110 protein-coding genes, 1 tRNA gene and 1 riboswitch (2 of these 112 running past the window's edge) are annotated in these 112331 nt (G+C 64.6%); of the genes, 71 read left to right on the top strand and 40 right to left on the bottom strand.

Features of this window, described 5'->3' with window-relative positions:
* The 7 genes from K3F49_RS17500 to K3F49_RS17470 form a co-directional block, all read left to right on the top strand.
* Nucleotides 1-851 carry the 3' portion of an ABC transporter permease gene (locus K3F49_RS17500; RefSeq protein ID WP_234682196.1) on the top strand. It extends 163 nt beyond the left edge of the window, so 851 of the gene's 1014 nt are visible here — the last part of the coding sequence; its start codon lies off the left edge, out of view; the stop codon is at nt 849-851.
* Nucleotides 852-854: 3 nt separating this feature from the next.
* A complete protein-coding gene (locus tag K3F49_RS17495; RefSeq protein WP_234682195.1) occupies nt 855-1754 on the top strand; it encodes an ABC transporter permease in 900 nt (299 codons plus the stop codon).
* A gap of 94 nt (nt 1755-1848) precedes the next feature.
* A complete protein-coding gene (locus tag K3F49_RS17490; protein WP_234682194.1) occupies nt 1849-3567 on the top strand; it encodes a dipeptide ABC transporter ATP-binding protein in 1719 nt (572 codons plus the stop codon).
* Nucleotides 3568-3593: 26 nt separating this feature from the next.
* Nucleotides 3594-3773, top strand: a complete 180-nt coding sequence (locus tag K3F49_RS17485; RefSeq protein WP_018316853.1) for a DUF4089 domain-containing protein — start codon at nt 3594-3596, stop codon at nt 3771-3773.
* 7 nt (nt 3774-3780) lie between these two features.
* Nucleotides 3781-5175 (top strand): AtzE family amidohydrolase, encoded by a 1395-nt coding sequence (locus K3F49_RS17480; protein ID WP_234682193.1) that lies wholly within the window; start codon nt 3781-3783, stop codon nt 5173-5175.
* A gap of 1 nt (nt 5176) precedes the next feature.
* The gene (hpxZ, locus tag K3F49_RS17475; protein WP_234682192.1) at nt 5177-5569 is read left to right on the top strand and encodes an oxalurate catabolism protein HpxZ; all 393 of its coding nucleotides are present in this window, start codon (nt 5177-5179) and stop codon (nt 5567-5569) included.
* Between the two features lie 5 nt (nt 5570-5574).
* Nucleotides 5575-6297 carry a GntR family transcriptional regulator gene (locus K3F49_RS17470; RefSeq protein WP_234682191.1) on the top strand — a complete coding sequence of 241 codons (723 nt, stop codon included), beginning with the start codon at nt 5575-5577 and terminating at the stop codon, nt 6295-6297.
* A 143-nt stretch (nt 6298-6440) separates the two neighbouring features.
* Here K3F49_RS17470 and atzF read toward each other — a convergent pair whose 3' ends face one another.
* Together atzF and K3F49_RS17460 are read right to left on the bottom strand one after the other, a co-directional pair.
* Complete coding sequence (gene atzF / locus K3F49_RS17465; protein ID WP_452101109.1) at nt 6441-8246, bottom strand: allophanate hydrolase; 1806 nt, start codon at nt 8244-8246, stop codon at nt 6441-6443.
* 205 nt (nt 8247-8451) lie between these two features.
* Entirely contained in the window at nt 8452-8946 is a 495-nt protein-coding gene (locus tag K3F49_RS17460) for a MarR family winged helix-turn-helix transcriptional regulator (protein WP_234682189.1), read from the bottom strand.
* Nucleotides 8947-9094: 148 nt separating this feature from the next.
* Here K3F49_RS17460 and K3F49_RS17455 point away from each other — a divergent pair, with 148 nt between their 5' ends.
* On the top strand, nt 9095-10945 hold the full coding sequence (locus tag K3F49_RS17455; protein WP_234682188.1) for a feruloyl-CoA synthase: 1851 nt from the start codon (nt 9095-9097) through the stop codon (nt 10943-10945).
* Between the two features lie 381 nt (nt 10946-11326).
* On the opposite strand, the gene K3F49_RS17450 is transcribed toward K3F49_RS17455, so the two are convergent.
* The gene (locus tag K3F49_RS17450; protein WP_234682187.1) at nt 11327-11827 is read right to left on the bottom strand and encodes a MarR family winged helix-turn-helix transcriptional regulator; all 501 of its coding nucleotides are present in this window, start codon (nt 11825-11827) and stop codon (nt 11327-11329) included.
* 83 nt (nt 11828-11910) lie between these two features.
* Between K3F49_RS17450 and K3F49_RS17445 the strand changes: the two genes are divergently transcribed.
* Both K3F49_RS17445 and K3F49_RS17440 read left to right on the top strand, forming a co-directional pair.
* Nucleotides 11911-13119 (top strand): cytochrome P450, encoded by a 1209-nt coding sequence (locus K3F49_RS17445; RefSeq protein ID WP_234682186.1) that lies wholly within the window; start codon nt 11911-11913, stop codon nt 13117-13119.
* Nucleotides 13120-13156: 37 nt separating this feature from the next.
* Complete coding sequence (locus K3F49_RS17440) at nt 13157-14368, top strand: ABC transporter substrate-binding protein (RefSeq protein ID WP_234682185.1); 1212 nt, start codon at nt 13157-13159, stop codon at nt 14366-14368.
* A 168-nt stretch (nt 14369-14536) separates the two neighbouring features.
* On the opposite strand, the gene K3F49_RS17435 is transcribed toward K3F49_RS17440, so the two are convergent.
* Entirely contained in the window at nt 14537-15799 is a 1263-nt protein-coding gene (locus tag K3F49_RS17435; protein WP_234682184.1) for an NAD(P)/FAD-dependent oxidoreductase, read from the bottom strand.
* A 309-nt stretch (nt 15800-16108) separates the two neighbouring features.
* Here K3F49_RS17435 and K3F49_RS17430 point away from each other — a divergent pair, with 309 nt between their 5' ends.
* Nucleotides 16109-17281: an ABC transporter substrate-binding protein gene (locus K3F49_RS17430; protein ID WP_234682183.1), complete on the top strand. Its 1173-nt coding sequence runs from the start codon at nt 16109-16111 to the stop codon at nt 17279-17281.
* A 205-nt stretch (nt 17282-17486) separates the two neighbouring features.
* Here K3F49_RS17430 and K3F49_RS17425 read toward each other — a convergent pair whose 3' ends face one another.
* The 10 genes from K3F49_RS17425 to K3F49_RS17380 form a co-directional block, all read right to left on the bottom strand.
* Nucleotides 17487-19358, bottom strand: coding sequence for a bifunctional sugar phosphate isomerase/epimerase/4-hydroxyphenylpyruvate dioxygenase family protein (locus K3F49_RS17425; protein WP_234682182.1), 1872 nt, complete (start codon nt 19356-19358; stop codon nt 17487-17489).
* Complete coding sequence (locus tag K3F49_RS17420; protein WP_234682181.1) at nt 19355-20413, bottom strand: Gfo/Idh/MocA family protein; 1059 nt, start codon at nt 20411-20413, stop codon at nt 19355-19357. The genes K3F49_RS17425 and K3F49_RS17420 overlap by 4 nt, the downstream gene beginning before the upstream one ends.
* A complete protein-coding gene (locus K3F49_RS17415; RefSeq protein WP_234682180.1) occupies nt 20410-21147 on the bottom strand; it encodes an ABC transporter ATP-binding protein in 738 nt (245 codons plus the stop codon). The genes K3F49_RS17420 and K3F49_RS17415 overlap by 4 nt, the downstream gene beginning before the upstream one ends.
* Nucleotides 21148-21159: 12 nt before the next feature.
* Entirely contained in the window at nt 21160-21903 is a 744-nt protein-coding gene (locus K3F49_RS17410; RefSeq protein WP_234682179.1) for an ABC transporter ATP-binding protein, read from the bottom strand.
* Complete coding sequence (locus K3F49_RS17405) at nt 21900-22898, bottom strand: branched-chain amino acid ABC transporter permease (protein WP_234682178.1); 999 nt, start codon at nt 22896-22898, stop codon at nt 21900-21902. The genes K3F49_RS17410 and K3F49_RS17405 overlap by 4 nt, the downstream gene beginning before the upstream one ends.
* Nucleotides 22895-23770: a branched-chain amino acid ABC transporter permease gene (locus K3F49_RS17400; RefSeq protein ID WP_234682177.1), complete on the bottom strand. Its 876-nt coding sequence runs from the start codon at nt 23768-23770 to the stop codon at nt 22895-22897. Before K3F49_RS17400 ends, K3F49_RS17405 begins: the two co-directional genes overlap by 4 nt.
* Nucleotides 23771-23849: 79 nt before the next feature.
* Nucleotides 23850-24980, bottom strand: coding sequence for an ABC transporter substrate-binding protein (locus tag K3F49_RS17395; protein WP_234682176.1), 1131 nt, complete (start codon nt 24978-24980; stop codon nt 23850-23852).
* A gap of 55 nt (nt 24981-25035) precedes the next feature.
* Nucleotides 25036-25914, bottom strand: a complete 879-nt coding sequence (locus tag K3F49_RS17390) for a shikimate dehydrogenase (protein ID WP_234682175.1) — start codon at nt 25912-25914, stop codon at nt 25036-25038.
* 133 nt (nt 25915-26047) lie between these two features.
* Nucleotides 26048-26986 carry a LysR family transcriptional regulator gene (locus K3F49_RS17385; RefSeq protein WP_234682174.1) on the bottom strand — a complete coding sequence of 313 codons (939 nt, stop codon included), beginning with the start codon at nt 26984-26986 and terminating at the stop codon, nt 26048-26050.
* A gap of 329 nt (nt 26987-27315) precedes the next feature.
* Nucleotides 27316-27492 (bottom strand): hypothetical protein, encoded by a 177-nt coding sequence (locus K3F49_RS17380; RefSeq protein ID WP_200471335.1) that lies wholly within the window; start codon nt 27490-27492, stop codon nt 27316-27318.
* Between the two features lie 167 nt (nt 27493-27659).
* Between K3F49_RS17380 and K3F49_RS17375 the strand changes: the two genes are divergently transcribed.
* From K3F49_RS17375 to K3F49_RS17345, 7 genes are all read left to right on the top strand, one after another.
* Nucleotides 27660-28388 carry a LuxR family transcriptional regulator gene (locus K3F49_RS17375; protein WP_234682173.1) on the top strand — a complete coding sequence of 243 codons (729 nt, stop codon included), beginning with the start codon at nt 27660-27662 and terminating at the stop codon, nt 28386-28388.
* An 85-nt stretch (nt 28389-28473) separates the two neighbouring features.
* Nucleotides 28474-29133 (top strand): acyl-homoserine-lactone synthase, encoded by a 660-nt coding sequence (locus K3F49_RS17370; protein ID WP_234682172.1) that lies wholly within the window; start codon nt 28474-28476, stop codon nt 29131-29133.
* Between the two features lies 1 nt (nt 29134).
* Nucleotides 29135-29353: a hypothetical protein gene (locus tag K3F49_RS17365; protein ID WP_234682171.1), complete on the top strand. Its 219-nt coding sequence runs from the start codon at nt 29135-29137 to the stop codon at nt 29351-29353.
* 318 nt (nt 29354-29671) lie between these two features.
* Nucleotides 29672-30589 (top strand): branched-chain amino acid ABC transporter permease, encoded by a 918-nt coding sequence (locus K3F49_RS17360; protein ID WP_148777384.1) that lies wholly within the window; start codon nt 29672-29674, stop codon nt 30587-30589.
* A complete protein-coding gene (locus K3F49_RS17355; protein ID WP_234682170.1) occupies nt 30586-31530 on the top strand; it encodes a branched-chain amino acid ABC transporter permease in 945 nt (314 codons plus the stop codon). Before K3F49_RS17360 ends, K3F49_RS17355 begins: the two co-directional genes overlap by 4 nt.
* Nucleotides 31523-32290: an ABC transporter ATP-binding protein gene (locus K3F49_RS17350; RefSeq protein WP_234682169.1), complete on the top strand. Its 768-nt coding sequence runs from the start codon at nt 31523-31525 to the stop codon at nt 32288-32290. The genes K3F49_RS17355 and K3F49_RS17350 overlap by 8 nt, the downstream gene beginning before the upstream one ends.
* Entirely contained in the window at nt 32283-32996 is a 714-nt protein-coding gene (locus tag K3F49_RS17345; protein ID WP_234682168.1) for an ABC transporter ATP-binding protein, read from the top strand. The genes K3F49_RS17350 and K3F49_RS17345 overlap by 8 nt, the downstream gene beginning before the upstream one ends.
* A gap of 59 nt (nt 32997-33055) precedes the next feature.
* Here the strand turns inward: K3F49_RS17345 and K3F49_RS17340 are convergent, their stop codons facing one another.
* The 3 genes from K3F49_RS17340 to K3F49_RS17330 form a co-directional block, all read right to left on the bottom strand.
* On the bottom strand, nt 33056-33403 hold the full coding sequence (locus tag K3F49_RS17340) for a hypothetical protein (protein WP_234682167.1): 348 nt from the start codon (nt 33401-33403) through the stop codon (nt 33056-33058).
* A 298-nt stretch (nt 33404-33701) separates the two neighbouring features.
* Nucleotides 33702-35138 carry a glutamine synthetase family protein gene (locus tag K3F49_RS17335; protein ID WP_234682166.1) on the bottom strand — a complete coding sequence of 479 codons (1437 nt, stop codon included), beginning with the start codon at nt 35136-35138 and terminating at the stop codon, nt 33702-33704.
* 160 nt (nt 35139-35298) lie between these two features.
* A complete protein-coding gene (locus K3F49_RS17330; RefSeq protein ID WP_234682165.1) occupies nt 35299-36657 on the bottom strand; it encodes an aromatic ring-hydroxylating dioxygenase subunit alpha in 1359 nt (452 codons plus the stop codon).
* Nucleotides 36658-36769: 112 nt separating this feature from the next.
* Here K3F49_RS17330 and K3F49_RS17325 point away from each other — a divergent pair, with 112 nt between their 5' ends.
* Both K3F49_RS17325 and K3F49_RS17320 read left to right on the top strand, forming a co-directional pair.
* A complete protein-coding gene (locus K3F49_RS17325) occupies nt 36770-37555 on the top strand; it encodes an IclR family transcriptional regulator domain-containing protein (protein ID WP_234682164.1) in 786 nt (261 codons plus the stop codon).
* Nucleotides 37556-37656: 101 nt separating this feature from the next.
* Complete coding sequence (locus K3F49_RS17320; protein ID WP_234682163.1) at nt 37657-37989, top strand: PRC-barrel domain-containing protein; 333 nt, start codon at nt 37657-37659, stop codon at nt 37987-37989.
* A 13-nt stretch (nt 37990-38002) separates the two neighbouring features.
* On the opposite strand, the gene K3F49_RS17315 is transcribed toward K3F49_RS17320, so the two are convergent.
* Nucleotides 38003-38398: a group II truncated hemoglobin gene (locus tag K3F49_RS17315; protein WP_234682162.1), complete on the bottom strand. Its 396-nt coding sequence runs from the start codon at nt 38396-38398 to the stop codon at nt 38003-38005.
* A 2-nt stretch (nt 38399-38400) separates the two neighbouring features.
* Nucleotides 38401-39309 (bottom strand): helix-turn-helix transcriptional regulator, encoded by a 909-nt coding sequence (locus K3F49_RS17310; RefSeq protein WP_200471348.1) that lies wholly within the window; start codon nt 39307-39309, stop codon nt 38401-38403.
* A 122-nt stretch (nt 39310-39431) separates the two neighbouring features.
* Here K3F49_RS17310 and K3F49_RS17305 point away from each other — a divergent pair, with 122 nt between their 5' ends.
* From K3F49_RS17305 to boxB, 5 genes are all read left to right on the top strand, one after another.
* On the top strand, nt 39432-40973 hold the full coding sequence (locus K3F49_RS17305; RefSeq protein ID WP_234682161.1) for a benzoate-CoA ligase family protein: 1542 nt from the start codon (nt 39432-39434) through the stop codon (nt 40971-40973).
* 142 nt (nt 40974-41115) lie between these two features.
* Nucleotides 41116-41931: an alpha/beta fold hydrolase gene (locus K3F49_RS17300; RefSeq protein ID WP_234682160.1), complete on the top strand. Its 816-nt coding sequence runs from the start codon at nt 41116-41118 to the stop codon at nt 41929-41931.
* Between the two features lie 18 nt (nt 41932-41949).
* Nucleotides 41950-42486 carry a DUF309 domain-containing protein gene (locus K3F49_RS17295; protein WP_234682159.1) on the top strand — a complete coding sequence of 179 codons (537 nt, stop codon included), beginning with the start codon at nt 41950-41952 and terminating at the stop codon, nt 42484-42486.
* A gap of 99 nt (nt 42487-42585) precedes the next feature.
* Nucleotides 42586-44274 (top strand): 2,3-epoxybenzoyl-CoA dihydrolase, encoded by a 1689-nt coding sequence (gene boxC, locus K3F49_RS17290; RefSeq protein WP_234682158.1) that lies wholly within the window; start codon nt 42586-42588, stop codon nt 44272-44274.
* Between the two features lie 124 nt (nt 44275-44398).
* Nucleotides 44399-45850, top strand: a complete 1452-nt coding sequence (gene boxB, locus K3F49_RS17285) for a benzoyl-CoA 2,3-epoxidase subunit BoxB (protein WP_234682157.1) — start codon at nt 44399-44401, stop codon at nt 45848-45850.
* Nucleotides 45851-45924: 74 nt separating this feature from the next.
* Here boxB and K3F49_RS17280 read toward each other — a convergent pair whose 3' ends face one another.
* Both K3F49_RS17280 and K3F49_RS17275 read right to left on the bottom strand, forming a co-directional pair.
* On the bottom strand, nt 45925-46725 hold the full coding sequence (locus tag K3F49_RS17280) for an SDR family oxidoreductase (protein WP_234682156.1): 801 nt from the start codon (nt 46723-46725) through the stop codon (nt 45925-45927).
* Nucleotides 46726-46809: 84 nt separating this feature from the next.
* Entirely contained in the window at nt 46810-47868 is a 1059-nt protein-coding gene (locus K3F49_RS17275) for a polysaccharide deacetylase family protein (protein ID WP_234682155.1), read from the bottom strand.
* Between the two features lie 165 nt (nt 47869-48033).
* Between K3F49_RS17275 and K3F49_RS17270 the strand changes: the two genes are divergently transcribed.
* From K3F49_RS17270 to phoB, 12 genes are all read left to right on the top strand, one after another.
* The gene (locus tag K3F49_RS17270; RefSeq protein WP_234682154.1) at nt 48034-49428 is read left to right on the top strand and encodes an OmpA family protein; all 1395 of its coding nucleotides are present in this window, start codon (nt 48034-48036) and stop codon (nt 49426-49428) included.
* Nucleotides 49429-49430: 2 nt separating this feature from the next.
* Nucleotides 49431-49727, top strand: a complete 297-nt coding sequence (locus K3F49_RS17265; RefSeq protein WP_234682153.1) for a hypothetical protein — start codon at nt 49431-49433, stop codon at nt 49725-49727.
* Nucleotides 49728-49850: 123 nt separating this feature from the next.
* The gene (locus tag K3F49_RS17260; protein WP_234682152.1) at nt 49851-50441 is read left to right on the top strand and encodes a TetR/AcrR family transcriptional regulator; all 591 of its coding nucleotides are present in this window, start codon (nt 49851-49853) and stop codon (nt 50439-50441) included.
* Nucleotides 50438-51364 (top strand): haloalkane dehalogenase, encoded by a 927-nt coding sequence (locus tag K3F49_RS17255; protein WP_234682151.1) that lies wholly within the window; start codon nt 50438-50440, stop codon nt 51362-51364. The genes K3F49_RS17260 and K3F49_RS17255 overlap by 4 nt, the downstream gene beginning before the upstream one ends.
* Nucleotides 51365-51905: 541 nt before the next feature.
* Nucleotides 51906-52961, top strand: coding sequence for a lysylphosphatidylglycerol synthase domain-containing protein (locus K3F49_RS17250; protein WP_234682150.1), 1056 nt, complete (start codon nt 51906-51908; stop codon nt 52959-52961).
* 35 nt (nt 52962-52996) lie between these two features.
* Nucleotides 52997-54295 (top strand): ATP-binding protein, encoded by a 1299-nt coding sequence (locus tag K3F49_RS17245; protein WP_234682149.1) that lies wholly within the window; start codon nt 52997-52999, stop codon nt 54293-54295.
* 143 nt (nt 54296-54438) lie between these two features.
* A complete protein-coding gene (gene pstS / locus K3F49_RS17240; protein ID WP_234682148.1) occupies nt 54439-55452 on the top strand; it encodes a phosphate ABC transporter substrate-binding protein PstS in 1014 nt (337 codons plus the stop codon).
* 177 nt (nt 55453-55629) lie between these two features.
* Nucleotides 55630-56619 (top strand): phosphate ABC transporter permease subunit PstC, encoded by a 990-nt coding sequence (pstC, locus tag K3F49_RS17235; RefSeq protein WP_234682147.1) that lies wholly within the window; start codon nt 55630-55632, stop codon nt 56617-56619.
* Between the two features lies 1 nt (nt 56620).
* Nucleotides 56621-57466 carry a phosphate ABC transporter permease PstA gene (gene pstA, locus K3F49_RS17230; protein ID WP_234682146.1) on the top strand — a complete coding sequence of 282 codons (846 nt, stop codon included), beginning with the start codon at nt 56621-56623 and terminating at the stop codon, nt 57464-57466.
* A complete protein-coding gene (pstB, locus tag K3F49_RS17225; protein WP_234682145.1) occupies nt 57463-58284 on the top strand; it encodes a phosphate ABC transporter ATP-binding protein PstB in 822 nt (273 codons plus the stop codon). The genes pstA and pstB overlap by 4 nt, the downstream gene beginning before the upstream one ends.
* A gap of 11 nt (nt 58285-58295) precedes the next feature.
* Complete coding sequence (gene phoU / locus K3F49_RS17220) at nt 58296-59012, top strand: phosphate signaling complex protein PhoU (protein ID WP_028155152.1); 717 nt, start codon at nt 58296-58298, stop codon at nt 59010-59012.
* 22 nt (nt 59013-59034) lie between these two features.
* The gene (phoB, locus tag K3F49_RS17215) at nt 59035-59742 is read left to right on the top strand and encodes a phosphate regulon transcriptional regulator PhoB (protein WP_234682144.1); all 708 of its coding nucleotides are present in this window, start codon (nt 59035-59037) and stop codon (nt 59740-59742) included.
* A gap of 201 nt (nt 59743-59943) precedes the next feature.
* Here phoB and K3F49_RS17210 read toward each other — a convergent pair whose 3' ends face one another.
* Entirely contained in the window at nt 59944-60456 is a 513-nt protein-coding gene (locus K3F49_RS17210; RefSeq protein ID WP_234682143.1) for a GcrA family cell cycle regulator, read from the bottom strand.
* Nucleotides 60457-60909: 453 nt separating this feature from the next.
* On the opposite strand from K3F49_RS17210, the gene K3F49_RS17205 reads away from it, so the two are divergent.
* The 3 genes from K3F49_RS17205 to K3F49_RS17195 all read left to right on the top strand — a co-directional run bounded on the left by K3F49_RS17205 (nt 60910) and on the right by K3F49_RS17195 (nt 64203).
* Nucleotides 60910-62112: an aspartate aminotransferase family protein gene (locus tag K3F49_RS17205; RefSeq protein WP_234682142.1), complete on the top strand. Its 1203-nt coding sequence runs from the start codon at nt 60910-60912 to the stop codon at nt 62110-62112.
* Nucleotides 62112-63035: an ornithine carbamoyltransferase gene (argF, locus tag K3F49_RS17200; RefSeq protein ID WP_234682141.1), complete on the top strand. Its 924-nt coding sequence runs from the start codon at nt 62112-62114 to the stop codon at nt 63033-63035. The genes K3F49_RS17205 and argF overlap by 1 nt, the downstream gene beginning before the upstream one ends.
* Nucleotides 63036-63195: 160 nt before the next feature.
* Complete coding sequence (locus K3F49_RS17195) at nt 63196-64203, top strand: Hsp33 family molecular chaperone (RefSeq protein WP_234682140.1); 1008 nt, start codon at nt 63196-63198, stop codon at nt 64201-64203.
* Nucleotides 64204-64316: 113 nt separating this feature from the next.
* Here K3F49_RS17195 and apaG read toward each other — a convergent pair whose 3' ends face one another.
* Entirely contained in the window at nt 64317-64709 is a 393-nt protein-coding gene (apaG, locus tag K3F49_RS17190; RefSeq protein ID WP_187437084.1) for a Co2+/Mg2+ efflux protein ApaG, read from the bottom strand.
* Between the two features lie 196 nt (nt 64710-64905).
* Between apaG and K3F49_RS17185 the strand changes: the two genes are divergently transcribed.
* From K3F49_RS17185 to K3F49_RS17175, 3 genes are read left to right on the top strand one after another with little or no spacing between them, the layout of a single operon-like run.
* A complete protein-coding gene (locus tag K3F49_RS17185) occupies nt 64906-66186 on the top strand; it encodes an OpgC domain-containing protein (RefSeq protein ID WP_234682139.1) in 1281 nt (426 codons plus the stop codon).
* A complete protein-coding gene (locus K3F49_RS17180) occupies nt 66186-66956 on the top strand; it encodes an SGNH/GDSL hydrolase family protein (RefSeq protein ID WP_234682138.1) in 771 nt (256 codons plus the stop codon). Before K3F49_RS17185 ends, K3F49_RS17180 begins: the two co-directional genes overlap by 1 nt.
* A gap of 12 nt (nt 66957-66968) precedes the next feature.
* On the top strand, nt 66969-67970 hold the full coding sequence (locus K3F49_RS17175; RefSeq protein WP_234682137.1) for an SGNH/GDSL hydrolase family protein: 1002 nt from the start codon (nt 66969-66971) through the stop codon (nt 67968-67970).
* Nucleotides 67971-68080: 110 nt separating this feature from the next.
* Here K3F49_RS17175 and K3F49_RS17170 read toward each other — a convergent pair whose 3' ends face one another.
* Nucleotides 68081-69277, bottom strand: coding sequence for an O-succinylhomoserine sulfhydrylase (locus K3F49_RS17170; RefSeq protein WP_234682136.1), 1197 nt, complete (start codon nt 69275-69277; stop codon nt 68081-68083).
* A 70-nt stretch (nt 69278-69347) separates the two neighbouring features.
* Nucleotides 69348-69427, bottom strand: a riboswitch (SAM riboswitch).
* 109 nt (nt 69428-69536) lie between these two features.
* On the opposite strand from K3F49_RS17170, the gene K3F49_RS17165 reads away from it, so the two are divergent.
* From K3F49_RS17165 to K3F49_RS17145, 5 genes are all read left to right on the top strand, one after another.
* Entirely contained in the window at nt 69537-70643 is a 1107-nt protein-coding gene (locus K3F49_RS17165) for a 2'-deoxycytidine 5'-triphosphate deaminase (protein ID WP_234682135.1), read from the top strand.
* A 149-nt stretch (nt 70644-70792) separates the two neighbouring features.
* Nucleotides 70793-72262: a PQQ-like beta-propeller repeat protein gene (locus K3F49_RS17160; protein ID WP_234682134.1), complete on the top strand. Its 1470-nt coding sequence runs from the start codon at nt 70793-70795 to the stop codon at nt 72260-72262.
* 158 nt (nt 72263-72420) lie between these two features.
* Nucleotides 72421-72834, top strand: coding sequence for a PAS domain S-box protein (locus K3F49_RS17155; RefSeq protein WP_234682133.1), 414 nt, complete (start codon nt 72421-72423; stop codon nt 72832-72834).
* A 104-nt stretch (nt 72835-72938) separates the two neighbouring features.
* Nucleotides 72939-73988 (top strand): hypothetical protein, encoded by a 1050-nt coding sequence (locus K3F49_RS17150; RefSeq protein WP_234682132.1) that lies wholly within the window; start codon nt 72939-72941, stop codon nt 73986-73988.
* A gap of 165 nt (nt 73989-74153) precedes the next feature.
* Complete coding sequence (locus K3F49_RS17145) at nt 74154-75590, top strand: MATE family efflux transporter (RefSeq protein WP_234682131.1); 1437 nt, start codon at nt 74154-74156, stop codon at nt 75588-75590.
* A gap of 97 nt (nt 75591-75687) precedes the next feature.
* Here the strand turns inward: K3F49_RS17145 and K3F49_RS17140 are convergent, their stop codons facing one another.
* The 5 genes from K3F49_RS17140 to K3F49_RS17120 form a co-directional block, all read right to left on the bottom strand.
* Nucleotides 75688-76077, bottom strand: a complete 390-nt coding sequence (locus K3F49_RS17140; RefSeq protein WP_234682130.1) for a hypothetical protein — start codon at nt 76075-76077, stop codon at nt 75688-75690.
* A gap of 115 nt (nt 76078-76192) precedes the next feature.
* Nucleotides 76193-76591 (bottom strand): SRPBCC family protein, encoded by a 399-nt coding sequence (locus tag K3F49_RS17135; protein WP_234682129.1) that lies wholly within the window; start codon nt 76589-76591, stop codon nt 76193-76195.
* Between the two features lie 188 nt (nt 76592-76779).
* Entirely contained in the window at nt 76780-77139 is a 360-nt protein-coding gene (locus K3F49_RS17130) for a VOC family protein (RefSeq protein ID WP_234682128.1), read from the bottom strand.
* Nucleotides 77140-77195: 56 nt separating this feature from the next.
* Entirely contained in the window at nt 77196-78035 is an 840-nt protein-coding gene (locus K3F49_RS17125; protein WP_234682127.1) for a helix-turn-helix transcriptional regulator, read from the bottom strand.
* Between the two features lie 9 nt (nt 78036-78044).
* Entirely contained in the window at nt 78045-78623 is a 579-nt protein-coding gene (locus tag K3F49_RS17120; protein ID WP_234682126.1) for a methylated-DNA--[protein]-cysteine S-methyltransferase, read from the bottom strand.
* 176 nt (nt 78624-78799) lie between these two features.
* Between K3F49_RS17120 and K3F49_RS17115 the strand changes: the two genes are divergently transcribed.
* A tRNA-Gly gene (locus K3F49_RS17115) sits at nt 78800-78873 on the top strand.
* Nucleotides 78874-78929: 56 nt separating this feature from the next.
* Here K3F49_RS17115 and K3F49_RS17110 read toward each other — a convergent pair.
* Complete coding sequence (locus K3F49_RS17110; RefSeq protein ID WP_234682125.1) at nt 78930-79922, bottom strand: alpha/beta fold hydrolase; 993 nt, start codon at nt 79920-79922, stop codon at nt 78930-78932.
* 172 nt (nt 79923-80094) lie between these two features.
* Between K3F49_RS17110 and K3F49_RS17105 the strand changes: the two genes are divergently transcribed.
* The 11 genes from K3F49_RS17105 (at nt 80095) to K3F49_RS17055 (ending at nt 90617) form a co-directional block, all read left to right on the top strand.
* On the top strand, nt 80095-80676 hold the full coding sequence (locus K3F49_RS17105) for a helix-turn-helix domain-containing protein (protein ID WP_234682124.1): 582 nt from the start codon (nt 80095-80097) through the stop codon (nt 80674-80676).
* Entirely contained in the window at nt 80676-81188 is a 513-nt protein-coding gene (locus K3F49_RS17100) for a GNAT family N-acetyltransferase (protein ID WP_234682123.1), read from the top strand. The genes K3F49_RS17105 and K3F49_RS17100 overlap by 1 nt, the downstream gene beginning before the upstream one ends.
* A gap of 2 nt (nt 81189-81190) precedes the next feature.
* A complete protein-coding gene (locus K3F49_RS17095) occupies nt 81191-81652 on the top strand; it encodes a GNAT family N-acetyltransferase (protein ID WP_234682514.1) in 462 nt (153 codons plus the stop codon).
* Between the two features lie 86 nt (nt 81653-81738).
* A complete protein-coding gene (locus tag K3F49_RS17090; RefSeq protein WP_234682122.1) occupies nt 81739-82782 on the top strand; it encodes a LacI family DNA-binding transcriptional regulator in 1044 nt (347 codons plus the stop codon).
* Nucleotides 82783-82916: 134 nt separating this feature from the next.
* On the top strand, nt 82917-84371 hold the full coding sequence (gene xylB, locus K3F49_RS17085) for a xylulokinase (protein ID WP_234682121.1): 1455 nt from the start codon (nt 82917-82919) through the stop codon (nt 84369-84371).
* Nucleotides 84372-85694: a xylose isomerase gene (gene xylA / locus K3F49_RS17080; RefSeq protein ID WP_234682120.1), complete on the top strand. Its 1323-nt coding sequence runs from the start codon at nt 84372-84374 to the stop codon at nt 85692-85694.
* A gap of 8 nt (nt 85695-85702) precedes the next feature.
* The gene (locus K3F49_RS17075; RefSeq protein WP_234682119.1) at nt 85703-86461 is read left to right on the top strand and encodes an ATP-binding cassette domain-containing protein; all 759 of its coding nucleotides are present in this window, start codon (nt 85703-85705) and stop codon (nt 86459-86461) included.
* Nucleotides 86461-87531 carry an ABC transporter permease gene (locus K3F49_RS17070; RefSeq protein WP_234682118.1) on the top strand — a complete coding sequence of 357 codons (1071 nt, stop codon included), beginning with the start codon at nt 86461-86463 and terminating at the stop codon, nt 87529-87531. The genes K3F49_RS17075 and K3F49_RS17070 overlap by 1 nt, the downstream gene beginning before the upstream one ends.
* A gap of 93 nt (nt 87532-87624) precedes the next feature.
* Nucleotides 87625-88557: a sugar-binding protein gene (locus tag K3F49_RS17065; protein ID WP_234682117.1), complete on the top strand. Its 933-nt coding sequence runs from the start codon at nt 87625-87627 to the stop codon at nt 88555-88557.
* A 227-nt stretch (nt 88558-88784) separates the two neighbouring features.
* Nucleotides 88785-89765 (top strand): aldo/keto reductase, encoded by a 981-nt coding sequence (locus tag K3F49_RS17060; RefSeq protein ID WP_234682116.1) that lies wholly within the window; start codon nt 88785-88787, stop codon nt 89763-89765.
* Nucleotides 89766-89768: 3 nt separating this feature from the next.
* Complete coding sequence (locus K3F49_RS17055) at nt 89769-90617, top strand: amidohydrolase family protein (RefSeq protein ID WP_234682115.1); 849 nt, start codon at nt 89769-89771, stop codon at nt 90615-90617.
* 87 nt (nt 90618-90704) lie between these two features.
* Here the strand turns inward: K3F49_RS17055 and K3F49_RS17050 are convergent, their stop codons facing one another.
* The 4 genes from K3F49_RS17050 to K3F49_RS17035 form a co-directional block, all read right to left on the bottom strand.
* Nucleotides 90705-91070: a nuclear transport factor 2 family protein gene (locus tag K3F49_RS17050; protein ID WP_234682114.1), complete on the bottom strand. Its 366-nt coding sequence runs from the start codon at nt 91068-91070 to the stop codon at nt 90705-90707.
* Between the two features lie 152 nt (nt 91071-91222).
* On the bottom strand, nt 91223-91573 hold the full coding sequence (locus tag K3F49_RS17045) for a RidA family protein (protein WP_148774597.1): 351 nt from the start codon (nt 91571-91573) through the stop codon (nt 91223-91225).
* Nucleotides 91574-91691: 118 nt separating this feature from the next.
* Nucleotides 91692-92609: an alpha/beta hydrolase family esterase gene (locus K3F49_RS17040; protein WP_234682113.1), complete on the bottom strand. Its 918-nt coding sequence runs from the start codon at nt 92607-92609 to the stop codon at nt 91692-91694.
* 3 nt (nt 92610-92612) lie between these two features.
* Complete coding sequence (locus K3F49_RS17035; protein WP_234682112.1) at nt 92613-94283, bottom strand: FAD-binding dehydrogenase; 1671 nt, start codon at nt 94281-94283, stop codon at nt 92613-92615.
* 250 nt (nt 94284-94533) lie between these two features.
* On the opposite strand from K3F49_RS17035, the gene K3F49_RS17030 reads away from it, so the two are divergent.
* The 5 genes from K3F49_RS17030 to K3F49_RS17010 all read left to right on the top strand — a co-directional run bounded on the left by K3F49_RS17030 (nt 94534) and on the right by K3F49_RS17010 (nt 98913).
* Nucleotides 94534-95055 (top strand): hypothetical protein, encoded by a 522-nt coding sequence (locus K3F49_RS17030; protein WP_234682111.1) that lies wholly within the window; start codon nt 94534-94536, stop codon nt 95053-95055.
* A 112-nt stretch (nt 95056-95167) separates the two neighbouring features.
* On the top strand, nt 95168-95362 hold the full coding sequence (locus K3F49_RS17025) for a hypothetical protein (RefSeq protein WP_234682110.1): 195 nt from the start codon (nt 95168-95170) through the stop codon (nt 95360-95362).
* A gap of 24 nt (nt 95363-95386) precedes the next feature.
* Nucleotides 95387-95977 carry an SCO family protein gene (locus tag K3F49_RS17020; protein ID WP_234682109.1) on the top strand — a complete coding sequence of 197 codons (591 nt, stop codon included), beginning with the start codon at nt 95387-95389 and terminating at the stop codon, nt 95975-95977.
* A gap of 179 nt (nt 95978-96156) precedes the next feature.
* Nucleotides 96157-97092, top strand: coding sequence for a transporter substrate-binding domain-containing protein (locus K3F49_RS17015; protein WP_234682108.1), 936 nt, complete (start codon nt 96157-96159; stop codon nt 97090-97092).
* A 177-nt stretch (nt 97093-97269) separates the two neighbouring features.
* Nucleotides 97270-98913, top strand: a complete 1644-nt coding sequence (locus K3F49_RS17010; RefSeq protein WP_234682107.1) for a lysine--tRNA ligase — start codon at nt 97270-97272, stop codon at nt 98911-98913.
* A gap of 80 nt (nt 98914-98993) precedes the next feature.
* On the opposite strand, the gene K3F49_RS17005 is transcribed toward K3F49_RS17010, so the two are convergent.
* On the bottom strand, nt 98994-99647 hold the full coding sequence (locus K3F49_RS17005; protein WP_234682106.1) for a S24 family peptidase: 654 nt from the start codon (nt 99645-99647) through the stop codon (nt 98994-98996).
* Between the two features lie 190 nt (nt 99648-99837).
* On the opposite strand from K3F49_RS17005, the gene K3F49_RS17000 reads away from it, so the two are divergent.
* Nucleotides 99838-100182 carry a DUF952 domain-containing protein gene (locus K3F49_RS17000; RefSeq protein ID WP_234682105.1) on the top strand — a complete coding sequence of 115 codons (345 nt, stop codon included), beginning with the start codon at nt 99838-99840 and terminating at the stop codon, nt 100180-100182.
* Nucleotides 100179-101276, top strand: coding sequence for a quinone-dependent dihydroorotate dehydrogenase (locus K3F49_RS16995; protein WP_234682104.1), 1098 nt, complete (start codon nt 100179-100181; stop codon nt 101274-101276). The genes K3F49_RS17000 and K3F49_RS16995 overlap by 4 nt, the downstream gene beginning before the upstream one ends.
* Before the next feature lie 69 nt (nt 101277-101345).
* Here the strand turns inward: K3F49_RS16995 and K3F49_RS16990 are convergent, their stop codons facing one another.
* The 5 genes from K3F49_RS16990 to K3F49_RS16970 all read right to left on the bottom strand — a co-directional run bounded on the left by K3F49_RS16990 (nt 101346) and on the right by K3F49_RS16970 (nt 107000).
* Nucleotides 101346-102671 carry an MATE family efflux transporter gene (locus tag K3F49_RS16990; RefSeq protein WP_234682103.1) on the bottom strand — a complete coding sequence of 442 codons (1326 nt, stop codon included), beginning with the start codon at nt 102669-102671 and terminating at the stop codon, nt 101346-101348.
* A 1-nt stretch (nt 102672) separates the two neighbouring features.
* Entirely contained in the window at nt 102673-103407 is a 735-nt protein-coding gene (locus K3F49_RS16985; protein ID WP_234682102.1) for an MBL fold metallo-hydrolase, read from the bottom strand.
* A gap of 21 nt (nt 103408-103428) precedes the next feature.
* Nucleotides 103429-103731, bottom strand: coding sequence for a DUF6460 domain-containing protein (locus K3F49_RS16980; RefSeq protein WP_027533087.1), 303 nt, complete (start codon nt 103729-103731; stop codon nt 103429-103431).
* 303 nt (nt 103732-104034) lie between these two features.
* Nucleotides 104035-105966, bottom strand: a complete 1932-nt coding sequence (locus tag K3F49_RS16975; RefSeq protein WP_234682101.1) for a cisplatin damage response ATP-dependent DNA ligase — start codon at nt 105964-105966, stop codon at nt 104035-104037.
* A complete protein-coding gene (locus tag K3F49_RS16970; RefSeq protein WP_234682100.1) occupies nt 105963-107000 on the bottom strand; it encodes a ligase-associated DNA damage response exonuclease in 1038 nt (345 codons plus the stop codon). The genes K3F49_RS16975 and K3F49_RS16970 overlap by 4 nt, the downstream gene beginning before the upstream one ends.
* 64 nt (nt 107001-107064) lie before the next feature.
* Between K3F49_RS16970 and K3F49_RS16965 the strand changes: the two genes are divergently transcribed.
* From K3F49_RS16965 to pdeM, 4 genes are all read left to right on the top strand, one after another.
* Entirely contained in the window at nt 107065-107991 is a 927-nt protein-coding gene (locus tag K3F49_RS16965) for a class I SAM-dependent DNA methyltransferase (RefSeq protein ID WP_234682099.1), read from the top strand.
* Nucleotides 107992-108107: 116 nt separating this feature from the next.
* Nucleotides 108108-109337, top strand: a complete 1230-nt coding sequence (locus K3F49_RS16960) for an ABC transporter substrate-binding protein (RefSeq protein WP_234682098.1) — start codon at nt 108108-108110, stop codon at nt 109335-109337.
* Between the two features lie 43 nt (nt 109338-109380).
* Nucleotides 109381-111945 carry a ligase-associated DNA damage response DEXH box helicase gene (locus K3F49_RS16955; protein ID WP_234682097.1) on the top strand — a complete coding sequence of 855 codons (2565 nt, stop codon included), beginning with the start codon at nt 109381-109383 and terminating at the stop codon, nt 111943-111945.
* 53 nt (nt 111946-111998) lie between these two features.
* On the top strand, nt 111999-112331 hold the start of the coding sequence (gene pdeM, locus K3F49_RS16950) for a ligase-associated DNA damage response endonuclease PdeM (RefSeq protein ID WP_234682096.1). The gene runs 339 nt beyond the window's last position; the window shows 333 of its 672 coding nt (coding positions 1-333); it begins with the start codon at nt 111999-112001; the stop codon falls past the right edge of the window.

Raw genomic sequence — 112331 nt, 5'->3', positions numbered from 1 at the left:
TCGGCCTCGACAAGCCGCTGATCGAGCAGTTCTTCCGCTACACCAACGATCTCGCGCACGGCGATTTCGGCAACTCGCTCACGACAGGCCAGCCGGTCGCAGCTGAAATTCGCAACCGCCTTCCGGCTTCCGCCGAGCTGACACTGCTTGGGCTGATCGTCTCCATCGCCATCGCCATCCCGCTCGGTGTGCTGGCGGCGACGCGGCCGGGGTCATGGATTGACCATCTATGTCGCATCACGACAACAGCGGGCGTCTCGCTCCCCGTCTTCTTCACCGGCCTCGTGCTGGTCTATGTCTTCTATTTCCGGCTCGGCTGGTCACCGGCGCCGCTCGGTCGCCTCGACGTGTTCTACAGCGCGCCGCCGGCGGTCACCGGCTTCTTTCTGATCGACACGCTGATCGCGCGTGATTTCGAGGCGTTTCGTTCGGCGCTGAGCCAGCTCATCCTGCCGGCGACGACGCTGGCGATCTTCTCACTGGCGCCGATCGCGCGCATGACGCGCGCCTCGATGCTGGCGGTGCTGGGGAGCGAATTCGTCCGCACCGCGCGTGCCAGCGGCCTGTCGCCGGCGACCGTCATCGTCACCTACGCCTTCCGCAACGCCATGCTGCCTGTGATCACCACGCTCAGCATGGTGTTCTCGTTCCTGCTGGGCGCCAATGTGCTGGTCGAAAAAGTGTTCGCCTGGCCCGGCATCGGCTCCTACGCGGTGGAAGCGCTGATCTCGTCGGACTTCGCGCCGGTGCAGGGTTTCGTGCTGACCATGGCGGTGATGTATGTGCTGCTCAATCTCGTGATCGACATTCTCTATGGCGTGATCGATCCTCGCGTCAGGCTTGAGGGCTAAACCATGAGCTCTGCTGCACCCGCTGTTGAACCCGCCGGGCCTGCGCGAACCTCGGGGCTGGTCGCGATCCTCGAACAGACCCGCTACGTTCTCGGCGAGAACAAGGTCACGGGCTTTTCCTTTGCTCTTCTCGTTGTCATTCTGCTTGCCGCGATCTTCGGTCCCTATGTGGTGCCATACGATCCGCTGGCGTCCGACACCGCTGCGGCATTGAAGCCGCCCTCGGCCGCACACTGGTTCGGCACCGACCAGTTGGGCCGCGACATCTTCAGCCGCGTCGTGGTGGCGACGCGGCTCGATACCTTCATCGCGGTGGCCTCCGTCGTGTTGGTGTTTCTGATGGGCGGTCTCGCCGGCATCGCGGCGGGCTATTTCGGCGGCTGGACCGATCGCATCGTCGGCCGCATCGCCGACACCATCATGGCCTTTCCGCTGTTCGTGCTGGCGATGGGCATCGTCGCCGCGCTCGGCAATACCGTGCAGAACATCATTCTGGCGACCGCCATCGTGAACTTCCCGCTCTATGCCCGCGTCGCGCGCGCCGAGGCGAACGTGCGCCGCAATGCCGGCTTCGTGCAGGCGGCGCGTCTCTCCGGCAACGGCGAATTCCGCATCCTGCTGCTGCATATCCTGCCGAACATCATGCCGATCATGATCGTGCAGATGTCGCTGACCATGGGCTACGCCATCCTGAATGCCGCGGGCCTGTCCTTCATCGGCCTCGGCGTCCGCCCGCCGACCGCCGAATGGGGCATCATGGTCGCCGAGGGCGCGGGCTTCATGGTCTCGGGCGAATGGTGGATCGCGCTATTCCCCGGCCTTGCGCTGATGATCGCCGTGTTCTGCTTCAACCTCCTCGGCGACGGCCTGCGCGACATCGTCGATCCCCAGCGGAGGACGTGATGGCCTATTTTTCGCGAAAATTCTCCAACGATTCCAAAGCCGCTCTACTGTGCATGGGGTTGTTTTCGATTTCTTTGCGTGGGGGGAGGCCCTCGTGACCGCCCAACCGCTGCTCGACGTCCAGGATCTCACCGTCGAATTCACCACCCGCCGCGGCATCGTCAAGGCCGTGCAGCACGTCAACATCTCCGTCGCCAAGGGCGAGACGCTTGCCATCGTCGGCGAGTCCGGCTCCGGCAAGTCGGTGACATCCTATGCGGTGATGCGCATCCTCGATCGCGCCGGCAAGATCGCCGAGGGTTCGGTGATGTTTTCGGGCATCGACGTCAAGGCTGCGTCTGAAGCCCAGATGCGCGACCTGCGCGGCCGCGAAGTCTCGATGATTTTTCAGAACCCGCGTGCGGCGCTGAACCCGATCCGGAAAGTGGGCGACCAGATCGAGGACGTGCTGCGCACCCATGTGCAGCAGGCGATGGTTTCGGATCGTGGAGAAAAGGCGATCGAGGCGCTGGAGCAGGTCAAGATCGCCCGCCCGCGCGAGCGCTATCACGCCTATCCGTTCGAGCTCTCGGGCGGCATGTGCCAGCGTGTCGTCATCGCCCTCGCGCTCGCCTGCAACCCGCAGCTGCTGATCGCGGACGAGCCGACGACCGGGTTAGACGTCACCACGCAAAAGGCGGTGATGGACCTGATCGTCGAGCTGACCAAGCGCAAGGCGATGTCGACCATCCTGATCACCCACGATCTCGGCTTGGCGGCCGCCTATTGCGACCGAGTCGTGGTCATGGAAAAGGGCCGCGTGGTCGAGACCGCCAAGGCCGCCGATATCTTCGCCAACCCGCAACACCCCTACACCAAGAAGCTGATGCGCGCGACGCCGCGGCTCGGCGTGAGCCTGCGGGATTTGTTGCCGGAGGAGGAGGGCGCGGCTCTCGCGGAGTCTGCCCCGGCCGCCGCAGCAAGCGCGGAGAGCCAAAAGCCCCTCCTGCTCATCGAAAAGCTCGTCAAGGAATATCCCCGCCAGGGCGCCACCGCCACGCTCGGAAAACTGTTCGGCCGCAAGCCACCCGTGGAGCCGGATGTGTTCCGCGCCGTCGACGGCATCAGCTTCTCGATCGGCCACGGCGAGAGCGTCGGCCTGGTCGGCGAATCCGGCTGCGGCAAATCGACCACGTCGATGATGGTGATGCGGCTCTTGGACCAGACCTCCGGCCTGATCCAGTTCGACGGCGAGGATATCGGCGCCATCGCGCCCGCGTCCTTTGCCCGGCTGCCGCAGCGCAGCCGCATCCAGATGGTGTTCCAGGATCCCACCGACAGCCTCAACCCGCGCTTCACCGCCGCCCGCGCCATCGCCGATCCGCTTCTGCAGCTCGGCGACATCAGGCGTCGCGACGCGCTCCGCACCCGCTGCGAGGAGCTGGCCACCATGGTCGGCCTGCCGCACAATCTGCTGGATCGTTTTCCGCACCAGCTCTCCGGCGGCCAGAAGGCCCGCGTCGGCATTGCCCGCGCCATCGCCCTGCATCCAAAGTTGGTCATCCTGGACGAGCCGACCGCGGCGCTGGACGTCTCGGTGCAGGCGGTCGTCCTGAACCTGCTCCAGGACCTCAAGGCGCGGCTAGGTATGAGCTATCTGTTCGTCTCGCATGATTTGAATGTAGTGCGCTTGTTGTGCGATCGTGTCATTGTGATGCGGACGGGGCGGATCGTCGAGGAAGGCTCTTCCGAGAGGGTGTTGAGCGATCCGCAGGACGACTACACCAAGGAGCTGCTGACGGCGATCCCGCATCCGCCGTTGCAGGTACACTGAAAGCGCACTGATTGTTTGGGAGCGTGATGGCCGAGCCGCTGGACGATTATATCGACGCCGTATCGAAAGCGCTGGCGCTGCCGGTCGAGGAGGCATGGCGGCCCGCGGTGCGCGCCAATCTCGAAGTCTCGCTGCGGCTTGCCCGCCTGGTCGACGAATTCGCGCTGCCGGACGAAACCGAGCCCGCGCCGATTTTTACGGCCTGATGCTGCCATGACCACCAAGCCAGAGATGAATGCTGCGGACATCGCAAAGGCGGTGGCTGGCGGCAAGATGTCCGCGCTCGATGTGACTGAAGCGACCCTCGCACGTATCAAGCAGCACGACGGCGTTCTCAATTCCTTCACCGACGTCACCGCCGATCGCGCGCGCGCGAAAGCACGCGCGGTCGATGTCCAGATCGCCGCCGGCAAGACCGTCGGCCCGCTCGCCGGCGTGCCCTTTGCAGTGAAGAACCTGTTCGATGTCGCGGGTCTGCCCACGCGGGCCGGCTCGAAAATCAACCGCGACCTCGTACCTTCGAAGCGAGACGCGACGCTGATCGAGCGCATGGAAGCGGCCGGCGCCGTTCTCGTCGGCGCGCTCAACATGGGCGAGTACGCATACGATTTCACCGGCGAGAACGTCCATGACGGTCCCTCGCGCAATCCGCATGACACCACGCGGATGACCGGTGGTTCCTCCGGCGGCTCGGGCAGCGCCGTCGGCGGCGCGTTGGTGCCGATCGCGCTCGGCTCCGACACCAATGGCTCGATCCGCGTGCCGTCCTCCTTCTGCGGCATTTTTGGCCTGAAGCCGACCTATGGCCGGCTCTCGCGGGCGCGCTCGTTTCCGTTCGTGGCAAGCCTCGATCATCTCGGTCCGTTCGCACGCTCCGTCACCGATCTCGCGCTCGCCTACGATGCGATGCAGGGCCCGGATGCTGACGATGCCGCCTGCACCACGCGTGGCCTGGAGCCGACGCTGCCGCTGCTCGCCAATCCGACTTCCGATTTGCGGATCGCGATCGCCGGGGGCTACTTTCAGAAGAATTTGTTTCCGGAAGCCGTCGAAGCCGTCAGCCGCGTCGCCAAGGCGCTCGGGGCGACGAAGGTCGTTGACGTGCCCGAAGCCGTGCGCGCCCGCGCGGCGGCCTATGTCATCAGCACCACCGAAGGCGCATCGCTGCATCTCGATCGGCTGCGCAAGCGCCCGAACGATTTCGATCCGGCCGTGCGCGACCGGCTGATTGCTGGCGCCATGGTGCCCGCACCGCTGGTCGACCGCGCGCAAAAATTCCGCCGCTGGTATCGCGCGCAATTCGCCGAGATATTCAAATCGGTCGATGTGCTGATCGCCCCGGCAACGCCCTGCACCGCGCCAAAGCTCGGCCAGGTCAATTTCAATCTCGACGGCGTCGAACTGCCGGTGCGCGCCAATATCGGCATCCACACCCAGCCGATCTCGTTCATTGGCCTGCCCGTCGTCGCAGTTCCCGTGCCGATCGAGCCGCTACCGATCGGCGTGCAGATCATTGCTGCGCCCTGGCGCGAGGACATCGCGTTGCGCGTCGCGCACGCGTTGGAAAAGATGGGCGTGGTCGCCGCGCCGTCACCAAAAGGATTCTGAGATGGAGATCGATCTCCCCGACGTGATCGCGGAAGTCAAAGCCGCCTTCGAGCGCTATGAGCAGGCGCTCGTCACCAACGACGTCGCCGTGCTCGGCGAGCTGTTCCGCAACGATCCCCGCACGCTGCGCTACGGCATCGGCGAGAACCTCTATGGCTATGAGGCGATTTCCGGCTTCCGCGCGGGCCGCTCGCCGGTTGGGCTCAATCGCCGCACGGCCAAGACGGCGATCACCAGCTATGGCCGCGATACGGCCGTCGCCTCCACCCTGTTCTATCGCGACACCGCGCCCGGCAGGGTCGGCCGTCAGATGCAGACCTGGATTCGCTTCCCGGAGGGCTGGCGCGTCGTCGCTGCCCATGTCAGCATCATCGACGAGTCGAAAGAGACCTGAACCGTATGACGCTTGACGATTTTCCGCCCGGAACACTGCCGGCCGAGCCGGTGGTGCCGCGCGTCGACCGTGCCTCGCCATCGGTGCAGAAGGTCACGCGCGCCGAGGAGTTGCGTCTCCAGCTTGCCGACGAGATCGTCCGTGGAACCCTCGCGCCCGGCGCGCCGCTGGACGAGACCGACATCGCGCGGCGCTTCAGCGTCTCGCGCACGCCGGTGCGCGAAGCGCTGCGCCAGCTGGTGGCGAGTGGCTTGGTCGAGGCGCGTCCCCATCGCGGTGCGGTTGTGGCGCAACCCTCGTTCGAGCGGCTGACGAGCATGTTCGAGGCGATGGCGGAACTGGAGGCGCTGTGCGCCGGCCTCGCGGCCGAGCGGATGTCCGCTGCCGAGCGTCATGGTCTCGAAGCGATCCACGAGGAGCTCCGCGTTCTCAGCTACGCCGGCAATCCCGACCGCTTCCATGAGGTCAACGAGCGCTTTCATAACGCGATTTATGCAGGCTCGCAGAACGGCTACATCGCCGAGATCACGCTGGCGACGCGGGTCCGCGTGCAGCCGTTCCGCCGTGCCCAGTTCCGCAATCTCGGCCGTCTTGCAAAGTCGCAAGCGGAGCACGACCGCGTCGTCGTCGCCATCATGCGCGGCGACAAGCAGGGCGCCGCCGCTGCGATGCGCGCGCATATCGAACTGGTGCGCGGGGAGTATGAGATTTACGCGGTGTCGGTGTAGGCCGCGCACTCAGTGCCGTAGGGTGGGCAAAGGCGCAAAGCGCCGTGCCCACGATCTTTCCCGATTGATGGCGGTGGTGAGCACGCTTCCGCCCTCGCTCTTCGAGCTACGGCGGACAAGCCGCTTTGCCCACCCTACGAGACCTATGTTGTCGCGGCTTCCGCCATAAACTTCCGCCAGCCGCCATACGCCGTGATATCCCGCGCCTCGCCCAGCACTTCTGGCTCGACAAGGAATCCCTTCAAGCTGCGGCCATCGGCCAGGCGGATCGTACCGATCGCCATCGGTGCGGGGATCGCGTTGACGAAGTTGCCGAAGGCGGACGACGACAGCGACCAGATTTCGAGCTCGATCGACGCGCCCGTACCGGCCTCAACGCGCAGCAGGCCCGGCTTCGGTGGCGTGGTCTTCAACGCATAGAGCTTGTAGTCGGGCGCGGTCCTGGTCGCCTCGATCAGCTTTGCGTTCAACGTCTTCAATTCGCCGTTCAGCGCCATGCCGGAGAGATGCGCGCCGACCACGGCGATCGGGATCTCGTCGCCGCCGGTTGCGGAAAGTGCTGGAAGCGGTGCCTGCGCCACGCCCTTCGCACCAAGCGTCAACTGCGTATCGGCATGGAACACGCGGCCGATGCTCGCGAGCATCGCATCGCGGCCGGCGGGGGCGAGCAGCGTGATGCCGAACGGAAGGCCATCCGCGCGCATTGCCGCCGGTACGGCCAGACCGCAGAGATCGAGCAGGTTCACAAAATTGGTGTAGGTGCCGAGCCGGCTGTTGAGCTCGATCGGATTGGCCAGCACCTGCGCGGTCGTGTACGTCGTCGGCGCCGTCGGCAGCACCAGAGCGTCGATATTCGCAAACGTTCGCTCGGCGATCTTGCGCAGGCCCTGCAGGCGGTAGAGCGCTGAGAAAGTCTCCGCTGCCGTCAGCCGCGCCCCGGCCGCGGTGATCTCCCGCGTTACGGGGTGAATGGAATCAGGGGCGGATGCTAGCAGGTTCTTGATGACGAGATAACGCTCGGCAACCCAGGGGCCTTCATAGAGCAACCGCGCCGTCTCGTAGAACGGCTCGAGGTCGAACTCGATAAGCTCAGCGCCGAGTGCGGTCCAGCGCTTCAAGGCTTCACCGTACGCGGCCTCCGCCTTCTTGTCGCCGAAGAAGATCAGTTGCCCGTTGCGCGGAACGCCCAGGCGCAGATTTGCCGGGAAGGGCGTGAGCGCGCCAGGCGGCCGGTCGCGCGAGAACGGATCAGCCTGGTCCGACCCCGCCATCACGGAAAGGGCAAGGGCGGCGTCGTCGACCGTCAAAGCAAATACCGAGATGCAGTCGAGCGTACGGCAGGCCGGCACGATGCCGGCGGTCGAGATCATGCCGAGGCTCGGCTTCAGCCCGACGATGTTGTTGAGCATCGCCGGCACGCGGCCTGAGCCGGCCGTGTCAGTGCCGAGTGACAGCGGCACGAGGCCCGCGCCGACCGCCACCGCAGAGCCCGAGCTCGACCCGCCAGGAATGAGATCCTCGCGGATCGAATTTTTGGGAATGCCATAGGGCGAGCGCACGCCGACGAGGCCGGTTGCGAACTGGTCCAGATTGGCCTTGCCGATGATGATCGCGCCCGCGGCGCGCAGACGCTCGACCGCGGTCGAGTCGTGCGTCGGCGTATAGGAGAAGGCCGGGCAGGCTGCCGTGGTCGGGAAGCCCAGCGCATCGATATTGTCCTTCACCGCGACCGGCACGCCGTAGAGCGGCAGGCTGGCGGCATCCTTCGCGGCCAGCTTTTCGGCCTCCGCGATCGCGTCCTTCTCATCGCGCAGGCTGATGAAGATGGCGGGATCATTGTGGTCGCGGATACGCTGATAGGTCCGCGCGACCGTCTGCGCCGGCGTCATTGTGCCCGCGCGATGCGCGGCCACAATCGCGGCGATCGTTTCAGGCTGCTCAGCCCCCATCTCAGCCTTCATGGCGATAAAACTCCGGCAACAGGTCTCACCCGGATTGAAGCAAGCGATGTGCCATTGTGTACATTATCCGGGCAGCGCAGTCCCCTCCGATATTATCGTGAGATCAGGGACTTGGGGGATGCGCTGATTAGCGCGCAGGCTGTCGCGCCTCGGTCCGGTTCTGGGCATTTGCGCAAATATTGGGCAGTCGAGATCAGGTGAAGCCGGCGAGGATCTGAAGCAGCCGCTCCCGGTTGGCCTTGCCGATCTTCTCCTCGACATGCCGCTCGTGCTCGGCGGCGAGCCGCTTGAATTTGGCCAGCGCCGTCTCACCCTGGCCGGTGAGATGCAGCGCGTGCGAGCGCCGGTCCTCTTTCGACTTGATCCGCTTCACGAGCTTGCGCTGCTCGAGGCTGTCGAGTAGATGCACCAGCCGGGCACGTTCGATGCCGAGGCGCTTTGCCACCGCCATCTGCGAGAGCCCGGGATTGGCGCCGATCACGGTCAGCACCGAATACTGCGTCGGCTTGATATCGACGTCGCCCAGCGTCTTGATGAAATCCTGAAAAATCCAGATCTGGAAGCGCCGCACCGCGTAACCGGCATGGCCGACCAGCGCGTCGAGCCCGATCTCGTCCGCGTCGATCCGCCGCGCCGCGCCATTGCCGGTGCGTTTGCGGCGGGAAGTCCGGGCTGCGCTGGCTGTCACATCGTGTCTCCTGCCGCGCGAGCTTAGCGCCTCGACGGCTCCAACGGAAGATTGTTGTTGACGACAACAATTGCCCCGGCCAACATTATGGCCAAAGCTGCCCGGAACGAGGCGGCGGCCGATCCCGAATATGGGCGAGGAGGAAGCCATGACATCCGCCACTCGCGGAGACGTTTCGAGCCTGTTCGCAACGCCAAAGACCGTCGCCGAGCATCGCGCCGACGGCAGCATCGTGCTGCGCTCGGGCGAGCCCTTGCGCGACGGCGCGCGCTGCATCGGCGACTGGCTGGAACATTTTGCGCAGCAGACGCCGGACACGGTCTTCCTCGCGGAGCGTGACGGCGCCGATACGCCCTGGGCCACCGTGACTTACGCGGGTGCTCTGCGGCGTGTACGCGCCGCGGCGTCGTGGATCCTGACGCAGGGGCTCAGTGCCGAGCGCCCCGTCGTCATTCTCTCCGACAACAGCATCGATCATGCGCTGCTTGCGCTGGCCGCCCAGCATGTCGGCGTGCCCTCGGCCGCGATTTCGCCGGCTTATTCGCTGATGTCGAAGGATTTTGACAAGCTGAAGAGCATGATCGCGCTGCTGGACCCCGGCGCGATCTACGTTTCCGCCACCAAGCCGTTTGCCGCGGCGCTTGCTGCGATCAAACCGCTGCACAAGGCACAGATCATCAGTGGCAATGCTGGCGACGCCGAGGCACTTGCCTTCCGCGCCATCGCGGCAACGCCTGAGACCGGCGATGTTGCAACAGCCTTCGCTGCCGTGACGCCGGACACGATCGCAAAGTTCCTTTTCACCTCGGGCTCGACCGGCGCCCCCAAGGCGGTCATCAACACCCAGCGCATGCTGACCTCGAGCCAGCAGGCCAAGGCGCAGACCTGGACCTTTCTGGAGCAGGGGCGCGGCGATCTCGTCATTCTCGATTGGCTGCCCTGGAGCCACACCTTCGGCGCCAACCACAATTTCAATCTGGTGCTGCGCAATGGCGGCTCGCTCTATATCGACGGCGGCAAGCCCGCGCCCGGATTGTTCGCGACCTCGCTCGCCAACCTCAAAAGCGTGATGCCCACGGTCTATTTCAACGTGCCGCGTGGCTTCGACATGCTGATTGCGGCGCTCCGTGCCGACGAGGAACTGCGCCGGAATTTCTTCAACGAGGTGAAGTTCGCCTTCTATGCCGGCGCAGCATTGCCGCAGAATTTGTGGGACGCTCTCGAAGAGCTTTCGATCAAGACTGTTGGCCGTGCGATGCCGATGGTTTCGGCCTGGGGCTCGACCGAAACGTCGCCGCTGGCGACCGACTGCCATTTCCTTGCGGAGCGTTCCGGCAATATCGGCGTGCCGATTCCCGGAACGGAGCTGAAGCTCGTTGCCTCCGGCGACAAGCTGGAGGTCCGCGTGCGCGGCCCCAACGTCACGCCGGGCTATTGGAACGCGCCCGAACTGACCAAGCAGGCTTTTGATGCGGAAGGTTTCTATCTCATCGGCGACGCCGTGAAGCTTGCGGATGTCGATCGGCCGGAGCGCGGTCTGTTCTTCGATGGCCGTGTCGCGGAGGATTTCAAGCTCAATTCCGGCACCTGGGTCAGCGTCGGCACGCTGCGCGTCGCCGGCATCGCCGCGCTTGCGCCACTGGCGCAGGACATCGTCGTGGCCGGCCATGGGGGTGACGAGGTGCGGTTTCTGGTGTTCCCGAACATTGTCGCCTGTCGCGCCCATGCCGGTCTGCCAGAAACGGCGGGCGTGAACGAAGTGTTGGCGCACGACAATGTCAGGATCGCCATCGCACAGGGGCTTTCAAGACTGAAGCAGCAGGGCGCCAATTCCTCCGGCCACGCCACGCGCACACTGCTGCTCACCGAACCGCCGTCGGTCGACGGCGGCGAGATCACCGACAAGGGCTACATCAACCAGCGCGCGGTGCTGGCACGGCGTGCGGAGGCCGTGGCGCGGCTGAATGATGATGCCTCCGGTGAGTGGATCGGGCTGTAGCGGCTAAAATGCCTCTCGCCACGCCCACCGCTCTCGTGCCCCGGGCGCAGCGTAGCACGCAGTGATGCGCTGCAGAGCCGGGGCCCATCTCTCCTGATGCGCATGGGTCCCGGCTCTGCGCAGCAGCGTTTCACGCTGCAGCGCGTCCGGGACACGAGAGTTGGGCAAGCCCAAATACGCCAGCCATGCTGCCGCAATGTCCCGCATGATTCTTTTGTTGCCGAAGCAACTAATTTGTGCGAACCGTTCGAGACAAGGATGACGGCGGAGGAACCGCTGCGCCTGATCTTGGAGGAAACGATGCTTGGCAGAGAGGGTGCCGCGGGCAAACGCCTGCGCATGCCTGGAGATGATCCCGGATTGTACCCAGCGCGTGCTCCGTCAAGCGCTGCCGCTGGTCACTGCGCCGAGATTTTCGTGCAATCGGCGCAGCAGGTCGATCAAGACCTCGCGCTCGTCCTTGCTCAGACAGGACAGCAGACGCCGCTCCCGTTCGAACGCCGCGACGATGACCTTGTCATGGGTGGTGCGGCCCTTCGCGGTCAGCGAGATCGAATGGGTGCGGCCGTCGTTCGGGTCGGTGCGGATCGACACATGCCCGCGTTTCTCGAGGCCGGCGAGCGTGCGACTCACCGGGCCCTTGTCGAAGCCGATGACGTGGCAGATGCGGGAGGCTGGAATGCCGGGCTCGATCGCCAGCAGCGACATGATCCGCCACTCCGTGACGTTGACGCCAAACTGCCGCTGATAGAATGCCGTCGCGCTGTTCGAGAGCTTGTTGGCGATGAAAGTGATGAAGGCCGGGACGTAACGATCGAGATCGAGCGTCGGCCCGATATCGGCGGGCGCAGGCTTTGGGCGGGATCTGGTCGAAGGCGGCATATCGGGAATCTGTCTCGCGGCTTGCCGAAAGACCTAAGGGCAAGCGCGGCCGTTTCACAAGATCAAAATAAGGGAGGACTTTTATGAGCGCACCCGGCTCGACCGTATCAGGCGTCCCGCATCTCGACGTCGATCCCTTCGACATGAACTTTTTTGCCGACCCCTATCCCACGCACGAGCTGCTGCGCGAGACAGGGCCGGTCGTCTATCTCGACAAATGGAAGCTCTACGGCGTGGCGCGCTATGCCGAGGTCCATGCCGTCCTGAACGATCCCGCAACCTTCTGCTCCAGCCGCGGCGTCGGCCTGTCCGACTTCAAGAAGGAGACGCCGTGGCGGCCGCCGAGCTTGATCCTCGAGGCCGATCCGCCCGAGCACACCCGAACCCGCGCGGTGCTGTCGAAGGTTCTGTCGCCGACTGTGATGAAGGGTCTCCGCGACCGCTTCGCGGCGGCAGCGGAAGAACGGATCGACTTATTGCTTGAGAAGCGGAGCTTTGACGCGATCGCCGATCTCGCCGAAGCCTATCCACTTTCGATCTTCCCGGACGCGCTGGGGCTGAAGCCTGAGGGACGTGACCACCTCATCCCCTATGCGAGCCTGGTGTTCAACGCCTTCGGCCCACCGAACCAGCTGCGCCAGGAGGCGATCGCGCGCTCGGCGCCGCACCAGGCCTATGTCACCGAGCAGTGCCAGCGCGACAACCTGACGCCGGGCGGCATCGGCGCCTGCATTCATACTCATGTCGACGAGGGGGCCATCACGGCGACGGAAGCGCCGCTGCTGGTACGCTCGCTGCTGTCGGCTGGCCTCGACACCACGGTCAACGGTATCGGTGCCGCCGTCTATTGCCTGGCTCGCTTCCCCGATCAGTGGCAGCGCCTCCACAGCGATCTCACGCTCGCGCGCAACGCCTTCGAGGAGGCCGTGCGCTTCGAGAGCCCGGTGCAGACCTTCTTCCGCACCACGACGCGCGAGGTCGAATTGTCAGGCGCGACCGTCGGCGAAGGTGAGAAAGTGCTGATGTTCCTCGCGGCCGCCAACCGTGATCCGCGGCGCTGGGACAAGCCCGACAGCTACGACATCACCCGCCGCACCTCCGGCCATGTCGGCTACGGCTCGGGCATTCACATGTGTGTCGGCCAGCTCGTGGCGCGGCTCGAGGGCGAGACCATGCTCTCGGCCCTGGCCCGCCGCGTTGCCGGCATCGAGATCACGGGCGAGCCGAAGCGCCGCTTCAACAACACGCTGCGCGGGCTCGACAGCCTGCCGGTGACGATCACGCCGGCCTGACACTGCCGGCGACCAAGACAATAAAGGGGAGGGACCAATGAAGAACTTGAAGTGGACGCTCGCGCTGGTGGTGAGCCTGATCGGCGGCGCGGCAAGCGCCGAGATATCCGACCATGTCGTGCGCGTTGGCGTGCTCAACGACATCTCCGGCATTTTCCAGGACACCAATGGCATGGGCTCGGTCGAGGCTGCGCGCATGGCGGCCGAGGATTTCAACGGTGGCGGCAAAGGAATCAAGGTCGAGATCGTCTACGCCGATCACCAGAACAAGGCGGACGTCGGCAACGCAATCGCGCGAAAGTGGCTCGACGTCGAGGGCGTCGACGCCATCGTCGACGTGCCGAACTCGGCCGTCGGCCTCTCCATCAACACGCTGTTGCGCGACAGCCGCATGACGTACCTCGCATCGTCGACCGCGAGCGCCGATCTCACGGGCAAGGCCTGCTCGCCGAATACCATTCAGTGGGTCAACGACACCTGGGCGACCGGCAATACCACGGCGGCGGCGATGATGTCGCGCGGCGGCAAGGACTGGTATTTTCTCACGGTCGACTACGCGCTCGGCAAGGGTATCGAGGCGGAGGCGCAGAAATACATCGAGGGCCACGGCGGCAAGGTGCTCGGCTCGTCCAAGCATCCGCTCGGCACCTCCGACTTCGCCTCGTTCCTGTTGCAGGCGCAGGGATCGAAAGCGCAGGTGATCGGCCTTGCCAATGCCGGTGGCGACACCATCAACGCGGTGAAGCAGGCCGCCGAGTTCGGTATCCAGCAGAGTGGCCAGAAGCTCGTCGCCTTCCTGCTCTTCATCAACGATGTCCACGGCATGGGCATCAAGGTCGCGCAGGGCCTCCAGCTCATGGAAGCTTTTTACTGGGACATGAACGACGACACCCGCGCGTTTGCAAAACGGTTCGCTACGCGACCCGGCATGAACGGCAAGATGCCGAGCGGCAACCAGGCCGGCGTCTATGCGTCCACGCTCGCTTTTCTCAACGCGGTCGCTGCGACCGGCAGCGACAATGCCAAGGACGTCGTGCCCGAGATGAAGAAGTTCAAAGGCAAGGACAAGCTCTTCGGCGACACCGCGATCCGCCAGGACGGCCGCGTCGTGCATCCGATGTATCTGTTCGAGGTGAAGAAGCCCGAGGAGTCGAAGTACCCGTACGACTACTACAAGCTGGTCTCGACAATTCCCGCCGAGCAGGCGTTTCGTCCGATGGCGGAGGGTGGGTGCGAGTTGGTGAAGTAAATGCAGCAGCGGTGAATCTCGTGCCCCGGACGCAGTGCGGCGCGTAGCGCCGCGCTGCAGAGCCGGGGCCCATAACTTCTGGGTCCCGGCTCTGCGTCGCGTCATACGGGACGATGCTTTGCATCGCCCGGCATGACGCGCCGCGTCCCGGACACGACAGTATCACCCCTACGCCACCTTGCTGCTTCCCTGCGTGATCAATCTCGCCGCGCGCTGGTCGCGGGCGTAGATCCAGAGCCAGCTCAGCGCGACGCTGAGGCGGTGGCGGAGGCCGATCAGGAAGTAGATGTGGGCAATGCCCCAGATCCACCACGCGATGGTGCCGCGAAGCTTGATGCGACCGAAATCGATCACCGCGAGACGCTTGCCGATCTGCGCGAGGCTGCCAGAGTGCTTGTAGCGGAACGCTCCCTTGCTCTCGCCGCGTAGCCGCGCCTTGATGGTTTCGGCGACGTGACGGCCCTGCTGCTTCGCGGCGGGCGCGATGCCGGGCACCGGCTTGCCCTCCCAGGCGTTGATATTGATTGTGTCGCCGATCGCGAAGATCTCGGGATGGCCGGGGATGGTGAGATCGTCTTCGACCTGCACGCGCCCGGCGCGATCGGCCGGTGCGCCCAGCCATTCGGCGGCCGGCGAGGCGCGCACGCCGGCGGCCCAGATCCGTGTCTTGGCCTCGAGCAGCTTGCCGCCGAACACGACGCCCTCACGATTGATCTCGGTGACGGCCTGCCCGAGCACGACCTCGACGCCGATCTTTTCCAGCGAGGCCTGCGCATAGGCCGAGAGGTCCTCGGGAAAGCCTGCGAGCACGCGCGGGCCGGCCTCGATCAGCACCACCCGGGCCTTGTGGGTGTCGATGTTGCGGAAATCTGCGGGCAGCGTGTGGTGCGCCATCTCGGCGATGGTGCCGGCAAGCTCGACGCCGGTCGGGCCGGCGCCGACGATCACGAAAGTCAGCCGTGCCGCGCGCTTGGCCGGATCAGTCTCGCGCTCGGCGCGCTCGAAGGCCACCAGGATGTGACGGCGCAGCGTGGTCGCGTCTTCCAGCGTTTTCAGCCCCGGCGCCCATGTCTCCCACTCGTCATGGCCGAAATAGGCGTGGCGCGCGCCGGTGGCGAGCACCAGCGTGTCGTAGGGCACCTCGCTGCCGTCGTCGATCAGCACGCAGCGCCTGGCGGCATCGACGCCGCTGACGGTCGCGAACAGCGTCGTCACTTCGCGCCGGTCGCGCATCAAATGGCGCACCGGCCAGGCAATCTCGCTGGTTGCGAGCGAAGCGGTCGCGACCTGATAGAGCAGCGGCTGAAACAGATGATGGTTGCGGCGGTCGATCAGCGTGATCTCGACCGGCGCCCCCGCCAGCCGGTAGGTCGTCTCCAGCCCGCCGAAGCCGGCGCCGACGATGACGACGCGATGCGGTGTCGTGGTCATGATGTACCCTCGAATCTCGCTGCTCACCTTCTTCATTTAAGTGCGAATTGAGCGCCGCGGTCCAATAGCTGTCATCAATGACCGAATAGGCGCGGCGTATCGATATTCCCGCGAGAAAACGCCGCAGCCTTGAACCGGTCTTGGTCGAAGTAAGTAGAATTATATTTCTTGCCATCCTTGTTTGGGGCGAAATATGGTGCAGGGGCGGGCGCTGAGCCATTGGCGGCGCGACAGATTTTGCGTTCAATAGAGACAGACCCGGGCGGCGATCACCCCGTTCCGGGATCAATAATAAGGAGGGGATTGGTTATGAAGACAGCATTCTGGCTGGCGGGTGCGGCTGCGCTCGCGCTGGCAAGCCCGGCATTCGCCGGCGACACCATCAAGATCGGTTTCGTCTCGACCTTCAGCGGTCCGACTGCCGTGATCGGCAACGACATGCGCAACTCCTTTGAGCTCGCGCTCGACCACATGGGCCGCAAGATGGACGGCAAGCCGGTCGAGGTGATTTACGAGGACGACGGCCAGAAGCCCGACGTCGGCAAGCAGAAGACCGAGAAGCTAGTGCAGTCCGATAAGGTCGATTTCATCGTCGGCTACATCTGGTCGAACGTGCTGCTGGCCTCGCTCAAGACCGCGGTGGACTCGCAGACCTTCCTGATCTCGGCCAATGCCGGCCCGTCGCAGCTCGCGGGCGAGCTGTGTTCGCCTTACGTGTTCTCGACCTCGTGGCAGAACGACCAGACGCCCGCCGCCATGGGCCTCTACATGAACCAGAAGGGCGTCAAGAGCGTGTTCCTGATCGGGCCGAACTACGCGGCCGGGAAGGACATGCTCGCGGGCGTGAAGAGCACGTTCAAGGGTGAGATCAAGGGCGAGGAATACACGGTCTGGCCGAGCCAGCTCGACTTCTCCGCCGAACTCTCCAAGGCACGGGCGTCCGGCGCAGAGTCGATCTTCGTATTCTATCCCGGTGCAGCGGGCGTGCAGTTCCTCAACCAATATGCGCAGGCCGGCCTGAAGAGCGCGATGCCGCTCTATACAGCGTTCACCGTCGACGAGCTGTCGCTGCCGCTGCAGAAGGAGAACGCGCTCGGCGTTCCCGGCGCGCAGGAATGGGTCAACGACCTCCCCAACGAGCAGAACAAGCGCTTCGTCGCCGACTACCGCAAGAAGTACACCGGCCTGCGCCCGACCTATTACGGTGCGCAAGCCTATGACGCGGCCCAGCTCATCAACAGCGCGGTTGTCGCGGTGAAGGGCGATACCAGCAAGAAGGACGCGATGAAGGCCGAGATGGAGAAGGCCAACATCAAGTCGCTGCGCGGTCCGTTCAAATACGGCAAGAACCACATCCCGGTGCAGAGCTTCTATCTGCAGGACGTGGTCAAGGACGGCGAAGGCCAGCTGTCGCTGAAGACCGTGGCGACGATCGTGGAGAACGATCAGGACCGTTTCCACGACAAGTGCGTGATGAAGTGAGGTCGTTCCTCACCCTCTCCCCATTTTTACGGGGAGAGGGCTGGGTGAGGGGCTGTCTCCGCGAACACGCCAGGTGTGTGGTGCGCGAGAATTCCTCGTCCTCGTCATTGCGAGCGAAGCGAAGCAATCCAGAATCCTTCCGCGGAAAGATTCTGGATTGCTTCGTCGCAAGGGCTCCTCGCAATGACGGCGTGGAGAGAGTGTCCTACACCCGCGGCATGCTCGCAGGCCGCACCTCGCGGGCCTGCGCCGCGAGCCTGATCCCGGCATTCGCCGCGCCAAATCCCTGGTAGCTGCGCCGCTCGACGATCTCGAAGAAAAAACGCTCATCGAAGATGTGGGTGTAGACCTGGAAGAATTCGCCATCACCCTCGCGGTCGTAGAGGATGTGGTTGGCGCGTAGCCTGGCCATGAGATCGGGCGCGAGGTCGTATTTGGCTTCGATGTCGTCGTAATAATTGTCAGGGATATCCAGGAAGTCCGCGCCGCGGGCGCGCATTGCGGCGACGCTGGCAAAGATATCCTGGCACGCGAACGCGACGTGCTGCACGCCTGAACCGAAAAACTCCGAGATGAAACGCGCCGGCAGCGTGCGGTTGGCGGAGGAGCCGTTGACGACGAAGCGCAGGCTCTGGTCGCCGTTGATGAGGGCCTGACTCTGCACGAGACCCCTGGGGTCGGCGATCTCCATCTGCGGCAGCCGCTCGAGGTCGAGGATGCCGGTGTAGAACAGCAGCCAGGACAGCATCTCGTCGTAAGGCATCGACTGCGCGATGTGGTCGATGGCGAGCAGTGCATCCGCGCTTGCATCGCTCGCCACTGGCGCAAAATCCGTGTCCCAGTTCTTGCCGGCCTGGTCGAGAAAATAAAGCAGGCTGCCACCGACGCCGTGGATCGCGGGGATCTCCAGCTCGCCTGGTCCGACCGGCTGATAGAAGGTGCGCGCCTTCAGCGTTTCGGCCCGCTGCATGGCGAGGCCCGCATTGTCGACGTCGAGCGCGATGGCGCAGACGCCGGGGCCGTGGGTGACGTAGTGCGAATGCGCAAAGCCGTCGGTTTCGGAATTGATCACGAGCTCGACCTTGCCCTGGGACCAGCGCTCCACTGTCTTGCTGCGATGCTTGCCGGTCTTGCGGAAGCCGAGCTGTGAAAACAGATGCGCGAGCTCGCCGGCCTTGGTCTCGTTGACGGCGAACTCGATGAAGCCCGTGCCGCTGCTCTTGGCCCTTGGCGCCAGGGGCTCGCCGACGAGCTTTGGCCAATCCGGGGCGAGCTGGTCCTGCAACAGGATCAGCGAGCGCAGGCCGTCGACCGCGGTCTGGGCCGCGGAGCCGGCGCGGAACTGGTCGTTGAAGATCTCCAGCGACCACGGGCCGGAATAACCCGTCGCTGCGATCGCCTGCATGAACTCGCCGACCGGCAGATCGCCCTGGCCGGGGAAGGAGCGGAAGTGCCGGCTCCACGACAGGATGTCGAGATCGAGCTTTGGCGCGTCGGCCAATTGCACCAGGAAGATCTTGTCGCCGGGGATCGAGGCCATCGCGCGAACCGGGAAACCGGGCGCCAGCGCGTGAAAGCTGTCGAGGATCACGCCGATCGCAGGATGGTCGGCGCGGCGCACGATCTCCCAGGCATCGCGGTAGTCATTGACGTGGCGCCCCCAGGCGAGCGCTTCGTAGCCCACGCGCAAACCGCGCTTGGCAGCGCGGTCGCCGAGTTCGCGAAAATCATCTGCAGCGCGGTCGATGCCGCCGAGCGAGTGGGGGGAGACGTTGGAGCAGATCAGCAGCAAATCGGTGCCGAGCTCCTGCATCAGATCGAATTTGCGCTCGGCGCGGGCGAAGTTGCGCGTGCGCTGCGGCTCCGGCATGCCCTCGAAATCGCGGAAAGGCTGGAATGCGCAGATCTCGAGATTGAGGTCCTTGCAGAGATTTGCGATGTCGAGCGGGCCAGACCCGAAGGACAGCAGGTCGTTCTCGAAGATCTCGACCGCCTCGAAGCCGGCGGATGCGATGGCGCGAAGTTTTTCGTCCAACGCCCCTGAGAGAGAAACGGTCGCGATCGAGCGCTTGTTCATGCTGCCTGCTCCATGATGTGGCCCGGCGATATTTTCTGGCCCGTGCGTGCCGCTTCACTGACGGCTTCGACGACTGCGAGCGTGGCCATCGCGTCTTCGACGGAGATCAGTGGCTGCTCACGGCCCGCGATCACTGCGAGGAAGTGCCGCAGCTGCTCGACGAGCGGATCGTATCCTGCGAGTGCGACAGGATTGCGCGATAGCGGCGCATGCCAGCCCGGACTTTGTGGATAGGACCACAGCTCCATGGTCGGGACGGAGAGCGAACCGCTCGTTCCGGCGAAGACGTAACAGGGCTGATCCTGCCTTGGGTAGATCGCGTTCTCTCCTGCGGTCAGCTCCCAGCTCCACGGCGCCGGCGTCGCGTCCGACACCGTCACCGTTCCAAGCGCGCCGTTGGCGAAGCGCAGCAACAGAGCCGCGGTATCCTCCACCGCGAAACCGCGCACCATATTCGACGTCAGCGCCTGCACCTCCGTGATCTCGCCGCAGACGAATCGGAGATTGTCGATATCGTGAATGAGGTTGATGAGCAGCGGCCCGCCACCCTGCTGGTACCGCCACGCGACCTCAAAATAATCGTCGGGCTTTTTCAGGAGCCACAATCCGACCACGGCGGTAAGCTGGCCGAGCTTGCCGGTCGCGACCGTCTCTCGCGCGGCCTTGATGATCGGATTGTGCCGGCGGTGATGACCGACCAGCATGGGTACGCCGGTCCGCTTGACCGCCACGCAGAGGCGCTGCGCGGCCGCGACCGTGTCGGTCACCGGCTTCTCGATCAGCGCCGGTACGCCGGCCTCGGCGCAGTCGAGCGCCATCTGGAGATGCAGGGCGTTCGGCGAGGCGATGATCAGGCCGTCGGGCTTTTCCTGCGCCAGCAATGCGCGGTGGTCCGCGTAGCAGTGCACATTGTGTGCCCCCGCATAGTCAACCGCGGCAGGCGAGGGATCGGCGATGCCCGCCAGCACGCAGCCTTGCGAGGCCTCGATCAATTCGATGTGGCGGCGGCCGATCAGGCCAGCGCCGGCGACCGCAATGCGCATTGGCGCGCTCATGCCGCACTTTCCTCCATCGCGCCACCAAGGAACAGTTGCCCAATCCGTGGATCGTTCAGGATCCGCTCCGCCTTGTCGACCATGCGGGTCTGGCCGAGCTCGAGCACGATGCCGATATCCGAGATCTCCAGCGCCGAGCGCGCGTTCTGCTCGATCATCAGGATGGTGACGCCGCGGTCACGCAGGCTCTTCAGAATATCGAAGGTCTGTTGCACCATGAGCGGCGACAGGCCGATCGAGGGCTCGTCGATCAGCACGAGCTTTGGTTCAAGCAGCAGCGAGCGGGCGATCTCGAGCTGCTTCTGCTCGCCGCCGGACAGCGTCGAGGCCTGCTGCGTCGACTTGCGGCGCAGCGCGGGGAACAGGTCGAGCGCGGCCTCGATGCGTGTCGGCAGGTCGATGCCCTTGCCGGCGGAAACTCCGCCGAGCTCGATGTTGCTGCGAACTGAGAGCTCTGGAAAGATATTGCGGCCTTGCGGCACGTAGCAGATACCGGCGTTGAGCAGCGCGCGCTGGCTCAAATTGGTGACGTCGCGGCCGGCAAAGCTGATCTTGCCCTCGCGCAGCTTGAGCAGGCCGAAGATCGCCTTGAACACAGTGGATTTGCCGGCACCGTTCGGGCCGATGATCGTGGTGATGGTCGCCGGCGGCACCGAAAATGTCGTGCCGTTCAGGATCGTCATCTTGCCGTAGCCGCCGACGAGATTGTGAACCGAGAGGATCGGGTCGCTCATGGCTCGTTGTCCCTAATGCCCGAGATAGGCTTCGATCACGGCGGAGTTTTTCCGGACTTCGTCCGGCCGCCCCATCGCCAGCACCTTGCCTTCCGCCATCACCATCACGCGCGAGCACAGCGACATCACGAACTCCATGTTGTGCTCGATCACGACAAAGGTCGCATTCTTCTCGCGGTTGATCGCGACGAGGCGTTCCTTCAGATCCGACAGCATGGTCGGATTGACGCCGCCGGCGGGTTCGTCGAGCAGCACCAGGCGCGGGCCGCCCATGAAGGCCATGGCGGCGTCGAGCAGCTTCTGCTGGCCGTAGGAGAGGCCGCCGGCAGGTTCCGCAGCGAGATGATCGAGCTTGAAGAAGCCGATCATCTGGTTCGCGGCGTCAGTCAGCCCGGCATCGGAGCGGCCGACGAGGCGCGAGGCCATATTGCCCTGATGCTCCTGCCCGGCGAGGATCAGGTTCTCGCGCACCGAGAGTTTTGGAAACACCTGCAGCAGCTGGAAAGTGCGGCTGACGCCGAGCTTGTTGAGCTCGGAGGGGCGCAGGCCGGTGACGACCTTGCCGTCGAGCTTGACCTCGCCGCCCGTCGGCGTGAGCTGGCCGAGAATGCAGTTGAACAAGGTCGACTTGCCGCATCCGTTCGGGCCGATCAGGCCCAGGATCTCGCCCTCGCGAACATCGAACGAAACGCCGTCGACCGCGGTGATGCCGCCAAAGGTCTTCTTGATGCCGGTGACCTCGAGGACTGCACTCATTGTGCGGTCTCCAGGCGAGATTTGGCGACGGCGCGGAGTGCGGAAGCGGCCTTGGTGCGCCGGGCGGCCATATAGCGGTCGAGGATCCCGAGAATGCCTGTCGGCGACCAGATCAGAAGCCCCATCACCGCGATCGCGTAGAGCATCAGATAATAGCCTTCGGTGAAACGCAGCCATTCCGGCAGCAGCACCGCGATCATCGCCCCCAGGAAAGGACCGAAATAAAAGCCGGCGCCGCCGACGATCACCATCATCAGGAGATCGAGCGAAAGCGACAGGTTGAACGGCACCGGGTCGATATATTGCGTCAGCGGCGCATAGAGAGCGCCGGCGACGCCGCCGAGCGCCGAGCCGATCGCAAAGGCCATCAGTGTGTAGCGGCGGGTATCGATGCCGAGTGACTGCGCACGCAGCGGATTTTCTCGCAGCGCCATGAAGGCGCGGCCCCAGGGCGAACGGATCAGCCACCAGACCGCGACGGACACGATCGCGAGCGAGCCGAGGCAGACATAGTAGAACGGCAGCGGCTTGTTGGTCGCGATCCCGAAGACATGCGGGCGGGGAATGTTGGAAATTCCGTAGATGCCGCCGGTGAGCCAGCTCTCATTGCGGAATACGAGGAAAGCGAGGGTCGAGAAGGCGAGTGTCACGAAGGCGAGGTAGTGGTGCTGCACGCGCAGCGCGGGATAGCCGAGCACCCAGCCGACCGCGAAGGCGAGCACGATCGCAACCACGATCGCCGCCGGCAGCGGCCAGCCATGCGTCGTCATGATCGCAGAGGCATAGGCGCCGATGCCGACGAATGCGCCCTGCGCCAGCGAGACCTGGCCGGCATAGCCGAGCGTGAGGTTGAGCCCCATCGCGGCAATCGTCATCACCGCCCACTGGCTCAGGATGAACAGGCCGTAGCGGTTGAAGTTCATGGGAATGACGATCAGGCCGGCAATGACGATGAGCCCGAGCGCGATCTTCAGGGGTTTGGCGAAGCCGCTCATACCGTGCGCTCCTCGGCGCGGCCGAGCAGTCCTTGCGGCCGGAACAGGATGACGACGATCAGGAAGATCATCGGCACGGCGGCGCGGTACTGCGTCGAGACATAGGCGGCCGCGAGGTTGTCGAGCACGCCGATCAACAGGCCGCCGGCGATCGCGCCGCGCACCTGGTTGAAGCCGCCGACGATCGCGGCGATGAAGGCGGCCTGGCCCAGCACTTCACCGCTCGAAAACTTTGCCAGATAGATCGGCGTGATCAGCAGCGAGGCCAGCGCGACCAGGAAGGCGTTGATCAGGAAGGTCAGCAGGATCATGCGCTCGACCGGCACGCCGATGATGCGTGCGACCGTCGGGTTTTGAGCCGCCGCCTGCATCTGGTGGCCGAGCGACGTGCGGTTGAGCAGCGCGGTCAGGCCGAACACGGCAAGAATGGCGAGGACGAGCACGCCGATGCTTTGCAGCGAGACGGCGTGGCCGAGGATGGAGATGTCGCCGGTCGGCACGATCGACGGGAAGGGCGAAGCCTCCGCGCTGAAGAACTGTTTGACGGCCTCCTTGATTCCGATCGCCAGCGCCATGGTCGCGATTGCGAGCGGCAGCACGCCATGGCGCATCATCGGATCGACCAACAGCATCTTGAAAGCGAGGCCCAGCAGGAGCATCGACAAGAGGATGCCGAGGATGATCGCGAGCCAGAACGGCGCGCCGACATGCATTGCCGCCAGCATCAAGAACGCCGGCAGCATCACGAACTCGCCTTGTGCGAAATTGATGGTCTGCGAGGTCTGCCACAGCAGCGTGAAGCCAACCGCGACCAGCGCATAGATCGCGCCGGTGGCCAGGCCCGCGACCAGAAGATCGAACAGATTGGACATTTCCCCTCTCGAACTCCTTGCCCCGCTCCATCATCTCTCTCGCCCCGTTCTTACGGGGAGAGGGAGACGAGAGAAGACCTCACTTCACCTTCGGCAGCACCTGCTTCACGACCTGCTTGCCTTCGACCACCTCGACCAGAAAACTCTGCCGATCGATGTCGCCGTTCTGGTCGAACGTGACGTCCATCAAAATGCCCGGCTCGTCCGCGGCCTTGATCGTCAAGCCATGCAGCGTGTCGGCGAACGCCTTGCTGTCGACCTTGCCCATCTTCTCGGTGGTGGCCTTCACCATGTAGACGGCGAGGTAGCCCTTCAGGCCGTTATGGTCGGGCACGTAATTGTACTTCTTCGAGAAGCGGTCACGGAAACCCTTGATCAGGTCGACCGGGGCATCCGTGGTGAGACCGACATGGCCGCGCGCGCCGTTGGCGGCGTCGCCGGCGAGCTCGATCACCTTCTGGCCGATCAGCGTGGTCTCGCCCATCAGCGGCGCGGTGACGCCCTGGCGCTTCAGCTCTTTCAGGATGCGCGCGCTCTCTTCCTCGTTCAGATAGACGAACACGGCGTCGGGATTGGCGGCCTTGATCTTGCCGACGTCGGCGGCGAAATCGGCCTGGCCGGCCTCGGTGGAGAGATCGGCCACGACCTTGGAGCCGAGCCGCTCCAGCTCCTTGACCACGACGTCGCGTCCGCCGCGGCCAAAGTCATTGTTGACCCAGACCACCGCGACCGACTTCGCCTTCATGTCGTCGTGGATGTACTTTGCGACCTTCGGCATCGAGGACTGCTGGCCGAACGAGGTGCGGAACAGGAACTTGTTGCCGGCCTGGGTCAGCTCGGCGGCTTCGCCGCCCATGATCTGCGCAATGCCGGCTTCGGCTGCGAGCGGGGCGGTGACCTTCACCGAGCCGGAATAGCCGGGCCCGAGCAGCACATAGGGCTCGGCGTCGAGCGCCTTCTGCACCTGCGCGCGCGCCACGCCGGGGTTGGACTGCGAGTCGGCATGGGTGACTTCGAGCTTGCGGCCGAGCACGCCGCCCTTGGCGTTGATCTCCTCGATCGCGAGGTCGATGCCGTTCTTCCAGTTGGTGCCGACGGTGGCGCCGCCACCCGAGAGTTCGGCGACGTCGGCAAGCTTGATCGCCTGTGCGAAGGCACCCGTGGTCGTGATTGCGGTGAGCAGCGCGCCCACTAGTAGCGTTGATTTCATCGTCCTCTCCTCCCGGTTCAATTTTGCAAGCGGCCTTGTGTCCGGCCGCTTCGCCTCAAGCGGCCTGATAGGCGGCGCTGCGCGCGGCCATCACGGCATCAAAAGCCTGTCCCATGACTTCGGTCGACGGGGCAAGGCCTGTGAACAGTTCGAAGGCGTCGGCAGCCTGGTAGATCGCAAGCTCGCGCCCGGTCATGATCCGCGCGCCCTTCTCCTGCGCTGCGGCAAGGAGCGGCGTGATCAGCGGCGAGTAGACGGCGTCGGCGACCCAAAGGCTCTGACGCAGCAGCGCCGGCGCGACTGGCGTGTCCCGGTTCGGTAGCATGCCGACCGGCGTGCCGTTGACGAGGCCGGTTGCGCCGTCGAGGGCGTCCTCGACGCTCGTGGCCACCCGCGCGCCACCATGCTTGGCCAGCAGCGCGGCGAGTTTTTCGGCCCGCGCCGGCTCGCTGTCGAAGATACGGAGGTCAGCCACCTTCAGGCTCGCCAGCGCAAACGCGATCGCCTTGCCGACACCACCGGTGCCGATCACGGCCACTGCATTTCCGGAGGGCGCCAGTAACGGCTTGACGGCGCGCGCGAAGCCGGTGGTGTCGGTATTGTGGCCGATCAGGCGGCCGTCCTTGACGACGACGGTGTTGACCGCTGCCATGGTGGCCGCAGTCGTGGCCAGCTCGTCGAGCAGCGGCACCACCGCCTCCTTGTAGGGAAAAGTGACGTTGACGCCGGCAAAGCCGAGCCGCCGCACGCCTTCGAGCATCATGCTCAGCCCCGTCGCGTCCGCGCCCGCGACCTCGATGAGCTGATAGTGGCCGCGCAGGCCAAGCGCCTCGGCGGCGCGCTCATGCATGGCGGGGGAGGCGGAATGGGCGATCGGTGCGCCGATCAGGCCGGTCAGGAGTTTTTTGGAGGCAGCAGGTCCGCGGCTAGACATGATCCACTATCGTCTCTCGAGAGCGCGTTGAGGTCCCGCCATTAGCGGGGAAATCCGCGCCATTCCAAGAGGGACGATAGTCTTTCCTCTGCCTAACACAATTACCCATTTATCCATCAAACCTAACATAATGTTATTTCTTCCGCCCGCGCTCCGAGGTGGCCCTGCCGTTGCCGCGGGACGGCTCGACCGCGCGCATCTCGGCGCGCAGGGATTCGATGAAATACTCGACATGGAGCGACAGCGGCGCGCCGCGCTTGACCGCAATGTAGGTGTCGAACCGGGTCGGCTCGGTGATCTTCAAGAGCTCGATTCCGGGATAGCCGCCATGGGCCACCGTGAACTGGTCGATGATGGCGATGCCGAGCCCCGCCTTCACCAGCGCGCAGACCGTGGTGCCGAAGCGCGCGCGGATGGTGATGTTGTACTCGAGCCGGTGGCGCGCAAAGATCTCTGCCATGATCCGGCCGTAAGGATCGTTCGGATCGATGCCGATCAGCGGATAGCGGGTGATCTCGGCGGCCGAGACCTGCTTGCGGCCGGCAAGCTCATGACCGGGCGGAACGATGCAATAGAGCTCGCCCGAGGCGAGCGGCATGAAGTCGAGGCCGGAATGCTCCAGCCGGTAGCTCATGGCGACGCACTCGCCGCGGCCGAGCATCAGATAGTCGATCGCTTCCTCGAGCTTGAGGATGTTGATGTCGATGCCGAGATCCGGATAGCGGCGGCGGACGCGCTCGATCGCGCGCGGCACCATCACCTGCGAGATGCTCGGCACCGAGCCGATGCGCAGCTCCGACAATCCGCCGCGGCCGATCTTGGAGATGATCTCGGAGAGGTCGTCGACCTTCTTGTAGACGCCGTTGATCTGCTCGAAAATGTTCTCGGCTTCCGGCGTCGGGAAGTAGCGCCCGTTCTGGCGCTGGAAGAAGCGGATGCCGAGCGAGCGCTCGGTGTACTTGACCAGCCGGCTGATCCCCGGCGCCGACACGTTCAACAGCTTCGCCGCGCCGCCAATGGTGCCCGTCACCATCACGGCACGGATCACTTCAACCTGGCGCAGAGTCATCATGAACAGGGCATCCCGAGAGACGGTCGTGGCGCTGCTGCCTTCCCTCTCCCCTTGTGGGAGAGGGTGGCTCGCCGCGCTAGCGGCGAGACGGGTGAGGGGTTTCTCTCCGCGAACTCATCTGTGTGCTTGCGGTGGCAACCCCTTCCGGCGTTATAGCCGAAGCTTCGCTTCGGCGTTCCTGAGAACGGCGGCCGAAGGCCGCCTATGCCACCTTCTCCCACAAGGGGAGAAGGAAAAGCAACGGCCGGATTGCATCGACAAAAATCAGCGCAAGTGTAAGGGCGTCGCCGCGCGATCTGCTTCATCGACGTTGATTGCTGCAGTTGCTGCTAGCCCGCCGGGCTCTCCGGTGAGGCGCTGTCGACGAGCTTGGGGCGCTCGCTTTGCAGCACGTCGCGGGCAAACTCGATGATCTTCTGCTTGTTTGCCGTATCGCGCACAGCGAAAAACACGCGGTTCAATTCCAGGCCGAGCACGCTGTTGAGGGCGATGTTCTCGTCTTCCATCGTGGCTTTCCCGCTCCAGACGCCATAGGTGTAACTTGAGGTCTCTTCCTCCACAAGTAGATTGAATCTCGGGGTCGCGTGCCACACCGGGAATTTACGGGCGCGGTGAATTGAGGCAGCCCCCAAAGACGTGCTATACGGAATGGCGAGGGTCAGGGAACGCACCGATGTCCGCCGTGGATTATGGCCGGGAAGCGCTGGACTTCATCGAAGGGCTGGGAGCCTATCGCGGGGTTCCTGACGCCATGGATGCGCTCGCGCTGGCGTTCGGCCGCTATGGCTTCGAGCACATCATCGTCACCGGATTGCCGAATCCCGATCAGCGTTTTTCCCAGATGGTGCTGGCCAAGAAATGGCCGGCGGAGTGGTTCAGCCTCTATACCGAAAAGAGCTACGACCGCGTCGATCCCGTGATCCGGAAGTGCCGCCACACGGTCAATCCGTTCGAATGGTCGGAAGCGCCTTATGACGCGGAGTTTGAGCCGGGCGCGGTGGAGGTGATGCGGCGCGCCGCCGATTTCCGCATGTCGCGCGGTTTCGTCGTGCCGATCCACGGCTTGACCGGTTATGAGGCCGGCGTCTCGCTCGGCGGCGTTCATCTCGATCTCAATGCCCGCAGCAAGCCGGCACTGCATTTGATCGCGATGTACGGCTTCGACCATATTCGCCGTCTGCTCGCGCCCTCACCGCATCCGTCGGCGCGCCTGACCCCGCGCGAGCGCGAGGTGATCGCCTGGGCGTCGCAGGGCAAGTCCGCCTGGGAGATCGGCGAGATCCTGAACATCACGCAGCGCACCGCGGAAGAGCATCTTGCAACCGCTGCGCGCAAGCTCGGCGCCGTCAACCGGACGCACGCGGTCGCGATCGCGATCCGCCAAAGAATCATCAATCCCTGAAATCTTCGCCTACTGGGAAATTTCCCAATAGTCGGTTTGGCCGTTTTCGCTGAGGCTGCCCCCATTTCAAGTCATGGGGGAGTTTATGATTCATGTGATTTCTGCCGAGAACCGGCACCTCTACGAAGACGTCCTGGAGCAGCATTTCAGGGTACGTCACGAGATTTTCGTCGAAGAGCGGAAGTGGGAGGGGCTGCGCAAGCCCGACAGCCGCGAGATCGACGTCTACGACAACGAGGACGCGATCTATTTGCTGGCTCTCGAGAACCGCCGCGTGCTGGGTGGCTCCCGCCTCTATCCGACCACCAAGCCGACCATGATGAGCGAGGTCTTCCCCCATCTCGCTGCGGTGCGCGGCTGCCCGGTCGATCCGCAGGTCTGGGAGTGGTCGCGCTTCTTCGTGACGCGCGAGCGCCGCGACGGAGCGTTCAATCTGCAACTGATGGCGGCGGCGCAGGAGTTCTGTCTCGATCAGGGCATCGAGCGGCTTTGCCTCGTCATGGAGACGTGGTGGCTGCCGCGCTTCCACGACATCGGCTTCGTCGTCACGCCGCTGGGATTGCCGGCGCTGGTCGAGGACTCCTGGACCATTGCCGCGACCATCGATATCCGCCAGGAATCACTCAACGTCGTGCGTGACCGGATCGGGATGAAGAGCCTCGTCCAGCAGGACGGACCGCGTCTCGATTGCATTGCCCGTGCCAACCTTTGCGGCCGCACCGCCGCGCAACGAAAGAGCGCCTGAGATGTCGAACATGATGCGAGACTGCCAGATCATGGCGCAAACCAGGGACGAGAATCTCGGCTACATGTCCGACATGGCGCTCGAGCTGGCGCAGATGGCCGAAGACACCGGGTTGGCGACGCTCGCCTACCTGTTCCGGATGGCGGCGCTGGAGGCCTCGACGGCCAACAGCGAGCTCAACGAGCCCGATGATTTCCCCCGCCAGATCACGTCGCACTAGAAATATCTTCATTCCGACACGTCGCGCACCCTCTCCTCGGCAACGGGGGAGGGTGATCGTTTGGGTGCGGCAGGCTGACCCACCCCGCGCGGCAGCCTTCTTGCAGGGCCGGTCTTAAAGGCCGGTCTTGCAGGGCCCGATTTTGATCGCATGCACCGGCATGCAACAAAGTGCATGTCTGGCGTGGAATCACTCTTGCCTCGGAACGATACTGCCATTACCCATTTTTCCGCCTTGAAGAGGCAGGGGGAGCTCTTTCACTGATGGCGACTGTGTTCGAACATCGGCGCGCGTCCGTATGCGCCTGAAAGAGTTTTGATGCTGCTCGTCGTCGAACAGTTCTTGAACGGATTGCAGTTCGGTCTGCTGCTGTTCCTGCTTGCCGCCGGCCTGACGCTGGTGTTCGGGATCATGGATCTCGTCAACCTCGCGCACGGCTCGCTCTACATGATGGGCGCCTATTTTGCCGCGACCTTCGCGGCGTGGACCGGCAGCTTTCTGCTCGGCGCGCTGCTGGCGCTAGGTGCGACACTCGTGCTCGGCATCGTGCTCGAAATGAGTGCGCTGCGGCATCTCTATGGGCGCGACCATCTCGACCACGTGCTCGCGACCTTCGGCCTGATCCTGTTCTTCAATGAAGCCGTGCGGCTGATCTGGGGCCCGGCCGGCCTCGCCCTGCCGCTGCCGGCCTGGCTCACGGTGCCGGTGCCGATCCTGCCGGGCATTCACTATCCTGCGTACCGCCTTGCCATCATCGTCGTCGCGCTGCTGGTGGCGCTGCTGCTCTATCTCGGCGTGATGCGCACCCGCATCGGCATGCTGATCCGCGCCGGCGCCTCCAACCGCGAAATGATTGGCGCGCTCGGCATCAACATCAAGCTGCTCTACACGCTGGTGTTCGGGCTCGGCGCGGCGCTCGCAGGCTTGGCCGGCATGATGCAGGCGCCGATCCTCACGGTGCAGATCGGCATGGGTGAGAACATCCTCATCCTTGCCTTCGTCATCATCGTGATCGGCGGTATCGGCTCGATCCGCGGCGCGTTCCTCGCTGCGATCTTCGTCGGCATGATCGACACGCTCGGCCGCGCCTTCCTGCCCAATCTGCTGCGGCAGGTGCTGAGTGGCGCCGCTGCCTCCACCGCCGCGCCCGCGCTCTCGTCCATGCTGATCTATCTGCTGATGGCGATCGTGCTGGTGGTGCGGCCGGAGGGGCTGTTTCCGGCCAACCGTCGATGAAGACTTTCTCGGTGAGCAAGGCCGTCACGGCCCTGATGCTGGCGGGCCTCGTGGTGCTGCCGCTCTATTCGAATCTGTCCGGCAACGTCTTCATCCTGACGCTGTTCACCCGCATCGTCATCCTGGCGCTGGCAGCGGCAAGCCTCAACCTCATCATGGGGTTTGGCGGCATGATGAGCTTTGGCCACGCCGCCTATCTCGGCATCGGCGGCTACGCCGTCGGTATGCTGGCGCAGGAAGGCATCGGCTCCGGCTTCATCCAGTTTCCCGTCGCGCTCGCGGCGTCTGCAATCTATGCGCTGGTGATCGGCACGCTCTCTTTGCGCACCCGTGGCGTCTACTTCATCATGATCACGCTCGCCTTCGCGCAGATGGCCTATTACGTCGCCTCGGGCCTTGCGCGTTATGGCGGCGATGACGGCCTCACCGTCTACAAGCGCAGCGATTTCTCGGGGCTGATCAATCTCTCGAACCGCACGCAGTTCTATTATCTCTGCCTGGCCTGCCTGTTCGCGGTGATCTTCCTGATCTGGCGCATCGTCAATTCGCGCTTCGGCCTCGTCGTGCAGGGCCTGCGTTCCAACGAGCAGCGCATGCAGGCGATCGGCTTTCCCGCCAAGCGCTACCAGCTGGTCTGCTTCGTCATCTCCGGCACGATGTGCGGCCTCGCCGGCGCGCTGCTCGCCAACAACACCGATTTCGTCAGCCCGGCCGTGATGTACTGGACCCGCTCCGGCGATCTCATGGTGATGGTGATCCTGGGCGGCATGGGCACGCTGTTCGGCCCGGTGATGGGCGCAGTGGTCTATCTGCTGCTGGAAGAGTTTCTGTCGCAGCTCACCGAATATTGGGCGCTGATCATGGGGCCGCTGTTGCTGCTGATCGTGCTGTTCGGCCGCGGCGGCATCATGGGCCTGCTGGGGAGGCTCAATCGTGGCTGAACCGCTGCTCCGCGTTGAAAAGCTGGTGCGCCGCTTCGGCGGCATCACCGCGACGGACAACGTCTCGCTCGACGTCGCGGCAGGCGAGCTGCACGCCATCATCGGCCCGAACGGCGCCGGCAAGACCACGCTGATCAGCCAGCTCACCGGGCATCTCGAGCCGCATTCCGGCAGCGTCTCGTTGGACGGCCGCGACATCACTTACCTGCCGGCCTACCGCCGCTGCGCGCTGGGCCTCGCACGTTCGTTCCAGATCACCTCCCTCCTGCTCGACTTCACCGCGGCCGACAATGTCGCGCTGGCAGCGCAGGCGCATGCCGGCCATTCGTTCCGCTTCTTTGCCAATGCCCGCAAGGAAAAGGGCTTGCGCGACGCTGCGCACGCCGCGCTCGACCGCGTCGGCTTGTTGCATCGCGCCGACGTCGTGGTGTCCAGGCTCAGCCATGGCGAACGGCGCCAGATCGAGCTTGCGGTGGCGCTCGCCAGCAAACCGAAATTGCTGCTGCTGGACGAGCCAATGGCCGGCCTCGGCGTCACCGAATCGCAGAACATGGTGAAATTGCTCCAGGAGCTGCGGAAGGAAGTCTCGATCGTGCTGGTCGAGCACGACATGCCCGCGGTGTTTGCGCTCGCCGATCGCATCTCGGTGCTGGTCTATGGCCGCGTCATTGCCTCCGGCGATCCCGCCGCGATCCGCGCCAACGAAGACGTCAAGCGCGCCTATCTCGGCGACCAGCACGTGGTGACGCACCATGGCTGACACGCTGCTCGACGTCGACGGCATCGAGACCTGCTATGGCCTCAGCCAAGTGCTGTTCGGCCTGTCCCTGTCGATCAAGCCCGGCGAGATGGTCTCGCTGATGGGCCGCAACGGCATGGGCAAGACCACGACGATCCGCTCGATCATGGGCCTGACGCCGGCGCGCTCAGGCGCGATCCGCTTTGCGGACACTGAAGTTCGGCAGCTTCCGTCATACCGGATCGCCAAGCTCGGCATCGGGCTGGTGCCTGAGGGCCGCCAGATTTTTCCGAACCTCACCGTGCGCGAAAATCTGGTCGCGGCCGCCGCCGATCGCTTTGACAGCGCCAATCCCTGGACGCTCGCTGCGATCTACGTGCTGTTCCCGCGGCTCGCCGAGCGCGCCGCCAATATGGGTAACCAGCTCTCCGGCGGCGAGCAGCAGATGCTCGCCATTGGCCGCGCGCTGATGACCAATCCGAAGCTCCTGATCCTGGACGAGGCGACCGAAGGGCTGGCGCCGCTGATCCGCGAAGAGATCTGGAACTGCCTGTCGCTCCTGAAGAGCCGCGGCCAGTCGATCCTGGTCGTCGACAAGAATGTCGACCACCTCGCCCGCATCTGCGACCGCCACTTCATCATCGAGCGCGGCAAGACCGTTTGGAGCGGCACGTCGGACGAGCTGATGGCCGAGCCGGACCTGCAGCATAAGTATTTGGGGATCTAGAGGGCGTCAGTGCCGCAGGCTCGCAGTCGACCTGCGAACGCCCGGAAAACTCAGAGCTCCTACCAATAAATTCCGTGCCGATGCAGTTCGCGGATCACGCGCGCCTCGGTCGATGGCTGGCGGTGCTTCGGCTTGGCCGGTTCCGCGGTCGGCTGAGCGGACGTAACGGCCGGCGCGATCACGGTTTGCGCTGGTGTGGTCGGCGCAGGGGATGCGGGTGTGGTGGTCGCCGTCTGCACACTCGCCGGTGGCGTTGCCGTCGGGGCTTGAGTTGCCTGCGGCGCTGCCGGCTGCTCGGTCGCCGGGTTCGCATTGGTCGCAGTGAGGCTGAGGCTTCGCGAACCACCGGCATCGGCTTGCGTTGCAAGCAGCGTCACCGCCGTAGCGATCAGGATGAGCTCGCGCATGAAAGCTCCGGTTATCTGGTCAGCCTCTCTTACCTAAGCCCTATCGGCCGACCGCTAGCGTGCGAGGTGGTGTACGCCGATTTCGACCAGCGTGTTCCGGCAGGACAGGCGATAAATCAGGCTGAACAATTGACTGAACATGATCGAACTCCAGTGTTGATCATCGAGGCAAGGTTAGACCTCGCGCTTTTCAGGCGCTTTTCGAGGCACCGGGAAAACGGCTTCGTCGGAGTGCGGAGTGGTGTCGTCGGAACAGGCGGGATGAAGTCGCCTCACAGCGGCGTGAGGCTGACTTCCGTCAAAACATCTCGAAATATTCGCGATGTTCCCAGTCGGTCACCTCCGCGAGGAAGCGGTCGATCTCGGCGTTCTTGATGTGGGTGTAATAGTCGACGAACTCCGTGCCCAATTTTTCGCGGAAGAACGGATCGTCCTTCAGCGCGGAGACGGCATCGCGCAGGCTCTTCGGCAAGAGGGGCGCCTTGGTCTCGTAGGGCGTGTCGGCCGAGGGGCCGGGATCGAGCTTGCGGTCGACGCCGTCGAGGCCTGAGAGGATCTGGGCGGCCATATAGAGATAGGGATTGGCCGCGGGCTCGCCGACACGATTTTCCAGGCGCGTTGCGGCATCGCCCGCGCCGCCGAGCACGCGGATCATCACGCCGCGATTGTCGCGGCCCCAGATGGCGCGGTCCGGCGCCAGCGAATAGGAGCGGTAGCGCCTGTAGCCGTTGATGGTCGGCGTGGTGAACACGGTGGCCGCACGGGCGTGATCGAGCAGCCCGGCGAGCCAGGCGCGACCGAACTCGCTGAGCGGTTGCCCGGCCTCCTTGGCCATGAACAGATTGTCGCCGTTCGTGCGCGAGACGACCGATTGATGCAGGTGCCATCCGCTTGCAAACAAATTCGGCAGTTTCGGCCGGCACATGAAGGTGGCGTGATAGCCGTGGCGGCGCGCGATCTGCTTCACAGCACTGCGAAACAGCACCATGTTGTCGGCAGGCTCCAGGCCCTTCTTCGGCGCGAAGGTGAATTCGCACTGGCTCGGCCCGAATTCGACTTCGACCGAGCGCAGGGGCAAGCCGAGCGCGATGATGTCGCGGCGCAGGATCTCCAGCACCGGCTCCATCTGATCAAAGCGCTGCTCGGTGAGGTATTGATAGCCGTGAGAGAGCAGGCTTACCGACGGCGGCGTGCCGGGCTGTCCCGCATCCTCCGGGCGCATGTGCGGGTCGTCGAGCTTGAAGATATGGAATTCGACCTCGAGGCCGGCGACGAAATCATGGCCGCGGCGGCCGAGCTCGTCGAGCGCTTTGCGATAAAGCCCGCGCGTCGCGAACGGCACCGGACGGCCGTCATTGAAATAGAGGTCGCACAGCACCCAGCCCGTCGCCGGCGCCCACGGCAGCACGCGAAAGGAAGTGGGATCGACGACCATCAGTACGTCGGCCGCGCCCTCCATCTCCTTCATGCCGAAACCGCCGCCTGATGTGAACACCGGAAACACCGTGCGGTGGGACGTGTCCTTGGCGAGCATCGTCGTGGTGATGGAGCAGCCGCTCTCCAGCGAGGCGATCGCCTCGGAGGCGATAATGGTCTTGCCGCGCAAAATGCCGTGCTGGTCGGGGAAGGCGAGGCGGATGACCTCGAGGTTCTTGTCCTCGACGATGCGGCGCATGCGCGCTGCGGCGTCTGTCTGCTCATCCGACCACAGCGCATGACGCGCGACGAAAGTCACTTTGATTGCTCCTCAGTCACGATGCCCGACGGGCGCAAGGCGCTTGCCACATTCTCCGTCATTGCGAGGAGCTCTTGCGACGAAGCAATCCAGAGTCTCTCCGGAGAGGCAATCTGGATTGCTTCGCTGCGCTCGCAATGACGGGGATAGAGCGCCACTCTCACTCCGCCGCCGTCAGCCGATGCACGTTGTCGGCGATCTCCTTCGGCACCGGCGCTGTCCACGGCGCGCCGCGGCGGCGCTTGACGTCGACTTCCATCCAGTAGGTCTCCCAGCCGCGCGTCGGCCCGATGCCGTCCATGGTCGCGGGGCCCTGGATGCTGCGTGCATTCGCCTCGTCCAGGAACAGCATCGGCTTCTCGCCGCCGCCGACCTTCTCGATCTCCTGCCGCAGCAGGCGGCGATATTGCACGATCGCCTTGTCGCTCGAGGCGAGATGCTCCTTGGTGCGGTCCTGGATCGCGCCCATCGATTCCACCGCCCACTGGTCGTGGACGTTGATGTCGTTGCCCATGCCGGTATAGGTCGCGGTCTGCTGCTCGTGCGGATCGAAGCCGTAATCGTTGCTGCGGTTCTTGCGCGACTTGTAGTCGGGCAGCTCGTAGAGCTCGAGCCGCTGCTCGCGCATTTTTGTCTTGTCGACCGGGTTCGAATAGCTGGTGAAGATCGCGTACCAGTAGCAGTTCTCGTCGTCGACCGGCACGTGCCACTGCGTGATCGTCATCTCCGTGCTCATGGGGATGACGAAGCCATGCGGGAAAAGCTGGTTGGTGACGCGCACATGGGTGCGTTCTTCGTCGATCTCGCGCAGCGCGATCAGCCGCAGGCCGTATTCGGTGTGCTCGACATTGATGATCGGGCGGTCGTATTCGCGCAGGATCTTCGTCATCGGGAGATCGCTGCCAGCCGAGGCACCGCGAAATTGCTTGCCGTAGGCGGTGGAGGTGTCCTCGTCCTCGAAAAAGCGGTGCAGATAGGAGGCGTGCGCGGGATCGATGCCGACTTCGAGCGCCTGGAGCCAGTTGCAGGCCATGTGGCCCTTGAACGCGAACGTATGCGTGCCGGGCGCGACGAAGCAGTCGAGTTCCGGGAATGCCGGCGGCTCACCTTCGCCGAGATAGGCCCAGAGGATGCCGCTCTTCTCCACCACGGGATAGGAGCGCTGGCGGATGTTCTGGCAGAGTTTTGAATCCTTCGGCTCGGCCGGCGTCTCGATGCATTGGCCGGTGGCGTCGAACAGCCAGCCGTGGAAGGCGCAGCGCAGGCCGCCGTGTTCGAGCCGGCCGAAAGCGAGGTCGGCGCCGCGATGGGCGCAATGACGATCGATCAGGCCGTAGCGCCCGGTCTCGTCGCGGAACAGCACCAGGTTCTCGCCGAGCAATTTGACGGGACGGATCGGCCGCTCACCCTCCAGCTCGTCGACCAGGGCTGCCGGCTGCCAGTAGCTCCGCATCAGCTTGCCGCACGGGTCTTTCGGCCCGGTGCGCGTGATCAGGTCGTTCTGCTCCTGGCTCATCATGGCGAGTGCATCCTTTGTGGAGCGGCGCTTGTTCGTCTATTGAACTAATGGGCGAATTATGACATGCCTTGGGTCGACAGCAAGCACTATTTTGCAGGACTATCCCGGCCCCATGCCCAAGCTGAAGCGAAACGAGACTGACGAGCGCGCGACGGATTTCGTCGAAGCCCTCGATCGCGGACTGCGCCTGCTGCAATGCTTCGGCACCAACGCAGGCCCGATGACGCTGAGCGATCTCGCTCGCGCCGCCGAGCTGCCGCGTGCCACCGCGCGGCGCATGCTGTTCACGCTCCAGCGCGGCGGCTTTGTCAGAGGCGACGGAAAACTGTTCTCGCTGACGCCGCATGTGCTGACGCTGGCGGCATCGTACCTGCGCTCCAACCAGCTCGTCACGGTGCTGCAGCCGGTGCTCGATCGCGCCGCGACCGCGGCCAACGAGATCTCCTCGCTCGCGGTGCTCGACGGTGACGACGTCGTGTTCGTCGCCCGCAGCAGCCCGGCGCGGATGTTTTCGGGGGGCCTCGAAATCGGCTACCGCCTGCCGGCCTTCTGCACCTCGGTCGGCCGCGCCATGCTCGGCCAGCTCGACGATGCCGGTCTTCTTGCGCGCATCAAGAAGATGAAGCGCGAGGCGCTGACGCCGCAGACGGTGACCGATCCCAAGGTGCTGCTGGCACGCATCGTCGCCGATCGCGCGCAGGGGTACTCACTGGTCGACCGCGAAGCCGAGCCGCATTTTCGCTCGATCTCGGTGCCCGTGCGCCGTTATGACAACGTGATCGTCGCCGCCATCAACATGGGTGCCCATGTCGACCGCGTGCCGGCGCAGGAATTGATCGACCGCTTCCTGCCGCTGCTGCGCGAGGGGGTGGGTCCGGTGCGTTCGCAGCTATTGTAGGTTTCGTAGGTGCAACGCAAAAGGCTGCTGCGACGCTGACCGTCCTACATTCCGCCGTGTCTGTGCTATGATACGGTCCGGACAAGACCAGGGAGCATGCCATGCAACACACCATGGTTCCCAGTGACCGCGTCGAACACGTCGCCGTCTACGGGTGCGACGGCACGAAGCTCGGCACGGTCGAACGATTGATGCTCGACAAGGCAAGCGGAACGGTCGCTTACGCCGTGATCAAGACCGGCAGGCTGCTCGGGACGCATCATCACTATCCGGTGCAATGGAGCGCGCTGAAATATGATCCGGGACGTCAGGCCTTCCAGGTCGAACTGACGCCGGAGCAATTGAGCAGCGGCCCCTGCGAAGTCGATGGCGATGAATTCGACTGGGGCGACCGCTCGCCGCCGTACCAGCATCCAAACTACTGGTCGATCTAGGCTTTGATCGACATCACGGCCGGTTGCGCATCCAGTCGGCGAGGCCGGACAGTGCCTTGTCGAGGTCCTGCCGTGCCGCCGCGTCGGTGACCGTGTCCGCCATCGCGCCGCGCATGCAGAGCATCCACGCATCGCGCTCGGCATCGCCGATGGCAAAGCCGATGTGCCGCTGCCGCAGCCGCGGATGGCCCTTCTCGACCGAATAGAGTTTCGGGCCGCCGGTCCATTCGGTGAGATAGCGCTTCAGCACGTCCCTGATCAGGCCGAGGTCATCCGCATGCATCGTGCGGATGTTCTTCGCCTCCGGCAGCGTGTCCATGCGGTCGTAGAAGCGATCCACCAGCCGGTCGATCGTGGCGTTGCCGCCGATCCGCTCGAACATGGACGCTGCGACGTCGCTATCGGTCATCGCTACAGCGCCACACTTCGCAGCCCGAAGCTGCGCGCTTCGTTTTGCAGCACCGGGCGCACCGCATCGATCAGCCTTGCCGCCGCCGCGTCGACGCTCAGCCCTGCCGTGTCCACCACCGCCGTCGCGCGCGCGTACAGCGGCTCGCGGCTGAGCAAAATGTTGCGCAGCTCCGCCATCGCCGAGCGGTCATCCGCCATCGGACGCAGATCGCCCTGGCGGCGGACGCGGGCCATGTGCTCCTCGGGCTCGGCCTTCAGCCAGATCGTGTAGAACGACGACAGGATCTGGTCGAAGGTCAACGGCTCCGAGACGATGCCGCCGCCGGTCGCCAGCACCATCAGCTCGTTTCGCGCGAGCAGCTGCTGCAGCGCGGCCTGCTCCATGCGGCGAAAGCCTTCCTGGCCGTAGAGCGCGATGATCTCGGCGACCGAGAGGCCGTTCTGCTGCTCGACCTCCTTGTTGAGCTCGACAAAACTCCAGCCGATCTTCTTCGCCAGCATCCGCCCCAGCGTCGATTTGCCCGCGCCGCGCAGGCCGATCAGCGCGATGCCGCAGAACGGCGCGCGCCGCGGCGCGGAGGCGCTGCCGCCGGCGAGCAGGTCTTTGGCTTGCGCGATCTGCGCTGGCGTCGCCTTGCGCAGCAGATCGCGAAACATCTGCCAGTCCGGCGTCGGATCGGCTGAGGGGAGCAGGTCTTCGAGATGCGCGCCCATTGCGTCGGAGACGCGGCGCAGCAGCACGATCGAGACATTGCCCTTGCCGCTCTCGAGCTGCGCGATGTAGCGCTCGGAAATTCCTGATACCTTGGCGAGCACTTTGCGCGACATGCCGCGCAGCGCGCGCATGGTGCGCACGCGTTGGCCGAGCTGTTCGAGAAAGCGGGATTCGGCGTCGGGACTGTCGGTCATGAGGCTTCTTTACAGGAGGTCCTGCGGCGCGTTTTAATGAAACATAGTGCCTGCTGGCATTGACAGCAAGCTGCCGCAGTGTCTTTCTATGAATTATAATTCTAAATTCGGGGGAGACGACCGTGAGCGAGGGATCCTACAACGCGGTGACCTGGCTGCTCGACCGTAACGTCGAGGAGGGCCGGGGCAACAAGCTCGCCTTCGACGACACCGTGTCGCGGCTCACCTATGGCGAGCTCCAGCTTCAGACCCTCCGCGCCGCCAACATGCTGCGCCGGCTCGGCGTCCGCCGCGAAGAGCGCGTGGCGATGGTCATGCTTGATACGATCGACTTCCCGATCGTGTTTTTGGGTGCGATCCGCGCCGGCATCGTGCCCGTGCCGCTCAACACGCTGCTCACGGCGGACCAATACGCCTACATCCTCGCCGACTGCCGTGCGCGCGTGCTGTTCGTCTCCGAAGCGCTCTATCCCGTCATCAAGGATGTCGTTGGCCGCATGCCGGACCTCGAGCATGTCGTGGTCTCCGGCGCCAAGCAGAATGGGCACAAGCAGCTCGCTGAAGAGATCGCGGGCGAAAGCGATCAGTTCACCACGGCTGCGACGCATCCCGACGAGCCGGCATTCTGGCTCTATTCATCGGGCTCGACGGGCATGCCCAAGGGCGTGCGCCACATCCATTCGAATTTGCAGGCGACCGCCGACACCTACGCGAACCAGGTGCTCGGCATCCGCGAGAACGATGTCGGTCTCTCCGCCGCAAAGCTGTTCTTCGCTTATGGCCTTGGCAACGCGCTGACCTTCCCGATGTCGGTCGGCGCCACCACGATTCTGAACAGCGAGCGCCCGACCCCGGCGCGGATGTTCGATCTGATGAACCGCTACAATCCCTCGATCTTCTACGGCGTGCCGACGCTGTTCGCGGCCATGCTCAACGATGAGACGATGAAGAGCGAGCGCGGCGGCAAGAGCTTGCGAATCTGCACGTCGGCCGGTGAAGCGTTGCCGGAGTCCGTCGGCAACAGTTGGAAGGCGCGCTTTGGCGTCGACATTCTCGACGGCGTCGGCTCGACCGAGCTGCTGCACATCTTCCTGTCCAACGCGCCCGGCGACATCAAATACGGCTCATCCGGCAAGCCGGTCCCGGGCTATGCGGTGCGGCTCGTCAACGAGGCCGGCCAGGACGTCGCCGACGGCGAGGTCGGCGAACTCCTGGTCGATGCGCCCTCGGCCGGCGAGGGCTACTGGAATCAGCGCCACAAGAGCCGTCGCACCTTCGAGGGCCCGTGGACCCGCACCGGCGACAAATATGTTCGCGACACCGATGGCCGCTACACCTTCTGCGGCCGCGCCGATGACATGTTCAAGGTCTCCGGCATCTGGGTCTCGCCGTTCGAGGTCGAGAGTGCCCTGATCACGCATCCGGCGGTGCTGGAAGCCGCCGTCGTGCCGGAGGCCGATCCGGAAGGCCTGCTCAAGCCGAAGGCTTTCGTCGTGCTGCGTCCGGGCGTGAAGACGACGGACTTGCGGGAGACGCTGAAGGAGCACGTCAAGCAGAAGATCGGCCCGTGGAAATATCCGCGCTGGATCGACGTGGTGGATTCGCTGCCGAAGACGGCGACAGGAAAGATCCAGCGATTCAAGCTGCGCGAGGGTGCGAACTAGCCGCAACCGTCATGGCCGGGCCTGTCCCGTGCGACTGCAATTGAGGAAAGACGTGGATGCCCGGGCCTTCGCCTCGCAGAAGCGGCTTCGGCCGCGCAGGCGGCTCAAGCCCGGGCATGACGACTGAGAGAAGAGCGCAATCATGACCCTCACCCCAACCGGCTTCCTCAGCATCGGCACGGCCAGCCTCGAATACAAATGGCTCGCGCCGCAATCCGCCGATGTGCCGACCATCGTCATGCTGCACGAAGGCCTCGGATCCGTCGGCCTGTGGAATGATTTTCCGGAGAAGCTCCAGCAGGCGACCGGCGCCGGCATTTTCGTCTATTCGCGCGCGGGCTATGGCCAGTCGAGCCCGGTGACGTTGCCGCGGCCGCTGGACTACATGCAGCGCGAGGCACTCGACGTGCTGCCCAAGGTACTCGATGCGATTCCCTTCAAGCGTGGCCTGCTGCTCGGCCATTCCGACGGCGCCTCGATTGCGGCGATCTATGCCGGCGCGCATCAGGATCATCGCCTGCAAGGCGTCGCGCTGATCGCGCCGCATTTCATCGTCGAGGACATTTCGGTAGAATCCATCGCCGCGATCAAGACCACCTACGAGACCACCGATCTCAAGGCAAAGCTCGCGCGCTGGCACAAGGACGTCGACAACGCCTTTTACGGCTGGAACGGCGCCTGGCTCGATCCGAAATTCCGCGGTTGGGACATTTCGGAATATCTGGCCTACATCCGCGTTCCTGTCCTGGTCGTACAGGGAAGGGATGACCAATATGGAACACTGCGGCAGGTCGAAATTGCGCAGGAAGAGTGCTATTGTCCGGTAGATCTAGAAATTATTTCAGACGCGGGTCATTCCCCGCATCGTGAAGCGCCCGGAGCGACGCTTGACGCGATTGAGCAATTTGCAAAAGCGGCCCTGCGCGACGATCAGGGACTCGGGGTACGCGCCGCATGATCATGCGAAGGCACATCTATGAATGTGCCTTCACACGTGACCGGCCCATTGCCATGGCCGCGCTGGGCCTATGTGCCGGGCGAGACCGCCGAGGTCGAAGCGGACTATGAGACGCTCGATATGGCCAAGGTGTTGGTGCCTCCGGCGTTCCGCGGCTACGTGCCGGCCCGCCATCCGGCGCTGCGCTATGGGCTCGCACTGAACGACCGCGGTTATTTCTGGGAATCGCAGGAGGTGCTGGAAACGCTGTGGGCCGCGGCCCCGCAAGGCGGCCGCGAGCGCATTCTGCTGCGGGCCTGCACCCACGTGGCCAACGCCAATCTGCGGCTGCGCATGCAGAAGGCGCGTTCGGCCGCGCGCCTGTTTGGAGATGCGCTCACCGAGTTGCGTGCGCTGACCTCCCGCAAGGCGGCCCCGGTCGGCGACGGCTTTGTCGAGAGCTTTCCGGTGCCGGCGCTGACGGCCTTGCTCCAGGCCAAGCTCGGCCGTCCCCAGCTCACCAAGGCCGACTGGATCGGGCTCAGTGCCATCGTGCGGTCCCAAGCGCCCTCATGAAACAAAGTGCATGTAATGGCCGTTGAGGACTAGACGCGCTTCTGAATATGCACTATTGTGCATCTAACGGTAAAACCAAGACGAGCTCAAGGGTGGCCCATGGCCGGGGAAGATCGGCGCCTCGCAGGCGGCGCGACATTCATCGATTTCCAGACCGAACCGTCCCGCTACAAGCACTGGAAGCTGGCCGTCGACGGTGACGTCGCGACGCTGACCATGGACGTCGACGAGAATGGCGGCCTGTTCGAGGGCTATCTGCTCAAGCTCAATTCCTACGATCTCGGCGTCGACATCGAGCTCGCCGACGTCGTGCAGCGGCTGCGTTTCGAGCACCCCGAGGTGAAGGTCGTGGTGATGCGCTCGGCCAAGAACCGCGTGTTCTGCGCTGGCGCCAACATCCGCATGCTCGCGGGCTCGACCCATGCCCACAAGGTGAATTTCTGCAAGTTCACCAACGAGACCCGCAACGGCATGGAAGACTCCTCGGAGAATTCCGGCCAGCGCTTCATCACTGTCGTGAACGGCTCGGCTGCCGGCGGCGGCTATGAGCTGGCGCTCGCGACCGACCACATCATTCTCGCCGACGACGGCGCCTCCGCCGTCGCGTTGCCCGAAGTGCCGCTGCTCGCGGTGCTGCCCGGCACCGGCGGCCTCACCCGCGTCGTCGACAAGCGAAAAGTGCGCCGCGATCACGCCGATTTCTTCTGCACCATCGAGGAAGGCGTGAAGGGCAAGCGCGCGGTGCAATGGCGCCTCGTCGACGAGATCGCGCCGAACTCGAAGCTGGAAGCCAGGATCGTCGAGCGCGCCAAGGAATTCGCCGGAAAGTCGAAGCGCGCCGGCAGCGGCAAGGGCATCGCGCTGACGCCGCTCAAGCGCATGATCGACGAAACCAGCATCCGTTATGGTTTTGTGACCGTCGATATCGACCGTGCCGCGCGCATCGCCACCATCTCGATCAAGGCGCCGGAGGCAGCAGCACCCGCCGATATCGACGGCATGATGGCTCAAGGGGCCTCTTTCTGGCCGCTGCAGGTCGCGCGCGAGCTCGACGACGCCATTCTTCACTTGCGCATCAACGAGCTCGAGATCGCGATGCTGGTGTTCAAGAGCCATGGCGACCGCGCCCATGTGCTCGCCAGCGACGCCTTCCTTGAAGCCAACAAGGCGCACTGGCTGGTCAACGAAATCCGCCACTACTGGAAGCGCGTGCTCAAGCGCATCGACGTCACTTCGCGCACGCTGGTGACGCTGGTCGAGCCCGGTTCATGCTTTGCCGGCACGCTCGCCGAGCTGGTCTTCGCCGCTGACCGCTCCTACATGCTGATCGGCACGCGCCAGGGCGACAATCAGCCGCCGCCGTCGATCGAGCTGTCGGCGATGAATTTCGGTCCGTATCCGATGAGCCACGGCCTGACGCGGCTGGAGTCGCGCTTCCAGGCCGATCCGGCGGACGTGGAGCGCGCGGAAGCCACGCGCGGCACCAGTCTCGACGCCGAGCAAGCGGAAGAACTCGGCCTCGTCACCTTCGCGCTCGACGACATCGACTGGGACGACGAGGTCCGCGTGTTCCTCGAGGAACGCGCCAGCTTCTCGCCCGACAGCCTCACCGGCATGGAAGCGAGTCTTCGCTTCGTCGGTCCTGAGACGATGGAATCAAAAATCTTCTCGCGCCTGACAGCGTGGCAGAACTGGATCTTCCAGCGCCCGAACGCCGTCGGCGAGGAAGGCGCGCTGCGCCGCTACGGCAGCGGACAGAAGCCGAAATTCGATATGACGCGGGTGTAACGACTTTCACTGCGTCATGGCCGGGCTTGTCCCGGCCATCCACGTCCTTGACTCAAGGAAGCAAGAACGTGGATGCCCGGCACGAGGCCGGGCATGACGGAAAGAGATCGCAAGGAGCACGGCCATGAACATGAACATCATGAACGTCGACTACTCGACCAAGATTCCGAACAATGTGAATCTCGCCGAAGACCGCCAGGTGCTGAAGGCGCTGGAAGGCTGGCATCCCGGTTACATGGATTGGTGGAGCGACATGGGGCCGGAAGGTTTCCAGGAATCGCTGGTGTATCTGCGCACCGCGTATTCGGTCGATCCGCGCGGCTGGGCCAAGTTCGATTACGTGCGCATGCCCGACTATCGCTGGGGCATTCTGCTTGCGCCGCAGGAAGAGAACCGCGTCGTTCCCTTCGGCGAGCACTTTGGCGAGCCTGCCTGGCAGGAAGTCCCGGGCGAGTATCGCGCCATGCTGCGCCGCCTGATCGTGATCCAGGGCGACACCGAGCCGGCCTCGGTCGAGCAGCAGCGCCATCTCGGCAAGACCGCGCCCTCGCTCTACGACATGCGCAATTTGTTCCAGGTCAATGTCGAGGAAGGCCGCCATCTCTGGGCGATGGTCTACTTGCTGCAGAAATATTTCGGCCGCGACGGCCGCGAGGAAGCCGACGATTTGCTGCGTCGCCGCTCGGGCGATGCCGACGCGCCGCGCATGCTGGGCGCCTTCAACGAGGCGACGCCGGACTGGCTGTCCTTCTTCATGTTCACCTATTTCACTGACCGCGACGGCAAGATGCAGTTGCACAGCCTGGCGCAGTCCGGCTTCGATCCGCTGTCGCGCACCTGCCGCTTCATGCTGACCGAAGAAGCGCACCACATGTTCGTCGGCGAGACCGGCATTACCCGCGTCGTGCAGCGCACCTGCGACGCGATGCGCGAGGCCGGCATCACTGATCCGACCGACATCGCCAAGGTCCGCGCGCTCGGCGTGATCGATCTTCCAACCATCCAGAAGAAGCTGAACCTGCACTACACGTTGTCGCTCGATCTGTTCGGCTCGGAAGTCTCGACCAACGCGGCCAATGCCTTCAACACCGGAATCAAGGGCCGCTATCACGAGACCCAGATCGACGACGATCACCAGCTCAAGAACGCGACCTATCCGGTGCTCAAGTTCATTGACGGCGAAATCAAGCTGGTCGACGAGCCGGCGCTGACCGCGCTCAACATGCGCCTGCGCGACGATTACAGCCAGGACTGCGTCAAGGGCATGCTGCGCTGGAACAAGGTGATCTCGACCGCGGGCTATGACTTCCAGCTCAAGCTGCCGAACGTCGCCTTCCATCGCCACATCGGCGAGTTCAAGGGCATCCACGCGACGCCGGATGGTCTCTTGATTGACGACGCCACCTGGGCCAAGCGCAAGGACGATTGGCTGCCCTCGACCGCCGACGGCGATTTCATTACTTCGCTGATGCAGCCCGTTACCGAAACCGGCCAGTTCGCGTCGTGGATCTCGCCGCCGAAGGTCGGCATCGACAACAAGCCGGGCGATTTCGAATATGTGAAGATCGAGTCGTAAGAGATTGCGAATTGGAAGCGGCGAATGGCGAATGGAAGAACCACTCGCTATTCGCTACTCGCCATTCCCATGGGTTATCCCGCAATCTCCAATCCCGCATTCGCGTACACCACGCCGCCATCGACCGCGATGGTGTTGCCCACCACGTAATCGCCCGCACGTGAGGCGAGGTAGATCGCGACGCCTGCCATGTCCTCGTCGGTGCCGATGCGCCGCGCCGGAATGCGCTTGGCGACGTCGTCCGAGTGGTCCCGCGCGGCGCGGTTCATGTCGGACTTGAACGCGCCCGGCGCGATCGCGGTGACGTTGATGTTGTCCTTGATCAGCTTCGTCGCCATGCGGCGCGTCAGATGGATCACCGCGGCCTTGCTCGCGGCGTAGGAATAGGTCTCGCCCGGATTGACGAAGATACCGTCGACGGAGGCGATGTTGATGACCTTGGCGGGCCGCTCGCGCGACGCCGCCGCGCGCAGCGGTTTCGCCAGCGCCTTGGTCAGGAAGAACAGTGACTTGACGTTGAGGTCCATCACCTTGTCCCAGCCGCTTTCCGGAAATTCGTCGAACTCCGCGCCCCAGGCCGCACCGGCATTGTTGACGAGGATGTCGAGCTTCGGCTCGAGCTTGATGATTTCGGAAGCCAGCTTGTCGCAGCCTTCGACGGTCGAGATGTCGATCGGCAGCGCGATGCACTCGCCGTCATATTGCGCCGACAGCTCCTTCGCCGTGGCTTCGCAAGGGCCGGCCTTGCGCGCGGTGATGTAGACCTTCGCAGCGCCTGCGCCGAGGTATCCGGCGGCGATCATCTTGCCGATGCCGCGCGAGCCGCCGGTCACGAGTGCGATGCGGCCCTTGAGCGAAAACAGATCGTTGGACATGGTGCCTCCCTTGGTTGGCGACGTTTTGAGCGCCGCGGGGAGGGGAGTCAACTCGGTGTTGCCCGGCGCAGGCCGGGACAACAGTCAAGCCGCGGCAAACCGGCGAAAGCCGTTCCACATCGCAGTCGCCGCACCGGACGTCAGCACCGGCAGGATGCGCGCGTTCTGGTAGTTGCCGTTGAGCGAGACGCGCGGCAGCGCGGTCATGTGGCCGGCGTTCTCTGCGAACAGCATGCCGGGACGTGTCGTTACCGCGGTCTTGAAGCCGGCGGACGCGGCCATCGTAAACTCACGTTTGCCCGCCGCCTCGCGGTCGCCATAGGGATAGGCGAGATGCAGCACCTCGCGCTCCAACGCCTGCTCGATCCGCACCCGGCCGACGGCCATCTCCTGCGCGGCGATCTCCTCGTTCTGCTTGGCGAGATTGCAATGGCTGATGGTGTGGGCGCCGATCGTGATCAGCGGATCGGCCGCGAGCCGCTTCACCTCGTCCCAGGACAGGCAGAGGCTGCGGCACAGCGCTTCCATGTCCACACCATGCGCGGCGCAAAGCGCCTCGATCTCGCGCTTCAGATCGTGCTCGCCCGGAAGGGCGCGGAGCCAGTCATGCAAGCGGTCGAATGCCGCCTGCTTCGCGGCCGGCGTGCTCGCATCGAGCCGCAGCGCGGAATGGCCGATCTGCACATCGACCTGCTCGGCCTTGGCGATGACGGCCTCGAGCGCCGCCCACCACAGCCGTCCGGTGCCCTCGGCGAAGTCGCTGGTGACATAGATGGTCGCGGGCGCGTCAAATTCGCGCAGCACTGGCAGGGCGTGCTCCCGGTTGTCGCGATAGCCGTCGTCGAGGGTGAAGGCGGCGATGCGGCGGTCGAAGCGGCCTTGCACCAGCCGTTCGTGCAGCTCGTCCATGCTGACGATGTCGATCTCGCGCGCGCGCAGATGACGCAGCGTCGCACGCAGGAAGTCCGGGGTGACCTCGAGATGCCGGTTCGGCTGGAACGCGCCCTCGCGGGCCGGTCGCACGTGGTGCAGCATGAAAATGGCGCCGACGCCCGACAGCAGCGGGCGCAGCAGATGGTGCGCCCCGCTGAAATAGAGTGCTCCCAGCCCGGCGCGAATGACATTGTTACGGAGTTGTTTCATGACCGGCGGGCCACCCCTGGGCATTCCGCCTGCAACTTAGGGTGTGACCCTTGAAGAAAAAGTTATTCCAATTGTCCACGCGCGGCCCCCGAAAGGGCCCCATTTCCGGTTTGACAGCCCGCCAAGGGTTTGTTTTGTCTCCGGTTCCAGAGTTCGGGTCGTCGAATGCAGATGCTTTTCAGGTGGGCCAGCAAATGGTGGCCAGGGCTGATTCCCCTGGCCGTCATGTGGGGATTTGCGGCCTGGAATAACACCTTGCCGGTCGAGGCGGACCTGTCGGCCCGCAGCTCGGCCGCGCTCAAGGACACCGTCGTGGACAAGACCCGGATCGCGGTCGACGGCCGTGACGTCAGTCTGGCCGCGGATGCCTTCTCCGAAGAGGGGCGCCACGACGCCGTGACCACGGTCGAGATGGTTCCCGGCGTGCGGCTGGTCGATGACCAGACCCGTCTTGTTCCGGAAGCAAAACCCTTCGTCTGGAGTGCCGAGCGTGACGTGGTGCGGGTGACGCTGTCGGGCTCCGCGCCGCTGCCGTCGATGAAGGCGCGGCTGACCGAAGCCGCGCGCAAGGAGGTCAACGGGACCGAGGTCGCCGATCAGATGGGTCTGGCCCGCGGCGCGCCGGCGCGGTTCGAGGCGGCCGCGATGCTGCTGCTTGACCAGATCGGCAAGCTGAAGGACGGCAAGATCACGATCACAGACACCAAGGTCAATCTGTCGGGCATGGCGCGCGACCTCGGCGGCCGCGAGGCGATCGCGGCTGCGCTGAAGAACCTGCCCGAAGGCTTCTCGATCGCCGCCAACGAGATCAAGGCCCCGCCTTACATCTTCCAGGCCTACAAGGATCCGGTCGCCGCCACCGTGACGCTGACCGGCTACGTGCCCGACAACAACGTGCACGCCGCGATCGCGACCAGCGCATCGCGAAAATTCTTCACCGAGAAGGTCGTCGACAATCTCAAGGCCAGTGTCGGTGCGCCCAGCTCCTTCAACACCGCAGTGGTCGCAGCGCTCGGCGCGCTGTCACGGCTGTCGACCGGCACGCTCGTCGTGTCCGATCGCGAGGTGAAGCTGTCAGGCGATGCGCTGTATGAAGGTGCGGCCAACGACATCCGTGCCGGCCTCGGCAAGGACTTTCCAAAAAACTGGCAGTACAAGCCCGAAATCACGGTGAAACCTGCGGCGGGGCCGGTCGATGGTACCGTCTGCCAGCAATTGTTCTCGGAGCTGCTGGTCAAGGGCAAGATCCGCTTCGCAACCAAGCGCGCTGACATCGATCCCGACTCCGCCGGCATTCTCGATCATCTGATCGAGACGGCGCTGCGCTGTCCGACCACAAATATCGAGGTCGCGGGACACACCGATGCCGACGGCGAGGATGCTTTCAACCAGGCTCTGTCCGAGAAGCGCGCGCAGGCGGTGATCGATTATCTGGTCAAGGCCGGCCTGCCGGCGGACCGCTTCACCGCGGTCGGCTACGGCGCCACGCAGCCCGTTGCCGGCAACGACACCGACGACGGCAAGGCGCAAAACCGCCGCATCGAATTTCTGGTGAGGTGACGATGCCCTATCTCGTCTCGTTCCATATGGGCTGGCTGATCGGCTCGACGCTGCTGGGCTTCTGCATGGGCTGGATCTCGGTGGTCCAGCGCGGCAACGGCACTTCGAAGGTGACGGCGCGCTGGCTCGCCGCGCTGGTCGCGGCCTTGGTCGCGGCCTCGTTCGCGCATGTGGTCCCGGGCCGCTTCGGCTACTGGCTCGACCTCGGCCTGGTCCTGTTCGCCTGCTACCTCGTCGGCTGCACCATCGGTGCATGGCTGCGCTATTGGGTGGTCTCGCGGAGCCAGCCTGTAGTCTGAACCGCGATCCGCTGCCGGGCGATCGATCCTCTCGAATTCCGATAACTAATTGATCGGTAAGCAGATCGCCGACGGCACAAGTGATGTCTTGACATTAATACGTACGTACGTATTATACCCTTCATGCCGAAGCCCTCACTCAAAGACGCCATCCTCGACGCCGGCCTCAAGGTCATGTTCCGGACCGGCTATCACGGCACCAGTGTGCGCGACGTCACCGCTGCGGCGGGCGCACCGCAGGGGTCCTTCACCAACCATTTCCGCTCCAAGGAGGCGTTCGCCTCCGAAGTGCTCGACCGCTATTTCGACGTCACCAGAGGATTGGTCGCCGAGGCGCTCGACGATACCTCGCTGACGCCGCGCGCACGGCTGCGCCGCTACCTCGACATCATCACCGGCCGGCTCGAGGCCGACGGCTATGGCCGCGGCTGCCTGATCGGTGATCTCAGCCTGGAGGCATCAGGCAGCAGCGAGTTGTTGCGCGCGCGTCTCGCCGCGATCTTCGCCGAATGGCGCGCGCCGTTCGCCGCCTGCATCAGGGATGCCCAGACCAGCGGCGAGATCGCCTCCAATTTCGAACCTGATGAGCTTGCCGACTTCCTGCTCGCGTCCTGGCAGGGCGCGATCCTGCGCATGAAGGTCGACCGCAATCCCAACGCGCTCGAACGTTTCAAGACCATCGCATTCCAAACCGTGTTCAAGGAGCTGACATGAGCAAGCAGATCGAGATCCGCAAAGCGTCCGTCCTGGGAAGCAGCATGGCCTATCGCGAGGCAGGCGCGGAAGGAGCGCCGGTCGCGCTGTTCCTGCACGGCAATCCGACCTCGTCGCACATCTGGCGCAACATCTTGCCGCTGGTGTCGCCGGTCGCGCATTGCATCGCGCCGGACAACATCGGCTTCGGCCAATCCGGCAAGCCCGACATCGCTTACCGGTTCTTCGACCATGTCCGCTATCTCGACGCCTTCATCGAAGCACGCGGCATCACGTCCGCCTATCTCGTGGCGCAGGATTGGGGCACGGCGCTCGCATTTCATCTCGCCGCGCGCCGGCCGGATCTCGTGCGTGGCCTCGCTTTCATGGAGTTCATCCGTCCGATGCCGACCTGGCAGGACTTTCACCACACCGACCGCCCGGAAAAGCAGGACCACGCCGAGGCGGCGCGGACGGTGTTTCGCAAGTTCAGGACCCCGGGCGAGGGCGAGGCCATGATCCTCGAGGCGAATGCATTCGTCGAGCGCGTGCTGCCCGGCGGCATCGTCCGCAAGCTCAGCGCCGAGGAGATGGCGCCCTATCGCGCGCCGTTCCCGACACCAGAGAGCCGCCGCCCCGTTCTTGCGCTTCCGCGTGAATTGCCGATCGCTGGCGAGCCCGCCGATGTCTATGCCGAACTCCAATCCGCGCACGCGGCGCTGGCCGTTTCTTCCTATCCAAAGCTGCTGTTCTCGGGCGAGCCCGGTGCGCTGGTCGCGCCGGAGTTCGCCGAGACGTTTGCGGCGTCGTTGAAGCATTGCGCACATGTTCGTCTCGGCGCCGGGCTCCACTTCCTTCAGGAGGATCACCCCGAGGCGATCGGCCGCTCCGTCGCCGGCTGGATCGCCGGCATCGAGGCTGTGCGTCCGCAACTCGCGGCCTAGGGAGGACGCGTCCTCCGGACACCATGCTCGCTGCCGGCCCCGCGCCGGCGGACGGGCGCGATGGAGTCCGCCTCCGTGATGTCGCGGTGCACCCAAATTGTCAGGCAAACGGCCGCGCGGTTGTCGCGCGGCTATGTGTGCTGCAGCCGGCGGGCGCGGATCGCCCCCCTCTTTCAACAGGCGGGCGGCGCCCATAGATTGATTTCGACTTAAGGCGTGACGGAACATTGTCCGGTCGAAATCATCAAAACTTCACGGCCCCTGCGCAGGATTGCCATGGAGATTCGCGTCAGCCTTGCCGCAGAAAGCGCCAAACCGTGCACCTTGAGCCCGCAAACCTGCCTAAAATATTGAAGCCACGTGATTTTGTTCACATTGGCGAATTCCACTCCGCCCGAAAACGCGCTAGTGGAGGGGCGGGGGCATGCGCGAGGCCGGAGCCGGCGGCAAGGGTTCGTTGAGTGTTCGTTCGTTGAGTGCCTGTGCGTCGTCCGCCTGTTCGCCGGCCACCCTGGCCGCTGAAGCGTTGTTCGAGGTCTAGATGCTGGAAGCCATACGCAGGGCGATGACGTTTCTGCGCCAGAAGCAAATCCTGCATAAGCTTGGAGTTGTGATCAGCGTCGCGGTCATCGGCATCGCTTGCTATGTGCTCTACCACATGCTGCGCGGCATCGACACCAACGAGGTGATCGAGGCGATCAAGAGCACCGAGCCGCGCCAGATCGCGATGGCGGCGCTGTTCGTCACGGCGGGCTATTTCACGCTGACGTTCTACGATCTGTTCGCTGTGCGCGCGATCGGCCATGCCCATCTGCCCTATCGCATCAACGCACTCGCGGCATTCACCAGCTATTCGATCGGCCACAATGTCGGCGCCAGTGTCTTCACCGGTGGCGCAGTGCGCTACCGCATCTACTCGGCCTATGGGCTGAACGCGATCGACGTCGCCAAAATCTGCTTTCTCGCCGGCCTCACCTTCTGGCTCGGCAACGCCGCCGTGCTCGGCCTCGGCATTTCCTATCATCCGGAGGCGGCTTCCTCGATCGACCAGCTGCCGCCGTGGCTGAACCGGACGCTCGCGATGATGATCCTCGCAGCGCTGGTCGGCTATGTGGTCTGGGTCTGGACCCAGCCGCGGGTGGTCGGACGCGGCCCCTGGACCGTGGTGCTGCCGGGCGGCCCCCTGACGCTGTTGCAGATCGCTATCGGCATCATCGATCTCGGCTTCTGCGCGCTCGCGATGTACGTGCTGGTGCCCGACGAGCCCAATCTCGGGTTCGTCGTAGTCGCGGTCATCTTCGTCTCGGCGACGCTGCTCGGTTTCGCCAGCCATTCGCCCGGTGGGCTCGGGGTGTTCGACGCCGCCATGCTGGTCGGCCTCTGGCAGATGGACCGCGAGGAGCTGCTCGGCGGTATGCTGCTGTTCCGGGTCCTCTATTATCTGTCGCCCTTCGTCATCTCTGTAATCTTGCTGACGTTTCGCGAGGTTATCATCGGCGCCCGATCCAAGCGCCTGCAACAGGCGGCGCTCAAGCTCGATCCAGGCCCACCGCCTGAAGCCGCTTATGTGAGAAAGCGCAGCGACAGCGGCGCCTGACCAGCGCAAAAGGCAACAAGGAGAAGCCCGCCCCGATGGCGATCGACGCTCCCTCGTCTCCCACGGTGCAGCCCTGGTCCGACCGGCTGCGGCACTCGACGATCATCCTGATCGCCGCCGCGCTGGCGCTGTCGGTCGTGGTTTCGCTCGGCGAGTTGTCGGTGATACGGGCCGCGACGGTGTTCCTGTGCATCGCAGCCGCCGCGCTGATCCCCTGGCGGCTGCATGATACCGCTGCCTCGCGCGAGGACACCCGTCGCGTCAATCCGGTCGAGAGCGCGGCCGTGGCCGCGGTCGTTGCCGGCATGCCGGATCCGGCCGTGCTGCTCGACCGCGCCGGCCGCGTCATCCATCTCAATGCTGCCGCCGCCCAGCTCGCGCCGGCGCTGCGCAAGAACGAGCTCGCCCAGTTCGCGCTGCGCTCGCCGGAGATCATCACGGCGCTGCGCGAATCCATTGCGACCAGCGAGCCGCGGCGGGCGACCTATCTCGATCATGTCCCGGTCGATCGCTGGATGGAGCTGATCATCACCCCGGTGCCGGTGCCGACCAATTTCGGCGGCGCCGACAAATGCATGCTGATGACCTTCCACGACCAGACGCCGCTGCGCCGGGTCGAGGAGATGCGCGCCGACTTCGTCGCCAATGCCAGCCATGAATTGCGCACGCCGCTGGCTGCGCTGTCCGGCTTCATCGACACGCTGCAGGGCCAGGCCAAGGACGATCCCAAGGCGCGCGAGCGCTTCCTCGGCATCATGCACAATCAGGCCACTCGCATGGCGCGCCTGATCGACGATCTGCTGTCGCTGTCGCGGGTGGAACTGTCGGCCCATGTGCGGCCGGATACCCTGGTCGACCTGCTGCCGATCATCTTCCAGGTCGCCGACGGACTCGAGCCACTGGCCCGGGAACGCCAGGTCGAGGTCGAGACCCATCTGCCGGAAGCGCCGGTCATGATCGCGGGTGATCGCGAGGAGCTGCTGCGCCTGTTCGAAAATCTGATCGAGAATGCGCTCAAATACGGCGCCTCCGGCGGACGCGTCATCGTGTCGCTGACGGCGACCGCGGCCACCGATGGAGCGCAGGAAATCCGGGTCATGGTGCGCGATTTCGGCCCCGGCATCGCGCCCGAGCACCTGCCGCGCCTGACCGAGCGCTTCTACCGGGTGGACGTGGGCGACAGCCGCTCCCAGGGCGGAACCGGACTGGGATTATCGCTGGTGAAACATATTCTTAACCGTCACCGCGGCCGCCTTTTGATCGAAAGCGTGCCCAAGCAGGGCGCCACTTTCACCGCCTGTTTTCCCCAGGCCAAGGCTCCGGTTGTGAGTTGAAATTCAAGCGATTTCAATCGCTTGATGGTGTCATCCGACTGTCACGAAACCTTCGTAAAAGCACAGCCGACCGCTCCTAAACGGGCGGCGCGGGAGCGCGATCGGGCGCTGATGGCGCTTCGCTCCCCTGTATGGAGACCAGCATGAATTTCATCAAAACGATCGTCGCTGCCGGCTTGGTCGCCGCAACGACGACGGCGGCTTTCGCTGCCGACATCACCGGCGCAGGCGCGACCTTCCCATTCCCGATCTATTCGAAGTGGGCTGACGCCTACAAGAAGGAGACCGGCAACGGCCTGAACTACCAGTCGATCGGTTCCGGCGGTGGCATCAAGCAGATCCAGGCCAAGACCGTGACCTTCGGCGCCAGCGACGCGCCGCTCAAGGCCGAGCAGCTCGAGAAGGACGGCCTTGCCCAGTGGCCGATGGTGATGGGTGCCATCGTTCCCGTCGTCAACCTCGAAGGCGTCAAGGCAGGCGAGCTGGTGTTCGACGGCGAGACGCTCGCCAACATCTATCTCGGCAAGATCACCAAGTGGGACGATGCTGCGATCAAGAAGCTCAATCCGAACGTGAAGCTGCCGTCGGATGCGATCACCGTGGTCCGCCGTTCGGACGGTTCGGGCACCACCTTCAACTTCACCAACTACCTCTCCAAGGCCAGCGCCGACTGGAAGAGCAAGGTCGGTGAGGGCACCGCCGTCGAGTGGCCGGTTGGCGTCGGCGCCAAGGGCAACGAAGGCGTGTCGGGCAACATCAGCCAGACCAAGAACTCGATCGGTTACGTCGAGTACGCCTATGCCAAGCAGAACAAGCTGACCTACACCGGCCTCGTCAACAAGGCTGGCAAGCCAGTGCAGCCGACCGTCGAAGCTTTCCAGGCGGCCGCTTCCAACGCCGACTGGGCCAAGGCTCCCGGCTACTACGTCATCCTGACCGACCAGCCCGGCGACAAGTCCTGGCCGATCACGGCGGCGACCTTCATCCTCATGCACAAGGATGCCACCGACAAGGCGGCCTCGCAGGAAGCCATCAAGTTCTTCCGCTGGGCCTTCAAGAACGGCGGCAAGGCGGCTGAAGAGCTCGACTACATCCCGATGCCCGACAGCGTCGTCCAGCTGATCGAGAAGACCTGGGCTGCCGAGATCAAGAGCTAATCGCTCTGCTCTCGTGTCCCGGACGCGCGGCAGCGTGAAACGCTGCTGCGCTGAGCCGAGACCCACAAGAACGAGGCCCCGGATCAGCGTCGCAATGCTTCGCAGCTAGCGCCGCATCCGGGGCACGAGACCAACAAAAAGCGTGTATTCTTGGTATAGGGGATCGGCGTGGCAGAAATGGCCGTTCAGAGCGATATCGTCGACGACGCCGGACCATATGATCGCGCCAAGGCCTTGAGCGCGTTCAAGCTCGGCGATGTCACCTTCTACTGGATCACGCGGCTCAGCGCGATCTCGGTGCTTCTCATCCTCGGCGGCATCATCCTGTCGCTGATCGTCGGCGCCTTCCCGGCGATGAAGGAATACGGCTTCGCGTTCCTGTGGACGCAGCGCTGGGCGCCCTCGGCCGATCCGCCCGTGCTCGGCGCGCTCGGACCGATGTACGGCACGCTCGTCACCTCCTTCATCGCGATGCTGATCGCCATCCCGGTCGGTCTCGGCATTGCGATCTTCCTCACCGAGCTCTGCCCGCAATGGCTGCGCCGCCCGATCGGCATGGCGATCGAGCTGCTCGCCGGCATTCCCTCGATCATCTACGGCATGTGGGGCTTCTTCGTGCTGGGTCCGTTCCTGGCCAACACCTTTCAGCCCTTCATGATCAAGATCTTCGACGGCGTCCCCGTGCTGGGCGCGATCTTCGCGGGTCCGCCGTCCTATCTCAGCCTGTTCAACGCCGCGCTGATCCTCGCCATCATGGTGCTGCCCTTCATCACCTCGATCTCGGTCGACGTGTTCAAGACGGTGCCGCCGGTGCTGAAGGAAGCTGCCTACGGTGTCGGCTGCACGACCTGGGAAGTCGTGCGCAGCGTGGTGATCCCCTATACCCGCGTCGGCATCATCGGCGGCGTCATGCTGGCGCTGGGCCGCGCGCTCGGCGAGACGATGGCGGTGACCTTCATCATCGGCAACTCGTTCCGCATCTCGTCCTCGATCTTCGCGCCGGGCACCACGATCTCGGCGGCGATCGCATCCGAATTCGCCGAGAGCGACGGCCTGCACCAGTCCGGCCTGATCCTGCTCGGCCTGCTGCTGTTCGTGCTGACGTTCTTCGTGCTCGCCGGCGCCCGGCTGATGCTGATGCGGCTGGAAAAGAAGGCGGGGAACTGACATGAACCCGATTTATTCACGTCGCCGCCGCAAGGACATCGTGATCCGTGGGCTCTGCTTCGGTGCTGCCGCCTTCGGCGTCACCTGGCTCGCGCTGATCCTGATCACGCTGCTCTATAACGGCCTGGCCGGGTTGAACCTCGAGCTGTTCGCTGCGGACACGCCGCCTCCGGGCTCGACTGAAGGCGGTCTGCGCAACGCCATCGTCGGCTCGCTGATCATGACCGTGATCGGCGTCGGCATCGGTGCGCCGCTCGGCCTGTTCGCCGGCACCTATCTCGCCGAGTACGGCCGCAACGACAAGCTGACCTCGGTGATCCGCTTCATCAACGACATCCTGCTCTCGGCACCCTCGATCATCATCGGCCTGTTCATCTACGGCGCGGTAGTGGTGCCGATGCGCGGCTTCTCGGCGATCGCAGGCTCACTCGCGCTCGCCGTCATCGTGATCCCGGTGGTGCTGCGCACGACCGAGGACATGCTGCTGCTGGTGCCGAACGCGCTGCGCGAGGCGGCTTCCGCCCTCGGCCTGCCGCGCTCGCTGGTGATCAAGCGCATCGCTTACCGTGCGGCGCGCTCGGGCCTCATCACCGGCGTAATGCTGGCCACCGCCCGCGTCGCCGGCGAGACCGCGCCGCTGCTGTTCACCGCACTGTCGAACCAGTTCTTCAGCCTGGGCCTGAACAAGACCATGGCGAACCTGCCGGTGACCATCAACAACTTCGTGCAGAGCCCGTATGCCTACTGGAAGCAGTTGGCCTGGAGCGGCGCCCTGCTGATCACGTTGACCGTGCTTGCGCTGAACATTGGCGCGCGCATCCTGAGCGCCGAGAGGACCGCAAAATGAGCGAAATGTCTGTTTCCGTCAGTACGCCCGCCGTTCATCCCGGCTCGCAGCCCTTGCCCGAAGCGCCGGCCAAGGTGACGGTCCGCAATCTCAACTTCTATTACGGCGAGCACCACGCGCTGAAGAACATCAATCTGGCGCTCGGCACCAACCGCGTCACGGCGTTCATCGGACCGTCGGGCTGCGGCAAGTCGACCCTGCTGCGCATCTTCAACCGGATGTACGACCTCTATCCGGGCCAGCGCGTCTCCGGTCAGCTGATGCTCGACCAGACCAACATCCTCGATCCCAAGCTCGACCTCAATCTGCTGCGCGCCCGCGTCGGCATGGTGTTCCAGAAGCCGACGCCGTTCCCGATGACGATCTACGAGAACATCGCCTTCGGCATCCGTCTCTATGAGAAGATCTCGAAGTCCGAGATGGACGATCGCGTCGAGAAGGCGCTGCGCGGCGGCGCGCTGTGGAACGAGGTCAAGGACAAGCTCAATGCCTCCGGCCTGTCGCTCTCCGGCGGCCAGCAGCAGCGCCTCTGCATCGCCCGCACCGTCGCGGTGCGGCCCGAGGTGATCCTGTTCGACGAGCCCTGCTCGGCGCTCGATCCGATCTCGACCGCCAAGGTCGAGGAACTGATCCAGGAGCTGTCCGAGAACTACACGATCGCGATCGTGACCCATAACATGCAGCAGGCGGCCCGCGTTTCCGACAAGACCGCTTTCATGTATCTCGGCGAGCTGATCGAGTTCGACGACACCAGCAAGATCTTCACGTCGCCGACCGACCGGCGCACGCAGGATTACATCACCGGCCGGTTCGGCTGAGGAGACGGCACATGGGTTCTGAACATACCGCAAAGGCCTTCGACACCGACCTCCAGGAGCTCACGCGCCTGGTCGCCGAGATGGGCGGCATCGCCGAGCGCATGATCGTCGATTCCGTCGATGCACTGATCCGCCGCGACGTCGCGCTCGGCCAGCGCGTCGTCACCATCGACGCCGAGCTCGACGCGCTGCAGAAGAAGATCGAAGAGCGTGCCGTGCTCACCATCGCGCGCCGCCAGCCGATGGCCGTGGACTTGCGCGAAATCGTCGGCGCCATGCGCGTCGCGACCGATCTCGAGCGCATCGGCGATCTTGCCAAGAACATGGGCAAGCGCGTCGCGGCGCTGGAGACGGATTTCCACCCGCTCAAACTGTTTCGCGGCCTCGAGCACATGACCGACCTCGTGCAGCAGCAGGTCAAGTCGGTGCTGGACGCTTATGCCGCGCACGACCTGCCGGCGGCGATGGCGGTCTGGAAGGGCGACGAGGAAGTCGACGCCATTTGCACCTCGCTGTTCCGCGAGCTCCTCACCTACATGATGGAGGACCCGCGCAACATCTCGTTCTGCATCCATCTGATGTTCTGCGCCAAGAACATCGAGCGGATCGGTGACCACGCCACCAACATCGCCGAGACCGTGTTCTACATGATCGAAGGCCAGGCCATCACCGACAAGCGGCCGAAGGGCGACATGACGACCTTCGCCACCACGGTCCCGAACACCTGATTACGCAAGGAGCGACGACCCCATGGGCGCACGCATTATGGTGGTTGAGGACGAGGAAGCTCTCACCGAGCTCCTCCGCTACAACCTCGAAGGCGACGGCTATGACGTCGAGACGGTGATGCGCGGCGACGATGCCGACACCCGTCTCAAGGAGCACATCCCCGATCTGATCGTGCTCGACTGGATGCTGCCGGGCCTTTCCGGCATCGAGCTGTGCCGCCGGCTGCGTGCGCGGTCGGACACCAAGCAGCTGCCGATCATCATGCTCACCGCCCGCGGCGAGGAAAGCGAGCGGGTGCGGGGCCTTGCGACCGGCGCCGACGATTACATCGTCAAGCCGTTCTCGGTGCCCGAGCTGCTGGCGCGCGTGAAAGGCCTGCTCCGGCGCGCAAGCCCGGAGCGGCTCGCCACCATCCTGGCTTTCGGCGACATTGAGCTCGATCGCGATAAGCGCCGCGTGGCGCGCTCGGGCCGGCCGATCGATCTCGGCCCGACCGAATATCGCCTGCTGGAGTTTTTCCTGGAGCATCCCGGCCGCGTGTTCTCGCGCGAGCAACTGCTCGACAGCGTCTGGGGTCGCGACATCTATATCGACGAGCGCACCGTCGACGTGCATATCGGCCGCCTGCGCAAGCTGCTCAATCTCGGCCGCGAGCAGGACCCGATCCGCACCGTCCGTGGCGCGGGCTATGCGCTGGACGATCGGTTTGCGAAGGCCGAGCAGGCGTAGGGTTTGTGACTCTGAGCGAGGGCGGCTGAGGCCACAGTCTCAGTCGCCGTCCCGGACAAGCGAAGCGCAGATCCGGGACCACTGTGTGAGCGCTTGCGCTCGTCGCGGTAACCACAGGGGTGTAGGCGGGGACGACACAGACTTGGTTGAGCCGTCATCGTGTGACGGCCGTCGTCTTTCTAATCAGCTAGATCTGCAAACTCAGCGCGGACCCGGCTTCGCCGGCGCACGCCTGCGATCTGACGCCGGCTGATACGCCACCCGCGAGTGCTGGGCGCAGTAGGGCAGACCGGAGAGGGCCTTGCCGCCGCAGAAGAAGAAATCCGGGCTCGAGGGATCGCCGACCGGCCAGTGGCAGGTCGCCTCGTTCAGCTCGAGCAGCGACAGCCGCTGGCTCATCGGCACCACGTTGTCGTAGGTGACCGGTTCAGCCTCGACCTCGACCTCGAAGGCCTGCGCCAGCGCGGTATTGCCGCGCGCGATGGGTCTGCTCACCCGCATCATGTGCTGCGCTGGACGCGCCTTGCGCGGCCGTGGAGCTGCCGAGGACGGGCTCTTGGCGCGGCCCGACAGGCCGAGCCTGTGCACCTTGCCGATCACCGCGTTGCGGGTGACATTGCCAAGCTCAGCGGCGATCTGGCTGGCCGAAAGTCCGGCCTCCCAGAGCTTTTTCAGCTGTTCGACGCGATCGTCGGACCAGGTCAAAACGGTCATTGCACCCTTTCCTTCGCCGCGCGACGGCCATGTCGGGGCCGCACGACGAATGCCTAAGCTTCGAAAAACCCGTGCCGCCGGAATCCCTTAAGGCTCGCCGGGCGCAATGAGACGCCCGAACGTTTACGCCGGTACATGAGGACTTTAGGGATCAGAACCGCTGCACGAGATGTCGTATCTGACAAGCCAAACGCTACAATATGGCGTGACTCACGCGCAAGAGTCCGCCGACTCGCTTCCACATGTTCCGTGGCCAAAAACCCGAAAATCGAGCACCGCAAGACTACGGAATCAGCGTTTCGCGGGGCTTTCCGGGCGGCATTGACACCAATGGTGCCAGGCATAAGATAGTGACACGTGCCGCCCTTAAAAGGCGGCACGTTTCGTTTTCCGGACCAATGATGCGCTGCGCAACGCACGTTCAGGCCGTCCGAAACATCCAAAGAGACCATCATGACCAACAGCGCTGCGCCGCATTTGCTCCCCGTTTTCGCCAGGACCGACATCGGTTTTGAGCGCGGTGAAGGCGTCTGGTTGATCGCCACCAATGGCGATCGCTATCTCGATTTCACCTCGGGCGTGGCGGTGAATGCGCTCGGCCATGCACATCCCGCGCTGGTCAAGGCGCTGCAGGAGCAGGCCACAAAACTCTGGCACATGTCGAACCTGTTCCAGAGCCCGGACGGCGAGAAGCTCGCCGCGCGTCTCTGCAACGAGAGTTTTGCGGACTTCGTGTTCTTCTGCAATTCCGGCGCCGAGGCGCTGGAGGGCGTGATCAAGCTGGTCCGGCATCATCACTTCTCCAAGGGACATCCGGAGCGCTACCGCATCATCACCTTCGAAGGCGCCTTCCACGGCCGCACGCTGGCGACGCTGGCTGCAACCGGCTCTGCAAAATATCTCGAAGGCTTTGGTCCGCCGATGGACGGTTTCGACCAGATCCCGCACGGCGACATCGAGGCCGTGAAGAAGGCGATCGGCCCGGAGACCGCCGGCATCCTGATCGAGCCGATCCAGGGCGAGGGCGGCGTGCGTTCGGCGACGCCTTCTTTCCTGAAGGCGCTGCGCCAGCTCTGCGACGAGAAGGGCCTGCTGCTCGCCTTCGACGAGGTGCAGACAGGCATGGGCCGCACCGGCGATCTCTTCGCTCATCGGCGCACCGGCGTCACGCCTGACGTGATGTCGCTGGCGAAAGCGCTCGGCGGCGGCTTCCCGATCGGTGCGGTGCTGGCGACCGCGGACGCGGCCTCCGGCATGGGGCCCGGTTCGCACGGCTCGACCTTCGGCGGCAATCCGCTGGCGATCTCGGCTGCGAACGCCGTGCTCGACGTCATGCTCAAGCCCGGCTTCTTCGATCACGTGCAGAAGATGTCGCTGCTGCTCAAGCAGAAGCTCGCCTCCGTGATCGACCGTCACTCCGATGTCGTCAGCGAAGTTCGCGGCGAGGGGCTCCTGATCGGCATCAAGGCCGTGGTGCCCTCCGGCGATCTGGTCGCAGCGCTCCGCAACGAGAAACTGCTCACTGTCGGCGCCGGCGACAATGTCGTGCGCTTCCTGCCGCCCTTGATCGTCACCGAAGCCGAGATCGAGGAGAGCGTCGAGCGGCTCGAGCGCGCCTGCACTGCGCTGTCTGGCAACAAGCGGGCGGCAAGCTGATGAGCAAGACGCCAAAGCACTTCCTCGATATCAACGAGCTGCCGCTGTCGGAGCTCAAGAGCATGCTCGCGGCCTCCTCAGCCATGAAGGCGAAGCAGAAGGCGCATCAGCCGGTCAGGCCGCTGGAAGGCAAGACGCTGGCCATGATCTTCGAGCGCCCGTCGACCCGCACGCGCGTGTCGTTCGACGTCGCCATGCGCCAGCTCGGCGGTGAGCCCATCATGCTCACGGGTGCCGAGATGCAGCTCGGCCGCGGCGAGACCATTGCCGACACCGCGCGCGTGCTGTCGCGCTATGTCGACGCCATCATGATCCGCATCCTCAATCACGATGCGCTGCTGGAGCTCGCAGCGAACGCGACGGTGCCTGTCATCAACGGCCTGACGCGGCGCTCGCATCCCTGTCAGGTGATGGCGGACCTCATGACCTTTGAGGAACACCGCGGCCCGATCGAGGGCAAGACGGTGGCCTGGACCGGCGACGACAACAACGTGCTGGCGTCCTGGGCGCACGCGGCCGAGCGCTTCAAGTTCCAGCTCAACGTAGCAACCCCGCCGGAGCTCGCTCCGAAGAAGGTGATGCGCGATTTCATCAAGGCTACCGGCGCGCCGATCGTGCTCGGCTCCGATCCCGAGGCCGCCGTGAAGGGTGCCGATTGCGTCGTGACCGACACCTGGGTGTCGATGGGTGACAAGGAAGGCGAGCACCGTCACAACGTGCTCAAGCCCTACCAGGTCAATTCGAAGCTGATGTCGCTGGCCAAGCCCGACGCGCTGTTCATGCACTGCCTGCCCGCTCATCGCGGCGAGGAGGTCACCGACGAGGTGATCGACGGCCCGCAATCAGTCGTGTTCGACGAGGCCGAAAACCGCCTGCATGCGCAGAAGGGCATTTTGGCCTGGTGTTTTGACGCGGTGAAGTAACGTTGCGGTTAGGCGATGACTCGGAGATGTCACCGCCGGCAATAACTAATCCGGCGGTTATGGATCCCGGGTTCGCGCTTCGCGCGCCCCGGGACAACACCGAGCTTGAGGTCCCCTCGCGCCCCTTCCATTTTCACTCTCCGACCCCAGATAAAGCGCCATGGTTTCCCAATCCCCTGACATGAAAACCGGGCTAGAGAGCCCGGTTCGCGCGCCATCCCCGGTTCCGATCGATGACGCCGTGCTGCCTTACGAGGTCGACGCGCTCGATGTGCGCGGTCGGCTGGTTCGGCTCGGCCCGGCGCTCGACGAGATCCTGACCAAGCACGATTATCCGGCGCCGGTCGGCAAGCTGCTCGGCGAGGCCATCGTGCTGACCACGCTGCTCGGCTCGGCGCTAAAATTCGAGGGCCGTTTCATCCTGCAGGCCCAGACCGACGGGCCGGTGTCGTTTCTGGTGGTGGACTATCAGGCGCCGGATCGTCTGCGCGCCTATGCACGCTTCGACGCCGACCGCCTCGGTGACACCAGGGATTCCGGCACGCTGCTCGGCCGCGGCCATCTCGCCATGACGATCGACCAGGGGCCGGACATGAGCCGTTACCAGGGGCTGGTCGCGCTCGACGGCGGCAGCCTGGAAGACGCCGCTCACGAATATTTCCTGCGCTCCGAGCAGATCCCGACGCGCGTGCGCCTCGCGGTCGGCGAAGAGTGGCGCTCGAGCGACGGCGGCAAGCATCGCTGGCGCGCCGGCGGCATGCTGATGCAGTTTTTGCCGAAGGCGCCGGAGCGCGCGCGGCAGGCCGATCTGCATCCCGGCGACGCGCCCGATGGCGTCGAGGTGCACGCCGTCGCCGAGGACGATGCCTGGGTCGAGGCGCGCTCGCTGATCGAAACCGTCGAGGACGTCGAGCTGATCGATCCCGATCTCTCCGGCGAGCGGCTGCTCTATCGTCTCTTCCACGAGCGCGGCGTGCGCGTGTTCAATCCGTTGGTGCTGAAAGCGCAATGCTCCTGCTCGCGCGACGCGGTCGCCTCGATGCTGAAGAGTTTTTCGCCGGACGATCGCTCCGCCATGGTCAAGGACGACAAGGTCGTCGTGACCTGCGAGTTCTGCTCATCGGTGTACGAGTTCACGCCGGATGAAGCGGGCGTGGAAGACGCGTAGCAAGCTATCGTAGGGTGGGCAAAGGCGCACTTGCGCCGTGCCCACGACCTCTCGACGACAGCAAAGAACGTGGGCACGCTTCGCTTCGCCCACCCTACGGCACCCGCGCTCGCCTAGTTCAACACCCGCTTGTTGTCCGGGCTATCCAGCGAAAACGTCGGCACGTCGATCTCGAAACGTTCGCCGCTCGCGCTGACCATCTGGTAGCGGCCGGTCATGAAGCCGGAGGCGGTCGAGAGGGGCACGCCGGAGGTGTATTCGAAGCGCTCGCCGGGGGCCAAGGTCGGCTGCTCGCCGACCACGCCTTCGCCCTTGACCTCCTGCTGCCGGCCGGAGGCGTCGGTGATGATCCAGTGCCGCGTCTTGAGCTGCACGGTCTCGTCGCCGGAATTGGTGATGACGATGGTGTAGGACCAGAAATAGCGCGAGCGGTCGGCCGACGACTGCTCCGGAACAAAGTTCGGCTCGACGGTCACTTCGATCTGACGGGTCACGGCGCGGTACATGATTGCCATCATAACGAAAACCCGGCCGGGAACCAAACGCCGCGGGCGGCTTTCGCGACATCGTCCCGCCAGAATTGGCAGGGAAGTACACCCTCACAGAATACACCCGTATGTGATCCCGCCGCTTTGCGAGGCGGCGACGGGACCGGTACACTCCTCAAACGTCGCGATTTTGCGGAAGGGTTTTTGGGCCCCGATGACCATTGCCGATCAAGTGACGGGATCGACGATCGCGGGAACCGCGGGTGCCAAGCCCGCGGAGGCCAAGCTTGTGGAGGCCAAGCCCGCGGCAGCGCAGCCGCGCGCGCCGGCGATCACGCTGCCCGCCATCGGCGAGCGCGAGCTCAGGCTCGACCTGTTCCGAGGGCTGGCGCTGTGGCTGATCTTCATCGACCATCTGCCGCCGAATCTGCTGACTTGGTTCACGATCCGCAATTACGGCTTCAGCGACGCCACCGAGATCTTCATCTTCATCTCCGGCTACACGGCTGCCTTCGTCTATGGCCGCGCCATGCTGGAGAGCGGCTTCGTCATCGCCACCGCGCGCATCCTGCGCCGGTGCTGGCAGATCTATGTCGCCCACGTCTTCCTGTTCACGATCTTCCTCGCCGAGATCTCCTACGTCGCGACCAGCTTCGAGAATCCGCTCTACACCGAAGAGATGGGGATCATGGACTTCCTCAAGCAGCCCGATGTCACCATCGTGCAGGCGCTGCTCTTGCGCTTCCGTCCCGTCAACATGGACGTGCTGCCGCTGTACATCGTGCTGATGCTGGCGCTGCCGCTGATCCTGTGGTCGATGAAGTGGCGGCCCGATGTGACGCTCGCGCTCTCGGCGCTGCTCTACGCGGCGACCTGGGAATTCGACCTCTACTTCTCGGCCTACCCGAACGGCTTCTGGGCTTTCAATCCTCTCGCCTGGCAATTGCTCTTCGTGTTCGGGGCCTGGTGCGCGCTCGGAGGTGCGCGACGCATGTCGCGCATTCTGGCCTCACCCGTGACGATGTGGATCTCGATCGCCTGTCTCGTCGGGGCGTTCTACGTGACGCTCACCTGGTACGTGCCGCAGCTCGGCCATCTCATGCCGAAGCGGCTCGAGCAGTGGATGTATCCGATCGACAAGACCGACCTCGACGTCCTGCGCTTCACGCATTTTCTGGCGCTGGCCGCGCTCACCGTGCGCTTCCTGCCGCGGGAGTGGCCGGGCCTGAAATCGCCGTGGCTGCGGCCGCTGATCCTGTGCGGCCAGCATTCGCTGGAGATCTTCTGCCTCGGCGTCTTCCTGGCCTTTGCCGGCCATTTCATCCTGGCCGAGGTCTCCGGTGGACCGGGCATGCATGCGCTGATTAGTCTCTCCGGAATCCTGATCATGTGGGGCGTCGCCTGGGTGATTTCGTGGTACAAGCGCGTGGCCGACAAGAGCGGTACGAAAACCAAAGCCGCCGCCGGCAACGCCGATCTGGCGGGAGGGGGCTGATGAAGGCGAAGGTTCTCCTGAGCCTGATCCTGCTGTGCGCTGGTCTCGTCGCGCCTTCGGCGCGCGCGGGCGACGCTGTGCCTGCCGCGCCCGCAGCCTGCGAATTGCCGCCCTATCTGCTTGCCACCGACAGCCAGCTCCACAAGGTCGCCGAGACCGTCAAGGCCGGCAAGCCGCTCGAGATCCTGGTGATCGGCAGCCGCTCCACCACCATTCCATCCTCGGAGGACAGCTCCTATCCGGCGCGCATGCAGGCCATTCTGAAGGACAAGCTGCCGCCTGCGGAGACCGTGCACGTATCCGTAGAAATACAGAGCAAGAAGACCGCGGAGGAAGCCGCCGGAACCTTCGTTAAGCTGATGGAAGCAAAAACACCTACTTTGGTCATCTGGCAGACCGGGACCGTGGATGCTATCCGATCCATCGATCCCGACGATTTCCGCGGTGCCGTGACCGAAGGGGTCGCTGCATTGCAAAATGCAGGGGCCGACGTCGTCTTGATGAATTTGCAGTACAGCCCGCGTACCGAAACCATGATCTCGGCGCCGCCTTATCTCGATAATATGCGGGTGGTGGCGCAGGAGCATGATGTCCCGCTGTTCGACCGTTTCGCGATGATGCGGCAGTGGAATGACCAGGGTCAGTTCGACCTGTTCAGCCCCTCCCGCGGCCCTGAGCTCGCGAAACAGGTCCATGATTGCATCGGCCGTGCGTTGGCGCAGTTTGTGATCGACGCTGCCCATCTGGGGCCGGGCCAGCAGCAAAATTGAGGTCTAGCGTTAATGAGTTCTCTCCGCCCTTTTGGCCTGTCGACATGGCTGGCCGCGTCCGCAGCGGCGGCGCTGCTGATGCTGACGCCCGTGTTGCAGGCTTCTGCTCGCGCTCAAACCGCCCAGGCGACCCCCGCTCCGCAGCAGGCTGCTAATCCCGCACCGGCATCACCGTCCCAGACGACCGTCGCCGCAACCAGCCCGGCGGCTGGCGAGCAGCGCGGCCTCACCTCGCGCGCCATCGACAAGGTGAAGCAGGTCGCGAAATCCGCCGGCGACATCTTCCGCCGCGTGCCGTGTCTCGCGCCGAAGGGCGGCTCGAAGACGATGGGCTCGCTGCCGCATGTTGCGAGCAAGCTCATCGCCGGCCAGCCCGTCGTCATCGTCGCGTTCGGCTCGTCATCGACGGCGGGCTACGGCGCAAGCTCGCCCGACTTCAACTATCCGAACCGTCTCGCCGCGCAGCTGCACCGGCAATATCCCACGGCGAACATCACCGTCATCAACGCCGGAATCGGCGGCGAGGACGCGCCCGAGATGATGAAGCGCCTCCAGAAGGAGGTGATCGACGTGCATCCGGATCTCGTGATCTGGCAGGTCGGCACCAATGCCGTGCTGCGCGATCTCGATCCCGGCGACACCGCCAGGATGGTCGAGGACGGCGTCACCCGCATCCAGGCCGCAGGCGATGCCGACGTCGTGCTGGTCGACCCGCAATATTCGCCGCGCGTCACCGAACGTCCCGAGAGCGCGAGCAAGATGGTGAAGCTGCTCGGCAAGGTCGCCGCGCTCCGTCACGTCGGCATCTTTCCGCGCTTCGAGGTGATGCGCGACTGGCACGAGAAGCAGGCGCTCCCGGTCGAGAGCTTTGTCATCGCCGATGGCCTGCACATGAACGATTGGGGCTATGCCTGCTTCGCCCAGCTGCTCGGCGACGACATCATCCGCTCGGTCGGCCAGATCAAGCTGGGGGTGAACGTGCCCGCGGACGTGCGGACCTATCGGCCGATGTAGGACTCGGTGCCGTAGGGTGGGCAAAGGCGCAAAGCGCCGTGCCCACCATCTATCGGTTTAGTCGCCGGATTGGTGGGCACTTTGCCCACCCTACAATATCGAATGCGTGGCTACGCCTTCTCCAGCGCCGCCGTCAGATCCTCGATCAGATCATCCGCATGCTCGAGCCCTGCCGAGAAGCGAATGAATCCTTCGCCGATCCCGAGCTCGGCGCGTACCTCCGGCTTCAGCCGCTGATGCGTCGTCGTCGCCGGATGCGTCACGAGGCTCTTGGCGTCGCCGAGATTGTTCGAGATCTTTGCAAGCTTGAGCTCGTTGAGCACGCGGAATGCCGCGGCCTTGCCGCCCTTGACCTCGAAGCCGACCAGCGTCGAGCCGCCGCGCATCTGCTTCTTCACCAGCGCGGCCTGCGGATGATCGGCGCGGCCGGGATAGACCAGTCGCGCAATCTTGCGATGGCTCGCCAGCACGTCGGCGATGCGGCCTGCGGTGTCGGTCTGCGCGCGCACGCGCACGCCGAGCGTCTCCAAGCCCTTGAGCAGGACCCAGGCATTGAACGGCGAGATCGACGGGCCGGTCTGGCGCATGAAATTGTGGATGTGCTCGGCGATGAAGGCTTCGGAGGACAGGATGATGCCGCCGAGGCAGCGGCCCTGGCCGTCGATGTGCTTGGTCGCGGAGTAGACGACGACGTCGGCGCCGAGCGCGAGCGGGCTCTGCCAGATCGGCGTCGCGAACACGTTGTCGACGACCAGCCGCGCGCCGCCGCTATGCGCAATCTCGGCAATCGCGGGAATGTCGAGCACGTCGAGCGTCGGATTGGTCGGGCTCTCCAGGAAGAACGTCTTGGTGTTGGGCTTGAGCGCGCGTTGCCACTGGTCGAGATCGGCTCCGTCGACCAGCGTGGTCTCGATGCCGTAGCGCGGTAGCAGATCCTGGATGACGTAGAGGCACGAGCCGAACAACGCCTTCGAGGCGACCACGTGGTCACCAGCCTTGAGCGGCGCCAGGATCGCGGTCGTCACCGCGGCCATGCCGGTCGCCGCCGAGCGCGCGGCCTCGGCGCCTTCGAGCTCGATCATGCGGCGCTCGAACATCGCGATGGTCGGGTTCGAGTAGCGCGAATAGATGAAGCCGGGGTCCTCGCCCTTGAACCGCGCCTCGCACTCCTCGGCGCTGTTGTAGACATAGCCCTGGGTCAGGAACAGCGACTCCGACGTCTCGCCATATTGCGAGCGCAGGGTGCCGGAATGGACCAGGCGGGTTTCGGGACGGTATTGCGTGGTGGACGCCGGGGACTTCGACATAGGCTCTCCTCTGCGTGACCATCGAAAATGGTCACAAAAAAACCGGCCTGGATATATCCACGGGCCGGGATCACAGAGGTCCCCGGCCTGTTTAGCGACTTATTTAACGTGGCTGCAAGCCGGCCGGCTCAAATCACCACGGGATAAGTGATGCTCATATTCCGCAATGCCCTTTTCGTCAAGGCGTCCATCGGATAGCCGTAAAAGGCTAGTATTTCCCGCATGTCCGGATGTATTTGACCCCGATGAGGACCCCCGGTTGACGTTCACGGTTGCCGCCGACGCCAATGGTATCCTGCCCGACCGCATGATCGCGGCGATGGCGGAAGCGGGCCTCATCCTGCCTGCATACGATTTCGTCGAAAGCCAGATCCAGCCGGCGAGCCTCGATCTGCGCCTCGGCGACATCGCTTACCGCGTACGTGCGAGCTTCCTGCCCGGCCCCGGCGCCACCGTCGCCGAGCGCATCGACCAGTTGAAGCTGCACGAGTTCAGCCTCGCCGACGGCGCGGTGCTGGAGACCAACTGCGTCTACATCGTGCCGCTGCTCGAGAGCCTTGCGCTGCCGCCGGAGATTGTCGCGGCTGCCAACCCGAAAAGCTCGACCGGCCGTCTCGACGTCTTCACCCGCGTGATCGCCGATGGCACGCGCCGCTTCGACATGATCGGCGCCGGTTACCACGGCCCGCTCTATGCCGAGATCAGCCCGAAGACGTTTCCGGTGCTGGTCAGCGAAGGTTCGCGCCTGTCGCAGGTCCGTTTCCGCACCGGCGACGCCATCCTTAATGCCGACGAGCTCGACGCGCTGCATGCGTCCGAGCGCCTCGTCGATATCGACGATGCGGATCTTACCGGCGGCGTTGCCGTCTCCGTCGATCTCTCCGGCGAGAAAAGCACAGGCTTCGTCGGCTACCGCGCCAAGCGCCACACTGGTGTGGTCGATGTCGATCGTCGCTCCGGCTACGCGGTCGAGGATTTCTGGGAGCCGATCTCGGCCCGTCCCGACGGCAGCCTGATCCTCGATCCCGGCGAGTTCTATATCCTCGCCTCGAAAGAGGCGGTGCAGGTGCCGCCCGATTACGCCGCGGAGATGGTGCCGTTCGATCCGCTGGTCGGCGAATTCCGCGTGCACTATGCCGGATTCTTCGATCCCGGCTTCGGCTATGCCGGCGCCGGCGGCCAGGGCGCGCGCGCCGTGCTGGAAGTGCGCTCGCGCGAAGTGCCGTTCATCCTCGAGCACGGCCAGATCGTCGGCCGCCTCGTCTACGAGAAGATGCTGGCCCGCCCCGATGCCATGTACGGCCAGCGCATCGGCTCCAACTACCAGGCGCAGGGCCTGAAGCTGAGCAAGCATTTTCGGGTGTAGCCACTTCTCGCCGCAGATGAAGCCCGCAAAAACGCTCGGGATTCGGAGCGATTTGTTCATTTTTTGCGACTTAGGGTCGCGTCGTTAAATCGGGATCAGCCGAAGACGCATCGCAATCGAAGCCCAGCATGCGATCAAGATCGTTCCTTTTGCTCGCCGTGGCCATCGCCGTTGAGCTTGTCTCGGCGGCATTGCCACGAGTCGGGACGGCGGCCGAAGCTCCACCGGGCTTTGTGGCCGTTACGCAGCTCGGGCCTGAACACACGCAGGCCATCGAGATTGCCCCAAGCCGAAGCTGGTTTCTGACGGGAACCCAGGCCACGATCGTTATCTCGGACCTGAGAACCGGTGCCATTCTTCGCGAACTGACGTCGGGCGAGTCCGCCAGGTTCACGCGCATGGCCATTTCCGCCGACGGACGTGTTGTCCTTGCGCGGCTTGCCCGGGATACGGTCGATGACACCGAGACGATGGGCTGGTCGGCAGAGACCGGTGCGCCAATCGAGGATGCGGCAGCACTCGCTCTGCCCCTTGATGCCAGCAATTGGACCTGGATCGAGCGCAAGCGGCCGTCGCCGTGGCCGTTCGACGTCCCACACGACTTGCAGGCAGAGAAAAACTATCTAGTCGATCAGCGATTGGCCTCTCTGGTCAGCTTGGAGAAAGTGCAGAGTGTCGAGCTGACGGATCGCCAGGGCATCATTCAGGTAACGACTGGCGGCGAGGCGCAGGACGAGGCTGAAGAAGAGGTCTGGGCTTACCATGTTTATTTTATTGACCTGGCCCAAAAGAAGATCGTCGCCGACGCATCCGGAAAGACGCTGCACACCTTTTGCGGCAGGCCGCACGGCGCCTTCGCGTTCGATGGGCAACATCTCCTCCTTGCACCGACCGAACTCGACGCGAGCAGCTCGAATATCAATGCGCTGCTGGTTGACATGCAGTCGGTGCCGCCGCTGCTCAAATGGAGCCGGCCTTGCCAGGATACTCAAGTTTCCGGCATGGAGTTTCGGCGCGGATTGGTTGTCGTGTGGGCAACGCCCGATCAGGTCACGCTATGGGACCCGGCGACGGCCCGCCGTATTATCCATATCGACGATATCCATGGCAGCGAGGTGCTCACCTGGTCCTCTGATCTCACGACATTCGCGACCGGCTTCCATGAGCAGCGCACTGTCGCAGATCCACACACATATGGCGTTGCGGTCATTAGATCCGGCAGGAAGCTGTTCTTTCCGACCGATGCAGAAATCTCCGAGATCCGCCTTGGTGAGGACGGGAGCAAGGTATTTGTTCGGACCGATAGCGGGTGGTCGGCATGGGATGCGTCGACAGGCGCCAAGCCATCATCCTTTGCCGTCCCCGCTGCCACTCGCTCAGAGGACGACCGCTACGACTGGGAAGTGGCGCCGGCTTCAGCTCAGTCGCTTACGTTAAGGGACAAGGCGTCGGGGCGACTTCTTTGGCAGGCAACCGCGAGCGATGGCGCTGCCCAACGGGATTTCCTGATTGTGCAGTATGCTGATGGCCGGGTGCTTGCGTCCGAGGGCGCGGAGGACCTGGTCAAGTTTGTGAGAGGCTTCGAGGTGCTTCCGTTTGAGGTGTCGCGGCGTCAATAATGTCGTCGCCAAAGGGCCAAAGACGGTGACGATTTTCGGACCACCTAGGCAACGCCTTGCAGCCCGGTTGGAGCGCAACAAGATCCGGGAACTCTCGCGACAAGGATCCCGGATTGCACTGCGCTCGATCCGCGCTACATTTCGTCTGAGGTGGCGCCATGACCGATCAATCCCAACTCGATGCAAACATCCTCGACGACGTCGCCGACGCCCTGATTTATTCGGATCGCTCCGGCACCATCACGCGCTGGAATCGCGCATCGACCGCGCTATTCGGCTTCACTGCGGAGGATGCGCTGGGCCAAAACCTCGATCTGATCATTCCCGAGCATCTGCGCGCCGCGCACTGGAAGGGCTTCGAGGCCGCGCTCGCGAATGGCGCGATGAAGCTTGCGGGCCGGCCGACGCTCACTCGCGCGCTGCACAGAAGCGGACGCAAGCTCTACATTGAGATGACTTTTGCGCTGGTGCGGGACGCCGGCGGCAACGTGGTCGGATCGGTCGCGATGGCGCGTGACGCCACCGAGCGCGTCGAGCGCGAGCGCGCCGCCAAAGCGTCGCAAAATTCGTGATGCGGAATTGATGGGCCGTCGTGCAGGGCGCCCTGCATGACCGTCCGGTTGCCAGTCTCGGGACGCAGTGACACACTCGATCAAAACAACGATCGGGAGCGAGCATGACCGCAGCAGACGCCGCGCAGGACGCGCAATGGAAACGTTGGCGCGCGGTCGCCGACCTCTATCACGCTTATTTCACCGGCCTGATCCTCACCGTGGTCACGCGGCGCGGCACGGCTGACGCCGCTGAATTCGTCTTCCGCGTGTTTCGACGTCAGCAGCAGGAGCGCTTCCTGCCGGGCTTGCAAAAGCTCGGCCTCAGCCATCTGCCGCCGGCCGTGGCGGCCGCGCAGTATCACTATCTCTCCAACTGGATCGGCGGCGTGCACGTCGAATACATGCATGAGAGCGACACCAAGGCCTGGATCCGCTATCCGCCGCCGCGCTGGATCTGGAAGGGCACCGCGATCTGCGGCGTGCCCGGCGCGGTCTCCCGCGCGATGCTGCGCGGCTGGCACGCCAATAACGGCGTTGCGCTCGGCGACCTCCGCCTGGGCTTCGTCTGCACCAAGCAGAGCGTCGACGGCCAGGACGGGCTCGAAGGTTACTACCACCAATACGACCATCCGCTCGAGCTCGACCAGCGCCTGGTGTTCGCGCGGCACCTCGAAGCCCCTGCATTCGACGCGAAGACGGCACCAGCTCTGCCAGTGTCGAGCTGGCCGAAGCCACGCCTTGAAAAGGCCTATCGCAACTACGCGATGGAGTATGTCCGCACGGCAGCACCGGTGATGGTGCAGCTGCTCGGGCCGGAAGACGCCGGCTATCTCCTGCACCTCACCGGCAAGCTGATCGGCATGCAATATTTCGACGAGGTCGCGGCCGCGCTGTCGGCGACACGCGGAGGTGCGAGCGAGTTCGCATCCTTCCTCAACGCGCTGTTCGCTGCGCAAGACGATGCGGCAGAGACCACGACGTCCGAAGGCACTTGCGAAATCCGTCAGCAGAGCTGGAAGCTGATGGACGACGTCGCCGATTATCACCGCGCCTGCGCAAAAGTGCTGGAGGGGCTGTTCGAGGGGCTGGCTGCCGGATGCGGCCGGCATATCGGCGTACACTTGCGCCCAACGGCAGGCGGCCGGCCGCCGCTGATCTGGACGGTCGGTTAATTCCGCCGCTTGAAATGCGCTGCCGCAGGGCACGCCTGCACCTGACGCAGGAGGAATCGGCCGCGACCGTGCTAACAAGTATCGACGCGCCTTTCGCGCGAGTAAATTCATTGGCACACCTAAGCATTGCCGCGCCGCAATTGGCGCTTTTGCCCGGGAGAGGAAATGACGGACATCGCCGAGATCCCGGTCGATGAGGAAGAACGTCCGCTGCCACCGTCGCGGCGCCCAGTACGGAGCGCGCTGACCGACGGGCCGATTCTGCGCACGCTGCTCAGTCTCGCCTGGCCGAACGTGGTCGCGCTGTCCGCCGGCACCTGCGTGGTGATCGCGGAGACCTCCTATATCGGGCGCCTCGGTGTGGAAGCGCTGGCCGCGATGGCGCTGGTGTTTCCGACAGTGATCCTGACCATGACCATGTCGGGCGGTGCCATGGGCGGTGCCGTAGCGTCGGCCATCGCCCGTGCGCTCGGCGCCGGCGATCGCGAGCGCGCCGGGACGCTGGCCGCGCATGCGCTCCTGATCGGCATCACCTTCGGCCTCGTATTCATGCTGGGCATGCTGATCTTCGGGCCCCAGGTGCTCACGATGCTCGGCGGCCGCGGCGACGTGCTGACGCATGCGATCGCCTACACGCAGGTGTTTTTCGGTGGCGCCGTGCTGCCCTGGTTGCTCAACACCATGGCCGGCGTGCTGCGCGGTACCGGCAACATGAAGCTGCCGTCGCTTCTGATTCTCAACTCCGCGGTCTGGCAGATCGTGCTCGGCGGCACGCTGGGCCTCGGGCTCGGACCCATGCCGCAACTCGGCATGCGCGGCGTCGCCGCCGGCGCGCTGATCGCCTACTCCATGAACATCTGCGTGATGGGCTGGTATCTGTTTTCCGGCCGTGCGCGCATCGTTCCAAAACTGCGCGGGCTGCGTATCCAATGGGCGATGTTCTTCGACATCCTGAAGGTCGGCGCCATCGCCTGCTTCTCGCCGTTGCAATCGGTGCTGACGATCTCGATCTTCACCCATATGCTGGCCAAATTCGGCACCGCGATTCTCGCCGGCTACGGCATCGGCGCGCGGCTCGAATTTTTGCTGACCTCGATCGCGTTTTCGTTCGGCATCGCCTCGGTGCCGATGATCGGTATGGCGGTCGGCGCCGGCCGCATCGGGCGTGCGCGCCGCATCGCATGGATCGCGGGCGCGAGCGCCTTCGTCGCTGTCGGCGCACCGGCCTGCCTCGTTGCGCTGTTCCCCGACCTCTGGGTCAACATATTCACGGACAGCGCGACGGTGCGCGCGACCAGCCATCAATATCTGTCGACGGTGGCGCCGTTCTACGCCTTCATCGGCCTCGCCTCGACGATGTACTTCTCGTCGCAGGGTGCAGCCAAGGTGATCGGCCCGGTGCTGGCGCAGACCGCACGACTGATCTACATCGCGACGACCGGCTGGTGGCTGTCGACGCACGATGCGACGGCGCAAAACTTTTTCTGGCTCGCCGCGAGCTCGATGGTCGTGCTCGGCCTGCTCTCGTGCTCCAGCGTGGTGCTGACACGCTGGGGGCCGCGCGAAAACAAGGTCGCTATCCGTCCGGCGCTGATGAGCTAGAGCATGATCCGGAAAAGTGCGAAGCGGTTTTCCGGAAAGATCATGCGCAAACGACCGCCTGAAGCGCGATGACGATTCATCCAAATCTCATCGCGCTTTAGTGATGCTTGTGATGTCGGTGGCCACCACCGCCGAAATTCGCCATGCTCATCATTTGCGGGAGCATCGCCATCATCTGGCTGGCTGCGGGGCTGCCGAGCATGCTCATCATGTCGCCGCCGCCCATGCCGCCCATCATGCCGCCTAATCCGCCGCCGCCATTTTCCATCATCGGGCCCATGGTCTGCATCAATGCAGCGAAGCGGCGCTTGCCCATCTTGGCCTTCATCATCTCAAGCATTGGCGCCATCTGGGTCATCATGTCCTGACCCCCGGCGTCTCCGCCGCCACCAAAGCCGGCGAACTGCGCCCGCGCCGGTGTGTTCGTGATTGAAAACAGCAGCAGCACCGCGGCTGCTGCGCAGATCAGCTTGTTGGCACCTCTCATGACCAGCTCCTCGCCTATGGCGCTCCGCCGCGACAGCAGAGCCGACCGGACGTATCGCCGTTATGGTTAGAGCGGACACGGCAAGTGCTCTGTGAGGAAAATCACAGAGCAGATGTCAGCCCGCTGACGGAAAGGCCCTCAGCATGGCGTTGACGGCTTCCTTGGTCTGGCCTTCAACGTAAGGCGCGAGTTCATTCGGCAGCATGTCGATGATCCAGACCAGGCGGCATTTCGCGTCGCCCTCGGCGATCACCTGCACCGAGGCGCTGTAGTGCTTCAGCCGCTCGTTGTCGATCGCGTAGGCCAGCCGCTGCCGCGCGTCGTCGCAATCGACCAGCACCTCGCGCGCCACCGAGCCGTTGGCGAAGGTGACGATGCGCGCATCGCCGTCGAGCTGGCAGGCAGTGACGAAGCCCGGCACCAGTCGCCGATGCAGCGCGCCGAAATCGCGCACCGCGTCCCAGACGTCGTGGGCCGGAGCGGGGAGAGGGACGTCGTTGTGGATGGAGGCCATGGTATGTCCTTGAATGCAGTGTCTCTGATTTCGCGAGCTGTCGCCACGAACGCCGTCATTGCGAGCGCAGCGAAGCAATCCAGAGATGTTTCTGCGGAGACAGTCTGGATTGCTTCGTCGCATCAGCGCAAAATTGCTCCGCAATTTTGTCGCGAGCTCCTCGCAATGACGGAGCAAGTGGCAAATACTCAGCTACAAACCGCCTCGACATTGTTGCCATCGGGATCGATCAAAAACGCCGCGTAATAGGTCGGGCTGTAATCCTTGCGCGGTCCGGCGCCGCCATTGTCATGGCCGCCACTTTTCAGGCCCTCGCTGTGAAATGCCTTCACCGCGTCATGGTCCTTGGCGCGAAACGCGATATGTGCGCCGTCGGCCTTGCGGCCCTTGTTCAGATGCAGCCAGAGCGCCGGCTCGCCCTTCGGCCCGAAGCCGGCATAGCCGTCGCCGCTCGAGCACAGGACGTAGCCGAGCGGCGCCAGCACCGCGGTGTAGAAACGCGTGGCGGCGTCAAGGTCGGCAACGCGCAGTCCGATATGGTCGTACATGGTCATCTCCATTGCAAAGCGCGCCGCATCGTGGCGCGCGCCGGAGACGACCCTAGTCAGTTGAGGGCAAACTGCTCTTGGAGAATCTTGCGCTTCCCCTTTGACGCCTGCCGGAACTTCGTCGGCGACATGCCGGCGGCGCGATGGAAGGTGCGAACGAAGTTGGAGAGGTCGCCGAAGCCGACGTCATAGGCGATGTCGGTGACCGCGATGGCGTCGTCGGTGAGCAGGCGCGCCGCGTGCCGCAGCCGCGAGCGCACCAGATATTGATGCGGGGTCACGCCGAGCACGTTGGAAAACAGCCGCAGGAAATGGAACGGGCTCAGATCGGCCAGGCGTGCGGCCTGCTCGAGATCGATCTCGGCCTGCGAATTGTCGTCGATCCACAATGCGGCCTCGACCGCGCGGCGGCGGTCGCGCGCCGTCGGTGCCACCTGCCTGCGCGGCTTGCCCGAGACCACGTCGACAAAGCGGCTCGCAAAAATCTGGCCGACCTCGTCAAGGCCCAGATCGCTGTTGCCATCTGCCGCCGTCTGGGCGAGCTCGCCCAGCACCATCAGTTCGGGCAGCGGGGGCGTCGCGCCGACCTGCCACATCTCGCGCCGGCCGCCGATCGTCTCGACCAAATCCTCGCTGAAGAAGAACGACAGGCAGACGTCGCCGCAGACATGCTCATGCGTGCAGGTGTATTCGTCGCCGGGCGCGCCGACCAGCAGCGAGCCCGCCACCAGTTCGAAGAAGCCGGCGCGGCAATGGCAGCCGAAGCTTCCCGAGCGGACATAGGCGATGGAATGACCGGTGCGGCACTCGGCAAACGGTTGATCGCCCGGTCCCGCGTTGCAGCGAAACTCGGAGACCGTCATTGCCTGTGACGTCAGCAGCGTGGTCGCATCCATTGCACCTATCTAGGTAGGTGAACGCGGCGGGGCAACGGGCAGCAGCACCTCGAACAGCGTCTTGCTGGCGATCGGATGGGCGCCTTCGAGCGCCAGCAGCCGCCGCTTGGAAATCACCCCGCCGTAAGGCGAGATCCGGTCGGCATAGCCGCCGGCTTCGAGAACCCGGTGGCAAGGCACGATGATCATGTAGGGATTTTTGGAAATCGCCTGCGCCACCGAATGCCCGGCGCCGGACGCGCCCAGCGCCTTGGCGATCTCGTGATAGGTGCGCGTCTCCCCGCGCGGGATGGTGCAGGCATATTCGTAGACCCGCCGGTTGAAGGCCGGCACGTCGCCGGCGTCGAGGCTGACGTCGGAAAAATCAGGATCGCTGCCCTGCAGCAAAGTGACGATGCCCTCGATCGCAAGCTCCGCGTTGAGCGGCACTGCCTGCTCGCGCGCCTCGGGATGGACCTGGAAAATCCGGCGGCGGGTGTCGATCTCCCGCGCCTCCGGCAATTGCACGGCGACCACTCCGGAATCGCTCCAGACGATGCCGCAACGGCCTATGGCCGTGTCGAATATCGCGTAAGCACGCCCCACCATGCGCACGCCCCACACGCTGTACGTTTCTTAACCCCTGCAGCGATCATAACACCGCCACAATTCGGCGCACCTGGAATCTTACCGAGACGTTAACAACCGTCCGGCCTGACGCGCCAAAGCGCTTGGCGCCGGACACCGTCTCGGCTAATCAGGACGGGCGCAGGACACGCGCATAAGCGGGCGTAGTTCAATGGTAGAACGGCAGCTTCCCAAGCTGCATACGAGGGTTCGATTCCCTTCGCCCGCTCCAAATCCCTGCATCGCATAGAGCAAAAGCGTATCGACAAGCTGGGATAGCGGCCGTCCTTAGTTCGGCAGGCTCCGCAAAAACTCCAAAAGCGCCGCGTTCACCTCGGCCGGCCGCTCCTGCTGCGTCCAGTGTCCGCAGCCCGGCAGCATCTTGATGTCGCGCAGTTGCGGCACAGACTGCTTCATGTTGGCGATCTGCTCGGCGGCGCCGGGGAAGGCGACGACCATGTCGTGGTCGCCGGCGATGTAGAGCGAGGGCACGACCACCTTCACGCCCTCGAACGCTCCCATCAGCTCCCAGTTGCGATCGATGTTGCGGTAGTAGTTGAGCGGTCCGCGGAAACCGCTGCGGGCGAATTCGCCGCCGTAATAATCGAGATCGGCGGCGCTCAGCCATGATGGCAGCGGCACCGGCACCTTCGGCAACATGCCGTCCTTGCGCGAGACCATGCCGACCCCGACGGTCCGCCCCTGACGCTCGGCATTGGCGCGGATCGCGGCTGCCCCTTCGCCGGAGCCGCCGAACAGCATGGCGCCGAGCGTTTTCCGCGGGTCTGCCTCGAACTCCGCTTCGGCCGCGCCCGGCTGCTGGAAGTATAGCTGATAGAACTGCGCGTCCTCCGTCTGCGGCATCACGCTGGTCGGCCGCACCGGGCTTCGCGGGCGATAGGGCACGCTGAGGATGGCGGCGGCGCGGAACCGATCGGGCCGCAGACGCGCGGTGTGCCAGGCAATTGTCGCCCCCCAATCGTGGCCGACGATGACGGCGTCCTTTGCCGCGTAGGCGTCGAGCACGCCGACGAGATCGCCGACCATGTGCAAGATCGTGTACTGGTCGATCGCCTCGGGCTTGTCGCTCTTGCCGTAGCCGCGCATGTCGGGCGCGACGGCGTGGTAGCCGGCCGCGGCCAGCGCTTCGAGCTGATGGCGCCAGGAATACCAGCCCTCGGGAAAGCCGTGGCAGAACAGCACCAGCGGGCCCTCGCCCTGTTCGGCGACGTTGAGGTTGACGCCATTGGCCTTGATGATCCGCTGCGTCGGTCCGCTCATGTCATCGCCTCCCGGTGCATTGCCATTGGATGCATCCTAAACCGTGCTGCCCGCCGCGCAAAGATTCCAATATATTAGCCCCTCGGTCCCGGCACGCGCCGCTCCTCCGGCTTAATCTCCTCTCGTCCGGCGGATGCGGTCCATGCGCCGGGCGATGTTCGGATCAGAGACCATGGACCAGCAAAAACTCGACAGGGCGATTGGTCGCCGATTGAAGATTCTGAGGACGCAGGCCGGCATGACCTTGAACGAACTCGCAACGCGCTCCGGTGTCAGCCGGGCCATGATCGGGCGGGTGGAACGGGCGCAAAGCAGTGCCACCGCTGCGCTGCTCAACAAGCTCTGTGCGGCGCTCGATGTCTCGCTGAGCGACGTCGTCGCGCTCTCGGAGAAGCCGCCGGAGCGGCTGACGCGGCTGGCCGACCAGCCGCAATGGCGCGATCCCGACAGCGGCTACCGGCGGCGTCATGCCTCGCCGGCCGATGCGGCGAGCGGCATCGAGATCATTGTCGTCGATTTGCCGGCCGGCGCGCGCGTGGCCTACAGCCCCTGGGGCCGCAACGCCTTCACCCAGCAACTCCTGATGCTGGAGGGGGCGGTCTGCGTCCATATCGACGCCAAGGCGGTGCGGCTGCGTGACGGCGACTGCCTCGACTTCGACGTGATGCGCTCGGTGACCTTCGAGAACGAAACCAAGCAGGATGCGCGCTACGTCATCATTACGCGGCGCGGCACGTCATATGGCAAAATGTGATGTCGCTGATCGTACGGGACGCCACGCTGGAAGATGCCGAGGATATTCTCGCCATCTACAATTTCGCGGCGATCAACACCACGGCGGTCTGGACCGACGGGCCGGCCGATCTCGGCTCGCGGCGCGACTGGATCCGCGCGCGGCAGCAGGCCGGCTATCCCGTGCTGGTCGCGATGAAGGGCAGGGACGTCGTCGGCTTCGCCTCGTTCGGCGATTTCCGTCCCTTTCCCGGCTATCGCCACACCGTGGAGAATTCGGTCTATGTCGACGAGCGGCATCATCGCGCAGGCATCGGCCGCAGCCTGGTTGCCGCGCTGATCGAGCGCGCTACGACGCTCAACAAGCATGCCATGATTGCGGGTATCGACGCTGCCAATGCCGGCTCGATCGGTTTGCACGTCTCGCTCGGCTTCATCGAGGTCGCCCGCATGCCGGAGGTCGGCTGCAAGTTCGGCCGCTGGCTCGATCTCGTGTTCATGCAGAAGGAGCTTGCGAGCGACGCAAGGCCATGACCATGCAGATTCGCGCCGGCGACACCTTCGATCCGCGCGTGGTCGCGCTGCTCGACCATCACGTCGCGGCGGCGCGGGCGCAGACTGCGCCGGGCAGTGCGCATGCGCTCGATCTCGCAGGTCTTCGCGCCAGCGACGTCGCGTTCTGGACCGGCTGGGACAGCGAGACGCTGGTTGCGACCGGCGCGCTGAAGACGCTTTCCGCCGCCCATGGCGAGGTGAAGTCGATGCACACGCTCCAGACCACGCGCCGTCGCGGCTTTGGTGGCCTGATGCTCCGCCACATCATCGCCGAGGCGCGCAAGCGCGACATCGAGCGCCTGAGCCTCGAGACCGGCTCGTGGGACTATTTCAAGCCGGCGCACGCGCTCTATCAGGACGGCTTCGTGCCTTGCGGCCCTTTCGAGGGCTATGTCGAGGACCCCAACAGTCTGTTTCTGACACTCGACCTGAGGGGCCGCTGAGGCCGGGCGCAACCGGGACTCGAAAAAATCGCCTCGCCCCTCAAAATGAGTTGCGTACCTCAAAACGCCTCTGCTAGCCTTCAGGCATGGCCGAAGAGACCGTCTCCGCCGCGCTGACGCTGAAGGACATCGCCCGCGAGGCCGGTGTCAGCCTGGCTACGGTCGATCGCGTCCTGCACAAGCGCCCGGGCGTGCGGCCGGATACGGTCCGGCGCGTCCAGGAGACGATCGCGCGCAATGCCTTCCAGCCGCATGTGGCCGCCGCCGAGCTGGCCCGCGGCCGCGCCCGCCGGTTTGCCTTCGTCATGCCGACGGGGGCGAACCCGTTCATGCAGCAGATCGAGGCCTATCTCGGCGAAATGTCGGCCTGGCTTTCGGCCCGCCGTCTCAACGTCGAGCTGATCAATACGGATGTGTTCGACCCGTCCGTGCTCGCCGCGTCGCTCGAGACGCTGTCGGGCGATTACGACGGCGTTGCCGTGGTGGCGCTGGATCATCCCGGCGTGCGCGCTGCGATCAACGATCTCGTCGATGCCGGCACCAAGGTGGTAACGCTGGTCTCGGATGTGCCGTCGTCGCGCCGCCACCATTATGTCGGCATCGACAACATCGCGGCCGGCCGCACCGCCGGCGCGCTGGTCGGGCGGCTGGTCGGCGAAAAGCCCGGCAAGGTCGCCATCATCGCGGGTTCGCAGGGCCTGCGCGACCATGCCGAGCGCATTTTTGGCTTCAACCAGGTGATGGCGTCGGAATTTTCGCACCTCGACATCCTGCCTCTGCTGGAGGGGCGGGACGAGGATGACCGCTCCGAGCAGTTGCTGTCGCGGCTGCTCGGCAAGCATCCTGACATCATCGGCCTCTACAATGTCGGCGCCGGTACGCAAGGCGTGGCCAAGGCCCTGACCGAGGCCGGCCGCGAGAAGCAGGTCGTCTTCATCGCCCACGATCTGACCGCCATGACGCGAAGACTGTTGCTGCAGGGCACGCTGGATGTCGCGATCTCGCAGAACCCCGGGCACGAGGCGCGCGCCGCCGTGCGCGTGCTGTTGTCGCTTGCGCGTAACGAGCCGATCTTGAGTGAACAGGAGAATATCCGCATCGACATCCTGATGCGGGACAATCTGCCGTAGCCGCAAGGCCGCGGTGCTCTGTGTTTTGAAGCGAGTGATTGCGGAAAGCGCGACGCCAGATCGTGTACCGCGGCAGTGATCCGGAAAAGTGTGCAGCTGTTTTCCGAACAGGTCACGAAGAGGGAGGGAAGACTTTGTATCTCGGAATAGACATCGGCACGTCCGGTGTGAAGGCGGTGCTTGTGAACGAGGTTGGCGCGGTTGTCGCGACGGCCGCGCGCGAGCTTGCGCTGTCGCATCCGCAGCCGCTGTGGTCTGAGCAGGACCCGGATGCCTGGGTCGAGGCCGCCATCGGCGCGGTCGACGATCTCGCGGCCGCTCATCCGCGTGACGTTGCTGGCGTGCGCGGCATCGGACTGTCAGGCCAGATGCATGGCGCGACCTTGCTCGGCGACGATGGCCGTCCGTTGCGCCCGGCGATCCTCTGGAACGACGGTAGGTCGCATGCCGAATGCGCCGTGCTGGAGCGGCGCTGCCCATCGTTGCACGGAATCGCGGGGAATCTCGCGATGCCCGGGTTCACCGCGCCAAAGCTGCTCTGGGTCTCGCGGCATGAGCCTGATGTTTTCGATCGCGTGGCAAAGGTGCTGCTCCCGAAGGCCTATGTCCGCTACCGCCTCACCGGTGAGATGGTCGAGGACATGTCGGACGCGGCCGGCACGCTGTGGCTCGATGTCGGCTTGCGCCGCTGGTCTCCCCTGCTGCTGCATGCCACCGGGCTCGAGCTGCATCACATGCCGCGCCTTGTCGAGGGCAGCGCAGTGAGCGCAGTGCTGGCGGGCGAATTCGCGCAGCGCTGGGGCATGGCGAAGGACGTCGTGGTCGCCGGCGGCGCTGGTGACAACGCCGCGAGCGCGATCGGGCTCGGCGCGATCGCGCCCGGCGATGCGTTTCTTTCATTGGGAACCTCGGGCGTTGTGTTCCGTGTCACCGATCGCTTTGCGCCGGCGCCGGCCGCGGCGGTGCATGCGTTCTGCCACGCCCTGCCGGGTCTCTGGCACCAGATGGGCGTGATGCTGTCGGCGGCCGCCTCGCTCGCCTGGCTTTCGGGCGTCATGGAGACGCCCGCCGCAGCGCTGCTCGCGCCGCTGGGCGAGCGTGTCGACGGGCCGAGCCCGGTCAAATTCCTGCCCTATCTCGACGGCGAGCGTACGCCGCACAACGATGCCGCCGCGAGCGGCGCCTTCGTCGGCTTGCGCGCCGCGACCGGCCGCGGCCAGATCGTCCAGGCCGTGCTCGAAGGCGTCGCCTTCGCCGCACGCGATAATCTGGCGGCGCTGAGCGCGGCAGGCGGAGCGATCACTGAAGTCGATCTCGTCGGCGGCGGCTCGCGCTCGCCGCTGTGGGCGCAGATTTGCGCCGACGTGCTCGGCATTGCCGTGCACCGCGTCGAGGAGGGCGAGGTCGGTGCCGCGCTCGGCGCCGCGCGGCTCGGCCGGCTTGCCGCCACCGGCGACGATCCCGCGCAAATCTGCACCCGCCCCCGACGGCTCGCCAGTTTCGTGCCCCGCGCCTCCGCAGCGTCCGCCTATGACGAGGCCTATCGCCGCTGGCGCGAGCTTTACCCCGCTCTGAAGGAGAGTCTTTAAGTGAACGCGTCAGCCAAATTCTTCGATGCAAGCACGCCTGTGGCCTTCGCCGGCAAGGAGGCGGGAAATGCGCCCGCCTTCCGCTGGTACGACAAGGACCGCATGGTTCATGGCCGCAGGCTGGAAGATCATTTGCGCTTCGCTGTCTGCTATTGGCATTCGTTCTGCTGGCCAGGCGCCGATCCGTTCGGCGGCGAGACCTTTCTGCGGCCCTGGCACCACGGCTCCGACCCGATGGCGATGGCGCGCGCCAAGGCCGATGTCGCTTTCGAGCTGTTCCGCCTGCTGGACGTGCCCTTCTTCACCTTCCACGACGTCGATGCGGCGCCTGAAGGCGCCTCGCTCGCCGAATCGGTCGCCAATCTCAACGCGATCGCGGATATCTTCGAGACAAAGATGGCTTCGGCAAAAGTCCGCCTGCTGTGGGGCACCGCGAACCTGTTCACGCACCGCCGCTACATGGCGGGTGCCGCGACCAATCCGGACCCCGAGATCTTCACCTATGCCGCCGGCCAGGTCCGCGCCGCGCTGGAGGTGACGCATCGGCTCGGCGGCCAGAACTATGTGCTGTGGGGCGGCCGCGAGGGCTACGAGACGCTGCTCAACACCGATCTCAAGCGCGAGCTCGACCAGCTCGGCCGCTTCGTCTCGCTCGTGGTCGAGCACAAGCACAAGATCGGCTTCAAGGGCCCGATCCTGATCGAGCCGAAGCCGAAGGAGCCGACCAAACATCAATATGATTTCGACGTCGCCACCTGTTACGGCTTCCTCGCGCGCTACGACCTGCTCAAGGACGTCAAGCTCAACATCGAGCAGAACCACGCCATCCTTGCCGGCCATTCCTTCCATCACGAGGTCGCGCTCGCCGAAGCGCTCGGCGTGTTCGGCTCGCTCGACATCAACCGCGGCGACGATCTGCTCGGCTGGGATACCGACCAGTTCGCGATGAATGTGGGCGAGCTGGCACTGGTGTTCCACGAGATCCTGAACCGCGGCGGCTTCACCTCGGGCGGGCTCAATTTCGACGCCAAGATCCGCCGCCAGTCGATCGATCCCGACGATCTCATCCATGCTCATGTCGGCTCGATGGACGCCTGCGCGCGGGCCTTCCTCGGTGCTGCCGACATGCTCGACGCCGGCGCCCTCACGGCGCCGCTCGCCGACCGCTACAATGGATGGGCAGGGGCCGAGGGCCGTGCCATTCTCGGCGGCCAGCGTTCGCTCGCCGATCTCTCCGACCGCGCGCTGGGCCCCGGCTTCGACCCGCAGCCGCGCTCGGGACGGCAGGAATATCTGGAATCTCTCGTCAACCGTTACGTCTGAGGTCGCTGATGGCAAGTGCTGACACAACACCGGTCCTCGAACTTACCGGCATCGGCAAGGAGTTCGGCGCCATCCGCGCGCTGCATGATGTCGATATGCATGTGCGGCCTGGCGAAGTGGTTGGCCTGATGGGCGACAACGGCGCCGGCAAGTCGACGCTGGTCAAGATCATCGCCGGCAATTTCCGACCCAGCCATGGCGAAATCCGCTTCGGCGGCAACGCGGTCCATTTCAACCGGCCCATCGACGCACGCGCGGTCGGGATCGAGGTCGTCTATCAGGACCTTGCGCTCGCCGACAATCTGACCGCCGCCGCCAACGTGTTTCTCGGCCGCGAGCTGAAGCGCAAATTCGGACCGATCGCTTTGCTCGACCACAAGGCCATGGCATCGCGTGCGCTGGATCTGTTCGGCGAGCTGCGTTCGGAGACGCGTCCCGACGATCTCGTCAAGCAGATGTCGGGCGGCCAGCGCCAGGCGGTGGCGATCGCGCGGACGCGGCTGTCAAACGCAAAACTCGTGATGATGGACGAGCCGACGGCGGCGATCTCCGTGCGCCAGGTCGAGCAGGTCTTGAGCCTGATCCACCGCCTGAAAGAGCAGGGCGTCGCCGTGATGCTGATCTCGCACCGCATGCCCGACGTGTTCGCGGTGTGCGACCGCGTCATCGTCATGCGCCGGGGCGAGAAACGGGCCGACAAGCCGATCCACGAGACGTCGCCAGAGGAAGTCACCGCCCTCATTACCGGCGCGAAGGAGGCGGCGTGATGGCCATGCCCTTGGAATCCCCGGTCACGTTCTCGAACGTCGGCAAGACCAAATGGTGGCGGCGCGGCATCTTTGCTTCGCAGACCGGCTACGTGCTGGCGGCACTCCTGGTGCTGATGCTCGTGATGCATTTTGCCAGCCCGTATTTCTTCACGGAGGGCAACATGCAGAACGTGGCGAAGAACTTTTCGTTCATCGCCATTGCTACGCTCGGAATCACTTTCGTCATCATCACCGGCGGCATTGATCTCTCCGTCGGCTCGATGATGTGTTTTTCTGCGATGATTACCTCCATGGTCATGGTCGAGCTGTCGGCGCCGGGATCGGCGTTCGTCCATTTGGCCGCCGATGGCAAGACGGTCGTCGCCAATGTGCCCGGACTGATTCTCGTGATCTCGGTGCTCGCGGGGCTGTGCGCCGCGTTGATCGTCGGGCTCGTCAACGGTTTCTGCATTGCGGTGCTCGGGCTGTCGCCCTTCGTCACCACGCTCGGCATGCTCTCGATCGTGCGTGGACTGGCCTATGTCGTCTCGAACGGTCGTGGCAGCTTTCCAGGTGGGCCCGATGCCGATTATTTCTACGCGCTGACTTCGGGCGACGTGTTCGGCGTGCCCGCACCCTTCATCTACCTGATGATACTCGCCGCCGTGATGGCGATTGTGCTGCATCACACCAGTTTCGGCCGCCACGTCTTCGCGCTCGGCGGCAACGAGAAGGCGGCGGAGCTGACCGGCATCCCGGTCGTGCGCGTGAAGATCGAGGTCTACGTGATCTGCGCGCTCGCCACCGGCCTGCAGGGCATCATCATCTCTGGCTGGCTGGGATCCGCGCCCGCCAACATGGCGACCTCCTACGAGCTCAACGTCATTGCGGCGGCGGTTATCGGCGGCGCCAATCTCGCCGGCGGCCTCGGTGGCCCGTTGGGTGCCATCGTCGGCTGCGTGCTGCTCGAAGTGATCCGCAACGGCCTCGTGCTCGCGCAGGTCAACTCCTACTGGCAGCAGACGCTGGTCGGCGTGATCATCATCCTTGCCGTGCTGGTCGACCGCATCCGCTCGCGCATGACTTAACCAGTTTCCCCGGAAGGACAACGAAAGATCGTCTATCCGCCTGCCGGGGCATCACATCACAAATGGATAGGCAACAAAGTGTGGAGGGAAGAAATGAAGAAGCTTCTGTTGGCCGGCGTGACCATCGCAATGATGGCAACCCCGGCATTTGCCCAGACCTACAAGTTCGCCGTCGTGCCCAAGGCGATGAACAATCCGTTCTTCGACGTGGCGCGTGACGGTTGCATGAAGCGAGCCAAGGAACTCGGCAATGTCGAGTGCATCTACAAGGGGCCGATCGAGCACGAACCGGCCACGCAGGCGCAGATCATCCAGGACTTCATCACCCAGAAGGTGGATGGCTTGGCAATCTCGGTTGCCGACGTCGCGGCGATGACCAAGTCGATCGACGCGGCGGCTGCAGCCGGCATCCCCGTCATCACGTTTGACGCGGATGCGCCGGGTTCCAAGCGGCTTGCCTATATCGGCACCAACAACAAGGACTTCGGCCTTGCGCTCGGCAAGCAGTTGCTCCAGCTCCGGCCGGACGGCGGCAAATATGCCATGGTTTCCGGTGGCCCGGGTGCGAAGAACCTTGCCGAACGTGTCGATGGTGTCCGCGAAGCGCTCAAGGGCTCGAAATGGGTCGAGGTCCAGGGCTCGCCGACCTTCTGCAATGACGATTCCGCGCTCGCGGTGCAGCAGATGACGGATCTGCGCACCGCGACGCCGGATCTTGCCGCTATCGTGCCGGTCGGCGGCTGGCCGATGTTTGCTCCCGAAGGCTTCAAGGCTTTCGTCAACAAGAACAAGAAGGACATCGACTCCGGCAAGCTGACTCTCGTTGTCGCCGACACGCTCAAGATGCAGCTTGAGCTGCTGCGCGACGGTTACTCCAACGCGCTCACCGGCCAGCGCCCGTTCGAAATGGGCGAGAAGGCGATGGACACGCTGCTCGCCATCAAGAAGGGCGGGAAGGTGCCGGAGATCGTCTATACCGGCCTCGATCTCGTGACGAAGGACAACGTCGCTCAACTGTTGAAGTAGGAACGTTACCAGCCCAACGTTCCTGCGCTACACTCCCTCTCCCGCTTGCCGGGGAGGGAGTGCTGTTTTCGCGGATTGTGCTTGTTCAGCGTGCCCCGGTTGCAAACTCGTCATGCCCGGGCTTGTCCCGGGCATCCACGTTCTTCGAGCCGCGGCAAAGGTCGTGGATGGCCGGGACAAGCCCGGCCATGACGACGTGGAAGAGTCTATACCCGAAAGGAATTGCAATGAAGCGCGCGCGGCTAGGTAACGATCTCGACGTCACTGCAATCGGCCTCGGCTCGGCGCCACTCGGCGGCCTGTTTTCGGCGGTCAGCGATGCCGATGCGGAAGCGACGCTCGCGGCCGGCTGGTCGGCCGGCATCCGCTTCTTCGACACCGCGCCGCTCTATGGTTTTGGCCTTGCGGAACAACGACTGGGTGCTTTCTTGCGGCAACAGCCGCGCGAGTCCTATGCGATCTCGACCAAGGTCGGTCGCCTGCTGCGCGCGCCTGGTGACGCAACGATCGAGGATGATCATTACAAGGACGCGCCTGCATTGCGGCCGCAATTCGATTTCAGCTATGACGGTGTGATGCGCTCGGTCGAAGAGAGCCTCGTCCGTCTCGGGCTCGATCGCGTCGATGTTCTGCTCGTACATGATCCTGACGATCACTATGAAGATGCCGTCAGCGGCGCCTTCCGCGCGCTGGTGCGTCTGCGCGATGACGGCACCGTGAAGGCGATCGGTTCCGGCATGAACCAGTCCGAGATGCTCACGCGTTTCGCCGAAGCCGTGCCGGTCGACTGCTTCCTGCTCGCCGGCCGCTACACGCTGCTCGACCAGGGCGCGCTGGACGCGCTGTTTCCGGTTTGCGTCGCGAAGAACATCCGCATCTTGCTCGGTGGCATCTACAACAGCGGTATCCTCGCCAATCCGCATGCGGGCGCGAAGTTCAACTATGAGGACGCTGATGCGGCGCTTGTTGCGCGTGCGCTCGCGCTCGACGCGCTCTGCCGCAAACACGGCACCGAGCTGAAGGCCGCAGCGCTCCAGTTCTGCATGGCCCATCCGGCCGTGACAGTCGCCGTGATGGGCGCCCGCAATGCCGCGGAGGTCGCCGACAACATCGCGATGTCGGAACGCGCGGTGCCGCAAGCCTTCTGGCAGGAGCTGCGCGCGAAAAACCTCGTTGACGCGCGGGCGCCGCTGCCGGGCGGGGCGTGAGACATGGCCATCGACGCTCATCAGCATTTCTGGGATCCCGCGCGCGCCGACTATCCCTGGATGGAGGCATCTGAGCTCGAACCGATCCGCCGCGCCTTCGGCCCCGCCGATCTCGCGCCGCTCTTGAGAGCGAACGGCATCGACGCAAGCATCGTGGTGCAATGCCGCTCGTCGCTGGAGGAGACCGAGGAATTCTTGCGCGTCGCGCATGCCACGCCCTCCGTCATCGGTGTGGTCGGCTGGGCCGATCTGACCGATGCCGCGCTCGGCGACACGCTTGATCGCCTGCGCGGCTTGCCGGGTGGCGCAAGGCTGGTCGGCATCCGCCACCAGGTCCACGACGAGGCCGATCCCGACTGGCTGTTGCGCGCGGATGTCCAGCGCGGACTGGCAGCCGTGTTCGCCCGCGACCTCGCCTATGACTTCCTCGTCCGCACCCGCGAGCTCCCCGCCGCGATAGCGACCGCAAAAGCCTTTCCGCAGGCTCGCTTCGTGCTCGACCACGCCGCAAAGCCGCCGATCGCCGATGGCGGCAGCGCCGAATGGTCCGACCGCATCGCATCACTTGCCGCCTGCGACAACGTCTGGTGCAAGGTCTCGGGTCTCGCGACGGAAGCGAAATGGACCGATTGGGACGCCGAGCGGCTGTTTCCGTTCGTTGCGCATGTTGCGAAGTGCTTCGGCGAGGACCGCCTGATCTTCGGCTCGGACTGGCCGGTGTGCCTGCTGGCGGGCAGCTACGGCGAGATCAAGAACGCGCTCGAAGCGTGCCTGGCGAAGCTTGGAGCGAGCACGCGCGAGAAAGTGTTTGGGGTGAATGCGAAGCGGGCGTATCGGTTGGCAGTGGGATGATGTGATGGGCGCACATTCGCGCCCAACCACAGATGTCGTCCCGGCGAACGCCGGAACGACGGCTGCGATTGAGGAGGCGGTACGCCCTTACGCGCCCGCGGGCACCTGATCCAGAAATCCGGTGATGCTCTTGATCCGCCCGTCCTTCAGCACGGCGAAATCAGTCCCCTTGATCGGGCTGTCGACACCTTCAGGTCCAAGGCCCCAGCTGAAGCGGACATGGTCGCCATAACCGTTGGGCTCGCCGATCAACGTGAACTTGAAGTCCGGAAAGCGCTGCTGCACGCCGGCGATCAGGGCATCGATGCCATCCCGGCCGTCCCCCTTCATCAGCGGATCGACATAGCTCGCGTCCGCCGTCCAGTTCTCGCTGAGCAGTTCGCGGCGGCGATTTTGTGCGCGCTCGTTCCAGAGATCGATGTAGCGGCGGGCGATGGTGACGTGGTCGGTCATGAGACTCTCCTTCGATGGCGCCGTGTGGCTCGGCTGACCTGACTATCGAAGGTTCGCGCGCGAGGATCGATTACCTCGGAGATCATGCGTCCGAAAAAAAGGAGCGCGATGATGGTCTCATCGCGCTCCTGCCGCATGTGGGTCGGTGCGATTTACTTCGCCGCGGTCACCATGATCTCGACGGTGTATTGCGGCGCGGCCAGCTTGGCTTCGACGGTGGCGCGGGCCGGGGTGTTGCCGGGCGACACCCAGCCGTCCCACACGGCGTTCATTTCCTGGAACGTCTTCATGTCGGTGATGTAGATCGTGGCCGACAGCAGCTTCGACTTGTCGGTGCCCGCCTTGGCGAGATGGCCGTCGATGGTCTTCAGGATGTCCTGGGTCTGCTTGGTCACGCTTTCGCCGGCCGCATTGTTGGCGACGACGCCGGCGAGATAGACGGTGTTGCCGTGCACCACGACCTGGCTCATGCGCGGGCCAGTTTCAAAACGCTGAATGCTCATTTACGGGATCTCCTGGTGGGAATGGCCGCCTTGTCTAGCGCAGCCCCCCACGCGGTGCCACCCCGGGCACGCATGCGTTGCCGCCAATGCATGCGCCACGAGCGATGCATGCGCGCGTTCAACGAAACTGGCTGAAGAAAGCCCAAATCGTCTCGGCGCCGTCGATGTCGCCGTTCTGCGGCCCGAGCAGGCCGGTTGCGACCTTCTGGAAGCGGGCATCCGGCGCGAATCCAGGCATGCGGTGTCCGCCGTCGTTGACGCGATAGAGCAGGACGTCGTGCCCTGCAGGGCAGCGTGACGTGATCCGTGTGACTGTGGAACGATCGGCGGGCGCCTTGTCGGGCATATCCGTCACGCTGGCGTCGTCGCTCTCGCAACCATTGAGCTCGCGCCAGAATGCCACGGTCTTCTCGGTGGACCAGAATCCGTCTGCGGCAAAATAGCTCGATCCGCGGCCACCCTCGTAAGGGATCAGCGGATCGGCTGTGCCGTTCATGATCAGCATCGGCAGCGGCCGCGACGGATGGCAGGTGACGGCGGTCTCATCGGTCAGATTCATGATCACACTCGCGCCAGCCACAAACAGATCGGCGCGCGCGCAGACCAAGGTCATCACCATGGCGCCGCCGTTGGAGACGCCGGTGACGTAGACGCGTTTGGCATCGGCCGTGCCGTCGGCCACCAGCTTCTCGACCAGCTTGGTGATGAACGCGACGTCATCGGTGCCTGCGGGTGGTCCACGCAGCTCGGGTCCGGCCTTCGTCCGCGCATCGGCCCAGGCATGGTTGAGCCCGTCGGGAAACACCACGGCCAGTCCGTCGCGTTTGGCGACCTGCGGCCATGCCGTCCGCGTGATCATGTCGGCGCCGCGCTGGGTCTTGCCGTGCAGCACGATCACGAGCGGCGCCGGCTTCTTCGCCGGCAGCTGCACGGTGTAGGAGCGCTTCACGCCGTTGACGTCGATCGTGTCGGCGGATGCCGTTGATGCCGTGGCGAGCGTCGCAACAAACGCCCCGATGCGCATCAACCACCTCATGATTTATCCCACCGCTTTCGCCGCGGCGCGGCCGGCATTGCGGCCCGAGAACAGGCAGCCGCCGAGGAAAGTGCCTTCCAGCGAGCGGTAACCGTGCACGCCGCCGCCGCCGAAGCCGGCGGCTTCGCCGACTGCGTAGAGGCCGGGAATGATCTGTCCTTCCTCGCCGAACACGCGCGAGTCGAGATCGGTCTCGAAACCGCCCAGCGTCTTGCGGGTGAGGATGTTGAGCTTGACCGCGATCAGCGGCCCCTGCGCGGGATCGAGAATGCGATGCGGCGACGCCGTGCGGATCAGTCTGTCGCCGATGTAGCGCCGCGCATTGTGGATGTTCATCAACTGCGCGTCCTTGACATAAGGGTTGGCGATCTCGCGGTCGCGCGCCTCGATCTGCATCCGGATGTGGTCGAGCTTGAGGAGGTCGCTGCCGGCGAGCTTGTTCATGGCGGCGACGAGGTCTTCGATCTTGTCGCGCACGATGAAGTCGACACCATGGCTTTTGAACGCCTCGACCGGCGCCGGTGCGCCCTTGTTGGTGGCGCGGCGCAAGGTCATGCGCCAGCTCTTGCCGGTGAGATCCGGATTCTGCTCCGAGCCCGACAGCGCAAATTCCTTCTTGATGATGGCCTGCGTCAGGATGAACCAGGAATAATCATAGCCGGTCGACATGATGTATTTGAGCTGGCCGAGCGTATCGGACCCCGGGAATAGCGGCGCCGGCAGCCGCGTACCCGTGGCGTCGAACCACATCGAGGACGGGCCGGGCAGGATGCGGATGCCGTGGCGCGGCCAGATTGGATTCCAGTTCTGGATGCCCTCGACATAGTGCCACATCCGGTCGCGGTTGATCAGCCGCGCGCCTGATTTTTCGGTAATGCCGATCATGCGGCCGTCGACATGCTCGGGCACGCCCGAGATCATGAATTTGGGCGGCTCGCCGAGCCGCTCCGGCCAGTTTGCGCGCACCAGATCATGATTGCCGCCGATGCCGCCGGACGCCACGATCACGGCCTGCGCCTTCAGCGCGAACTCGCCGACGACTGTGCGCGACGAGCTCCTGCCGCGCTCGACGCTGTCGGGCGCAAGGATCGCGCCGCTGACGCCGTCCACGGTGCCGTTGGTGATCGAGAGCGCATCGACGCGATGGCGGAACCTGAAGATCAGCCGGCCGCTCTTCGCCGCTTCGCGCGCGCGGCGCTCGAACGGCTCGATGATGCCGGGCCCGGTGCCCCAGGTGACGTGAAAGCGCGGCACCGAATTGCCGTGGCCCATCGCGTCATAACCGCCGCGCTCGGCCCAGCCGACCACGGGAAAGATGCGATGCCCCATCGCGCGCAGCCAGTCGCGCTTCTCGCCGGCCGCGAACGCCACATAGGCCTCGGCCCATTTACGCGGCCAAAAATCCTCGTCGCGGTCAAAGCCGGCGGTGCCGAGCCAGTCCTGCATCGCGAGATCGAAGGAGTCCTTGATGCCGAGCCGGCGCTGTTCCGGCGAGTTCACCAGAAACAATCCGCCGAACGACCAGAACGCCTGGCCGCCGAGCGACTGCTCGCCTTCCTGGTCGACCACGATCACGCGCTTGCCGGCGTCGGCGATCTCGGTCGCCGCGACCAGCCCCGATAGTCCTCCGCCGACGACAATGACGTCAGCCTGCTCGGTCGAATGCCCGGCCATGAGTTCCCCCCCTGTAGTTGCCCGGATTGAAGCCAGCGGTTGCAACTGAGATCAAGGGCTTGTCGCGTAAGACATCATTAACTTGTTCCACTTTGGGATTGAGGCAGGCTGAGTGCAGCGCGGACGCAACACTGGATTTGAATTTGTTTTGAGCAAGCTGGTCTGCCTAGACAAAACCGCGGTTACGACCGACGCTAGCGACGCATCACCACCTGACACACAGATTCGAATTCGACTGGGGCGGGGGCCAATGAAGTTTCTGACGGGGTTGCTTGCGGCGGTTCTCTTGATCGCATGCATGGGGGCGTCTCACGCGGTGGTTCGGATCGCGGATGACCGCGGTGGCCGGATCGGAACCTACGTCGACAGATACCAGGACCTGCGTCAGTCCGGCGACACCGTCATCATCGACGGTCTCTGTGCCTCGGCCTGCACCATCGTCCTCGGCGCCATCCCGCACAACCGGATCTGCGTCACCTCGCACGCAACGCTCGGCTTCCACGCCGCCTGGGATTTCGGCAACAACGGCCGCGCCGTGACCAATGCCGAGGCGACCCAGATGCTCTATTCGATGTATCCGTCGCAGGTAAAGCGCTGGATCTCGCAGCGCGGCGGCCTCACGCCGCACATGCTGTTCCTGAGGGGCAGGCAGCTTCAGGCCATGTACAAGCCCTGCTATCTCGACGCGCAGGCCTCGGCCAACAAGCCGTCGCGCGGACCCCTCCCGCAAGCGGATCAGCTCGAATCCGCCCGGGGCCAGCTGCTGCACTGACATTCTCGGCCTGAGGGGATTCGTTCTGGCCCGCCAGCGGCGCCTTGCCCGCAGGCGGGCCAAAGCTTATCTGAGAGCTTGGGAACCGGGGCCTTCGCCCCCGATACTTGTGATGGCTCAACCACAGCACCCGGCCCATCCGATAGAGGACAATTCGCCCAATGCCGGGCGCACGCCGTCCGTGCTGCTGTGGGCCGGCGCTTGTGTCGGTGCGCTGATGGTCATCGGCGCGCTCGCGCTCTGGTTCCACTATGGCTCCCAGGTGTTCTTCGAAATGATCAGGACCGGCTTTGCCGCCTGCTTCTGATCCGCGACAGGAAGTTTTTCGCTCATGAGCTCCACTGCCCGTCCGCTGGTGATCGCGACCGCCTTCGCCTCAAGCCTCGTCGTCGGTCTGCTGGTGCTGTTCTGGGCCATGGGCGGGGTCAGCAAGGTGGCGCAGCCGGCCGCGATCGGCGGCCCGTTCCAGCTCACCGATCAGGCCGGCAAGGCCTTCACCGACAAGGACCTCAAGGGCAAGCCGACCCTGATCTTCTTCGGCTACACCCATTGCCCCGACGTCTGCCCGACCTCGCTGTTCGAGATGTCGGAAGTGCTGCGCGCGATGGGCAAGGACGCCGACAAGGTCAACGCCGTCTTCATCTCGGTCGATCCCGAACGCGACACGCCCGCGACGATGAAGGACTATCTCGCGAGCTTCGATCCGCATCTCGAGGGCCTCAGCGGCGATCCCGCCGAGACCGCCAAGGTCATTACCTCCTACCGGGTCTACGCCAAGAAGGTCCCGACCAAGGACGGCGACTACACCATGGACCACACCGCACTGATCTATCTGATGGACCGCGACGGCCGTTTCGTCTCGCCGTTCAACCTGAAGCGGACCCCGGAAGAGGCCGCGACCGAGTTGAAGCGGTATCTGTGATCCAGCCGTCATGGCCGGGCTTGTCCCGGCCATCCACGCCTCGCCGCGCGGGACGAAGAACGTGGATGCCCGGGACAAGCCCGGGCATGACGACCGCAACCCACAATCCCCGCTCGCGTTCCCGGCCGGATGGTCTATAAGGCCCTCCGATCTCAATGAAATTCGCAAAATTCCGGCCGATGGCTCCATCGCAACAGGCGAAATCGTCCCAATCTGCCCGTGGCTTGCTGACGGGGCTGGCCGTTGCCGCATGCCTGCTCGCATGCCTGTCCGTCGCCAACGCCCAAGCCCCGGCAAAGCAGCCCCCGACGGCGCCCCAGGCCACTCCCCAAACCGCGCCTCGAGCCGCCCCCCAGGCCGTGCCGGGCTTCTGGGATCCGCGGCGGCGCCCGGAGCGGCCCGACCTGTCGCGCCTGACCGTGATCCGCTTCCTGACCGAGACCGACTACCCGCCGTTCAACTATACCGGCGCCGACGGCAATCCGGCCGGCTTCAACGTCGATCTCGCCCGTTCGCTCTGCGAGGAGATCAAGGTCACCTGCACGGTGCAGATGCGCCGCTTCGAGACGCTGGTCGATGCGCTTACCTCGAACCGGGGCGATGCGATCATTGCGTCCATGGCGGTGAGCCCGCAGCTGCGCGCGCGCGTCGATTTCACCGATCCCTATTACCGCGTGCCGGCGCGTTTCGCTTCGCGCAAGGATGCGGTGATGCCGGAGATTCGTCCCGAATATCTCGAAGGCAAGAAGGTCGGCGTCATCGCGGGCTCCGCGCATGAGGCCTATCTCAAGGCGATGTTCACCGACGCCGAGCTGCACGGTTATCCCAACGACGACGCCTTGCGCGCGGCACTCCGCAAGGGCGAGGTCGATTTCATCTTCGGCGACGCCATCTCGCTGGCGTTCTGGATCAACGGCACCGATTCCGGCGATTGCTGCGCCTTCTCCGGCGGCCCCTTCGTCGAGAGCCGCTTCTTCGGCGAGGGCATCGGCATCGCCGTGCGCAAGGGCAACGACGTGCTGCGCCAGGCGCTGAACTGGGCGCTGTTCCGCGTCTGGGAAAAAGGCCGCTACACGGATTTGTGGCTGCGCTATTTCTCGGTGAGCCCGTTCTGATTTCTTGCTGCGAGCGAGCTGCCGTAGGGTGGGCAAAGGCGCGCGAGCGCCGTGCCCACGTCTTCAGGAGTGGTGGGCACGCTTCGCTTTACCCACCCTACGATTTCGCAATAGTTGCGCACCAACTTTTGCATTCTGCCCGGAAATCGCTATTTTCCGCGGCCCGGAGGCCCCTTGATGTCCGTTATCGATCCCAACATGAGCCCGAGCGATCTTCGTGCGCTCGCCGAACAATCCAACGCCTGGCCATTCGAGCAGGCGAAGGCCATTGTCGCGCGGCTGAAGAAAAGCCCGAAGGACGAGGTGCTGTTCGAGACCGGTTACGGCCCGTCGGGGCTGCCGCATATCGGCACGTTCGGCGAAGTCGCGCGCACCTCGATGGTGCGCCATGCCTTCCGCGTGCTCACCGAGGACAAGATCAAGACGCGCCTGCTCGCCTTCTCCGACGACATGGACGGCTTTCGCAAGGTGCCGGACAACGTGCCGAACAAGGACCTGCTCGCGCAATATCTGGGGCGGCCGCTCACCGCGGTGCCTGACCCGTTCTCGAACGAGCATCCGTCGTTTGGTGACGCCAACAACGCGCGCCTGCGCGCCTTCCTGGATCATTTCGGCTTTGACTACGAGTTCGCAAGCTCGACCGTCTATTACAAGTCAGGCCGTTTCGACGCGACCTTGCTCAAGATGCTGGCCGCCTACGACAAGGTGATGGACATCATCCTGCCGACGCTCGGGCCGGATCGCCGCGCCACCTATTCGCCGTTCCTGCCGATCAGCAAGACCACCGGCGTAGTGCTGCAAGTGCCGATGATCCGCCGCGACGTCGCCGCGGGCACCGTGACCTATGTCGATCCCGACAGCGGCGAAGAGGTCGAGACGCCCGTCACCGGCGGCAACGTCAAGTGTCAGTGGAAGGCCGACTGGGCGATGCGCTGGGTCGCGCTCGGCGTCGACTACGAGATGGCCGGCAAGGATCTGATCGACTCCGTGAAGCTTTCCGGCGCCATCGCCAGGGCGCTCGGCGGCACGCCGCCCGAAGGTTTCAATTACGAGCTCTTCCTCGACGAGAAGGGCCAGAAGATCTCGAAGTCGAAGGGCAACGGCCTTACCATCGACGAATGGCTGCGTTATGCCTCGCCGGAATCGCTGTCGCTGTTCATGTATCGCGAGCCGAAGGCGGCCAAGCGGCTGTTCTTCGACGTCATCCCGCGCCAAGTTGACGACTACCAGCAATTCTCGGACGGCTTTGCCAGGCAGGATGACAAGCAGCAGCTCGGCAATCCGGTCTGGCACATCCATTATGGCCATCCGCCGAAGGCCGACATGCCCGTGACGTTCCAGCTGCTCCTCACGCTGGTGTCGTCGTCGAATGCGGAAAACGCCGAGACGCTGTGGGGCTTTATTGGCCGCTATCGTCCCGGCGTGAGCCCGCAGACGCATCCGAAGCTGGATGCGATGGTCGGCTACGCCATCAACTATTACCGCGATTTCGTCGCGCCGACGAAGCAGTTCCGCCAACCGACGGACACCGAGCGCGCTGCGCTGCAGGATCTGCGCGAAGCGCTGTCGCAGCTGCCGCAGGAGGCGTCAGCCGAAGACATCCAGAACATCGTCTATGAGATCGGCCGCCGCGAGCCATTCCTCGACCAGGTCAAGAAGGGCAAGGACGGCCGCCCCGGCGTCACGCTCGACTGGTTCAACATGCTCTACCAGGTCCTGCTCGGCCAGGAGAAGGGCCCGCGCTTCGGCTCGTTCGTGGCGGTGTATGGCGTGCAGAACGCGGTCAACATGATCGACGGCGCGCTGGCAAGGAGTGCGTGAGGCGGCGGTGTTGCGCCACCTCAGCCGTCGTCCAGGCGAAACGCCGGGACGACACTGAATGCTGGGCCGCAGATCTGTCCTCACTGGCTCGCCCAAACGATCCTTGCGATCCACGCGACATCACCCACCGCCATCGTCCGCTCTGCTTCCGCCGCTTCGAGCGGCTGCAATTCCAGCGCCTTCGCCGTGCGACGCTTGAGCATCGCGAGCGTCACCTCGCCCGCTTTCGCCTTCACCACCACGCGATCGCCCTTGCGGATCGGGGCGCCAGGCGAGACCAGGATGACGTCACCGTCGCGATAGGCGGGTGCCAGCGCGTCGCCGGAAATCGCCAGTGCAAAGGCGTGGTTGTCCTCGGCGGCCGGCAGCGCGATCTCGCTCCAGCTCTTGCCGGATGGAAAGCCGGATTCGTCGAACGCGCCGCTCACACCGGCCTGCGCAAAGCCGAGCAGCGGCACGGCGCGGCCGTCGCCGGTATCGTCGCCGATCAGCCTGGCGAAAATGTCGATCGAGGACTCCGCGGCCGCCAGTGCCTTCGCGATCGATTCGGTCGAGGGCCAGCGTTCGCGCCCGTCGGATGTGACTCGTTTGGACTTGTTGAAGGTGGTGGGGTCGAGCCCGGCCCGTTTGGCAAGGCCGGACGACGACAGCCCGGCGCGCGCGGCCAATCGGTCCAGCGCGGCCCAGATCTGGTCGTGGGTCAGCATCCTCTGCGCTTTGGCCTGTTTGACCATGGAAGGTCCAGCCCGTCGCAACTCAGGAAAACTATCCTCAAATCAACCGGTTTTCCGTTTTTCGCGCAAGGGGCCACCGCTAAGTCTTGAGTTCGGAGGGGGCCGCCTTTACGGTCGCGCCGGGTTTTAAGACCCATACAAGACGAAAAAACCCAAAAGACTCAACGAGCAAACAGGGCTCCGGTAAGCGGTGGTCAAGATCTACAAAATCTGTCCGGCCTCGGCCTGGCGCGAGGCGGAACGGCAGGGCGTGTACAGCGGCAGCGCGGACGATGCGCGCGACGGATTCATCCATTTCTCGACCGCCGCCCAGGTTCCGGAGACCTTGCGCAAACATTATTTCGGCCAGCGCGCGCTGTTCCTGGTCGAAGTCGACGGCGACGCGCTCGGAGCCGAACTGCGCTGGGAGCGCTCGCGCAATGAGGAGCTGTTTCCGCATCTTTATGGCGAGCTCGATCTCGGCGCGGTGCTCTCGGTGATGAACCTCAATATTCGCTCCGATGGCGGCCACGACACCCCGGAGCTTGCCCCGTGATCCGCGCGTTCGATGCTTTCTCGCTGCCGGTGCTGCGCTGGCTCGATCCGGAAGACGCGCATCGCCTTGCGATCCAGGGCCTGCGCTTCCTGCCGCCGGTGAAACCGCGCACCGATGATCCCAAGCTTGCCGTGCGCGCCTTCGGGCTCAACTTTCCCAATCCGATCGGCATGGCCGCGGGCTTCGACAAGAGTGCTGAAGTGCCCGACGCATTGCTGCGGCTCGGCTTCGGCTTTATCGAGATCGGCTCGGTGACGCCGAAGCCGCAAGCCGGAAATCCGCGGCCGCGGCTGTTTCGACTGGAGCGCGATGAGGCCGTCATCAACCGCATGGGTTTCAACAATGACGGTGCCGAGGTCGCGCTGCGCCGGCTCGCCGCGCGCGCGGCGAATGGCGGCATTGTCGGCGTCAATGTCGGCGCCAACAAGGATTCGCCCGACCGCGTCGCTGACTACGTCAAGCTGATCGAGACCTTTGCGCCGGTCGCGAGCTATTTCACCGTCAACGTGTCATCGCCCAACACGCCGGGCCTGCGCAACCTGCAGGAAGGCGCGCTGCTCGACGAATTGCTCGGACGCGTGATCGACGCGCGCGAGCGGGTGCGGCAGAAGGCCGGAGATACGCCGGTGCTGCTGAAGATCGCGCCTGATCTGAGCCTCGCCCAGCTCGATGACGTCGTGCAGGTCGCGCGCTCGCGCAAGGTCGACGGCATGATCGTGTCGAACACGACGATCGCGCGGCCGAGCACGTTGCGCGAGGAAATGCGGTCGAAGGAGCAGGGCGGCCTGTCCGGCCGGCCGCTGTTCCGTCTGTCGACGCGCATGGTCGCGGAGACCTATGTCCGCGTCGAGGGCGCCTTCCCGCTGATCGGTGTCGGCGGCGTGGACTCCGGCGGGGCCGCGCTGACCAAGATCCGTGCCGGTGCCAGCCTGATCCAGCTCTATTCGTCGCTGGTCTACAAGGGCCTCGGCCTCGTCGACGAGATCAAGCGCGATCTGACCTCGACGCTGCTGCGCACGGGGCGTGATTCGCTTTCCGAGATCGTCGGCGCCGATGCGGCGACGCTGACGGCGGAAGATTGGCCGGGGATATAAGGCAGTCTCGTGCCCCGGACGCAGCGCAGCGCTTCTTCAGCGCTACGCTGCAGAGCCGGGACACGAGAGCTACGATTTCGGAAACGTCGTCCGGTACAGCGCCGGATATCTTGCGCCCTGCAATCCGCCACGCGCGATGTAGAATGCGATCAGCGCGCACCACAATCCGGTATTGCCGAAGGATTGCAGCGCCCACCACACGCCCATGAAAATCGCGAGTGAGGCCAGCATCAGATTGCGCATCTCGCGCGCCCAGGTCGCGCCGACAAAGATGCCGTCGAAGCCAAAGGCGAACACGCCGGGGATCGGCGCCAGCACGATGAAGGGCAGGAACTCGCGCGCAGCGCGGCGGACGTCCTCGCTCGCCGTCATGAAATTGATCAGGTTGGGCCCGAACAGCGCAAACAAAACCGCGACGACCAGCGCGAAGCCAAGGCCCCACAGCAGCACCAGCCGGGTCGAATCGGCAAATCCCCTGGCATCGCGGCCGCCAAAGGTGCGGCCGCAGAGCTGCTGGGCGGCGTTGGCGAGGCCATCGAGGAAGAAGGCGCTGACCAGCAGGAAATTGTTGAGGACGGAGTTTGCGGCGAGCGTGACGTCGCCGGCGCGCGCCCCCTTGGCGGTGAAGAACAGGAATACGGTGATCAGCGCCGCGGTGCGGATCATGATGTCGGAGTTGACAGCCAGCAGCCGCATCAGCTTTTCGCGATCGAGCAGCGTTGCGCGGGGAACGGCAAAGCCGCCATGTGCATAGCGCCGGCAAACGATGACGCCGAGCACGAAACCGATGCCCTCCGACAGCAGCGCGGCGATCGCCGCGCCCGCGATGCCGGTGTCGTAGACCAGCACCAGCAGAATCGTCGCCGCCATGTTGATGAGATTGATGACGACCTGGAGCGCGAGCGCCGGATTGGCGCGGGCCTGTCCGACCAGCCAGCCGAGAATGACGTAGTTGGCGAACGCGAACGGCGACGACCAGATCCGGATCATGAAGTAGGTCTTTGCGGCGTGCGTCACGCCCGCGCTGCCGCCCATCAGGTCGAACAGCGCGCTGGCCAGCGGCAATTGCAGCGCGATCAGCGCGGCGCCGATCAGGCCGGCGACGATGAAGCCGCGCACCAGGATCACGGTCTGCTCGCGCGTCTGGCCGGCGCCGAGCGCCTGCGCGGTGAAGGCGAGCGTGCTCATGCGCAGGAAGCCGAACAGCCAGAACAGGCAGTCGAAGATGACGGAGGCCATCGCGACGCCGCCGAGCAGCGCGGCATCGTCGAGCCGGCCGATCGCGGTGGTCGAGACCACGCCGATCAGCGGCGTCGTCAGGTTCGCGACCATCGCGGGACCCGCGATGGCGAAGACCTGGCGGGAGCCGACGTTGGGATGAACGGGGGCGTGCATGTCAGAACACCAGCACCATGCCGTCTTCGGCCGCGAGATGTTCGATGTCATCGAGACGCGAGAGCACGTCGTCGCTCATATGAGTGAGCACGAGGCGTTTTGCGCCGATGGCTGGGAGGTGCTGTTCCAAGGTCTTCAGGCTGAGATGGTTCTTGACCACCCTGTCGTACATATAGGCCTCGGCAATGAAAAGGTCCGCGCCATGCGCCAGCGGAATGAGCGTCTCCGTCCATTCGGTGTCGGCGCTGTAGGCGAGCGTGCGGCCTTCGGCCTCGACGCGGTAGGCGAGGAAGGGCCCGCCGGATTCGCCGTGCACGACCGGGTAGGGCGTCACAGTCACCGCACCGAAGGTCTGGGCTTGTTCGGGTGCGAGTTCGACGATGTTCAGCTCGAAGCGCTGCTTGGTCTTCGAGGAATGTTCGAACAGCGCTTCCATGACTTGCGTCAGCCGCGTCTCGATGCCTTCCGGACCCGCGATGGTGAGCGGCCGCGTCCGCCGCGAGAATTGGGCGTCGAGCAGGAGGAACGGCAGGCCGGCAAAATGATCGCCGTGGAAATGGGTGATGAGGATGAGATCGATATCGTTGCGATCGATCCCGAGCCGTTTCAGCGCCGGCAGGGCCGACGCGCCGCAATCGATCAGGAAGTTGGCTTCCCGCCCCGAGACATGGAAACAGGTGTTGAGCCTGCCGCCCGAGCCGAAGGCGTCGCCGCAGCCGACAAAGCGCAATTGCATCGGCTGCGGGCCTCCAATTCCTTACCTGCGCGGTGAGCCGAACACGCGCGACAGCAGCCAGATCGGGATCACGATGACAGCGCCGAGCAGGAAGTAGCGCCACAGCCAGTTCACGGCATCGAAGCCGAGATCCCACAGCCGCTGGAACAGCAGGCGGATGCTGATGAGAATATTCCAGGGATCGAAGCCGATCGCGGCCAGCACGACGCCGACCAGGATTGAGAGCAGCACCAGGCGAAACGCGACCGCCAGCGGCGAGCCGCCGAGAAAGCGGTGCAGACCATCACTGTGGCCGGCCGGCAAATCTCTGACGTCGTGGGCCATCTCAAACTCCTTGGGCGGATTCGCCCGGATTATAGGTCACGGCGGGGGACATGGGGAACCCTGACCCGACCGTCAATCAGCTTACCGCATTTTAATTCGGGCGGCGCCGGAGCGTCGATTTGGGAGAGCCGCTGGCCGCGGGCTCCTTAACCTCTCCCGCGTGCGGGAGAGGTCGCGCCGAAGGCGCGGGTGAGGGCTCTTTCCGCTGGGGGAGTGTCCCAATGCGGAAACACCCTCTCCCCGGCCCCTCTCCCGCAAGCGGGCGAGGGAGCGCACGGCCTTCATGGCAGCAACCGAGCGCTCTCACGCCTCGACCTCCGCCGTCTCCGCCTTCAGCATCTTTTCCAGTGTTTCCAGCCGGTCGGCCTCCCGCGGCGGCTTGTCCCAGCGCAGGCGGCTGATGCGGGGAAAGCGCATGGCGACCCCGGATTTGTGTCGCGGCGAGCGTTGCAGCCCTTCGAAGGCCACCTCCAGCACCAGCCCCTTGTCGCCCTCGTGCACGACATGGCGGACAGGGCCGAACTTTTCGGTGGTGTTGCGGCGGACGAAGCGGTCGATCTGCAACAGCTCCTCGTCGGTGAAGCCGAAATAGGCTTTTCCGACCGGCACCAGCTCGTCGCCGTTCTCGGTGCCGGTCCAGACGCCAAACGTGTAGTCGGAATAGTAGGACGAGCGCTTGCCGTGGCCGCGCTGTGCATACATCAGCACGGCGTCGATGACGTGCGGATCGCGCTTCCACTTCCACCACTGCCCCTTCGGCCGTCCCGGCAGATAAGGCGCATCGCGCCGCTTCAGCATCACGCCCTCGACGGCGTCGGCATCCTCGCCCGCGCCGGCGCTCGCAGGATCGGCGCGCGCGGCGGTGAGCGCGTCCCAGCTTGCGAAGGGGACGGTGGGCGAGAGATCGATGCGGGGATCGTCGAGTTTTGCGATGAAGGCCTGAAGCCGCTCGCGCCGCTCCGCGAACGGCAGCTCGCGCAGATCGTTCTCGTCGTCGCCGAGCAGATCGTAGGCGCGAAGGTGGCTCGGAAACTCCTTGATCAGTTTTGGCGAGACGACCTTGCGGTTGAGGCGCTGTTGCAGGACGTTGAAGCTTTGTACGCGGCCTCCGCGCAGGATCAGCAGCTCACCGTCGATCGCGCCCGGCAGCCGTAGCGACGGCACCAGATCCGGAAAGCTGCCCGTGATGTCCTCGCCTGTGCGCGAATAGAGGCGCGCGGTGATCTGTCCGTCGTCACCCCGGCCCGCCGCCGCCTGCACGCGGATGCCGTCCCATTTCCATTCGGCGACGTAGTCGGCAGGATCGAGGCTCGCGAAATCGCTGTCCTCGATCGCATGCGCCAGCATCACGGGCCGGAACGGCGCGGGATCGCGATTGACAGGCTTCTGGCTGCGGCCTTCCAGCCAGGCGAACAGGTCGAGATAGGGTGGCGCGAGACCGGGCCAGATCAGCTCGACCTCGTGCGGGTCCTTGTCGCCAAGCGCAGCGGCCGCGGTCTTGGCCAGGCGCGCGGAGATGCCGATTCGCAACGCGCCGGTGACGAGCTTCAGCAGCGCCCAGCGACCGGTCTCGTCGAGCTCGTCGAGCCAGCGCTCGAGCTGCTTTGGCAGCTCGGTCTTGCCGAGCGTGCGCAGCGTGGTGACGACTTCGGCGAGGGTCGGGGGCGGCGGGTTGTTGTGATTGCTTGAGTAAGCAGACTCATAGGCATCTCGCCCGCGGTACCCCCCTCCCTGACCCTCCCCCACATCCGCCTTCGCTCTTCGAGCTACGGCGGACACGAGGGGGGAGGGAGTACGTTCCTCATGCGAAACTGGCTCGCCCGTATTTATTGTCGTCTTGCTTGTCGATAGCTCCGAACTCTGTCCCTCCCCCCTCTTGTCCGCCGAAGCTTTAGCGAAGGCGGATGTGGGGGAGGGCGGGGGAGAAGGGTGGCTCGGAAAAGACTCGTCATTGTTGACGATTCTGCGCGGCCACATCAGCGCGACCGTCTCCGAGAGATCGCCGACGTAATCGTAACTCAACCCGAACAGCACCTCATCCGTGCGCAACGCAATCAAATCGCGGATCAGCGCCGGCTTGGCGTGCTTGAAGCTGAGCGCACCGGTGAGCGCGGCCAGCGCGTAGCCGCGGTCGGGATCGCCGACTTCGCGAAAATAGCCGGTGAGCAGCCGCAGCTTGTTGTTGCGGCCGGGCTCGTAGGCGAGGCGGTCCAGGAGTTCGGCGAAGCGGTTCATGCCTCGGCCCCGCTCTGAATCGGCGGCTCGCTTTCCTCTTCCTCGCCATAGCCGACGAGATCGAGCGGCTGCGCGCGCAGGCCACGCGACTTGCACCAATGCACCAGCGCGTCTTCCTGGCCGTGAGTGACCCAGATTTCGCCGGCGCCGGTTGCCGCGATCGTCGCGGTGAGGCCGTCCCAGTCGGCGTGATCGGAGATCACCAGCGGCAATTCGATGCCACCCTGTCGCGCGCGGGCGCGCACGCGCATCCAACCCGACGCGAAAGCGGTGACGGGGTCGGGGAAGCGCCGCGCCCAGATATCAGATGTCGCCGACGGCGGCGCGAGCGTGATGGTGCCGGCCAGCGCTGCCTTCTTCATGCCGGCCGCCGGCCGCAGCTCGCCGAGTTCGATGCCGCGGCTCTGGTAGTAGGACGTGATCTTCTCCATCGCGCCATGCAGATAGACCGGCGCGTCATAGCCGGCGAGGCGCAGCAGCGCGATCACGCGCTGCGCCTTGCCGAGCGAATAGGCGCCGACGAGATGGGCGCGCTCGGGAAACAGCGCGACCGAGGCGAGCAGCTTCTTCACCTCGTCCGCCGCATCGCCATGACGAAACACCGGCAGGCCGAACGTCGCCTCGGTGATGAAGACGTCGCAGGGCACGAGCTCGAACGGTACGCAGGTCGGGTCGGGCGCGTCCTTGTAGTCGCCGGAGGCGACGATGCAGGTGTCTTTGCAGGTGACGGCGATCTGCGCCGAGCCCAGCACATGACCGGCCGGGTGAAACTTGACCTTGACGTCGCCGAGCCGGAGCTCCTCGCCATAGCTGATGGCCTGCGTCGTGCCGGCAAAATCCTCGCCATAGCGCAGCCGCATCATGTCCAGCGTTTCCTGCGTTGCCAGCACCGCGCCATGGCCGGCGCGGGCATGGTCGGAATGGCCGTGGGTGATCACGGCGCGGTCGACCGGGCGGACAGGATCGATATGGAAGCCGCCGGGCTTGCAGCACAGGCCGTCAGCAGTTGGCAGCAGGATGTCTTGCGGGCGCATGATTGGTATATAGGTCGCTCCATTGCATCTTCGAGTCATCACCCGCTTCGCTTCCTGGTTCCCAATGCCGCTCCGCCTGTTTCTGACCTCCGGCGATCTCATGGCCGACCGCCGTTTCGAGTTCGCGCGCGACCTCCAGCTCAAGGGCGATCTGCCCGCCGCTGCCGATCTCATCGAGCAGGCGATCGAGCTCGCCCCCAATTTCACCTCGGCCTGGTTCACGCTCGGCGAAATCCGCCAGCAGCTCGGCGAGCGCGACAAGGCGATCGCGGCATTTCGTCAAGCGCGCGATTGCGATCCCGAGGATCAGCACGGCGCCGGCCTGCATCTGATCCGGCTCGGCGATGCGCAGCTCTCCGAAATGCCCAAGGCCTATGTGCAGGCGCTGTTCGACCAGTACGCCCCGCGCTTCGAGCACGCGCTGATCAACGATCTCGGTTATCGCGCGCCCGCGCTGATCTTCAAGGCGGTGCTGGCCGCGCGTGTCGCCGCGAAGAAGCCGGCCTTCTTCAAGCGCACCATCGATCTCGGCTGCGGCACCGGCCTCGCCGCTGCGGCCTTCGCAAAGCAGGTCGACCATTTCATCGGCATCGACCTGTCGCCCGGCATGATCAAGGAGGCGCGTGCCACCGAGCTTTATGCCGAGCTCGAAGTCGCCGACATGATCGAGGGCCTGCGCACCAAGGCGGACGCGAGCGCGAACCTCGTCGTCGCTGCAGATGCGTTCGTCTACCTCTCCGAGCTCGCGCCGGTGCTGACTGAGGCCAGGCGCGTGCTCGTATCAGGCGGTGTGCTCGCCTTCACGCTGGAGACGCATGACGGCGATGGCATCATGCTCGGCGAAGGCCTGCGCTATGCCCACTCGGCGGAATATGTGCGCGGCGCGATTGCGAAGGCCGGACTCACACTGCTGGCTCTAGAGCCCGCTTCTCCGCGCGTCGAGAACAACGAACCCGTGCGTGGCCTCGTCGTCGTTGCCGAGAAAACTTGAGTCTAGGCGCTAGCCACACCGCAATTCCGGCGTCATTGCGTCGCTCGGCGACGAACTTCCTACTTGCCGCGCAGTGCGAAGCCAGCACAATGCGCGCACCAGGGAGAGAAACAACAATGACCAGGAATCCATCGCGACGCGATGTCGGAGCCGCCGCGCTCGCCACCATTGCCGCATCCGTTCTGCCCGCGCCCTCAGTCTGGGCTGCCGAGAAGAAATACGATGCGGGCGCCAGCGACACCGAGATCAAGATCGGGCAGACCGTGCCGCATTCCGGTCCCGGCTCGCTCTACGGCGTGCTCGGGCGCATTGGCGAAGCCTATTTCCAGATGCTGAACGAGAAGGGCGGCATCAACGGACGCAAGATCAATTTCCTGACACTCGACGACGCCTACAGCGCGCCGAAATGCGTCGAGGCGACGCGGCGGCTGGTCGAGCAGGAGGAGGTGCTGGCGCTCTACGGTTCGCTCGGCACCGCGCCGCAGACCGCCGTGCACAAATACCTGAACGCCAAGGGCGTGCCGCAGCTCTTGCTCAACACGGGCGCGTCGAAGTGGAACAACCCGAAGGAATTCAAATGGACGATGGCGGGCCTGCCGCTCTATCCGACCGAGGCGCGCATCCTGGCCAAGCATGTCGTCGCCGTGAAACCGAATGCCAAGGTCGGCATCCTCTACCAGAACGACGATTTCGGCCGCGACTTCTTAGGGCCGTTCAAGAAGGTGCTGGCCGATGCCGGCGGCACCGCGCAGGTGATCATGGAGCAGACCTACGATCTCACCGATCCCACCGTCGATTCCCAGCTCATCAATCTCTCGAAGTCGGGCGCCGACGTTTTTTACAACATCTCCACCGGCAAGGCGTCGTCGCAGTCGATCCGCAAGGTCGCCGAGCTTGGCTGGAAGCCGTTGCAGCTTCTCTCGGCCGGCTCGACCGGCAAATCCATCCTCGGCGCCGCGGGCTTCGAAAATGCCAAGGACATCGTGGCGATCAGCTATTCGAAGGATGCAGGGCCGGGCCGTTGGGAAAAGGATCCGGGCCCCACGGCGTTCGAGGAGCTGCGCAAGAAATATCTGCCGAACGTCGCTGCCGATAATACGATCGCCTATGCCGGCTACGGCCAGGCCGTCACCATGGGCGAGATCCTTCGCCGCTGCGGCGATGAGCTGACCCGCGCCAATGTGCTGAAGCAGGCCTCGACCCTCAACGGCTTCCACTCGCCCTTCTTCCTCGACGGCGTCAGTTACAGCTACACGCCCGACGACTACACGCCGATGAAGACGCTGTTCATCCAGATCTTCAACGGCAAGGACTGGGATGTCTCGGACAGGCCGGTGGTGGAGTAGGGCCCCCTCGACGAACCCGCCGGCACGGCTTACCTGTTATGCCGTGCCGCCCCGCATCCTCAAAATCCCGGCCGAGCCGGCCGTGCTGCTGCCCGACCGCTTCCAGCAATGGTTTTCGGCGCGCGGCTGGTCGCCGCGTGGGCATCAGCTCGCGCTGCTGGAGAAGGCGCGTGAGGACGCCAGCGCGCTGTTGATCGCGCCGACCGGCGCCGGCAAGACGCTGGCGGGATTTCTGCCGACGCTGGTGGAGCTGAGTGCCGCGCCGAGCTCTGCCGCGAAAACCGTCGTCTCCACCGGCCGCACCGTGCAACGCGGCGGCGGCCTGCACACGCTCTACATTTCGCCCCTGAAAGCGCTCGCCGTCGACATCGCCCGCAATCTGGAGCGGCCGGTCGCCGAGATGGGTCTGCCGATCAAGATCGAAACCCGCACCGGCGACACGCCGGTGTCGCGGCGGCAGCGCCAGCGGCGTTATCCGCCGGACATTCTGCTGACGACGCCGGAGCAGCTCGCGCTGCTGCTCTCCTCCGACGACGCGCCGTTCCTGTTCTCCTCCCTGAAACGCATCGTGCTCGACGAGCTGCACGCGTTGGTGACCTCCAAGCGCGGCGATCTGCTGTCGCTGGGCCTGGCGCGGCTGTGGCGGCTGGCGCCGCAGATGCGCGCGATCGGCCTGTCGGCAACGGTGGCCGAGCCGGAATCCCTGGCCCGCTTCCTGGTGCCGCAACTGAAAGACAAGGGCTACTCCGCCGACGTCGTCATCGCCGGCGGCGCCGCGCCGCCGCTGGTCGAGATGCTGGATACACGCGAGCGGCTGCCCTGGGCCGGCCACAGTGCGCGCCACGCGCTTCCCGAAATCTACGAGCTGATCAAGGCGAATAAGACCACGCTCGTTTTCGTCAACACCCGCAGCCAGGCCGAGATGCTGTTCCAGAACCTCTGGAGCATGAACGACGACAACCTCGCGATTGCCCTGCATCACGGCTCGCTCGACGTCGCGCAACGCCGCAAGGTCGAGGATGCCATGTCGGCAGGCAGATTGCGCGGCGTGGTCTGCACCTCCTCGCTCGATCTCGGTGTCGACTGGGGCGACGTCGATCTCGTCGTCAATATCGGCGCGCCCAAGGGCTCCTCGCGCCTGATGCAGCGCATCGGCCGCGCCAACCATCGCCTCGACGAAGCCTCGCGCGCCGTGCTGGTGCCGGCCAACCGTTTTGAGGTGCTGGAATGCCGCGTCGCCATCGACGCCATCGCCGAGAATGCGCAGGACACGCCGCCCTTGCGCATCGGTGCGCTCGACGTGCTGGCCCAGCACGTGCTCGGCTGCGCCTGCGGCGAGCCCTTCTTGAGTGACGAACTTTACGACGAAGTCCGCACTGCCGCGCCTTACGCCGATCTGACACGGCAGGATTTCGACGACGTCGTCGACTTCGTCGCCTCCGGTGGCTACGCGCTAAAAACCTATGAGCGCTTCGCGCGCATCAAGCAGGACAAGCAGGGCCGCTGGCGCGTCGCCAACCCGAAAGTGCGGCAGAGCTACCGGATGAATGTCGGCACCATCGTCGAGGACGACATGCTGAAGGTGCGGCTGGTGCGCTCGCGCGGCGGCGGCACCGGATCGACCGGCGTGATCGCGCGCGGCGGCCGTCTGCTCGGCGAGATCGAGGAGGCCTTCATCGAGGGTCTCGCGCCCGGCGATACCTTCGTGTTCTCTGGCGAAGTCGTCCGCTACGAAACCCTGGTCGAGGACCAGGTCTATGTCTCGCGCGCGCATGACAAGGATCCCAAGGTGCCGTCCTATATGGGCGGCAAGTTTCCGCTCTCGACCTATCTTGCCGAGCGCGTGCGCCGGCTGCTCGACGACGGCCGCGCTTGGAAAGGCTTGCCGGAACAGGTGCGCGACTGGCTGTCGCAGCAAAAAGACGTCTCGCGCGTGCCTGCGGTGCGCGAGCTGCTGGTGGAAAGTTTTCCGCGCGCCAACAAGCATTACATCGTGTGCTATCCCTTCGAAGGCCGCCTCGCGCACCAGACCCTCGGCATGCTGCTGACACGACGGCTGGAGCGCGCCCGCGCCCGGCCGCTCGGCTTCGTCGCCAACGAATATGCGGTGGCGATCTGGGGGCTCGGTGACCTCTCGTTCATGATCCGCAACGGCAAGCTCGATCTCAACGCGCTGTTCGACCCTGATATGCTCGGTGACGATCTCGAGGCATGGCTCGCCGAATCCGCACTGATGAAGCGCACCTTCCGCAATTGTGCGATCATCTCCGGCCTGATCGCGCGCCGCCACACCGGCGAGGAGAAGAGCCGCCGCCAGGTGCTGTTCTCGACCGATCTGGTCTATGACGTCTTGCGCAAGCACCAGGCCGATCACGTGCTGCTGCGCGCCGCGCGCGCCGACGCCGCCACCGGCCTGCTCGACCTGCGCCGTCTCGGCGACATGCTCGCCCGCATCCAGGGCCACATCACGCACCGGGAACTCGACCACGTCTCCCCGCTCGCCGTCCCCGTGATGCTGGAAATCGGCCGCGAGTCAGTTTATGGCGAAGCTGGTGACGAGCTGCTGGCAGAAGCCGCCGACGAGCTCGTCAAAGAGGCGATGGGATAAGGGCAGGTTTTGACGTGGGGTTGGGCGCGCTGGTTTCAGAGGATGTCGAGGACATGCGCGTTTCCAGGGTCACCATCACCGATGTGACTTTTGCCGCCGACCTCTCCGGCGCGCTGTTCTGGGACGAGCAGCGCCTGCTCGTCGTCTCCGACCTGCATCTGGAAAAAGGTTCCAGCTTCGCCACGCGCGGCGTGCTGCTGCCGCCCTACGACACGCTGGCGACGCTCAGCCGGCTCGCTGCTGTCATCTCCCGCCATGATCCAAGAATCGTCATCGCGCTCGGCGACAGTTTTCACGATCGCGCCGCGCATGAGCGTCTCTCGGCGGACGACCGCGACGCCGTCGCCACGCTCCAGGCCGGCCGCGACTGGATCTGGATCTCCGGC

The organism is Bradyrhizobium monzae (assembly GCF_021458635.1).
GTDB lineage: Bacteria > Pseudomonadota > Alphaproteobacteria > Rhizobiales > Xanthobacteraceae > Bradyrhizobium.
The sequence above is the reverse complement of the archived record's forward strand: the minus strand, read 5'-3'. Positions and strand labels throughout refer to the sequence as shown.

Bases quoted from the DNA above. Each gene is read 5' to 3' on its own strand.
- K3F49_RS17300 (WP_234682160.1), top strand. From the start codon at position 41,116: ATGACCCTCACCCCAACCGGCTTCCTCAGCATCGGCACGGCCAGCCTC.
- pstB (WP_234682145.1), top strand. From the start codon at position 57,463: ATGAGCGAAATGTCTGTTTCCGTCAGTACGCCCGCCGTTCATCCCGGC.
- K3F49_RS17015 (WP_234682108.1), top strand. From the start codon at position 96,157: ATGGCTCCATCGCAACAGGCGAAATCGTCCCAATCTGCCCGTGGCTTG.
- K3F49_RS17055 (WP_234682115.1), top strand. From the start codon at position 89,769: ATGGCCATCGACGCTCATCAGCATTTCTGGGATCCCGCGCGCGCCGAC.
- K3F49_RS17145 (WP_234682131.1), top strand. From the start codon at position 74,154: ATGACGGACATCGCCGAGATCCCGGTCGATGAGGAAGAACGTCCGCTG.
- K3F49_RS17485 (WP_018316853.1), top strand. From the start codon at position 3,594: ATGGCCGAGCCGCTGGACGATTATATCGACGCCGTATCGAAAGCGCTG.
- K3F49_RS17320 (WP_234682163.1), top strand. From the start codon at position 37,657: ATGCAACACACCATGGTTCCCAGTGACCGCGTCGAACACGTCGCCGTC.
- pstS (WP_234682148.1), top strand. From the start codon at position 54,439: ATGAATTTCATCAAAACGATCGTCGCTGCCGGCTTGGTCGCCGCAACG.
- K3F49_RS17450 (WP_234682187.1), bottom strand. From the start codon at position 11,827: ATGCCGCCTTCGACCAGATCCCGCCCAAAGCCTGCGCCCGCCGATATC.
- K3F49_RS17090 (WP_234682122.1), top strand. From the start codon at position 81,739: ATGGCCGAAGAGACCGTCTCCGCCGCGCTGACGCTGAAGGACATCGCC.
- K3F49_RS17070 (WP_234682118.1), top strand. From the start codon at position 86,461: ATGGCCATGCCCTTGGAATCCCCGGTCACGTTCTCGAACGTCGGCAAG.
- K3F49_RS17050 (WP_234682114.1), bottom strand. From the start codon at position 91,070: ATGACCGACCACGTCACCATCGCCCGCCGCTACATCGATCTCTGGAAC.
- K3F49_RS16980 (WP_027533087.1), bottom strand. From the start codon at position 103,731: ATGGCCCACGACGTCAGAGATTTGCCGGCCGGCCACAGTGATGGTCTG.
- K3F49_RS17295 (WP_234682159.1), top strand. From the start codon at position 41,950: ATGAATGTGCCTTCACACGTGACCGGCCCATTGCCATGGCCGCGCTGG.
- K3F49_RS17325 (WP_234682164.1), top strand. From the start codon at position 36,770: ATGCCCAAGCTGAAGCGAAACGAGACTGACGAGCGCGCGACGGATTTC.
- apaG (WP_187437084.1), bottom strand. From the start codon at position 64,709: ATGTACCGCGCCGTGACCCGTCAGATCGAAGTGACCGTCGAGCCGAAC.
- K3F49_RS17395 (WP_234682176.1), bottom strand. From the start codon at position 24,980: ATGAAATCAACGCTACTAGTGGGCGCGCTGCTCACCGCAATCACGACC.
- K3F49_RS17170 (WP_234682136.1), bottom strand. From the start codon at position 69,277: ATGTCGAAGTCCCCGGCGTCCACCACGCAATACCGTCCCGAAACCCGC.
- K3F49_RS17005 (WP_234682106.1), bottom strand. From the start codon at position 99,647: ATGGTCAAACAGGCCAAAGCGCAGAGGATGCTGACCCACGACCAGATC.
- K3F49_RS17060 (WP_234682116.1), top strand. From the start codon at position 88,785: ATGAAGCGCGCGCGGCTAGGTAACGATCTCGACGTCACTGCAATCGGC.
- K3F49_RS17135 (WP_234682129.1), bottom strand. From the start codon at position 76,591: ATGGCCTCCATCCACAACGACGTCCCTCTCCCCGCTCCGGCCCACGAC.
- K3F49_RS17035 (WP_234682112.1), bottom strand. From the start codon at position 94,283: ATGGCCGGGCATTCGACCGAGCAGGCTGACGTCATTGTCGTCGGCGGA.
- K3F49_RS17385 (WP_234682174.1), bottom strand. From the start codon at position 26,986: ATGATGACTCTGCGCCAGGTTGAAGTGATCCGTGCCGTGATGGTGACG.
- K3F49_RS17210 (WP_234682143.1), bottom strand. From the start codon at position 60,456: ATGACCGTTTTGACCTGGTCCGACGATCGCGTCGAACAGCTGAAAAAG.
- K3F49_RS16965 (WP_234682099.1), top strand. From the start codon at position 107,065: ATGCCGCTCCGCCTGTTTCTGACCTCCGGCGATCTCATGGCCGACCGC.
- K3F49_RS17040 (WP_234682113.1), bottom strand. From the start codon at position 92,609: ATGAGGTGGTTGATGCGCATCGGGGCGTTTGTTGCGACGCTCGCCACG.
- K3F49_RS17480 (WP_234682193.1), top strand. From the start codon at position 3,781: ATGACCACCAAGCCAGAGATGAATGCTGCGGACATCGCAAAGGCGGTG.
- K3F49_RS17280 (WP_234682156.1), bottom strand. From the start codon at position 46,725: ATGTCCAACGATCTGTTTTCGCTCAAGGGCCGCATCGCACTCGTGACC.
- K3F49_RS17125 (WP_234682127.1), bottom strand. From the start codon at position 78,035: ATGGATGCGACCACGCTGCTGACGTCACAGGCAATGACGGTCTCCGAG.
- K3F49_RS17030 (WP_234682111.1), top strand. From the start codon at position 94,534: ATGAAGTTTCTGACGGGGTTGCTTGCGGCGGTTCTCTTGATCGCATGC.
- K3F49_RS17205 (WP_234682142.1), top strand. From the start codon at position 60,910: ATGACCAACAGCGCTGCGCCGCATTTGCTCCCCGTTTTCGCCAGGACC.
- K3F49_RS17495 (WP_234682195.1), top strand. From the start codon at position 855: ATGAGCTCTGCTGCACCCGCTGTTGAACCCGCCGGGCCTGCGCGAACC.
- K3F49_RS17095 (WP_234682514.1), top strand. From the start codon at position 81,191: ATGCAGATTCGCGCCGGCGACACCTTCGATCCGCGCGTGGTCGCGCTG.
- K3F49_RS17370 (WP_234682172.1), top strand. From the start codon at position 28,474: ATGATTCATGTGATTTCTGCCGAGAACCGGCACCTCTACGAAGACGTC.
- K3F49_RS17365 (WP_234682171.1), top strand. From the start codon at position 29,135: ATGTCGAACATGATGCGAGACTGCCAGATCATGGCGCAAACCAGGGAC.
- K3F49_RS16960 (WP_234682098.1), top strand. From the start codon at position 108,108: ATGACCAGGAATCCATCGCGACGCGATGTCGGAGCCGCCGCGCTCGCC.
- pstC (WP_234682147.1), top strand. From the start codon at position 55,630: ATGGCCGTTCAGAGCGATATCGTCGACGACGCCGGACCATATGATCGC.
- K3F49_RS17120 (WP_234682126.1), bottom strand. From the start codon at position 78,623: ATGGTGGGGCGTGCTTACGCGATATTCGACACGGCCATAGGCCGTTGC.
- K3F49_RS16975 (WP_234682101.1), bottom strand. From the start codon at position 105,966: ATGAACCGCTTCGCCGAACTCCTGGACCGCCTCGCCTACGAGCCCGGC.
- K3F49_RS17375 (WP_234682173.1), top strand. From the start codon at position 27,660: ATGTCCGCCGTGGATTATGGCCGGGAAGCGCTGGACTTCATCGAAGGG.
- K3F49_RS17010 (WP_234682107.1), top strand. From the start codon at position 97,270: ATGTCCGTTATCGATCCCAACATGAGCCCGAGCGATCTTCGTGCGCTC.
- boxB (WP_234682157.1), top strand. From the start codon at position 44,399: ATGAACATGAACATCATGAACGTCGACTACTCGACCAAGATTCCGAAC.
- phoB (WP_234682144.1), top strand. From the start codon at position 59,035: ATGGGCGCACGCATTATGGTGGTTGAGGACGAGGAAGCTCTCACCGAG.
- K3F49_RS17355 (WP_234682170.1), top strand. From the start codon at position 30,586: ATGAAGACTTTCTCGGTGAGCAAGGCCGTCACGGCCCTGATGCTGGCG.
- K3F49_RS17180 (WP_234682138.1), top strand. From the start codon at position 66,186: ATGAAGGCGAAGGTTCTCCTGAGCCTGATCCTGCTGTGCGCTGGTCTC.
- K3F49_RS17380 (WP_200471335.1), bottom strand. From the start codon at position 27,492: ATGGAAGACGAGAACATCGCCCTCAACAGCGTGCTCGGCCTGGAATTG.
- K3F49_RS17275 (WP_234682155.1), bottom strand. From the start codon at position 47,868: ATGAAACAACTCCGTAACAATGTCATTCGCGCCGGGCTGGGAGCACTC.
- K3F49_RS17445 (WP_234682186.1), top strand. From the start codon at position 11,911: ATGAGCGCACCCGGCTCGACCGTATCAGGCGTCCCGCATCTCGACGTC.
- K3F49_RS17440 (WP_234682185.1), top strand. From the start codon at position 13,157: ATGAAGAACTTGAAGTGGACGCTCGCGCTGGTGGTGAGCCTGATCGGC.
- K3F49_RS17435 (WP_234682184.1), bottom strand. From the start codon at position 15,799: ATGACCACGACACCGCATCGCGTCGTCATCGTCGGCGCCGGCTTCGGC.
- K3F49_RS17195 (WP_234682140.1), top strand. From the start codon at position 63,196: ATGGTTTCCCAATCCCCTGACATGAAAACCGGGCTAGAGAGCCCGGTT.
- K3F49_RS17065 (WP_234682117.1), top strand. From the start codon at position 87,625: ATGAAGAAGCTTCTGTTGGCCGGCGTGACCATCGCAATGATGGCAACC.
- K3F49_RS17345 (WP_234682168.1), top strand. From the start codon at position 32,283: ATGGCTGACACGCTGCTCGACGTCGACGGCATCGAGACCTGCTATGGC.
- K3F49_RS17175 (WP_234682137.1), top strand. From the start codon at position 66,969: ATGAGTTCTCTCCGCCCTTTTGGCCTGTCGACATGGCTGGCCGCGTCC.
- K3F49_RS17265 (WP_234682153.1), top strand. From the start codon at position 49,431: ATGCCCTATCTCGTCTCGTTCCATATGGGCTGGCTGATCGGCTCGACG.
- K3F49_RS17340 (WP_234682167.1), bottom strand. From the start codon at position 33,403: ATGCGCGAGCTCATCCTGATCGCTACGGCGGTGACGCTGCTTGCAACG.
- K3F49_RS17470 (WP_234682191.1), top strand. From the start codon at position 5,575: ATGACGCTTGACGATTTTCCGCCCGGAACACTGCCGGCCGAGCCGGTG.
- boxC (WP_234682158.1), top strand. From the start codon at position 42,586: ATGGCCGGGGAAGATCGGCGCCTCGCAGGCGGCGCGACATTCATCGAT.
- K3F49_RS17415 (WP_234682180.1), bottom strand. From the start codon at position 21,147: ATGAGCGACCCGATCCTCTCGGTTCACAATCTCGTCGGCGGCTACGGC.
- K3F49_RS17140 (WP_234682130.1), bottom strand. From the start codon at position 76,077: ATGAGAGGTGCCAACAAGCTGATCTGCGCAGCAGCCGCGGTGCTGCTG.
- K3F49_RS17405 (WP_234682178.1), bottom strand. From the start codon at position 22,898: ATGAGCGGCTTCGCCAAACCCCTGAAGATCGCGCTCGGGCTCATCGTC.
- K3F49_RS17260 (WP_234682152.1), top strand. From the start codon at position 49,851: ATGCCGAAGCCCTCACTCAAAGACGCCATCCTCGACGCCGGCCTCAAG.
- K3F49_RS17185 (WP_234682139.1), top strand. From the start codon at position 64,906: ATGACCATTGCCGATCAAGTGACGGGATCGACGATCGCGGGAACCGCG.
- K3F49_RS17410 (WP_234682179.1), bottom strand. From the start codon at position 21,903: ATGAGTGCAGTCCTCGAGGTCACCGGCATCAAGAAGACCTTTGGCGGC.
- argF (WP_234682141.1), top strand. From the start codon at position 62,112: ATGAGCAAGACGCCAAAGCACTTCCTCGATATCAACGAGCTGCCGCTG.
- K3F49_RS17455 (WP_234682188.1), top strand. From the start codon at position 9,095: ATGACATCCGCCACTCGCGGAGACGTTTCGAGCCTGTTCGCAACGCCA.
- phoU (WP_028155152.1), top strand. From the start codon at position 58,296: ATGGGTTCTGAACATACCGCAAAGGCCTTCGACACCGACCTCCAGGAG.
- K3F49_RS16970 (WP_234682100.1), bottom strand. From the start codon at position 107,000: ATGCGCCCGCAAGACATCCTGCTGCCAACTGCTGACGGCCTGTGCTGC.
- K3F49_RS16985 (WP_234682102.1), bottom strand. From the start codon at position 103,407: ATGCAATTGCGCTTTGTCGGCTGCGGCGACGCCTTCGGCTCGGGCGGC.
- K3F49_RS17400 (WP_234682177.1), bottom strand. From the start codon at position 23,770: ATGTCCAATCTGTTCGATCTTCTGGTCGCGGGCCTGGCCACCGGCGCG.
- K3F49_RS17075 (WP_234682119.1), top strand. From the start codon at position 85,703: ATGGCAAGTGCTGACACAACACCGGTCCTCGAACTTACCGGCATCGGC.
- K3F49_RS17310 (WP_200471348.1), bottom strand. From the start codon at position 39,309: ATGACCGACAGTCCCGACGCCGAATCCCGCTTTCTCGAACAGCTCGGC.
- K3F49_RS17425 (WP_234682182.1), bottom strand. From the start codon at position 19,358: ATGAACAAGCGCTCGATCGCGACCGTTTCTCTCTCAGGGGCGTTGGAC.
- K3F49_RS17255 (WP_234682151.1), top strand. From the start codon at position 50,438: ATGAGCAAGCAGATCGAGATCCGCAAAGCGTCCGTCCTGGGAAGCAGC.
- K3F49_RS17105 (WP_234682124.1), top strand. From the start codon at position 80,095: ATGGACCAGCAAAAACTCGACAGGGCGATTGGTCGCCGATTGAAGATT.
- atzF (WP_452101109.1), bottom strand. From the start codon at position 8,246: ATGGGGGCTGAGCAGCCTGAAACGATCGCCGCGATTGTGGCCGCGCAT.
- K3F49_RS17150 (WP_234682132.1), top strand. From the start codon at position 72,939: ATGACCGCAGCAGACGCCGCGCAGGACGCGCAATGGAAACGTTGGCGC.
- K3F49_RS17360 (WP_148777384.1), top strand. From the start codon at position 29,672: ATGCTGCTCGTCGTCGAACAGTTCTTGAACGGATTGCAGTTCGGTCTG.
- K3F49_RS17020 (WP_234682109.1), top strand. From the start codon at position 95,387: ATGAGCTCCACTGCCCGTCCGCTGGTGATCGCGACCGCCTTCGCCTCA.
- K3F49_RS17430 (WP_234682183.1), top strand. From the start codon at position 16,109: ATGAAGACAGCATTCTGGCTGGCGGGTGCGGCTGCGCTCGCGCTGGCA.
- K3F49_RS17110 (WP_234682125.1), bottom strand. From the start codon at position 79,922: ATGAGCGGACCGACGCAGCGGATCATCAAGGCCAATGGCGTCAACCTC.
- K3F49_RS17420 (WP_234682181.1), bottom strand. From the start codon at position 20,413: ATGAGCGCGCCAATGCGCATTGCGGTCGCCGGCGCTGGCCTGATCGGC.
- K3F49_RS16990 (WP_234682103.1), bottom strand. From the start codon at position 102,671: ATGCACGCCCCCGTTCATCCCAACGTCGGCTCCCGCCAGGTCTTCGCC.
- K3F49_RS17315 (WP_234682162.1), bottom strand. From the start codon at position 38,398: ATGACCGATAGCGACGTCGCAGCGTCCATGTTCGAGCGGATCGGCGGC.
- K3F49_RS17390 (WP_234682175.1), bottom strand. From the start codon at position 25,914: ATGTCTAGCCGCGGACCTGCTGCCTCCAAAAAACTCCTGACCGGCCTG.
- pstA (WP_234682146.1), top strand. From the start codon at position 56,621: ATGAACCCGATTTATTCACGTCGCCGCCGCAAGGACATCGTGATCCGT.
- hpxZ (WP_234682192.1), top strand. From the start codon at position 5,177: ATGGAGATCGATCTCCCCGACGTGATCGCGGAAGTCAAAGCCGCCTTC.
- K3F49_RS17100 (WP_234682123.1), top strand. From the start codon at position 80,676: ATGTCGCTGATCGTACGGGACGCCACGCTGGAAGATGCCGAGGATATT.
- K3F49_RS17130 (WP_234682128.1), bottom strand. From the start codon at position 77,139: ATGTACGACCATATCGGACTGCGCGTTGCCGACCTTGACGCCGCCACG.
- K3F49_RS17025 (WP_234682110.1), top strand. From the start codon at position 95,168: ATGGCTCAACCACAGCACCCGGCCCATCCGATAGAGGACAATTCGCCC.
- K3F49_RS17245 (WP_234682149.1), top strand. From the start codon at position 52,997: ATGGCGATCGACGCTCCCTCGTCTCCCACGGTGCAGCCCTGGTCCGAC.
- K3F49_RS17155 (WP_234682133.1), top strand. From the start codon at position 72,421: ATGACCGATCAATCCCAACTCGATGCAAACATCCTCGACGACGTCGCC.
- K3F49_RS17330 (WP_234682165.1), bottom strand. From the start codon at position 36,657: ATGATGAGCCAGGAGCAGAACGACCTGATCACGCGCACCGGGCCGAAA.
- K3F49_RS17270 (WP_234682154.1), top strand. From the start codon at position 48,034: ATGCAGATGCTTTTCAGGTGGGCCAGCAAATGGTGGCCAGGGCTGATT.
- K3F49_RS17045 (WP_148774597.1), bottom strand. From the start codon at position 91,573: ATGAGCATTCAGCGTTTTGAAACTGGCCCGCGCATGAGCCAGGTCGTG.
- K3F49_RS17250 (WP_234682150.1), top strand. From the start codon at position 51,906: ATGCTGGAAGCCATACGCAGGGCGATGACGTTTCTGCGCCAGAAGCAA.